This window comes from Collinsella sp. LCP19S3_B6, assembly GCF_052121815.1.
Lineage (GTDB): Bacteria > Actinomycetota > Coriobacteriia > Coriobacteriales > Coriobacteriaceae > Collinsella.
Genome location: NZ_JBQKDN010000008.1, coordinates 1 through 91281 on the forward strand (window position 1 = coordinate 1; position 91281 = coordinate 91281).

At 59.1% G+C, this 91281-nt stretch carries 75 protein-coding genes, 1 tRNA gene, 1 rRNA gene, 1 other RNA gene and 2 pseudogenes; 52 read left to right on the forward strand and 28 right to left on the reverse strand.

The features are described from left to right. Positions 1-91: ribosomal RNA gene (rrf, locus tag ACTQWD_RS04185) — 5S ribosomal RNA — on the forward strand; the annotation flags it as partial. Between the two features lie 112 nt (positions 92-203). Here the strand turns inward: rrf and ACTQWD_RS04190 are convergent. After that, a complete protein-coding gene (locus tag ACTQWD_RS04190; RefSeq protein ID WP_441041359.1) occupies positions 204-674 on the reverse strand; it encodes a hypothetical protein in 471 nt (156 codons plus the stop codon). 274 nt (positions 675-948) lie between these two features. Here ACTQWD_RS04190 and ACTQWD_RS04195 point away from each other — a divergent pair, with 274 nt between their 5' ends. Continuing rightward, positions 949-1380, forward strand: coding sequence for an Hsp20 family protein (locus ACTQWD_RS04195; protein ID WP_427728790.1), 432 nt, complete (start codon positions 949-951; stop codon positions 1378-1380). 102 nt (positions 1381-1482) lie between these two features. Here the strand turns inward: ACTQWD_RS04195 and ACTQWD_RS04200 are convergent, their stop codons facing one another. After that, positions 1483-2292 carry an MBL fold metallo-hydrolase gene (locus ACTQWD_RS04200; RefSeq protein WP_441559336.1) on the reverse strand — a complete coding sequence of 270 codons (810 nt, stop codon included), beginning with the start codon at positions 2290-2292 and terminating at the stop codon, positions 1483-1485. A 48-nt stretch (positions 2293-2340) separates the two neighbouring features. Here ACTQWD_RS04200 and tilS point away from each other — a divergent pair, with 48 nt between their 5' ends. The 5 genes from tilS to ACTQWD_RS04225 all read left to right on the forward strand — a co-directional run bounded on the left by tilS (position 2341) and on the right by ACTQWD_RS04225 (position 9076). Next, entirely contained in the window at positions 2341-3879 is a 1539-nt protein-coding gene (gene tilS / locus ACTQWD_RS04205) for a tRNA lysidine(34) synthetase TilS (RefSeq protein ID WP_441559337.1), read from the forward strand. 148 nt (positions 3880-4027) lie between these two features. Further along, positions 4028-4576 carry a hypoxanthine phosphoribosyltransferase gene (hpt, locus tag ACTQWD_RS04210; protein WP_154517754.1) on the forward strand — a complete coding sequence of 183 codons (549 nt, stop codon included), beginning with the start codon at positions 4028-4030 and terminating at the stop codon, positions 4574-4576. Position 4577: 1 nt separating this feature from the next. Next, positions 4578-6725: an ATP-dependent zinc metalloprotease FtsH gene (gene ftsH, locus ACTQWD_RS04215; protein WP_441554986.1), complete on the forward strand. Its 2148-nt coding sequence runs from the start codon at positions 4578-4580 to the stop codon at positions 6723-6725. A gap of 179 nt (positions 6726-6904) precedes the next feature. Beyond that, positions 6905-8089, forward strand: coding sequence for a pyridoxal phosphate-dependent aminotransferase (locus tag ACTQWD_RS04220; protein WP_441559338.1), 1185 nt, complete (start codon positions 6905-6907; stop codon positions 8087-8089). A gap of 165 nt (positions 8090-8254) precedes the next feature. After that, positions 8255-9076, forward strand: a complete 822-nt coding sequence (locus ACTQWD_RS04225) for a phosphatase (RefSeq protein WP_427719756.1) — start codon at positions 8255-8257, stop codon at positions 9074-9076. 63 nt (positions 9077-9139) lie between these two features. Here ACTQWD_RS04225 and rlmD read toward each other — a convergent pair whose 3' ends face one another. Continuing rightward, positions 9140-10588, reverse strand: a complete 1449-nt coding sequence (gene rlmD, locus ACTQWD_RS04230) for a 23S rRNA (uracil(1939)-C(5))-methyltransferase RlmD (RefSeq protein WP_441559339.1) — start codon at positions 10586-10588, stop codon at positions 9140-9142. Positions 10589-10925: 337 nt separating this feature from the next. Between rlmD and ACTQWD_RS04235 the strand changes: the two genes are divergently transcribed. The 4 genes from ACTQWD_RS04235 to ACTQWD_RS04250 all read left to right on the forward strand — a co-directional run bounded on the left by ACTQWD_RS04235 (position 10926) and on the right by ACTQWD_RS04250 (position 15615). Then, on the forward strand, positions 10926-11786 hold the full coding sequence (locus tag ACTQWD_RS04235) for a transporter substrate-binding domain-containing protein (protein ID WP_441559340.1): 861 nt from the start codon (positions 10926-10928) through the stop codon (positions 11784-11786). Beyond that, positions 11786-12439 carry an amino acid ABC transporter permease gene (locus tag ACTQWD_RS04240; protein ID WP_441559341.1) on the forward strand — a complete coding sequence of 218 codons (654 nt, stop codon included), beginning with the start codon at positions 11786-11788 and terminating at the stop codon, positions 12437-12439. The genes ACTQWD_RS04235 and ACTQWD_RS04240 overlap by 1 nt, the downstream gene beginning before the upstream one ends. A 38-nt stretch (positions 12440-12477) precedes the next feature. Beyond that, positions 12478-13242, forward strand: coding sequence for an amino acid ABC transporter ATP-binding protein (locus ACTQWD_RS04245; protein WP_427719752.1), 765 nt, complete (start codon positions 12478-12480; stop codon positions 13240-13242). A gap of 297 nt (positions 13243-13539) precedes the next feature. After that, positions 13540-15615, forward strand: coding sequence for an elongation factor G (locus ACTQWD_RS04250; protein ID WP_441559342.1), 2076 nt, complete (start codon positions 13540-13542; stop codon positions 15613-15615). Between the two features lie 114 nt (positions 15616-15729). On the opposite strand, the gene ACTQWD_RS04255 is transcribed toward ACTQWD_RS04250, so the two are convergent. After that, the gene (locus ACTQWD_RS04255; protein WP_441559343.1) at positions 15730-16713 is read right to left on the reverse strand and encodes a DNA/RNA non-specific endonuclease; all 984 of its coding nucleotides are present in this window, start codon (positions 16711-16713) and stop codon (positions 15730-15732) included. 413 nt (positions 16714-17126) lie between these two features. On the opposite strand from ACTQWD_RS04255, the gene ACTQWD_RS04260 reads away from it, so the two are divergent. The 13 genes and pseudogenes from ACTQWD_RS04260 (at position 17127) to ACTQWD_RS04320 (ending at position 27407) form a co-directional block, all read left to right on the forward strand. Further along, entirely contained in the window at positions 17127-17978 is an 852-nt protein-coding gene (locus tag ACTQWD_RS04260; RefSeq protein WP_118094350.1) for a class II fructose-bisphosphate aldolase, read from the forward strand. A 15-nt stretch (positions 17979-17993) separates the two neighbouring features. After that, complete coding sequence (locus ACTQWD_RS04265; protein ID WP_441554994.1) at positions 17994-18443, forward strand: PTS sugar transporter subunit IIA; 450 nt, start codon at positions 17994-17996, stop codon at positions 18441-18443. Between the two features lie 89 nt (positions 18444-18532). After that, complete coding sequence (locus tag ACTQWD_RS04270) at positions 18533-18832, forward strand: PTS sugar transporter subunit IIB (protein WP_117734930.1); 300 nt, start codon at positions 18533-18535, stop codon at positions 18830-18832. A 55-nt stretch (positions 18833-18887) separates the two neighbouring features. Further along, positions 18888-20195 (forward strand): PTS ascorbate transporter subunit IIC, encoded by a 1308-nt coding sequence (locus ACTQWD_RS04275; protein WP_441554995.1) that lies wholly within the window; start codon positions 18888-18890, stop codon positions 20193-20195. A 116-nt stretch (positions 20196-20311) separates the two neighbouring features. Then, positions 20312-20704, forward strand: coding sequence for a hypothetical protein (locus ACTQWD_RS04280; protein ID WP_441554996.1), 393 nt, complete (start codon positions 20312-20314; stop codon positions 20702-20704). Positions 20705-20730: 26 nt separating this feature from the next. Next, entirely contained in the window at positions 20731-22035 is a 1305-nt protein-coding gene (deoC, locus tag ACTQWD_RS04285; RefSeq protein WP_441559344.1) for a deoxyribose-phosphate aldolase, read from the forward strand. 191 nt (positions 22036-22226) lie between these two features. Beyond that, the gene (locus tag ACTQWD_RS04290) at positions 22227-22967 is read left to right on the forward strand and encodes a GntR family transcriptional regulator (RefSeq protein ID WP_441559345.1); all 741 of its coding nucleotides are present in this window, start codon (positions 22227-22229) and stop codon (positions 22965-22967) included. 92 nt (positions 22968-23059) lie between these two features. Continuing rightward, positions 23060-23764, forward strand: a complete 705-nt coding sequence (locus tag ACTQWD_RS04295) for a transaldolase (RefSeq protein WP_441554999.1) — start codon at positions 23060-23062, stop codon at positions 23762-23764. A 334-nt stretch (positions 23765-24098) separates the two neighbouring features. Then, positions 24099-24215: pseudogene (locus ACTQWD_RS04300) on the forward strand (fructose-6-phosphate aldolase); the annotation flags it as partial. Between the two features lie 64 nt (positions 24216-24279). Continuing rightward, positions 24280-25110, forward strand: a complete 831-nt coding sequence (locus ACTQWD_RS04305; protein ID WP_441559346.1) for a transketolase — start codon at positions 24280-24282, stop codon at positions 25108-25110. After that, positions 25110-26048 carry a transketolase family protein gene (locus ACTQWD_RS04310; RefSeq protein ID WP_441559347.1) on the forward strand — a complete coding sequence of 313 codons (939 nt, stop codon included), beginning with the start codon at positions 25110-25112 and terminating at the stop codon, positions 26046-26048. The genes ACTQWD_RS04305 and ACTQWD_RS04310 overlap by 1 nt, the downstream gene beginning before the upstream one ends. A gap of 32 nt (positions 26049-26080) precedes the next feature. Beyond that, positions 26081-26512 (forward strand): annotated as a pseudogene (locus ACTQWD_RS04315) (PTS sugar transporter subunit IIA); the annotation flags it as partial. Positions 26513-26756: 244 nt separating this feature from the next. Continuing rightward, entirely contained in the window at positions 26757-27407 is a 651-nt protein-coding gene (locus tag ACTQWD_RS04320) for an HAD family hydrolase (protein ID WP_441559348.1), read from the forward strand. Here the strand turns inward: ACTQWD_RS04320 and ACTQWD_RS04325 are convergent. Continuing rightward, positions 27404-27604 (reverse strand): hypothetical protein, encoded by a 201-nt coding sequence (locus ACTQWD_RS04325; protein ID WP_441559349.1) that lies wholly within the window; start codon positions 27602-27604, stop codon positions 27404-27406. The genes ACTQWD_RS04320 and ACTQWD_RS04325 overlap by 4 nt on opposite strands. Positions 27605-27699: 95 nt before the next feature. Further along, entirely contained in the window at positions 27700-28578 is an 879-nt protein-coding gene (locus tag ACTQWD_RS04330) for a hypothetical protein (RefSeq protein WP_441559350.1), read from the reverse strand. A gap of 167 nt (positions 28579-28745) precedes the next feature. On the opposite strand from ACTQWD_RS04330, the gene ACTQWD_RS04335 reads away from it, so the two are divergent. Continuing rightward, positions 28746-29396, forward strand: a complete 651-nt coding sequence (locus ACTQWD_RS04335; RefSeq protein ID WP_441559351.1) for an HAD family hydrolase — start codon at positions 28746-28748, stop codon at positions 29394-29396. 113 nt (positions 29397-29509) lie between these two features. Here ACTQWD_RS04335 and ACTQWD_RS04340 read toward each other — a convergent pair whose 3' ends face one another. Beyond that, positions 29510-30622, reverse strand: a complete 1113-nt coding sequence (locus tag ACTQWD_RS04340; protein ID WP_441559352.1) for a LacI family DNA-binding transcriptional regulator — start codon at positions 30620-30622, stop codon at positions 29510-29512. A gap of 329 nt (positions 30623-30951) precedes the next feature. Here ACTQWD_RS04340 and glmS point away from each other — a divergent pair, with 329 nt between their 5' ends. Beyond that, positions 30952-32799: a glutamine--fructose-6-phosphate transaminase (isomerizing) gene (gene glmS, locus ACTQWD_RS04345; RefSeq protein WP_441555002.1), complete on the forward strand. Its 1848-nt coding sequence runs from the start codon at positions 30952-30954 to the stop codon at positions 32797-32799. Positions 32800-32911: 112 nt separating this feature from the next. On the opposite strand, the gene ACTQWD_RS04350 is transcribed toward glmS, so the two are convergent. Continuing rightward, complete coding sequence (locus tag ACTQWD_RS04350; RefSeq protein WP_441559353.1) at positions 32912-33613, reverse strand: GntR family transcriptional regulator; 702 nt, start codon at positions 33611-33613, stop codon at positions 32912-32914. 193 nt (positions 33614-33806) lie between these two features. Between ACTQWD_RS04350 and ACTQWD_RS04355 the strand changes: the two genes are divergently transcribed. The 3 genes from ACTQWD_RS04355 (at position 33807) to ACTQWD_RS04365 (ending at position 36984) form a co-directional block, all read left to right on the forward strand. After that, the gene (locus ACTQWD_RS04355; RefSeq protein ID WP_441559354.1) at positions 33807-34841 is read left to right on the forward strand and encodes a YeiH family protein; all 1035 of its coding nucleotides are present in this window, start codon (positions 33807-33809) and stop codon (positions 34839-34841) included. Between the two features lie 266 nt (positions 34842-35107). Continuing rightward, on the forward strand, positions 35108-36325 hold the full coding sequence (locus ACTQWD_RS04360; RefSeq protein ID WP_441559355.1) for a helix-turn-helix domain-containing protein: 1218 nt from the start codon (positions 35108-35110) through the stop codon (positions 36323-36325). A gap of 83 nt (positions 36326-36408) precedes the next feature. Continuing rightward, the gene (locus ACTQWD_RS04365) at positions 36409-36984 is read left to right on the forward strand and encodes a hypothetical protein (RefSeq protein ID WP_441559356.1); all 576 of its coding nucleotides are present in this window, start codon (positions 36409-36411) and stop codon (positions 36982-36984) included. A 239-nt stretch (positions 36985-37223) separates the two neighbouring features. On the opposite strand, the gene ACTQWD_RS04370 is transcribed toward ACTQWD_RS04365, so the two are convergent. After that, positions 37224-37745 (reverse strand): nitroreductase family protein, encoded by a 522-nt coding sequence (locus ACTQWD_RS04370; RefSeq protein WP_441559357.1) that lies wholly within the window; start codon positions 37743-37745, stop codon positions 37224-37226. Between the two features lie 291 nt (positions 37746-38036). On the opposite strand from ACTQWD_RS04370, the gene ACTQWD_RS04375 reads away from it, so the two are divergent. The 4 genes from ACTQWD_RS04375 to ACTQWD_RS04390 all read left to right on the forward strand — a co-directional run bounded on the left by ACTQWD_RS04375 (position 38037) and on the right by ACTQWD_RS04390 (position 42738). Further along, positions 38037-38327: a CDP-alcohol phosphatidyltransferase gene (locus tag ACTQWD_RS04375; RefSeq protein ID WP_441555005.1), complete on the forward strand. Its 291-nt coding sequence runs from the start codon at positions 38037-38039 to the stop codon at positions 38325-38327. Between the two features lie 181 nt (positions 38328-38508). Next, positions 38509-38997, forward strand: coding sequence for a MarR family winged helix-turn-helix transcriptional regulator (locus ACTQWD_RS04380; RefSeq protein ID WP_441054518.1), 489 nt, complete (start codon positions 38509-38511; stop codon positions 38995-38997). Further along, complete coding sequence (locus ACTQWD_RS04385; RefSeq protein ID WP_441559371.1) at positions 38997-40721, forward strand: ABC transporter ATP-binding protein; 1725 nt, start codon at positions 38997-38999, stop codon at positions 40719-40721. The genes ACTQWD_RS04380 and ACTQWD_RS04385 overlap by 1 nt, the downstream gene beginning before the upstream one ends. A 1-nt stretch (position 40722) precedes the next feature. Beyond that, on the forward strand, positions 40723-42738 hold the full coding sequence (locus tag ACTQWD_RS04390) for an ABC transporter ATP-binding protein (RefSeq protein WP_441555007.1): 2016 nt from the start codon (positions 40723-40725) through the stop codon (positions 42736-42738). A 108-nt stretch (positions 42739-42846) separates the two neighbouring features. Here ACTQWD_RS04390 and cysE read toward each other — a convergent pair whose 3' ends face one another. Next, the gene (cysE, locus tag ACTQWD_RS04395) at positions 42847-43551 is read right to left on the reverse strand and encodes a serine O-acetyltransferase (RefSeq protein WP_441559358.1); all 705 of its coding nucleotides are present in this window, start codon (positions 43549-43551) and stop codon (positions 42847-42849) included. A gap of 223 nt (positions 43552-43774) precedes the next feature. On the opposite strand from cysE, the gene ACTQWD_RS04400 reads away from it, so the two are divergent. Next, positions 43775-44413, forward strand: a complete 639-nt coding sequence (locus tag ACTQWD_RS04400; protein WP_441559359.1) for a VTT domain-containing protein — start codon at positions 43775-43777, stop codon at positions 44411-44413. Positions 44414-44712: 299 nt separating this feature from the next. Next, entirely contained in the window at positions 44713-45765 is a 1053-nt protein-coding gene (locus tag ACTQWD_RS04405; protein WP_154517834.1) for a branched-chain amino acid aminotransferase, read from the forward strand. A 549-nt stretch (positions 45766-46314) separates the two neighbouring features. Here the strand turns inward: ACTQWD_RS04405 and ACTQWD_RS04410 are convergent. Further along, positions 46315-46866 (reverse strand): LemA family protein, encoded by a 552-nt coding sequence (locus tag ACTQWD_RS04410; protein ID WP_427719860.1) that lies wholly within the window; start codon positions 46864-46866, stop codon positions 46315-46317. A gap of 211 nt (positions 46867-47077) precedes the next feature. On the opposite strand from ACTQWD_RS04410, the gene ACTQWD_RS04415 reads away from it, so the two are divergent. Beyond that, positions 47078-47662 (forward strand): TetR/AcrR family transcriptional regulator, encoded by a 585-nt coding sequence (locus tag ACTQWD_RS04415; RefSeq protein WP_427727644.1) that lies wholly within the window; start codon positions 47078-47080, stop codon positions 47660-47662. 2 nt (positions 47663-47664) lie between these two features. On the opposite strand, the gene ACTQWD_RS04420 is transcribed toward ACTQWD_RS04415, so the two are convergent. Further along, positions 47665-47754, reverse strand: a tRNA-Ser gene (locus ACTQWD_RS04420). A gap of 51 nt (positions 47755-47805) precedes the next feature. Here ACTQWD_RS04420 and tadA point away from each other — a divergent pair. The 6 genes from tadA to bilS all read left to right on the forward strand — a co-directional run bounded on the left by tadA (position 47806) and on the right by bilS (position 56680). Further along, positions 47806-49587, forward strand: a complete 1782-nt coding sequence (gene tadA, locus ACTQWD_RS04425) for a tRNA adenosine(34) deaminase TadA (RefSeq protein WP_441559360.1) — start codon at positions 47806-47808, stop codon at positions 49585-49587. Positions 49588-49838: 251 nt separating this feature from the next. Beyond that, positions 49839-51470 carry a vWA domain-containing protein gene (locus ACTQWD_RS04430; RefSeq protein ID WP_441559361.1) on the forward strand — a complete coding sequence of 544 codons (1632 nt, stop codon included), beginning with the start codon at positions 49839-49841 and terminating at the stop codon, positions 51468-51470. Positions 51471-51676: 206 nt separating this feature from the next. Beyond that, an RNA gene (gene ffs, locus ACTQWD_RS04435) (signal recognition particle sRNA small type) lies at positions 51677-51772 on the forward strand. A gap of 501 nt (positions 51773-52273) precedes the next feature. After that, positions 52274-54157, forward strand: coding sequence for an ABC transporter ATP-binding protein (locus ACTQWD_RS04440; protein ID WP_441559362.1), 1884 nt, complete (start codon positions 52274-52276; stop codon positions 54155-54157). Then, positions 54158-56017, forward strand: coding sequence for an ABC transporter ATP-binding protein (locus tag ACTQWD_RS04445; RefSeq protein WP_441540796.1), 1860 nt, complete (start codon positions 54158-54160; stop codon positions 56015-56017). It abuts the gene before it with no gap. Positions 56018-56128: 111 nt separating this feature from the next. Then, positions 56129-56680 carry a flavodoxin family protein BilS gene (gene bilS / locus ACTQWD_RS04450; protein WP_441540797.1) on the forward strand — a complete coding sequence of 184 codons (552 nt, stop codon included), beginning with the start codon at positions 56129-56131 and terminating at the stop codon, positions 56678-56680. A 679-nt stretch (positions 56681-57359) separates the two neighbouring features. On the opposite strand, the gene ACTQWD_RS04455 is transcribed toward bilS, so the two are convergent. Next, positions 57360-59660 (reverse strand): LTA synthase family protein, encoded by a 2301-nt coding sequence (locus tag ACTQWD_RS04455; RefSeq protein ID WP_441559363.1) that lies wholly within the window; start codon positions 59658-59660, stop codon positions 57360-57362. A 213-nt stretch (positions 59661-59873) separates the two neighbouring features. Between ACTQWD_RS04455 and ACTQWD_RS04460 the strand changes: the two genes are divergently transcribed. From ACTQWD_RS04460 to ACTQWD_RS04475, 4 genes are all read left to right on the forward strand, one after another. Continuing rightward, complete coding sequence (locus tag ACTQWD_RS04460) at positions 59874-60743, forward strand: nitroreductase family protein (RefSeq protein ID WP_154517858.1); 870 nt, start codon at positions 59874-59876, stop codon at positions 60741-60743. A gap of 158 nt (positions 60744-60901) precedes the next feature. Next, a complete protein-coding gene (locus ACTQWD_RS04465; RefSeq protein WP_441540800.1) occupies positions 60902-62929 on the forward strand; it encodes a KUP/HAK/KT family potassium transporter in 2028 nt (675 codons plus the stop codon). A gap of 188 nt (positions 62930-63117) precedes the next feature. Beyond that, positions 63118-64743, forward strand: a complete 1626-nt coding sequence (locus ACTQWD_RS04470) for a sensor histidine kinase (RefSeq protein WP_441540820.1) — start codon at positions 63118-63120, stop codon at positions 64741-64743. Positions 64744-64747: 4 nt separating this feature from the next. Further along, positions 64748-65461 (forward strand): response regulator, encoded by a 714-nt coding sequence (locus ACTQWD_RS04475; RefSeq protein WP_370450656.1) that lies wholly within the window; start codon positions 64748-64750, stop codon positions 65459-65461. Between the two features lie 95 nt (positions 65462-65556). Here ACTQWD_RS04475 and rlmKL read toward each other — a convergent pair whose 3' ends face one another. Continuing rightward, on the reverse strand, positions 65557-68124 hold the full coding sequence (gene rlmKL, locus ACTQWD_RS04480; RefSeq protein ID WP_441559364.1) for a bifunctional 23S rRNA (guanine(2069)-N(7))-methyltransferase RlmK/23S rRNA (guanine(2445)-N(2))-methyltransferase RlmL: 2568 nt from the start codon (positions 68122-68124) through the stop codon (positions 65557-65559). A gap of 75 nt (positions 68125-68199) precedes the next feature. Between rlmKL and ACTQWD_RS04485 the strand changes: the two genes are divergently transcribed. Both ACTQWD_RS04485 and ACTQWD_RS04490 read left to right on the forward strand, forming a co-directional pair. Next, on the forward strand, positions 68200-69027 hold the full coding sequence (locus ACTQWD_RS04485; RefSeq protein WP_441559365.1) for an HAD-IIB family hydrolase: 828 nt from the start codon (positions 68200-68202) through the stop codon (positions 69025-69027). Between the two features lie 193 nt (positions 69028-69220). Beyond that, positions 69221-69925: a transaldolase gene (locus tag ACTQWD_RS04490; protein WP_441559366.1), complete on the forward strand. Its 705-nt coding sequence runs from the start codon at positions 69221-69223 to the stop codon at positions 69923-69925. A gap of 224 nt (positions 69926-70149) precedes the next feature. Here ACTQWD_RS04490 and ACTQWD_RS04495 read toward each other — a convergent pair whose 3' ends face one another. From ACTQWD_RS04495 to ACTQWD_RS04510, 4 genes are all read right to left on the reverse strand, one after another. Next, on the reverse strand, positions 70150-72297 hold the full coding sequence (locus tag ACTQWD_RS04495; protein WP_441559367.1) for a Tex family protein: 2148 nt from the start codon (positions 72295-72297) through the stop codon (positions 70150-70152). Positions 72298-72641: 344 nt separating this feature from the next. After that, entirely contained in the window at positions 72642-74561 is a 1920-nt protein-coding gene (locus ACTQWD_RS04500) for an ABC transporter ATP-binding protein (RefSeq protein ID WP_441559368.1), read from the reverse strand. Then, a complete protein-coding gene (locus tag ACTQWD_RS04505) occupies positions 74554-76377 on the reverse strand; it encodes an ABC transporter ATP-binding protein (protein ID WP_441559369.1) in 1824 nt (607 codons plus the stop codon). The genes ACTQWD_RS04500 and ACTQWD_RS04505 overlap by 8 nt, the downstream gene beginning before the upstream one ends. Then, on the reverse strand, positions 76370-76876 hold the full coding sequence (locus tag ACTQWD_RS04510; protein ID WP_441017125.1) for a MarR family winged helix-turn-helix transcriptional regulator: 507 nt from the start codon (positions 76874-76876) through the stop codon (positions 76370-76372). The genes ACTQWD_RS04505 and ACTQWD_RS04510 overlap by 8 nt, the downstream gene beginning before the upstream one ends. Before the next feature lie 486 nt (positions 76877-77362). Here ACTQWD_RS04510 and ACTQWD_RS04515 point away from each other — a divergent pair, with 486 nt between their 5' ends. Next, positions 77363-78187, forward strand: a complete 825-nt coding sequence (locus ACTQWD_RS04515) for a PfkB family carbohydrate kinase (protein WP_441031977.1) — start codon at positions 77363-77365, stop codon at positions 78185-78187. Beyond that, positions 78180-78509 (forward strand): TIGR04076 family protein, encoded by a 330-nt coding sequence (locus tag ACTQWD_RS04520; protein WP_441017131.1) that lies wholly within the window; start codon positions 78180-78182, stop codon positions 78507-78509. Before ACTQWD_RS04515 ends, ACTQWD_RS04520 begins: the two co-directional genes overlap by 8 nt. Positions 78510-78679: 170 nt before the next feature. On the opposite strand, the gene ACTQWD_RS04525 is transcribed toward ACTQWD_RS04520, so the two are convergent. From ACTQWD_RS04525 to ACTQWD_RS04565, 9 genes are all read right to left on the reverse strand, one after another. Beyond that, positions 78680-79126, reverse strand: a complete 447-nt coding sequence (locus ACTQWD_RS04525) for a low molecular weight protein-tyrosine-phosphatase (RefSeq protein ID WP_117743459.1) — start codon at positions 79124-79126, stop codon at positions 78680-78682. Positions 79127-79287: 161 nt separating this feature from the next. Beyond that, the gene (locus ACTQWD_RS04530; protein ID WP_199407132.1) at positions 79288-80493 is read right to left on the reverse strand and encodes a site-specific integrase; all 1206 of its coding nucleotides are present in this window, start codon (positions 80491-80493) and stop codon (positions 79288-79290) included. Between the two features lie 72 nt (positions 80494-80565). Then, positions 80566-81171 carry a hypothetical protein gene (locus ACTQWD_RS04535; RefSeq protein ID WP_117734894.1) on the reverse strand — a complete coding sequence of 202 codons (606 nt, stop codon included), beginning with the start codon at positions 81169-81171 and terminating at the stop codon, positions 80566-80568. A 63-nt stretch (positions 81172-81234) separates the two neighbouring features. After that, positions 81235-81756 carry a Rep family protein gene (locus ACTQWD_RS04540; protein WP_117743461.1) on the reverse strand — a complete coding sequence of 174 codons (522 nt, stop codon included), beginning with the start codon at positions 81754-81756 and terminating at the stop codon, positions 81235-81237. A 169-nt stretch (positions 81757-81925) separates the two neighbouring features. Continuing rightward, a complete protein-coding gene (locus tag ACTQWD_RS04545; protein ID WP_441540807.1) occupies positions 81926-83317 on the reverse strand; it encodes a hypothetical protein in 1392 nt (463 codons plus the stop codon). Next, positions 83318-83533 (reverse strand): hypothetical protein, encoded by a 216-nt coding sequence (locus ACTQWD_RS04550; RefSeq protein ID WP_117743463.1) that lies wholly within the window; start codon positions 83531-83533, stop codon positions 83318-83320. Positions 83534-83687: 154 nt separating this feature from the next. Further along, entirely contained in the window at positions 83688-84011 is a 324-nt protein-coding gene (locus ACTQWD_RS04555) for a hypothetical protein (RefSeq protein WP_117734898.1), read from the reverse strand. Between the two features lie 361 nt (positions 84012-84372). Next, positions 84373-85911 (reverse strand): ATP-binding cassette domain-containing protein, encoded by a 1539-nt coding sequence (locus ACTQWD_RS04560; RefSeq protein WP_441016970.1) that lies wholly within the window; start codon positions 85909-85911, stop codon positions 84373-84375. A gap of 1192 nt (positions 85912-87103) precedes the next feature. Further along, entirely contained in the window at positions 87104-87853 is a 750-nt protein-coding gene (locus ACTQWD_RS04565; RefSeq protein ID WP_441559370.1) for a MurR/RpiR family transcriptional regulator, read from the reverse strand. A 298-nt stretch (positions 87854-88151) separates the two neighbouring features. On the opposite strand from ACTQWD_RS04565, the gene ACTQWD_RS04570 reads away from it, so the two are divergent. Together ACTQWD_RS04570 and ACTQWD_RS04575 are read left to right on the forward strand one after the other, a co-directional pair. Beyond that, positions 88152-89477 carry a 6-phospho-alpha-glucosidase gene (locus ACTQWD_RS04570; RefSeq protein WP_089573127.1) on the forward strand — a complete coding sequence of 442 codons (1326 nt, stop codon included), beginning with the start codon at positions 88152-88154 and terminating at the stop codon, positions 89475-89477. 82 nt (positions 89478-89559) lie between these two features. Next, positions 89560-91122, forward strand: a complete 1563-nt coding sequence (locus ACTQWD_RS04575) for a PTS transporter subunit EIIC (RefSeq protein WP_427719711.1) — start codon at positions 89560-89562, stop codon at positions 91120-91122. Between the two features lie 86 nt (positions 91123-91208). Here ACTQWD_RS04575 and ACTQWD_RS04580 read toward each other — a convergent pair. After that, a partial coding sequence (locus ACTQWD_RS04580) for an IS3 family transposase (protein ID WP_441038702.1) occupies positions 91209-91281 on the reverse strand: 73 nt, incomplete at its 5' end.

The following is a 91281-nucleotide window of genomic DNA, read 5'->3' on the forward strand; positions in this document are numbered from 1 at the left end:
CGCCCGGTCCCGTTCCGAACCCGGAAGCTAAGCCCCATCGCGCCGAGAGTACTGCGGGGCCAGCCCGTGGGAGGCCAGGGCGCCGCTGACCGGTGGACGGCACCGAGCCGTCATCGAGAATCGAGAAGGGGGAGGCCTCGCGGTCTCCCCCTTTTTCGTTTGGGCGTTGTAAACTTACAGCCCCTACGGCTTAATTGTCTTTTCTATTTGAAGAAAATAAAACGAATGACCAGCGCGATTGCCGCGATGGCAATGATCAAGAGCGCGATTTGGAGCCGGTGCTGTTTGCGTCGCCTGCTAGACGATATAAATATCGATTTTCCTTGCTTCGGCGTCTCTAAATAGCGGGCAGAATGCGTTAGGGTCTGCTTAGGGCGAGGCTCTCTTCGTTGTTGCTTGGCGGGTGTTCGGGCCTGCTCCTGGTTGTATGCGCTGTTTTTGGATAAGGGGGCATCTTTGAGATACGCCGATTCGCTCGGTGCGACGCCCATGTGTTTGCGACCTGATTGAGATTCTTCAAGGGTTTGATAACGATTGCGAGTTACATATTCAGGCTCTGTATCGTCAATAGGCTCTTGGGAAATATGGGGACGATGGTAGCGTATGGTCTGCGGATAGGTTGATTTATCGTTCTGCATCTGATCATACGAATTGTCGGAGGTTTGATCGTCCATGATGCCCTTAGGTTGTCATTAACATTGTGTATACGCTCATTGTAAGCCCCAGCTTTGTTTAGCTAGGGCACATTTGGTATTTAAGACACGGTTCAAAGAAGCTTGACCTCATTAAACCTTAGTCACATAGACTTAGATATGCTTATAGATAGAGACTTAAAAAACTTTATATCAAAATGTATATATAAGAAATGGATGGGCATATATTAAAGCGTCAAAAGAAGTCCCTGCCACCTAGAAGATGGCTCGGCAGTCCCTTAAAGGAGTGGTAGTCATGGCAAGCATGGTTCCTTATCGTTCGGTTTTTGGTGTTCGTCCCTCTGCTAGCTCGTTGTTCGATCTGTTTGATGATATGACCGATCTGGCAAACAACTCGATCGCCTCCAAGGCGTTTCCCGTTGATGTTGAGGACAAGGGCGACGGTTACGAGGTCAAGGCTTATTTGACCGGCGTCGCGAAGGACGACATCGACGTTGAGCTCAATGAGGGTCGTCTTTCCATTAGCGTGAATGTTGAGGAGAGCGAAGAGAACAAGGACAAGAACTACCTGCAGAAGGAGTTTTGCTCTTACAGCGCGACGCGCGGTGTGTACCTGAAGGATGCTTCGAGCGAGGGACTTTCTGCAAAGTATGCTGACGGCATCCTTACCGTTACGGTTCCTAAGATTGTCGAGAAGAAGAACGTTACGAAGATTTTCATCGACTAACGTTATCGGCTATTAACATCGGTGCCTGAGTTAAGGGGGGCTGGGAAGCGATTCCCGGCCCCCTTTTCTATTTGAGACAGCCTACTGAATATTTGAGACGGCCTACTGAATGGTCATGGGCCGATATTGCCCGGCGGGACGTATTGTGAGTTTATGTGGCCCCTCAACGCGGGTGGCGGTGCTACCAAGCTCGTTGTCGAGTGTTGCCCCAAGTGAGCTTGCGTAGCTTTTGACGGTAAGGCTTGGGCGATTGTTGTCTTGGCTAATGTGCATCGCGATAAGCTGCTCGGTGCGATCGGTTACCAGCGCGCGTGCGGCATCGGCGGCCTGATCGTTGGAGAGATGCCCTTTTGCAGACAGGATGCGTTCCTGAAGAAAGCGAGGATAGTCTCCTTGACGCAGCATGGCTACATCGTGGTTGCTTTCGAGCGCGAGAATGCGACAGTCCCTGAGCGTATCGATAGCATGCTTCGACAACTCGCCGGTGTCGGTGGCAAAGCCAACCGAATCACCCTGGGTATCAAAACGGTAGCCGACAGGATTGACGACGTCGTGCGATGTCGAATACGTTTGAATGTGGACCCCGGCAATAGAGAGGGCGTCACCTGGGTCGAATTCCTCAACAGACAGATGTGCAAGGCTTTCCTTTGATGCGAGCGTGCCCCTGCTGGAAAAGACCGGTCCGTTCCAATGTTTGCACCACACCTCAAGCCCCTTAATGTGGTCGCTGTGCTCATGGGTGACAACAAGGGCGGACACGTCGTCTGCCGAAAGGCCGAGCTCAGCCATGCGTTTGAGCGTTTCGCGGCGGGACAGTCCGTCATCGACCATAATGAGCCCCTGCGGGCCCTCGATGAGTGCGCAGTTGCCTTTAGAGCCGCTGCCGAGGATATGAAGGTGCAGGCGAGACATAAGATTCCAAAGGATACAATGAGTGCTGACGAATAGAGGAGGAAGCGAATGCCAACGGTATCACAGCATTACGGACACCATGCCGTACCCGGGGCAGTCGATGAGACCCGGACGAGGCAGCAGGCTGCTCCTGTGGTGCTCATGGTATCAGGCGGTGCGGACTCGACGGCACTGCTTCTTATGGCGTGCACATCAAAGCTGGATATCCAAGATGGACGCGGCGTTGCCCCCATTGCTCGCGAGCGCCTACATGTGCTTCATGTAAACCATCACCTGCGAGGCAAGGCGTCCGACGGCGACGAGGCCTTTGTGCGCGAGCTCTGCGCACAATATGGCTTGCCGCTGTGCGTGGAGCACGCCTATTTTGATGGGGAGTCGGGCAATATCGAGGCGGCTGCGCGCGAGGTGCGTTATGCCGCGGCGCGAAGGTATGTTCGCGAGCTTTGTGCCAAGATGGGGGCGCCGAGAACGGCGGCGCGCATCTGTACTGCCCATACCTCTTCAGACCGCGCGGAAACATTTTTGATGAACGCCATTAAGGGGTCGGGACCTGCTGGGCTCTCGAGCATTCCCCGCCGAAGGAATATTGTGGTACGCCCCTTGCTCGACCTAACTCATGGCGAGCTTGTGGGCTATCTGCAGGTGCATGGTCAGCCGTGGCGCGAGGACGAGACCAACGAAGATATCTCGTATCTGCGAAACTACGTTCGCCACCGGGTAATGCCAGTGCTGGCGCAGCGTAATGCGAGCGTGTGCAAGACGATTGGTGCCGCCTGTGAGATCTTGGGTGATGAGGATGCGTTTCTATCCCAGTTGTCGGCACAGGCGTTTCGAAGCTGCCTGCGCAAAGAGGCAGCGGGCGCGCTGGTGCTCGATGCCAGACGCCTTGCTGCGGCCGAGGTGGTAATCGCGCGGCGCATCGTGCGACTGGCGATTAAACGCATCGATCCGGACGCTCGCCCAGAGATGCGCCATGTGGAGCGAGTCCTCTCCTGTGTTGCCGAGGGTGCGGGTTCGGTTACGCTTCCGGCGGGGATTGACGCACGTGTTGAGTTTGGCATGCTGGCGTTTAAGGCGCCGGCGGCTCGTGAGGGCTTGGTTGCGGACTGGATTACCATACCCGGCCGTATGTCGTTGGGCGGGGGACGTATGCTGGTCACAGAAGCGATAGCCGTTGAGCCGGGATGCGATATCGTGCGCCGCGCCCGTGAGTTTGCGGCTGCTGGGGAAGTGGCAGCTTTGGTGGACGCGGCTGCCCTGGGTTTTGCCAACAGCGATAGCGAGCGGATCTTGGCGGGCACGCGCGGCGAGGTTCCTGCCGAGGGGCGATTGGCGCGCCTGTGGGTGGACGGTCCCGCACCGGGAGACGTGATGTGCCCGTTAGGCATGAGTGGCCGAAGCAAGAAGGTATCCGACTTGTTGTGCGAGGCTCGTATTCCCGTTTCCGAGCGCACCGGCGTGCCCATGGTAAGGACGGCACCGGGGGGTGTCGTGGTGTGGGTCGCCGGAGTTCGCGCGGACGAACGCTTTAAGTGCACGGCGGCGACGCGTGTGGCCTATCTGCTTCGCGTGGTTGACGCGGATTAGCCCCTCGCACCAGTTTTTCTGTGCGGCGTTGACGGTATTCCCGCGCTGATGGTGCACGGGCTGGAAAATATACCCCGTGCGCTGCTAGAATGTGTAGTTCGCGTCCATACGGCGGTGTGTGGGCGATTAAGCACAAGAAAGGGTTGTCATGGCTTCTCAACATCCGGATATCGAGAAGGTTCTGTTTACGCAGGAGGATATCGACGGTATCGTCTCTCGCCTGGGCGAGGAGATTACGCGCGACTACGCGGGTAAGGATCTGGTGCTGATTGCGGTCTTGCGCGGCGCTGTGGTCTTTATGGGCGACCTGATGCGCAAGATCGAGCTGCCGACCAATATCGATTTCATGGCCGTTTCGAGCTATGGCGACGGTGTGAAGTCCTCGGGCATCGTGCGTATCATTAAAGACCTTGATATCGATATCCGCGGTCGTGACGTGCTGATCGTTGAAGACATTCTGGACTCGGGCCTGACGCTCAAGTATCTGATGAAGAACCTTGAGAGCCGCAAGCCCGCTTCTCTGGAGGTCGCCGCCTTCCTGTGGAAGGACGTTGAGGACCGCATCTCGGCCATTACACCCAAGTATGTTGGAACCCATTGCCCCGATGCCTTTGTGGTGGGCTACGGCCTCGACTATGCCGAGCGCTATCGTAACCTTCCGTATCTGGGCATTTTGAAACCGGAGGTTTATTCGTAAGATGCCCGACGACCGTAACGACTACAATTCCCAGACACCCCGGGACCCTAAGATTCCGGGGATGCCCGGAGGCAAGAAACCCACACGTACGGGCTGGCTGTATTTTCTTTTGGCTTGCGCACTTCTGGGCTACGCCTTCTTTAATATGGGCTCCGGCTTTGCCAGCTCCAGCAATACCGTTAAGCTCGCGACGAGCGAGATGGTGAGCGCCATCAAGCAGGATCGCGTCGAAGATCTGACCTATACGGTTCAGGACGGAAGCGTGACGGGTCATTACTGGAAGGCGAAAAAGGACAAGGGCGACACGAGTGAGCTCAAGAGCTTTTCCTCGACCTATGTCGGCTCCGATTCGCTTGCCGAGCTCATGGCGGAGCATCCCGACACTAAGTACATCGTCAACACCAACGACCCCGATTTTTGGGGCGACTTGGCGATGAGCGTACTGCCGACGATTGCCCTGATCGCCATCATGTTCTACTTTATGCGCCAGATGATGGGCGCCAATAATAGGAACATGCAGTTTGGCAAGACCAACGCCAAGACCAACGAGGCTACGCGTCCCAAGGTCAAGTTCGAAGACGTTGCCGGCGTGGACGAGGCTGTTGAGGAGCTCGAAGAGATTCGCGATTTCTTGAGCGATCCGGACCGTTATCGCAAGCTGGGTGCCAAGATCCCGCGCGGCGTTTTGCTGGTGGGCCCTCCGGGTACCGGTAAGACGCTACTGGCCAAGGCCGTTGCCGGAGAGGCCGGTGTCCCGTTCTTTAGCATCTCGGGCTCTGACTTTGTCGAGATGTTCGTGGGCGTCGGCGCCAGCCGCGTGCGCGACCTCTTTAAGGAGGCCAAGTCTCAGGCTCCGTCGATCATCTTCATTGACGAGATCGATGCCGTGGGACGTCAGCGCGGAGCCGGTCTGGGCGGCGGTCACGACGAGCGCGAGCAGACGCTCAACCAGCTGCTGGTCGAAATGGACGGTTTTGAGGAAAGCGAATCGGTCATCCTGATCGCCGCGACCAACCGCCCCGATATTCTGGATCCGGCATTGCTGCGCCCCGGTCGTTTTGACCGCCAGGTTACGGTCGACCGCCCGGATGTGAAGGGGCGCGAGCAGATCTTGCGCGTGCATGCCGAGAACAAGCCAATGGATGAGGACGTTAAGTTTGAGAAGCTCGCCCAGATGACCGTTGGCTTTACCGGTGCCGATCTGGCAAACCTGCTCAACGAGTCCGCGCTGCTTGCCGCTCGCCGTCATCGCTCCGTGATCTCGATGGACGAGGTCGAAGAATCGATGGAGCGCGTGATTGCAGGACCGCAGCGCAAGGGGCGCGTGATGACCGAAGCCGAGCGCACCACGATTGCCTACCACGAGAGCGGTCATGCTCTGGTGGGTCATATCCTGGAGCACTCCGATCCGGTTCACAAGATTTCGATTGTCAGCCGCGGTCAGGCTCTGGGCTATACGCTGCAGCTTCCGCAGGAGGATCACTTCCTCAAGACCAAGAACGAGATGCTCGACGAGCTTGCCGTGTTCTTGGGCGGTCGCGTTGCCGAGGAGCTCATGTGCGATGACATTACATCGGGCGCGAGCAACGATCTGGAGCGCGCGACCAAGATGGCGCGCGAGATGGTTACGCGTTTGGGCATGAGCGAGGAGCTGGGCACGCAAGTGTTTGGCGAGGCGCAGCATCAGGTGTTCCTTGGTCGCGATTATGCCGATCACCAGGATTACTCCGAGGAGACGGCGCGCCGCATCGATATCGAGGTTCAGCGCATCATGCGTGAGGCCCATCGCCGTGCTGTTGAGATTTTGGATGCCCGTCGCGATCAGCTCGATCTGATGGCGAAGGTGCTGCTTGAGCGCGAGACCGTCGAAGGCGACGCCGTGAACGCCCTACTCGACAACGACTGGGATGCCTACCTTGAGCGCGAGGGCGACATTCTGGCAGCCAAGGAGGAGCGCAACGCCAAGGCGGGCGGCGTGCCGACCAAAAAGCGCGCGCCTCGTATGAGCGAGGAGGAGCTGGCAGCTGATGCCGCAGCTTTTGCGCAGGCGGCCATGCAGGAAGATGCCGAAGTCGCATCCGATAGCGCTGACGATGTCGAGGCTGCTGACACAAAAAAGGCCGATGGCGACACCGAGGCCGACGAGTAGTCTTTGTCGCGAGAGCCTCCGCGGGGAAACCTGCGGAGGCTTTTTCTTTTGAGCGATATGTTGATTGGGGACAGACTTAAATGGGCGTTTTTACGCATTTAAGTCTGCCCCCAATTAACATTGCTGCGGTACTTTGCTTGACTAAAGCGTACAATACCGCCTATGCGAAAGGGGAACAGATGATCAACGAAACCATGTTTGCTCGCGGCGCGGAAAGCTCTATCATCCGCGAGATCTTTAGCTATGGACTTGAACGCAAGGCACAGATCGGTGCGGAGAACGTATTCGATTTTTCGCTGGGCAACCCGAGTGTTCCGGCGCCCGCTGCCGTGGCGGAGTCCATCAAAAAGGCCTTGGAGCTGCCGAGCGACCAACTGCACGGATACACGCCCGCACCAGGCCTGCCGCAATGTCGTGTCGCTGTGGCCGAGTCGCTCAACCGTCGTTTTGGCACGAGCTATGAGGGTAAAGATGTCTTTATGACCGTGGGTGCGGCGGCTTCGCTCACCTGCACGCTCAACGCTGTTACCAATCCCGGTGACGAGGTCATTGTTATCGCCCCGTACTTTCCGGAGTATCGCGTGTGGATTGAGAAGGCCGGCTGTACGTGTGTCGAGGCACCCGCCGATGAAGACACGTTCCAGCTGAGTGTGGGCAACGTGCTCAAGGCGATTACTGATAAGACGGCGGCCGTCATTATCGACTCGCCCAACAACCCGACCGGTGCCGTATATACGCGCGACACGCTGACGCGACTGGCCAATGTTCTGCGCGAGGTCAATGCCAAGCGTGATCCCGAGAATCCGATTATGATCATCTCGGATGAGCCGTACCGCGAGATTGTGTACGGTGCCGAGGTGCCCTGGGTACCCTCAATCTACGATAACACCGTCGTGTGCTATTCGTATTCCAAGTCGCTGTCGCTGCCGGGTGAGCGTGTGGGTTGGATCTTGGTTCCCAACACCAATCCTCAGGCTGCTCGCCTTATGCCGGCCGTCGCCGGTGCCGCCCGTACACTGGGTTTTGTGTGCGCACCGGCGCTCTTCCAGCGCGTGGTTATCGACTGCATCGATGAGCCGAGTGATGTCGAAGCCTATGCTCGCAACCGAACGGCGCTCACCGACGCATTGGCGGAGTACGGCTACACCTACGTTGAGCCGGACGGCGCTTTCTATCTGTGGGTGAAGGCGCTCGAGCCCGACGCAAACGCTTTTTGCGAGCGTGCAAAGAAGTACGAGTTGCTCGCGGTGCCTTCGGATAGCTTTGGCATGCCGGGTTGGTTCCGCTTGGGTTATTGCGTGAGTTACGAAACGATTATCAATTCGCTACCCGCTTGGAAACAGCTGGCGGACGAGTATTGTTAAAAGCAGAGCGCTCTGCCTACAATGTTTTACGTGAAACGGGGTTTGGTGTTAAACCGGACCCCGTTGTCATGGACGTTGTGTCTTTGGGATGGAGCGGTTTTACGACTATCGAAGGCTATGCGTACAATGAATATACGCGACGGCCATACCGGATAAGGAGACCTGATGCCCTACCTGCTTTCCTGTGACATTCATACCCATACGATGTTCTCTGCGCATGCATATTCGACCATTGAGGAGAATGTGTACTGGGCGGCAGAGCGTGGCCTGCAGGTGCTTGGATCTGCCGACCATCTGAGCTCTATGGTTACGGCTTGTCCCAATGACCTGCGCAGTTACCAGTTCTTTATCAACCAGGATATATGGCCGCGCATTTGGAGCGGCGTGTTGGTGCTGCGTGGCGCCGAGGCCGATATCGTTTCGCTGGACGGAAGCCTGTTTGGCGAGGACACTCCTGTCACGCTCGATATTGCCGGCGATTCGTACAGCCGTCAGCATTCGCTGTTCGATCGGGTTACGCGTAATTTGGATTATTTGGTTGCAAGCGTGCATAATCCGCAGCTCGCTGAAGGCGCGACGCTGGCCCAGACGACCGAGATGTATATCAATGCTCTGGAGCACCCCAAGGTGTTTATGCTGGGGCATACGGGTCGATCGGGCGTGCCGTTCGATATCGACGAGGTGTTGCTTGCTGCTAAGGCTAAGCACAAGATCATCGAGATCAACAATCACAGTCTTGAGCATGGCGCGGATGCCGAGCATTGGGACGTGTGCCGCAAGATTGCCGAGCGGTGCGCCGAGCTGGGCGTGGGGATTGGCGTCTCGACCGATGCGCACATTGGTATGGCAATTGGTAAGCTCGATCAAGCGCGCAAGATGCTCGACGAGATTCACTTTCCGCTGGATTTGATCGTGACGCGCGATCGCGAGACGCTACTGCGCGAGATGGCGGCAGCCGGCGTGTGTGACCTGCGCAAGAGGATGTAGCGGAGTTCATAAACCAAGTAAGGGGGCGGCCCAGACGGGTCGCCCCCTTCTTGTGCCGGTGGATTAGCGGCGCTCGAGGACCGCTACAGTTTCGGTGTGGTCGGTATGGGGGAACATGTCGACGGGCGTGATCTTGAGCAGGCGATAGCCACCGTCGAGGAGCTGGTGCAGGTCACGCTCTTGGGTCACGGGATTGCAGCTGATATAGGTGATGCGGCGAGGTCTAAGCGCGCAGGCGGCTTCGAGGAACTCGGGGGTAGAGCCGGCACGCGGCGGATCGATGGAAAGGACGTCGATGCGCTCGTTGTTGTCGGCGGCATCTAGGATGTAGTCGGTGGCATCGTCGGCCATAAACCAGGCGCTGCGGGTAAGACCGTTGAGCTCGGCGTTGCGGCGTGCGTCGGCAATGCCCGCCGGGTTGCGCTCTACGCCAAGTAACATGATGCCGATGCCCTTGTTCTGAGCTTCTTTAGCTGCGCAAAGACCGATGGTGCCGCTGCCGCAGTAGGCATCCATGAGAACATCGCCCTGGTGCAGATCCATACCGTCGATAGCGAGCTGGTAGAGCAGCTCGGTCTGCTGCGGGTTGGTCTGGTAGAACGCGGTGGGGGAGATATCAAACTCGCAGCCGAGTAGCTGGTCGCGCATGCATTCAGCGCCATACACGATGTGGGTTTCCTCACCCAGGATGGCGTTGCCAGGGCGTCCGTTGATGTTTTGGGCGACGGTGACGATACGCGGATCGAGTGCGGCGATGGCCTCAAAGAATTCCTGCGCATGCGGCAGGTCGCGCTGGGCGGTAACGAGGGTGATCATGATCTGGTCGGTGCGCCAGCCGCAGCGAACGACGGCATAGCGAAGCAGGCCCAGATGCTTGTCCTCGTTAAAGGCGGGAATGTGCAGGCGCTCGGCCTCACGCGCAATGCCGTTAAGAATCTGACGGGCTCCCGGTGCCTCGACGGGGCATTCGGGAACAGCGACGATTCTGTGCGTGCCGCGCTCAAAAAAGCCGCAGCGGACAGCGCTCCCTTTGCCGGGGGCAAAGGGAGTGGCGGCCTTATGGCGAAAACCACGCGGCGCAGGATATTTGCCCGGGTCGCCCAGAGTAACGTCCATACCGCGAATGGGATCGACGGTTATGCCCTCACGCTCGCAAAGAGCAGCAAAAAGTTCATCCATAGCAGCCTGCTTGGTCGCCAGCTGCTTCTTATAAGGCCTGTTGAGCGCCGTGCATCCACCGCAAGCTTTCATGATGGAACAGGGCGACTTGGGATCAACGGCCTTATGAGCGGACCGGGACGACTCATTATGCGAGCGCTTGGAATGAGCTTGAGGCGCCTTATCCTCGCCCCGACGAAAGTTGGGGCGCTTGGCCTTAGCCTTGCCTTTGGCTGGCCTGCCCTTCGCATCCTGAGATGACTTGGATTTCTTGGAAGATTTTTTCTCCTCCGACCCCTCAGCCGCCTCGATCAAAGCACGACGAGCCTTACGCTCCGCACGAGATTCTGCCATCAATAACTCCACTAATTCATGAATTAAAGCTGCGAGTATTGTACCGTGCCAAGCTAGCAGACGATATGCAAGCGGTTTAATCGTGTCAGTGATAAGCCCAACGACGGTTGCCCGCCGCGTGAGGGGTGTGGGGGTTAAGTTTATCGCGAGTTCCGCACGAACAGGAGGCCACTTAATGTGGCCTCCGTCGTGAGCAGGACTGTAGAGCAGGAAACTTAACCCCACACCCCTCACGCGGCGGGCAAACTCGCCTTGTGCTCTATCACGCTAAAGTGTATGATTCTGAACGTTACATGACTCACTTTACTTAGCTAAAGTGCCATCAAGGGGGAATACCATGAATACCGATATGTCTCGTCGTCAGTTTGTTGGTCTAGCCGGCTCGCTCGCCACGGTGCTTGGCCTTGGTCTTGTCGGCTGCGGCGGTGGTGCCGACAAGGGTTCCACTGCCGGCTCTGCCGCGGCAAAGGACGCCAAGGGCGTTGTGGAGTCTAAGAAGCTCGTGGTGGGCTTTGACAAGTCCTATCCTCCGTATGGCTTTGTGGGCGACGATGGCGAGTACACCGGCTTTGATCTCGATTTGGCCAAGGCAGTTGCCGATAAGCAGGGCTGGGAGGTCAAGTACGAGGCCATCGACTGGGACGCCAAGGATACGCTGCTCAACTCGGGCGCCATCAATTGCATCTGGAACGGCTTTACCATGGAGGGCCGCGAGGACGACTACACGTTCTCCGAGCCGTACATGCTCAACGAGCAGGTGCTGGTGGTCAAGAAGGATGCGGGCATCAAGAGTTGGGACGACCTTGCCGGCAAGACCGTGATTACCCAGACCGATTCTGCCGCACAGGATGTGCTAGAGGGTGACCAGAAGGATCTGGCGGCGACGTTTGCCACGCTCGATACCATCGGCGAGTACAACACGGCTTTTATGCAGCTCGAGAGCGGCGCGGTCGATGCGGTGGCTTGCGACCTTTCGATCGCCCAGTATCAGCTTGCCGCCAAGCCCGATGCCTATACGCAACTTGACAAGCCGCTGTCCAGCGAGCACTACGCCGTTGGCTTTAAGAAGGGTGATACCAAGTCGGCCGACGCCGTGACCGAGTCGCTCAAGGCGCTCTATGAGGACGGTACAGTCAAGGTCCTGTGCGACAAGTACGCGAGCTATGGTCTGTCCTTCGATAACTGGGTGCTCAAGTAATGTCTATCCAAGTCATGATGCAGATGCTTGGCCAGGGTTTCTTGGTCAGTTTGCAGTTGCTTGTGCTCACGCTGTTGGGCTCGATTCCCTTGGGAATTCCCGTGGCGTTCATGCGCATGAGCAAAATCGCGCCGCTGCGCTGGATTGCGCGCATCTACATTTCGGTCATGCGCGGTACGCCGCTCATGCTGCAGATGTTTGCCATCTACTTTGCTCCGTATTACGTCTTTGGTATTTCGCTCACGCCCGATTCCAAGTGGACAGCGTGCGTCGTGGCATTCATCATCAACTATGCCGGCTACTTTGCCGAGATCTATCGCTCGGGTCTGCAGTCTATCCCGCGTGGTCAATATGAGGCCGCCGAGGTGCTGGGTTACTCACGCCTGCAGACGTTTTTGTACATTGTGATGCCGCAGGTCGCCAAGCGCATTTTGCCGGCGATGGGCAACGAAATCATCACGCTGGTCAAGGACACGTCGCTGGCGTTTGCCATCGGCGTGGGGGAGATGTTCTCGACGGCCAAGGCACTGGTTGCCTCGCAAGTGAGCATGGTGCCGTTTGCGATTGCGGCACTGATCTACTGGGTCTTTAACTTTGTGGTCGAGATGCTGCTGGGCGCCGCCGAAAAGCGACTTGACTACTACCACGACTAGCCTGTTCCGTCGTGCTTTTCAAACACATGGAGGTTCCCGTGTCCGGAACGGTAATGAATATAACGAGCGCGCGCAAGGCGTTTGGTGGCAATGAGGTGCTCAAGGATATCTCGCTCGAGGTAAAGCGCGGCGAGGTCGTGGCGATTATCGGACCTTCGGGCGGCGGTAAGTCAACGCTGTTGCGCTGCGCAACGCTGCTCGAGACGCTTGACGGCGGCTCGCTTTCGTTTGGTGATCTAGCCGTTGCGACGGATGCGGGATCGGGCACGGTGTATGCGAAAGGCGATGTGCCCAAGCAGGCGCGCTCGCGCTTTGGCCTGGTGTTTCAGAACTACAATTTGTTCCCGCACTATACCGTGATGAAAAACATTACCGACGCTCCGATCCGCGTGCTCAAGCGCCCGCGCGAGCAGGTCGAAGCACGTGCGCGTGAGTTGATCGCGCAGATGGGGCTTACGGGAAACGAGAACAAGGTGCCATGTGAGCTTTCGGGCGGTCAGCAGCAACGTGTGAGTATTGCGCGCGCCTTGGCGCTCGATCCAGAGATCTTGTTCTTCGATGAGCCGACCTCGGCGCTCGATCCCGAGCTAACGGCCGAGGTGCTGCGCGTCATTAAAGACCTTGCCGCGCAGAATATGACGATGGTGATCGTGACCCATGCGATGCAGTTTGCGCGCGATGTTGCCGATCGCGTGGTCTTTATGGACGGCGGTCGCATTGTCGAGGAGGGTCCTGCCGAGCAGGTTATCGGCCATCCGCGCGAACGGCGCACACGCGAGTTCCTGAGCCGTATCGAGGGATAGGCTCAAGTAGACATTGAGGCGAAACCGCTGCAGGTCTTATGGCCTGCGGCGGTTTTAATTTGCGCCGATGGGGCTTAATAACCGCCTCATGCGTTTGCCCCCTCCTCTCGCCGCCCGTATTCATACGTGCGCCGAAAGGTGTGCATGGACAGTCGCCCACGAGGGTAGGGTGGTGGCATAGGACATTTGGAGGGTGAGCCGGATCGGCTGCCGACCATGCTGCTCCCGGGACGGCATCGACCGCGAACTCTCCCCGTTGGCGTCGCGCATTGCGCGCGGCCCTGCAAGGAGGTCATCATGGGTGCTCCCAAGACCGGTAACGTAAGGAACGTGGTGCTCGTAGGCCAAGGTGGGGTGGGCAAGACTTCACTCGCCGAGGCCATGCTCCACCTTTCCGGCAAGACCGCCCGCCTGGGCGGCCACGACGGCACCAAGCCCACGCTCGACTATGACCCCGAAGAGGTCAAGCGTGCGTTTTCCATTTCGACGACCATTGCGCCGATCGACTGGAAGGGTGCGCGCATCAATGTGCTCGATGCCCCGTGCTACCCCGATTTTATCGGCGACGCCTTTGCCGCGATGAGCGTCTGCGAGACGGCTCTGTTTGTGGTCGACGCCGAGGCCGGCCCGCAGCCTACGACGGTTAAGCTCTGGTATGCCGCCGAGGACCTGCGTCTGGCGCGTGCGGTGTTCGTAAACCGCCTGTCGCGCTCCGAGGCCAGCTTTGCGACCACGATGGACCTGCTGCAGGAGCGCTTTGGCACGCGCCTGGGCGCCGTGACCCTTCCCTGGGGCGAGGGCGAGGACTTTGACGGTATCATCGACCTGGTGCGCATGAAGGCGCGCCATTGCAACGGCGCCGAAGCCGTTGAGTCGGAGATTCCCGAGGAGTATCGTGCCCAGGCCGAGGAGGCCCATGACCATCTGTGCGAGCTGGTGTCCGAGGCTGACGACGAACTGATGATGAAGTACTTGGAAGGCGAGGAGACGCTGACGCAGGAGGAGCTTGAAGGCCTGCTGTCGAAGGCGATCGCCGAGCGCATCTTTGTGCCGGTCTTTGCGGGCGATTGCATTAAGGAGCAGGGCGTCAACTCGCTGATGGACGACATCGCCACGTACTTCCCGGCGCCGACCGACTATGGTGAAATGCCGCTCATCGACGGTGATTCGCTCAAGATCTCGAGCGACGATGACCGCCCGGTGGCGTTTGTGTTTAAGACCCTGGCCGATCCTCAGCAGGGTCGCATCAGCTTCATCAAGGTGCTGACGGGCACGCTTGAGCCGGGCCTTGAGCTGATCAACGCGCGCACCCGCAAGAGCGATCGTCTGGCTCACCTGTATGTGATGTGCGGTCGCGACACGACCGAGGTCGGTCACGCCTATGCCGGCGATATCATCGTGGCGCCCAAGCTGGCGGCCGAGACGGGCGATACGCTCTCGATTACTGGCAAGGTCGAGGCTGCGGCGTTTAAGTTCCCCAACTCGCAGTACCGCATCGCCATCGAGGCCGAGAATCGCGGCGACGAAGAGAAGCTCTACACGTTTATCGAGAAGGCATGCAAGGCCGATCCGACCATGAGCATCGACCGCGACGAGGAGACCGGCCAGACCATCATTTCGGCGGTGGGCGAGGCGCAGGTTTCGGTCCTGCTCAATCGTCTTGAGGACCGTACCAAGGTCGCGGCCAAGAGCGTGCCGATTCGCATCCCGTATCGCGAGACCATTCGCCGCACGGCAACTGCCCAGGGCCGCCACAAGAAGCAGACCGGCGGCGCCGGCCAGTATGGTGACTGCTGGCTGCGCGTAGAGCCGCTCATTGGGCCCGACGGTACGAGCGACGGCTATGAGTTTGTGGACGAGGTCGTAGGCGGCCGCATTCCGCGCTCGCTCATTCCCGCCGTGGACAAGGGCGTTCAGGAGACCATGAAGGACGGCATCATTGCCGGCTACCCGCTTACGGGCATTCGCGTGGCTGTGTACGACGGCTCGTATCACAGCGTCGACTCCAACGAGATGGCGTTCCGCGCGGCGGCTCGCATCGGCCTGCGCAAGGCATGCGCCGACGCCGACCCGGTGGTGCTGGAGCCCATCGAGGAAATCACGGTGACTATTCCCGAGAGCTACGCCGGCGCCGTGATGGGCGACATCTCAGCCTCGCGCGGTCGCGTGACGGGTATGGAGACCGATGAGCGCGGAGACACCGTGGTCATCGCTCAGGCGCCTCTCGCCGAGCTGACGGATTACTCGACGCGTCTGCGCTCCATCACGCGCGGCACGGGCGACTTTACCATGAAGCCTGCGGGCTATGAGCAGGTGCCTTATGACGTTCAGGCCAAGCTGGTCGAGCGCTATGAGGAGGGCCGTGCCAAGTAGCGTTGGGCGTTGCCTGTAACATACATGCCGATGCAAGGGCCGCTCTGGGCAATCCAGGGCGGCCCTTTTTGATCCCTGGTGGGGTTGCAAACCGGTTCTTGTCGTGGCTCGGGGCTAGTCTCCCGAGGCCTGGTTGCGGCCGGTAGCGTAGTCGATCTGCACATGCGGCTGCAGGTTGTAGCAGTACACGTGGAAGCACAGGGTCTTGCCGTGGTCCTCGACCGATTGCGCCTCAAGACGCACGCCACGGCAGACGAGTTCCTCTTCGTTGTACATAGGCGTGACACGGTAAAGCACATGGTTGCCTGTCTCGCGGATGTAGCCGAGAATCTGCTCCTCAAATGGCAGCATGCCCGTTTCGTTGAGATAACGCGTGCCGGTGAGGAGATTCTTGCGGTTGGCGTTTTCGCCGCAGAGCGACCAGGCGATGAGGTGACAGCGATTGTAGAGGCTCTGGCCCGGAATAAAGTCGTAGCGCTGCTGGCGCCATCCGGCGGGATGGATACGCGAGATATCGCCGCGCTCGCCTTGACCGAGCGATTCGGGGCCCACGCAAGCGAGCGCTTTGCGGGTGCGGCCCAGACTGTCGAGCTTGGAGAACTTCTTAAAGCAGCCCTCTTCGGCGGCGCGCTCGTATTCATCGAGCGTGAATGATGGTGTGCCCAACGGGTGCGTGCTGTCGGCTCGCAGGGCAACATAGGGGTTGCCCGCGTAGTCAGGAATGCTGCTGAGGTATACGCCGCGGGCGCGGTCGAGATTGGGGTTTTCGACCTCGTCGATGGGGGTGGCGGCGCTGTCCGCGGAAGCGTCATCACCGGTGTCGGGTGCGGCGGAATGTGGCTTGTCGCCAGAGTTCGGGCTGTTTTGGGAGTCTGTGGAGTTTGCCGTTCCCGATTCGAGTCGGGCAACCAGGTCTGCCTCGTCGTCGGTGCGGCTGGGACTCTCGTCTTGCTTCTCGGCCAGAGCCGCCGCCTGTTCATCACTTTGCGGCGAGAGCAGTCTGGGCGCCCCGTCGAGCGATCCCGTAAACAGCGCAAACCCCAGCACCACAGCGGTGCCGATAGAAAGTGCTTGCTTGTAGGCGGACTTGCGCGACATGGTGACTCCTGGACGGACGGTTGGGAGTCTACCAGTCTAGCAGGAGCCGCCGAGGGCCGTTCTATCGAACAAATACTTAAGATTTAGGACAAACGCTACGGATTCATTTGCCTCATATTTGACGTATGGCTAGATCGAGGTAGAACCGAGCCAGTTGAGTTTGCATTCCGTTTTGGTTGAGAGCGGCTGGCAGCCAAGGGCATCCGCATGGGTTGCGGTGCCTTTTTTAGCGGGTAAACGGTCGAAAAATTCAGGTGAACGGTCAATGCGAGGCATATCAAACGAAATATCATTCGGACAACCGAATATACGGACGTTTATGATAATCTAATTGTCGTTCAAGAACGGCGGCCGGTACCCCCTGTGCGGTCGCCACTTGATACATCCAGTGGAGACAACAGGAGGCAAACACTATGTACGTAACCCTGCGCGAAGTCCTGGCAGAGGCCAACCAGCTCAACATGGCCGTCGGTGCTTTTAACACCCATAACCTCGAGATGTGCCCGTCGATTATCCGCGTCGCGGCTCGCCTGCACACCCCCGTGATCATCCAGACCTCCGAGGGCACCGCCAGCTATGTCGGTCACCGCAACCTGGTTGCTGTGTGCAAGTCCATGGCCGAGGAGTATGGCGTGAACGTCGTTCTTCACCTCGACCACGCCAAGAACTTCGACGAGATCCGCAAGGCTCTCGAGGCCGGCTATAGCTCGGTAATGTTTGACGGCTCCGCGCTTCCCTTCAAGGAGAACATCCTTGGTACCAAACGCATCGTCGAGATGGCTCAGGCCCACGGCGCTTCTGTCGAGGCCGAGCTCGGCACCGTTGGCGGTACCGAGGACGGCGTCGCCGTTGCCGATGCCGATGTGCGCTACACCGATCCCGAGCAGGCTGTCGAGTTCATCGAGAAGACCGGCATCGACGCCCTTGCCGTCGCTATCGGTACCAACCATGGCCAGTACAAGTCCAAGACCAACATCTCCTTCGATCAGCTCGAGAAGATCCGTGATGCCGTGAACGGCTTCCCCCTGGTCATCCATGGCGGTACCGGTGTTAAGGACGAGGATGTCCGTCACGTCATCGACCTGGGTATCCGCAAGTTCAATGTTGGCACCGATTTGCTCGTCAACTGGAACAAGACCTCCAAGCAGTGCTATGACGAGCTCAAGGAGAACGCCTCCAACCGCAACATGGTTATGCCTGCTCAGAAGGCCGTCGAAGAGGTTGTCGAGCACCGCATCAGCCTGTTCAAGAATATCGTCGCTTAGGGGCGAGGCGCACCGATGCAGATTACGGAGATGCTCAAGCGCGAAAACGTTCGCCTTGTCGATTCTGTCGATTCCTGGCAGGACGCGATCAAGCTTGCAATCGCCCCGCTCAACGAGGGCGGCTACGTCGAGGATCGCTATGCGGATGAGATCATCCGCGCTACCAACGAGATGGGTCCCTACTACGTGCTCACCGAAGACGTCGCGCTGATTCACGGCCGTCCCGAGGACGGCTGCATTAAAGGTCAGCTTGCCGTGACGGTCCTGAAGAAGCCCGTTAGGTTCTCGGAAGACAGCTTCGATGTTCGTCTTTTGGTCGCGCTTGCGGCAGAGGATTCCAATTCACATATTGAGGCTATGCAGGTACTTGCTGGCATCTTTATGGATGAGGACAAGATTGCGCAGATCGTCGCTTCTGATGATGCCGACGAGATTTATCAGGCATTTACGGGTGCGGCGGCGTAAAACAGCGTCGCTTGGTGCGGGCGAGTCTATGTATTCGCCCGCATCTAACCCGAGGCGGGGCGCGTGCCCCAAAAGGAAAGGAAATGAACATGGTCAAGATTTTGTGCTGCTGCGGCAATGGTCTTGGAAGCAGCTTTGCCTGCCAGATGGCTATTGAGCAGGTTATGAAGAAGCTCGGGGTCCAGTGCAAGATGGACCACGACAGCGTTTCCAGCGCTGCGGGTGCCTCCAAGGGCTTTGACATGATTGTCGCTGCCGAGAACTTCAAGACGCAGATTGAGAGCTACAACACCGGTCTTCCCTGCGTGTTCCTTAAGCGTCTTGTCGATAAGAAGGAAATCGAGGAGAAATTGACTCCGGTGCTCAAGGAGATGGGCGTCCTAGAGTAAGAGTCTTTTCGCCTAGATTGATAGAAATGTACATGAGAAAAAAGGGGTGTACAACATGGCTGTTCTTGAGTTTATTATCAATAACATCCTGACGCAGGCCGCCGTTGTTATCGGCCTCGTCGCCTGCCTGGGCCTTGTGCTTCAGAAGAAGCCGGTCAACGACGTGCTGCTCGGCACGTTTAAGACGATGCTCGGCTTCCTTGTTCTGGCTGCCGGCTCGAGCGTCATGCAGGGCTCTCTTGCCTACTTTGGCGATATGTTCAACTCCGCCTTCGGCTTCAACGGCATGACCGCCGTCGTCGCTTCCATCGAGGGCATCAACGGTCAGGCAATGACCGACCTCGGCCTTGGTTCCGAGATCGCCATCTGCCTCGCTGGCATCTTCGTGGTGAACATCATTCTCGCTCGTTTCACCAAGTTTAAGTATGTGTTCCTGACTGGCCAGGCCCTTCTGTGGGAGTCCACGCTCTGCGTCGTGTTCGCCTTCTTCTGCGGTCTTCGCGGTGTCCCCCTGATCGTCGTCAGCTCTATCGTCGGTGGCGCCTTCGCTACCCTCATGCCTGCCTTCGCTCAGCCCGTTGTCCGCAAGATTACCGAGTCCGATGACATCGCCCTGGGTCACTTCTGCACCTTTGGCTATATGTTCACCGCCCTTATCGCAAGCATCACCAAGAAGCTCGCTGGCGGCAAGGAGTCCAAGTCCACCGAGGACCTCGAGATTCCGCAGTCCCTGTCCTTCCTCCAGGATACCTACGCTGCTGTCGGCCTGGTCATGATCATTTTCTACCTGGTCGTCGCTGCTTTCGCTGGTCCTGCTGCCGCTGCTGACTACTGCGGCGCCACCAACTTCATGGTCTACGCTTTCCTCCAGGCCATGCAGTTCGTCGTTGGTCTGTACGTCCTGCTCGCCGGCGTCCGCCTGCTGCTCGCCGAGCTCGTCCCCGCCTTCCAGGGCATCTCGATGAAGCTCGTCCCCGATGCGCGCCCCGCTCTGGACTGCCCTGTCCTGTTCACCTATGCCCCTAACGCCGTTATCTTCGGCTTTGTGTTCACCACGCTTGGCTCGCTGATCGGCATGGCTATCACCGGCTTCATGGGCACCCTCGTCATCCCTGGCGTTATGTCCAACTTCTTCGCTGGCGGCACTGCTGGTATCTTCGGTAACGCCATCGACGGTCGTCGCGGCGCCATCATCGGCTGCATCTTCCACGGCATCTTCATCATGATCCTGCCTGCGCTCCTGTCCCCGATGCTCGCTCAGATTGGCTTCGTGAACATGACCTGCACCGACGTCGACACCGTCGTCACCGGCTTCTTCTTCATGGCCATCAAGTCCATCCTCAGCGTCTTTGGTATCGCATAAGGATTCTTGTAGCGCCTGACGAAGGTCTAAGTCTTTCTTTAAGGGGGTTGTTCCTGTGCCTGGTCCCCGGCAGGGGAACAACCCCCTTCATTTATTACTGCTAGTGGAGGTTTCCAATGGGTTTGTTTGGATTTGGCAAGAAAAAGGGGAAGGTGGCCTCCGCTGCAGCCGAGACCGCACCCGTTCTCGATCGAGATGCCGTTCTCGACGCCGTTAAGGCAAAGCGTTCCGAGCTCGAGGGCAAGGAGGGCGTCGCTGCCGCAAACGTTCTAAACGAAATTGGCAAGCTTTATGCCGATGCCAACATGGTCGACGAGGCCGTTGAGGCATACGAGCAAAGCCTGGAAGTCAATCGCACGATGGGTAAAGCGTCTGCGGCACTGGTCAAGCTGTACAACAAGAAGCGTGCGGCTGCCGCCGAAGCGAAAGACGATGAGGCTATCAAGTATTACATGGACAAGGTTACCGAGATGCTTGCCATCTCCAAAGACCAGCTTCGTGGCAAATAATCGGGTAGTAAGAAGGGTTTCCTAGCATGGAAAAGACGCTGATTTTGCTTGCCGGACCTCCGGCTACGGGAAAAACCGATTTGGCAGATCGCATCAAGGCTCGCCATACATCCGAGAACTTTTTGAGTGTCTCGCTTGATGACGTTAAGGAAGAGTATTGGGATACGTACGGCTTTAACAATGCCGAGGAAAAGGCACAGGTTGATGCGAACGCTCTTCAGGAGTGGTTCCGTCGCCTCGATGCTGCCATGGCGGATGGGCCGCAGATTATGTGCGATTATCCGTTCTCTGCTAAGCAGCACGACAGGCTCGCCGAGCTGGCCGACAAGCACGGCTACCGTGTGCTCACGATTCGTCTTGTCGCCGATCCCGTTATGATCAGCAAGCGCTACCGTGCTCGCGATCTTAAGCCGACGCGTCATCTTGCGCACATTGTGACGCATTATCACAAGGGCGATGTGCTCGAGGATCGTAGCAAGGGCGATGACCTGGTCGATTTGGATACCCTTGTCGACCGAATCAAAAAACGCGGCTATGATACGTTTGAGCTAGGTCATACCATTGAGCTTGACGTGACCAATGTCGATACCGTTGACTATCCGGGCTTTTTGGCCAAGGTCGATGAGTATCTGGACGATCCTTCGTCGGTTGCCGCCATTGCCGCCAAGGCGGGGGCGGAGCTTACCGATGAGGACCTCTGCTCGCGCATCGACTATACATTGCTTAAGCCGACGGCGACTTGGGATCAGATTGATGCCATTTGTGCCGAGGCAATCGAGTACGGTTGTGCCAGCGCATGCATCCCGCCTTCGTATATCGCCCGTGCCCACAAGGCTTATCCCGATCTTGCGCTTACCACGGTCATCGCTTTCCCGCTTGGCTATATGACGAGCGCTGCGAAAGCCGCCGAAGCGGCCGATGCCTACGCCAACGGTGCCTCCGAAATCGATATGGTGATCGATCAGGGCATGGTCAAGGCTCGCGATTACCAGGCAATCGAGGACGATATTCGAGCCGTGCGCGAGGCCGTGCCCAATGCGACGCTCAAGGTCATTGTCGAAACGTGCTATCTGGCGCAGGAAACCAAAAAGCCAATCTGTCATGCCGTCGAGGCTGCCGGTGCAGACTTTATTAAGACGTCTACGGGCTTTGGTACGGCTGGTGCCCAGGTCGAGGATGTCTATCTGTTTGCTCAAGAGTTGGGCGGCCGTGTAAAGGTTAAGGCATCGGGCGGCGTACGCACGAAAGAAGATCTTGCGCTTATGTCGGGCGCTGGTGCCGATCGTATCGGCGCGAGTGCCAGCCCGCGCAAGCTTTTCGGCGCGCTCTAGAGGCAGCTTGGGGCATTCTTTGCATAAGGAATGCCCCAAGCTAGCGGTGAGTTGGTGAAGTATACTCGGCTGGAATGAAATATGCTCAGGCAGGGTTATCGATGTGTGTCTTTTGATATTTTGCAGTTAACATTTATTAAAAGACAGCACCTGATGTCAAGGATTTAGAGAACTGTTCCAGATAGGGTGGGATGATGACCGAAACGTCTGAGCTCGATTTTAGCGGTAAGGAACAGCTGTACTATCAGCTGTACGATATCTTGTTCCAGGGAATTACGAGCGGCGCCTACAAGATTGGCGACTATATTCCCTCCGAAAGCGATCTTATGAAGCGCTATGACGTTTCGCGTGCAACGGCGCGCAAGGCGATGGAGCTGCTTTCTAATAATGGCTTGATTGAGAAGAAGCGTGGCCGCGGATCCGAGGTTATTGCCAACGTGCCACTTAGCTCGCCTAAGCGTGTCTCGAGCTATATCAAGAAGAATGTGGACGAGTTTGCAGTGCCGCAAAAACGCTTGATTGAGTCTGGCGTTGTAACCATGCCTCAGCACGTTGCCCACGAGCTGGGCTTGGCTGAGGGCGCAAAGGCCTTCTGCCTTCGCCGTGTGCGCGTGTCGGGCGATCGTCCGTTCTATCTGGAGACGATTTATTACGAAGACGGCTATGTCCCGCATATTGCGGAGCGCGACTTTTCCAAGGAATCGCTTCGCGCTTATCTCAATAACTCGTGCGATATTCGCTGGAGCCGTGCGAGCCAAAAGATTGGAGCTTGCGTTGCTACCGACGAGCAGGCCGAGCTATTGGGCATCAGCGTTGGTGCTCCGCTGCTCAACATTACGAGGGTTTCTCATGACCAGCAGAATGTGCCCCGTGAGTATGTGGAGTCGTTCTACCGCGCCGACCTCTACCGCCTCGAGATCGAACTCGATTAAGGGGCTCTCCGTTCCACTCTGATGCGGCGGCGCTTTTGACAAACAATTCAGTCCGTACATTTCTATATCATCATGTATGTAAGGAGTACATTATGGCAATCAAGGTATTTGCCGACGGTGCCAATCTCGAGGGCATGCTCGACATGGCCGAGAACGGTAACGTTCAGGGCTTTACGACTAACCCATCGCTTATGAAGGCGGGCGGCGTGACCGATTATCGCGAGTTCGCCAAGACCGTGCTCGAGCACATCACCGATGTCTCGGTTTCGTTTGAGGTCTTTGCGGACGATGAGGCGGGCATGGAGGCCGAGGCTCGCGAGATTGCGACTTGGGCTGACAATGTGTATGTCAAGATTCCCGCACTCAATACCAAGGGTGAGTCGACCGCGGCGCTCGTTAAACGTCTTTCCGCTGACGGCATCAAGGTAAACGTTACGACGATCTTTACTCCCGAGCAGGTCGATGAGTTTGTGGACGCTGTCTCTGCTGAGACGCCGTCTATCATCTCTATCTTCGCCGGCCGTATTGCCGATACCGGCGTTGATCCGCTGCCGTTGATGGCTGAGTCTGTCAAAAAGGCCGCGGCAAAGCCGCTGTGTGAGGTGCTGTGGGCGTCTACCCGTGAGCTGCTGAATATCTATCAGGCCGAGTCCGTGGGGTGCCAGATCATTACCGTCCCCAACGGCATCCTGGCCAAGCGCAAGAACGTCGGTAAGGACCTCATGGAGTATTCGCTCGACACCGTTAAGGGTTTCGCGCGTGATATCGAAACGCTTGGATTCCACATCCTGCCGTAACCGGACAAGCCGAGTCGTTTATATCGGCTGATGGCAGAAGGAGTAAGGGTCGTCGTTGCCTGTACGGCGGCGACTCGTAATGCCCCAAGTTGGCAAAGGCTCCTGGCTTTTGTTGACTTGGGACTTTTGTGTTTTAGGGTGAAATTTCCGTCTGGCACGCCATCTTAAAATGCAGATTGCAGACGGTGCCGTCTGTACCGTGGATATCGCCCACATGTATATGGCTCAGAAGGCGATTCAAAATGAATGCACCGCCTGTGGCATTGAGCACAAGGCTGAGGCCCAGGGTGGTCTGGGCATCGAGAAGGAGCTGACGCGGGAAGACGTTGACTCCGCCGACATCGCGACCGTGCCTATGGCCGCGCTCAAGAAGTGGCCGCACCACACGCTGGCCGATCAAGGTCTCGCCTCCTTCGAGGCTGACTGGGAAAAGGTCGTCGCGCGGGCTTAAACGAGTGAATTGCCCCGGCATTGCATCATCCAGTGCCGGGGTTGTTCTCAAGAGAGGAATTCGTATGACCAACCAGGAACTGGCGAAGGTCGCCAATGAGGTCAGGAAGGGTGTCGTGACTGCGGTTCACGCCGCCAAGTCGGGGCATCCGGGCGGATCGCTTGGCGCCGCCGACATTATGACCTACCTCTACTTTGAGGAAATGGATGTCGACCCGGCGAATCCGAGCCGCGCTGAGCGCGATCGCTTTGTGCTCTCCAAGGGACATTGCGCTCCGGCACTCTACGCCGTGCTCGCCGAACGCGGGTTCTTTCCTAAGGAGGAGCTCGAGACGCTCCGTCATATCCGCAGCCGCCTGCAGGGCCATCCCAATATGAATGACACGCCGGGCGTCGACATGTCTACCGGCTCGCTCGGTCAGGGTATCTCCGCCGCGGTCGGAATGGCGCTCGCCGCAAAGCACTGGGGTGACAGCTACCGCGTCTACACGCTGTTGGGCGACGGCGAGTGCGAGGAGGGCCAGGTGTGGGAGGCGGCCATGTTCGCCGGCAACCACGACCTGGATAACCTCGTCGCTATCGTCGATCACAATGGCCTGCAAATTGACGGCAGTATCGACGAAGTTAACTCGGCTATGCCGCTTGCCGACAAGTTCCGCGCCTTTAAGTGGCATGTGATTGAGCTCGCCGACGGCAACGACATGGCGCAGATTGCCGCGGCCTTTGCCGAGGCTCGCAAAGTGAGTGCCTCGCCTGTGGCCATTATCGCCGAGACGGTGAAGGGCAAGGGCGTTTCCTTTATGGAAAACCAGGTGGGCTGGCACGGCAAGGCCCCCAACGATGAACAGTTTGAGCAGGCCATGGCCGAGCTCGCAGCAGCAGGGGAGGAGCTCTAATGGCAGACGTCAAGAAAGTCGCCACGCGCGTTAGCTATGGCGAGGCACTTGTCGAGCTGGGCAATGAGCACGATGACTTTGTGGTTCTCGATGCCGACCTGGCCGCCGCCACGCAGACCGGTAAGTTTAAGGCTGCGCACCCTGAGCGCTTCTACGACGCCGGCATTGCCGAGAGCAACTTGATGGGGCTTGCCGCCGGCATTGCAACCACGGGCCACGTCGCCTTTGCAAGCACCTTTGCCATGTTCGCCGCCGGCCGCGCGTACGAGCAAGTGCGTAATTCCATCGGCTATCCGCACCTCAACGTCAAAATCGGCGCCACGCACGCGGGCATCTCGGTCGGTGAAGACGGCGCCACGCATCAGTGCTGCGAGGACATCGCGCTCATGCGCACGATTCCGGGTATGACGGTGATCGTTCCCGCCGATGACATCGAGGCTCGCGCTTGCGTACGCGCCGCCTATGGGTTTGAGGGGCCGGTCTACATGCGTTTCGGCCGTCTGGCAACACCGGTCATCAACGACCGCGAGGACTATGAGTTCAAGATTGGCCGCGGCGTGGTCGTGCGCGAGGGGTCCGATGTGACTATCGTCGCATGCGGTCTCATGGTCGCCGAGGCGCTTGAGGCTGCCGAGGCGCTCGCTGCCGATGGCATCGATGCCGAGGTCATCAACATGCACACGATCAAGCCACTTGATGAGCGCCTGGTGGTTGCCAGCGCCAAGAAGACCGGTCGCGTGGTCACCGCTGAGGAACATTCGATTATCGGTGGTCTTGGCGAGGCCGTGGCTTCGGTGCTCGCGGAGCAGCATCCGGTGCCGATGCGACGCGTCGGCGTGCGTGATGTGTACGGCGAGTCCGGCCCTGCGGTCGATTTGCTGCACAAGTACGGTTTAGACGCCGACGGTATCGAAGCTGCAGTCAGGTCTGTGTTGTAAGGAAGACTTCCACGGGATTAGTATCTGCCAACCAAGTGACGATCGGGTATACCGTCGCCTCTTGCGAGGACGCCCTGCATTATTTGTCCGAGCAGGCCATCGAGCTCGGTTTTGCCGATGACGCATCTGCCGTAGAGGCTGCCTTTATTGCTCGCGAGAACGAGGCCGAGACCGGCCTTGTCGCCGGTTTTGCCGTTCCGCATGCCAAAAGCGACGCGATCCACACGCCGGGCGTTGCCGTGCTTAAATTGGCCGAGCCCGTTGGATGGCCGAGCTTCGATGGGGTGCCCGTCGATGTTGCGCTCGCGCTGTACGTGCCCGCCGGCGAGGCTGGAACCACGCACCTGCGTCTGCTCTCCAAGGCTGCCGTGATGCTGATGGACGCCGGCTTCCGTGACAAGGTGCGCGCGAGCAGCGATCCCGTTGAGATTGCGGAGCTCATCAATAGCGGACTCGAAGACTAGAACGGTCATCCCGTTCAATCAATCGATCCTTCTCCAAGGAAAAGGGCCGCGACGCCATAGAGGTGTCGCGGCCCTGTTTGCGTTTCCCCAGATAAAACCTGCCAAAATAAACCTGTCCCTTTTGGGCAGGCTGCGTCATAAAGCTTCTGTCTATGTAACAAAAGTACAATATGATATATACGTTATATACAAGCTTGTAACGTGCAGCAGATTTGCGGTAACGCAAGCCGATGAAGGGGTCGATATGATCAAGGCTGTTATTTTTGACATGGATGGAACGCTGATTGATACCGAGCGTTTGGACATGAGGGCATGGAAGGTGGGCGCGGCCGAGCTGGGGATCGCGATTGATGATGCGTTAATCCATCAGTTTATCGGCCGTTCGAATGCCGATGTTAAGGACATCCTTGAGGCGCATTACGGCAAGGGCGAAACCGCCGACGCGATTTTTGCCCGCAACATTGAGCTACACAGCGAGATGGCCAAGACCGACCTGGAGCTTAAGGCCGGCGCCGCCGAGCGCCTCGACGAGCTGCTGGCTGCGGGCTATCACGTGGGCCTTGCGACGTCGTCACGCCGCGTCGCGGCCGAGCGCAATCTTAAGACGGTCGGCCTCTTTGACAAGTTTGAGACGGTGACCTGCGGCGAGGACGTCCTGCACGGCAAGCCCGACCCCGAGATCTACCTGCTTGCCTGCGAGCGCGCGGGCTTTGCCCCCGAGGAATGCGCTGTGGTCGAGGATTCGCGCAACGGCTGCGTCTCGGGTATTACGGCCGGCTGCCATGTCTTTGCCGTCCCCGACATCGTGCCGCTGCCGCAGGACGTGGTGGATGGCTGCGAGGCCGTGCTCAATACGTTGTTCGACCTGACGGCGGCGGTCAAGGCCGTGCGCTAAAGGTATGTGCCGAGATCGATGACGGTGGCTTCGGAGTGGCCGCTTGCCTGGGTGCTGGCGCGCTCGGCGATCTGGGCGCCGATGCCGTGGCCGTCGGCTACGGCATTCCGCTCTCCGGCGTCAATGATCTCAATTTTGATATCGGGATACAGGGCGAGGGCCTTGTGGATGCCAAGTATGCGCAGGGCGAGCTGCATGAATGCCGCCCTGTCCGCAACGGTGATTTGGCGTGGCACTCTTCGCGTTTCCCCAGATAAAACCTGCCAAAATAAACCTGTCCCTTTTTGGTAGGTTACTGGTTCATGTTGCCGTGGATGTAGGGGGTGACTTCGGGGGAGATGTGGGCGCAGCCCAGCTCGCGCAGCGCGGACTCGATGGCGGCGGGCAGCGGGGTCTTGCCCTCGGCATTGACGGTAGCACCGCCGAGAGCGGCAATCTTGGCGACATCTGCGTGAGCGGCTTCGATACGCATGCGGCCGCCGACCAAGCGCGCGCGTACCTGCGCCAGACCAAGATCGTGCAGGTAGTCCTCGCAGGCGCGGATTAAATCGACCTTCTCATGCGTAAGCTCCTCGCCTGTGGGGACGCGCGTGGCAAGACAGGCTCCCGCCGGCAGGTTCCAAACGGGATAGCCCCATGCGCGCAACAGCTCGCGCTCTTCGTCCTTGGTAAAGCCGACCTCCATAAGAGGGGAGCTTACGCCGAGCTCTTTGGCAGCGCGCATGCCGGGACGGTAGTCACCGCGATCGCTTGCATTGCTGCCATCGATGACGATGGGAAAGCCGAGCGACTTAGCGTGGTTGACGATGGCGGTAAAGCCGGCGTGCTTGCAGTGGTAGCAACGGTTGGCGTCGTTGCAGGCTACTTGGGGGAGCTGCAGCTGATCGACCGAAAGATTGAGCACGGGGAGCTTAAAATGCGGTCCCTCATTGGTTTGCCTGTCAACGGATCGCTCAAACGAGGTCTGTTCGGGCGTGCCGATGAGCGGCGTGGTGAGGTGAACGAGAAGCGTGCTGGCAGGTATGATGCGGGCGCAGACCGCGGCCAAAAAGCTGCTGTCGACGCCACCGGAAAAGCCGATGGCGACGCGTCCGTATGCCAAAAGCAGCTGTTCGAGCGCCGCGAGTTTGTCCTGAAGCTCCTTTGCAGGTGCGGTAGTGTCTGAAAGCATAAAACAATCCTTACCATTGAGTACTCGGTCGAAAACTATAATCCTATCGGACTGCTCGTCATATGACTTCTGCCTATGTAACGATAGTGCAATATGCTATATACGTTATATACAAGTTTGTAAAGTGCGCTAGAGTGGCCGTAATGCAATCCGGTGAGGGGACCGATATGATCAAGACTGTAATTTTTGACATGGACGGAACGCTGGTCGATACCGAGCGTTTGGGCATCAAGGCATGGAAGGCGGGCGCTGCCGAGCTGGGGGTCGCGATTGATGATGCGCTGATCCATCAGTTTATCGGCCGCACGCTGCCCGATGTCATGGACATCCTTGATAAGCATTACGGCAGCCATGAAACCACCGAGGCGATCTATGTTCGCCACAAGGAGATTCGCGACGAGATGGTCAAGACCGATTTGGAGCTTAAGGCCGGTGCCGCCGAGTGCATAGGCGAGCTGCTGGCTGCGGGCTATCACGTGGGTCTAGCGACGTCGTCGCGCCTCGTTACGGCCGAGCGCAACCTTAAGATGGTCGGCCTTTTTGACAAGTTTGAGACGGTGACCTGCGGCGAGGACGTCGTGCACGGCAAGCCTGACCCCGAGATGTATCTGCTTGCCTGCGAGCGCGCGGGCTTTGCTCCCGAGGAATGCGCTGTGGTCGAGGATTCACGCAACGGCTGCGTCTCGGGTATTACGGCCGGCTGCCATGTCTTTGCCGTCCCCGACATTGTGCCGCTGCCGCAGAATGTGGTGGACGGCTGCGAGGCCGTGCTCGATACGCTGTTCGACCTTACGGCGGCGGTCAAGGCCGTGCGCTAGACAGCTGCGGCGTTGAAACGGGCAATTGCCCACATTTACGCTTAAGCATAAGGGGTCCGGCAATGGCCGGGCCTCTTTTGCTTAAGCTGCGTTTTGGCATACTGGTCGACGTGCTATAGATACGCGCCCAGGTTGATGGCGGTGGCTTCGGCTTGGCTGCTTGCCTGGGTACTGGCGCGCTCTAAGAGGAACGGCCGCACGAGTTCCTGACGGTTGATGTCCTCGGCGGCTGTGACCTCGGTGACGGTGCGTGCGGAGGAGCCGATACGGACGCGTTTGGTTTTTGTCGGCGCCTTGTTCTCGATCTGTTCCATGAGCAGCTGGACACCCTTGCGGCCAATCTCGTAGCCCGGGGGTGCTACGGTGGTGAGCGGTACTGCGCCGCTCCATGCAAGCGGGTTACCGTCGCAGCCGGCCACGCGAACTTGCTTGGGGACGGAGATGCCTTTGTCGATCAACGCCGAGATAACACCCGAGGCCAATACGTCGGTTAGGCCGATGACAAAATCCGGACGCTCGTCAGCAGAGCGCTCGGCAATCTGGGCGCCGATGCCGTAACCGTCGGCAGCGGTATTCCATTCTCCGGCGTCAATGACCTCAATTTTGATGTCGGGATGAAGGGCGAGGGCCTTGTGAATGCCAAGCACGCGCAGGGTGAGCTGCATAAATGCCGCTCTGCCCACAACGGTGATATGGCGTGCGCCGCGGGCAATGGCGAGCTCGGCGATAATGCGCCCCTGTGCCTCGTTATCGGCGGCCACGTAGTAACCGGGCTCGGAACAGTGGATGTCCAGATGGACAATCGGCACGGGCATCTTGGTCATGGCGGGGTGCCAATCGGGGGATGCCATGGGCTGAACCATGACGCCGGACATCTGCGTGCCCATAAAATAGCGCAGGTAGTGGTCTTCGAGGATGTCGTCGTTATCGGCGTTGGCGATAAGCAGGTCGTAACCGTGCTTGCGGGCCTCGTTATGGGCACCGCTGGCAATTTGGAGCGAGAAGCCGTGGTCGAGACGGGGGAGGACCAGGCCAAAGGACTTGGTGGTGCCTCCTGCGAGCTGGCGGGCGCTTTGGTTGGGCAGGTAGCCAAGGCGATTGATGGTCTCGTTGATGAGTTTGAGGGTCTCGGGGCGCAGCTTTTCGGGATGGTTGAGCGCGTTGGATACCGTGCCCAGCGAGACCCCTGCCTCGCGCGCGACGTCGCTGATTTTTACCTTTGCCATAGCGGCCCCTTTGATGCGTTTCAAGTACAAGCCAGATTGTAGCATCGCCCGTCCCTAGGGTGTCAAAACCTGCCAATTAGGGACAGGTTTATTTTGGCAGGTTTTATCTGGGGAAACGCTATTGCCAACGAGACCACCACGAAGGGGACAGGCACCTTTGTGGTGGTTTGGACCGGCTGAACGTGTGTGCATCGGGTGGTATCTAAGTTGAGATACCACTTCTGGTATATCAGCTTGCGCTCGCGTGAGTACAATACTCGAACGTTATACGTCTCAGCGCCCCTTGTGCGTGGACGTTTTGCAGTCACGCGAGCGAAGGGATTTATCCTATGTGCGGAATTGTCGGCTACACCGGCTCTGATATCGCAAAGAACATCCTTGTCACGGGCCTTAAGCGCATGGAATATCGCGGCTATGACTCCTCGGGCGTCGCGCTCGAGGTGGGCGAGGGCACGGTGGCTCACCTCGACGTCATTCGCCGCGTGGGCAAGGTCGCGGGCCTGGAGAGCGAACTTACCAATGTCGACAGCGACGCCACCTGCGGCATCGGCCACACCCGCTGGGCTACCCACGGCAAGCCCTCCGTTGTCAACGCCCATCCCCACACCAGCTGCGACGGTCGCATCGCCATCGTCCACAACGGCATCATCGAGAACTTCGCCGAGTTGCGTGAGGAGCTGGAGGGCCGCGGCCATCACTTTAAGAGCGATACCGATACCGAGGTCTTTGCGCACTTGATCGAAGAAGCCTATGCCGAGACACACGACCTGATGGCTTCTGTGCGCGAGGCTTGCACCCACGTGGTGGGCGCCTATGGTTTGGCCGCCGTTTCTGTCGATGAGCCTGGCGTGATCGCCGTGGCCCGCAAGGACTCCCCGATTGTGGTCGGCGTCGGCGAAACCGGCTCCTACGTTGCCTCCGACGTGATCGCGCTTATCGATGCCACCCGCGATGTCGTGGTGCTCGAAGACGGTCAGTTTGCCAAGCTTACGCCCGCAGGCGTCGAGTATACCGACGAGGCTGGCAACGTGATTGAGCCCAAGCTTACCCATATCGACTGGGACCTGGATATGGCCGAAAAGGGCGGTTATCCCGACTTTATGCTCAAGGAGATCCATGAGCAGCCCCGCGTCGTGCGTGATACCCTGGTGGGCCGCATGACCCCCGCCGGTGAGCTCGATATCGACGAGCTGGGCCTTTCGCTCGAGGAGCTCAACGATATCGACCGCGTGTATGTGATTGCCTGCGGCACCAGCTACCATGCCGGACTTATCGCCAAGAACCTTATTGAGGGTTGGGCTCGTATTCCTACCGAGGTCGAGGCGGCAAGCGAGTTCCGCTATCGCAACCCCATCATCACGCCGACGACGCTTGTCGTGGCCGTGTCCCAGTCGGGCGAGACGGCCGACACCCTTGCCGCCATTCGCGATGCACGCATCAAGGGCGCCAAGGTCTTTGGCATCACCAACGTGCTGGGCAGCCCGGTGGCGCGCGAGAGCGACGGCGTTATCTACACCAAGGCTAACAAGGAGATTGCAGTTGCCTCGACCAAGAGCTTCATCGGTCAGGTCGTGAGCCTTACGCTTTTGGCCCTGCTGCTGGCGCAGGTTAAGTACCGTCTGACCACCAAGCAGGCGCGCATGCTGTTCCGCGAGCTTTCCGATACGGCCGAGCAGATCCAGTGGATTCTGGATACGCAGACCGAGGCCGTGCACGAGGCCGCGCTTGTCTGCAAGGACGCGCAGTCTGCATTGTTCGTGGGTCGCGGCATGGGCGCCGCCATTTCCTACGAGGGCGCGCTCAAGCTTAAGGAGGTCAGCTACCTGCATGCCGAGGCATATGCTGCCGGCGAGATGAAGCACGGCCCTATCGCGCTGATCGACCCGGGTTTCCCCGTTATCGCGGTTGCAACCAAGAGCGCAACATACGACAAGACGGTGTCGAACCTCATGGAGTGCAAGGCGCGCGGCGCCAAGGTCATCGTCGTTGCTACCGAGGGCGACGAGGAAATCAACAAGATCGCCGACTGCGTCATTCGCGTGCCGGCCGTCCGCGACGTATTCAGCCCCATCACGGCGAGCGTTCCGCTGCAGTTGCTCGCCCGCGAGGTTGCCATCCTGCGCGGTTGCGACGTTGACCAGCCCCGCAACCTGGCCAAGAGTGTCACAGTAGAGTAATCGAGTTCCGTCATCCTAACAACTAAGGCCCGGCTCCGTTGCGGCGGAGCCGGGCCTTGTTGCATTTGCCATGGTAAAACCTGCCAAAATAAACCTGTCCCTTTTTGGCAGGTTAGCGGAGCTTGCTGGTCTCGAAGTACTCGGGATATTGGTCCAGGACCTCGGTCTGGTTGCGGAACATCATATGCAGGTGCTTGCTGACCAAAAAGCTTGCCTCGATAGGATCGCGACCGGCGATGGCGCGGCGGATTTGCTTGTGCTCGTTAACAATCTCCTGATTGTCGAGCGCCTGCGTAGCGGCGCGCAGCCAGCGGAAGCGCTCCAGGTCGGCATTGGTCGCCTCGAGCCACGACCACACGGTGCTGCGGCACGCAATGCTAAAGATCATGCGGTGCATGAGGTTGTCGCTTAAAAAGAAGCCGATGCGGTCCTCTTCGGCCATGGCTTTTTCCTGCAGCGCGATGGCTCGGTCGAGCTGCTCGATGCCTACCGAGGTGACACGGGCGCAGCACTCCACAATCACCTGCTTTTCCAGGTGTTCGCGAATGTAGCAGGCACTCTCGGCAAGGGTGAGGTTGATGGGCGAGACATAGGTGCCGCTTTGGGGCACGGTGCGCACTAGGCCCTCTTGCGCCAGACGCACCAGTGCCTCGCGCACAGGGGTGCGCCCCATATCTAGGTCGTCACAAAGCTGCTTGACGCCCAACTTTTCGCCCGGCTTGTAGTCCAGGTAGACGATTTTGCGTCGAATGGTGTGGTAGGACTGGTCCTGTAGGCTCGTTTCCTGCTCGCCGACGTGCATCGATTCTTCCATAGCGCCTCGCAACTGTTCTATCACACTCATATGTCAGTTGTTAATTATGCCGCGAATCAGCTCTCCGCGCTGGGTAATTCGGTTGTTGCCCGAGAACTTTTGCGACATCTTAGTCTGTTTTTGCGCATGGCTGTGCTCAATGTTGCCGTATCATAAGCCGTCGCAAATGTGAAATAGAAAGAAGGAATCCCATATGCAACTGGTAAATATCGTACGCGAGCGCTGGAAGGGTGTCTTGTTCTGCCTGATCATCGCCATCCCTGCGTCGTTGCTCGGCAAACAGATTGAGGTGGTCGGTGGGCCGGTATTTGCCATCCTCTTTGGCATGGTTCTGGCGCTTGTCTTTCCCAAGAATCGTCGCGAACAGCTCGCCGCCGGCGTCACCTATACGTCTAAAAAAGTCTTGCAGTACGCGGTTATCCTGCTTGGCTTTGGCATGAACCTCTCGCAGATTCTGTCCAAAGGCGCCCAGTCGTTGCCGATTATCGTGGCTACTATCTTGACCTCGCTCATCATCGCCTTTGTGCTCTGCCGCGTTATGAACGTGCCGGGCAAGATCGCGACGCTTGTGGGTGTGGGTTCGTCGATTTGCGGCGGTTCCGCCATCGCCGCGACCGCGCCCGTCATCGATGCCGACGATCGCGAGATTGCCCAGGCTATTTCGGTCATCTTCCTGTTTAACGTTATCGCGGCGCTCGTGTTTCCAACGCTTGGAGGCATGCTTGGGCTGACCAACGAGGGCTTTGGCCTGTTTGCCGGTACCGCTATCAACGACACCTCGTCTGTAACGGCTGCGGCGAGCGCCTGGGACAGTATGCATCCCGGCGCCAATGTGCTCGAGAGCGCTACGGTAGTCAAGCTCACCAGGACGCTGGCTATTATTCCCATCACGTTGGTCCTCGCATGCTGGCAGATGCATCTGGCGCGCAAGGCCGGCGGCGACGCCAAAAGCACGTTCTCCCTTAAGCGCGCGTTTCCCATGTTTGTGCTGTTCTTTGTGCTGGCGAGTGTGGTCACCACAGTGTTTCAGCTTCCCGCGTCCGTTACGGCGCCCATCAAGGAGCTGTCGAAGTTCTTTATCGTGATGGCCATGGCGGCTATTGGCTTTAATACCGATATCGTCGAGCTGGCCAAAAAAGGCGGCAAGCCCATCGCATTGGGCTTTTGCTGCTGGATTGGCATTGCGTGCATGGGTTTGGGAATGCAGCACGTGCTGGGAATCTGGTAGAGAAGTAGCCCATTTACGTGCTGGTTGCTGGTGGCAGCATCCTCGCGGTGGAGCGATAGGAGCTCTTGCGGGTATGGCTTGTCCGCAGGTTAATAGATCCCGAAGAGCTCTTATCGCCCCGCCAGGATGGCGATGCGGGGCAACACCTATACTCGCAGGACGGCGCTTTCTGCCCTATAGTGTTTGGTGAGCAATATCGTTCAATTTTGAAACACTCGGTCGTGCGACCGTCGGCGGTTGCACGTCGCCGCGGACAGGGGCAAATCATGGATAGCGATGCCAAGCTGAACATCTTGACCGATGCCCTAGCTGCTGCCGGGGCCTCGGCATTGGCAATCGATGCGCGTGGGGACGTCGCGATCTCGACCATGAATGACGCGGCGCTTGAGCGGGATGTGGCGGCTTTTGTCGCTGAGCGCCTCGATCGCATAGGAGACGGCGCGCGTCTGGTTATGGGGCGTGCGGGTACGCGCCTGAGCCTGACCGTTCGCCCCACCGACAAAGAGGGCGGGGGCCTTTGGGTCATCGTGGTCCGCGAGGTGCGCGCCGCTGCGGCGCATGCGGGCATCGAGTGGCTCAACGCCGACGAAGTTGAGGCCCGCTACGAATCGAGCGCGTACGGCATCGTCGAAGACGCGGCAGCGGTCGCTGCCCCCGTACGGGAGAGCTATGCGCGCGGAGTGCCCCTTATGCTCGAGGGCGAGCTGGGCGCGGGACAGGATCAGATTGCAAAACGCCTGTACCTGGATGGACCCTATGCCGACCAGCCCTTTGTGTCCGTTGCGCTCGATGAGCTTACGGATCGCGGTTGGCGCCATCTGCTCAAAAGTTCTGAATCGCCGCTATTCCAAACGGGGCTGACACTTTGCATGGGCGGCTGGCATGCTGTTGGCCCCCAACGCCTGCGCGAGCTCGTGTCCGCAATGATCGACACGGCGCTCGCAACTCGTTGCCATGTGGTGTTGACGGCAAACGACATGCCAGGAGGCGGCGAAAGCGATCAGGCTGCTTTTGTAACCGAGCGTCTGGCCTGTGCAGTGAGTGTGGCGCCGGCGATTGCCGAGCAGGGCGGCGCGTCGGAAAAGGTTGCGCGTTATCTGGAGTATCTGGCAGATATGTTTGAGACGGCAACACCCGCCTTGTCGTCCGCGTCGGCAAAGACACTCGATGCCTATCGATGGCCCCGTAACTATCTACAGCTTCGTGAGGTTTCGGAACGACTTTATATATTAGTGAGGACGGGTACAGCCGAGCGTGCCGTGGCGGAGGAGGTGCTCGCCCAGGAGGACGTTATCAAGACCGCGACCTTTGGTGCCCCAACGCTCGAAAGCGATTTGTATATCCTACGCCCTCTGGCCGATACCGAGTGCGATATCGCTCGGTTGGTCCTGCAGCACCTTCACGGCAACCGGACGCGTGCGGCAGAGGTACTCGGTATAAGTCGCACGACCTTATGGCGTCTGCTGAAGGACAACGACCACTGAGCAAGGTGCCGTGACCGCGCACGGCGCGTGTGATACAGTCCAAAGCAGTATTGTTTCGACTGTGTTACGGCGTGCGGGGGAGTATGGCGGAGACTTCAAAAACGAACCAAGCGAAACGAACTGCGGCGCCGGTCAACCGACGTACGACTTCGCGGACGTGGGGCAAAAGCGCCTCGGGGTTTGATGGCTCGTTCAAGCGCACTAAATATGGCTATCCTTCGGCAAGCGCCCGCTTGGCCATGCAGGCCGAGTCCTCGTTGTGGGGACGAAGGCGCGTGGTGGGCTCAAAGCTCAGGCACGATGGCACACTTGGCTACATTAGCCGCGGGGCGGCTCGCCGCAGCGGGCTCAATCCGGCTGGTTGGCATCGTTATGTTCCGATTGCGGTCGTCGTTGCAGTGATTGTCATCGCACTCGCTGCGCTTGGCTACGCCGGCGGCGGTGCGAGCCTGGACGTGATGTTCAAATCGCCCGAACTTGCACATGTTGGCACGGAGCTTGTTGAGGGTGCACAAGACCAGACGGGCGTCGCGCCCCAGCGCGGTATCGTTGCGGCGGCCTCCACCATCGCCGATGCGCAAAAGGACGAGGGCGAACAAGGCGATGGCGCCAAAGCGACTCGAACGAATGAAACGACGACAAATCCATCGGCAAGATAAGTTGCGAGTGGGGTAGCAAATTTGGGACGGGGCCTTTTAGCTGCCCAAGTGTCGAATGCCATCAGCAGCTCATTCGATGTCAGTCGCCAACAGCGAGCGGGCCGCATTTGCGCCAAGGTGACGTGAAATGAGAGGGCGTTGACCTTCTGGTCGCGCCCTCGAAATTGAACGTCAAATTGGCGTGAATGCGGCTCGCGCAGCGTCAGCAGGTCCGCCGTTCGGTAGAACGGCAGAACAAATTACCTAACGTACACCACGTTGTCGCGGCGCGGCTTTGCCTCGGGTAGCGTGTCATCGGCATAGCCCAGAATGCAGTTACCGACACCGCGCAGGCTGCCGTCGGCGGGCAGGCCCCAGCTGGCCAGCAGCTCCAGGCCCTCGGGCGAGTCAAAGACCTCATGCGCGCGGTGAATCCAGCACGAATCGACACCCAGTGCATAGGCGGCGTTGAGCAAGTTGCCCATGGCGAGTGAGCCGTCTTCCAGATGTGTGGGCACGCTGCGGTCAACCAGCACCACCACAACGGTCTTGGCGCCATAGAAGGGATCGCTGTTGCTGCCCATGACCTGGGCGTTGAGCTGTGAGAGACGCTCGACGGTCGCGGGGTCGGTGACGGCGACAAACGTCACCGGCTGGCGGCCCATGCCGCTCGGTGCATATTGGCCGGCTTCGATAATACGTGCAAGCTTTTTGGCCTCGACGGGACGATCGCTGTATTTGCGGCAGCTGCGGCGGTGAATGAGCGCTTCGATAGTCTCCATGGTGTCTCCTTGCGGTGGCGTTGCAGATGCCCCGTTCATACCCGTCGGGCTCAACGATAGACGGTCAATTGCCCGGCAAAAGGATAGATTCCAATTGGGAAAGTGGGTTTGCATAAAAGTACCTTCAAAATGTGACAAACCAATGGGATGGTTAAACGTTTTATCCCGTCTGCCCTGCGGTTTTTACCACTTGCCTAAATGACGAACGCATAACCTCTGATAAAGGTTTTACTAAAGGAGTACCAACGTTTATCAACGCGCCGTGGTGCGCTGGGCCAGGAGGTAACTATCATGTTCCAGGCTGGAGATGTCGTCGAGACCGATTTCGAAGGATTTCTGAAGCTGCTGCGTTCCAAGACGCGCGCTTTTGTGACGATTGACGATCACGAGTACTACATCACGCACACCGATGGCTATTGGCGTGTTCAGGATTGCGAGGCCCTCAACGACAAGGGCCACTTTACTGACTGCTCCGAGCTGGTCAACACGGTCTGCGAGGTCGTCGAGCTGCCTTGGATCTGCGGCAAAAGCCTGCACGATAGCTTCTCGGGCGCTACGGTCTACGAGGCTGTCACCGCTTAACAGGCAATAAAACCCGATTTTCACGTGACCGCTGGCGCCGCCCCCGCGCCGGCGGTCTTTTTCTGCCGATAGGCCATAAAAGTGCAAGCATTCGCGGAGAGCCTGTTGACGATAGTCAAAACTCGGACTAATCTAGAGACACGAAATTGGTCAAAAATCGGACAATCGAATGGTGGGATAGATGAATAGTGCGGTTACGCCGGTCGACTTCGACCGGTTGCTCAATGGACTCGACCATATCTATTCGGAGTTCTCGCGCGCCTGCGGCCTTTCGGACTGCGCTTACTGGATGCTTGTCGATACCAGCACGGCGGGCGGCAGTATTGCCGTAAGCCGTCTGACAAGCGAATGGTTCTACAGCAAGCAGACCATCAACTCGGCAATTAAAACCTTGACGGCGCGGGGCTTCGCAACGTTGGAGTTTGCCGAAGGCAGCCGTAAGAACAAGGTTGTGCGTTTGACCGAAGCGGGCATGCGGTTTGCCGAGCAATATGCGCTGCCGGCGCAAGAAGCCGAGCAACAGGCTTTCGAAGTGCTCGAGCCCTGGGAACAGCGCGAAATCATGCGCCTAATCGAAAAATTTTCCCATGCGCTCGGCGATGAGTGCGATGTCTTTAAGCAGCATATCGCTGCCGAGAATCAAGGTGAGGGTGAGTCGTGCGACTGTTAATGAGGTTTTTGAAGCCCTATCGAGGGCTTGTCGCAGTGACGCTGCTGACGCTGCTGGTGGATAACGTCGGTACGCTGTTGGTTCCCACGATGCTGGCGAACATGGTCAACACCGGTATTACCACGGGCGATGTCGACTACATCTTACGCAACGGCCTATACATGTTTATCGCGACGAGCATGGCTAGCGGCGGCACGGTGCTGGGCTGCTATCTTTCGGCGCGTCTGGCGGCTAACGTGGCCTGCGACATCCGCAATGCCGTCTACGACAAATCACTCGAGCTGTCTGCCAGCGATTTTGAGCGCTTTGGCACCGGATCGATGATCACGCGCTCACTCAACGACATCAACGTGATTCAACAGGCTGTCCTTCAGACGATTCAGCTGGTGCTGCCCGTGCCGTTCTTGGCTGTGGCGGGCATCATCTTCGCTTGGCTCATCGATCCGGCCATGGGCATGCTTCTGGGCGTCGTGGTTGCAATCGTGCTGGTTGCGGCGGTCTTTACGGTTGCCAATGCGGCGCCGATTTTTATGCGACTGCAGGGTTTTATCGACCGCATGAACGTGGTGCTGCGCGAGAACATCGTGGGCGTGCGCGTCATCCGTGCGTTTAACAAGGAGCGTCGTGAGGAACAGCGCCTGGACGAGGTGTTCAGCGATTACGCGACCAACGCCATCAAGGTCAACCACCTGTTTGTGGGCCTTGACAGCTCCACCTTCTTTTTGATCAACATCGCCGAGGTGGCGGTGCTGTGGGTGGGCGGTAACCGGGTGGGCGCCCATGCCATGCAGATTGCGAGTATCTCGGCGGTGCTTGAGTATGCAATTCTGATCCTGTTCTTTGTGATGATGGCCCAGATGGTGGTGCTGACGCTTCCGCGTGCTGCCGCGTGCCTGAACCGTGCGCAGCAGGTGTTGGAGATTGAGCCGAGCATCGTGGACGGCGAGCGTACACTGGGTGACGGGACGCCTGCCTCCGAGGACGATGCGGATGCTGTTGCCGTGTTCGACCACATGTCGTTTCGCTTTGACGATGCCGACAAGGACACCCTGTGCGACCTGAGCTTTGCCTGTCGTCGCGGTCAGACGACCGCGATTGTGGGCTCGACGGGCTCGGGCAAGTCGACGGTGGCAAAGCTTCTGCTGCGCTTCCACGATGCCACCAAGGGCGTCATTCGCCTGGACGGCGTCGATCTGCGCGAGCTTTCGCAAGGTGAGATTCGCGGGCGCATCGCCTATGTGCCGCAGAAGGCGTGGCTGTTCTCGGGCACCGTGGCAAGCAATCTGCGCTTTGGCAACGAGGACGCGACCGAGGCGGACATGCTTCATGCGCTGCAGGTTGCCCAGAGCACCTTTGTGCTCGATCAGCCGCAGGGGCTCGATACTCCGGTTGCCCAGGGCGGTACGAACTTTTCGGGCGGCCAGCGCCAGCGTCTGGCAATCGCCCGTGCGCTCATGAAGCATGCCGATCTGTATATCTTCGATGACAGTTTTTCGGCCCTGGACTTTAAGACCGATGCGGCCTTGCGCCATGCGCTGCAGGACGAGACGCGCGACGCCGCGGTGCTCATCATCGCGCAGCGCATCTCGACGATTTTGCATGCCGACCAGATTGTCGTGCTCAAGGATGGCGAGGTCGTGGGCCTGGGCGCGCACGAGGAACTTATGGAAACCTGCGAGGTGTACCGCGCCATCGCGGAATCGCAGATGAAGGGAGGTGAGTAGCATGACCGAGGAGCTCAAGAGGCGCAGCGACGCTATCGATGCCGTCGTTGTGGACGCGGCCGAGGAAGCGGTCGAGCAGTCTGCCGCGTCGACCGAGCTGGATGCCGCCGCCAGGGCCGCGGCCGAGCGCGAGGCTCGTCGCCAGGCGCTGTACGAGGAAAACGAGCGTGCCGAGGACGAGCGCGCCCGTGCCGAGGCAGAGCGTATGCGCGACGTGGACGACGAAGAAGAGGACGAGACGCCCCGGGATACCTGGGCGACGGTGCGCCGCTTGTGGAGCGAGGCCGCCGGCGACCATTGGCGCTTCTATATTGTATTCGCGAGCATTGTGTTCTACGTCATCTTTAACACCGCCGCGCCGGCATATAGCGCTCATGTTATCGACGAGCTGTGGGGCCATATACAGGTGGCGTTTGCCAGCGGAACGACCTTCAGCATCACCTGGGATCAGTGCGGTAAGACCATCTTTGTCTACTTTTTGATCTGGACAGCCGCCGGATCGTTCTATGCGCTGCAGAGTTTTTTGATGTCGAGCGTCGCCGAGCGACTCAACCTGCGTCTGCGCAACCGCATCGCGCAGAAGCTCAGTCGCCTGCCGCTCGCCTACTTTGACGCGCATCGCCCCGGCGAAGTGGTCAGCCGTGCGACCAATGACTTGGACAAGATGTCCGAGAGTATGCAGCGCGGATTGCTGCAGCTGCTGGTATCGATCGGTACCGTGACGGGTGCCATCATCATGATGTTCGTCTATAGCGTCAAGCTCACGTTGGTCTTTTTGGGCTTTACGGCGGTATCGCTGCTGGTGACCAAGGTGGTTTCGCGCCGAACGCATGATGTGACGGGCGAGCGTCAGGAGTGGGTGTCCAAAATCACGAGCGCGGTCGAGGAAGGCTATTCGGGCCGTTTGGTGATTCGCGCATTCAACCGCGAGCATCAGAGCTCTGCCGAGGTGCACGAGGCCTCGAGGGAGCTAGCGCGCGTGAGTACCAAGGCCGACTTTATGATCAATGCCGTCGGCCCTGCGGTTCGCTTTATCGGCCGTTTGGCGCAGATCGTGATCGCGCTGGTGGGCTGCAGCATGCTGGTCGCCGGCCACATGACCGTCGGCGTGTTCCAGGCGTTCTTCCAGTTTATCTACGGGGCGTCCGAACCCATGACGCAGCTGTCGTTCACTTTCAACTCGCTGCAGAGCGCGCTGGCGAGTGCGGAGCGCGTGTTCGACCTGCTCGATGAGCCCGAGATGGAAGCCGATCCGCTGCCGGGTGAGGCTGCCAGGCTGCCGGGTCGCATTGAGGGCCGCGTCTCCTTTGAGCACGTGCGTTTTGGTTATTCGCCCGACAAGCCGCTTATGCGTGACGTGTCGTTTACCGCCGAGCCGGGCCAGAAGATCGCCGTGGTGGGAACCACGGGCGCAGGCAAGACCACGCTCATCAACCTGCTCATGCGTTTTTACGAGATCGATGGCGGCCGCATTACGCTCGACGGCGTGGACACGAGCTGTATGGACCGCGGCGAGCTGCGCCAGCAGTTTGGCATGGTGCTGCAGGACGCCTGGCTATTCGATGGCACGATTGCCGAAAACATCGCCTACGGCTGTCCCGAGGCGACGCGCGACGAGATCGTGGCGGCTGCGCGCGCCGCGCAGGTCGACTTCTTTGTGCGCACCATGCCGCAGGGTTATGACACGCGGGTGGCCAACGATGCCGAGAGCATTAGCCAAGGGCAGCGTCAACTGCTGACCATCGCACGCGTGCTGCTCAACAACCCGGCGATTCTCATCCTGGACGAGGCGACGTCGAGCGTGGACACGCGTACCGAGCTCGCCATCGGCCGTGCTATGGATGCGCTTATGCGCGGGCGCACCAGCTTTGTGATCGCGCATCGCCTGTCGACGATCGTGGATGCCGACCTGATCTTGGTCATGGATCACGGCAACATTATCGAGCAGGGCACGCATAAGGAGTTGCTGGCTGCCGAGGGCGCCTACGCCGACCTCTATCTGAGCCAGTTCGCATAATGCGACATGGGGACGGCCCCCTTGTCGCATCGGAAATAAGGCGCGCCGGGGATAGATTCCCTGGCGCGCCTTTGCGTTGGCGTGAATGTTGTCATTGGCCGTCCGCGTCTAGCGTTCGTCCACAAGTTTGGCAACGAGGGCTTTGAGCTCGGCCACCTCTTGCTCGAGCTCTTTAACGCGGCGGGCGTTCTCGGTGATGCCCTGGCGGTTGAGGGCGGACTGCTCGGCCGCGTCGTCGGGCATGTATTCACGGTGCTGCTTGGCGTCAAACGTCTCCTCAAACACGCGGCAGCCGTTGCGCTTGATGATGCGTCCCGGCACGCCCACGACGGTGCAGTTGTCGGGTACGTCCTTGACTACCACGGAGTTGCCGCCGATTTTGACGTTGTTGCCGATGCGGATGTTGCCGAGCACCTTGGCGCCCGTGCCCACGGTGACGTTGTCGCCCAGGGTGGGGTGGCGCTTGCCGGTCTCGTTGCCGGTACCGCCGAGCGTGACGCCCTGGTAGAGCACGCAGTTGTCGCCCACGATGGTGGTTTCGCCGATGACGACGCCCATGGCGTGGTCGATAAAGAAATGCTTGCCGATCTGTGCAGCGGGGTGAATCTCGACCCCGGTGATGTGGCGGGTGATTTGCGAGAGCACACGGGCGAGCGAGCGATGACCGTGCTCCCACAGCCAGTGCTCGGGCACGTGGTTCCACTTGGCGTGCAGGCCAGGATAGGAAAGGAAGATGACCAGACCGTTTTGCGCGGCGGGGTCCTGCGCCTGGACGGTCTTGATGTCCTCGCGAATGGTATTGATAAAGCTCACCGGCCGCCCTCCCTTAGCGCCATGGCAATGCGATTCAATAAAGTATAGCGATTCGCTAGGGATTAGGAAGAATAATCTTGGCGGCTTTGCATGACAGGTGTCAGTTATGCAAACTTGCTGGTAATGGAGTCATGCTTTTGTGGGGTTGCGCACGAGGGGGCACCGCAACCGTATACTGGTCAACTTGGACGTATCCGCGCCCACAACTGAGAGGTTTTACTTCATGGGTTTCATCAATTTTATCGCCGAGCTACTCAAAGACCCGCGCACCGCGATTGCCAGCTGGATCGCCGCCGGCCCGCTTATGGCCTACGGCTGCGTGTTCCTCATTATCTTCATTGAGACAGGCGTGGTGTTCTTCCCGTTCCTTCCCGGCGATTCACTGCTGTTTGCTTCGGGCTTCTTTGCCCATAACGGTGGCTTTAACATCGTGGCCCTGCTGGCCGTAGCATGGGCTGCTGCCATCCTGGGCGACCAGTGCAACTTTATGATCGGTCACTTCTTTGGCAAAAAGATCATCGCTTCGGGCAAGGTCAAGGCCATGACGCCCGAGCGTATCAAAAAGTCCGAGGACTTCTTGGACAAGTGGGGTCACCTGGCCATCTTCCTCGGCCGCTTCTTCCCGTTTATCCGCACCTTTGTGCCCTTCATTGCCGGCATGGGCGGTATGCACTGGCGCAACTTTGTCATCTACAACGTGCTGGGCGGCATTACCTGGTCGACAGTCTTTACACTGCTGGGCTACTTCTTTGGCGGCATCCCCTTTGTGCAGGAGCACTTTGAGTTGCTGATCATTGGCATCGTAGCCGTGTCGATCATCCCGACTGTAGTCGGCCTGGTTAAGGCTAAGCTGGGCAAATAGAACGCCTAACTCGAGCCGGCGCGAATAATAGTGTCAAAGAGGCCCGTCACCGCTTACGGTGGCGGGCCTCTTTTGCTTCGGTCAAATGAAAATACTTTACTTAGTTAAAGAAAAGCGTTTTATCCGACGCGCGCGGGGAGTACAATCTCGTCCATGCGAATCGACGTGCCATCGGCTTCGATGTTGCCCGCGTGTCCCGTCCGGCTCTACGCTCCGGGCGTGCGACGTTGCGACACGGTCGGCCTCGGTCCTTGCGTGCGGGTTCGCGAGTATGCAACTGTGTATGTAAGGAGCGACATATGACTGTCGAGAAGAAGGATATCGATTGGGGTAGCCTCGGCTTTGGCTACATGAAGACCGATTACAGCTACGAGGCTCATTGGAAGGATGGCGAGTGGGACGAGGGCGGCCTGACCACCGATCACACCATGCATGTCTCCGAGTGCGGCGGCATCTTCCATTACTGCCAGGAGGTCTTTGAGGGCCTGAAGGCCTACACCGCCGCGGATGGCAGCATCGTCTGCTTCCGTCCCGACATGAACGCTGAGCGCATGTATAACTCTGCCCAGCGCCTCGAGATGCCGCCGTTCCCCAAGGACAAGTTCGTTGAGGCCGTCAAGCAGGTCGTTTCTGCCAATGCTGCCTGGGTTCCGCCTTTCGGCTCCGGTGCGACCCTGTACGTGCGTCCGTTTATGATTGGCTCTGGTGACGTGATTGGCGTGGCTCCTGCTCCTGAGTACACGTTCCGCATTCTCGTGACTCCGGTCGGTCCGTACTTTAAGGGCGGCCTTAAGCCCGTTAAGCTGCGCGTTTCCGAGTATGACCGTGCAGCCCCGCATGGCACCGGCAACATCAAGGCCGGCCTGAACTACGCCATGTCTCTCAAGCCCACGATGGAGGCCCATCGCGAGGGCTATGCCGAGAACCTGTATCTTGACTCCGAGTCTCGCACCTATGTCGAGGAGACCGGTGGCGCCAACGTCCTGTTCGTGAAAGAGGACGGCACCCTCGTCGTTCCGCAGTCGCACACCGACTCGATCCTGCCCTCCATCACCCGTCGCTCGCTCGTTCAGGTCGCTCAGGACCTGGGCATGACCGTTGATCAGCGTCCCGTCGAGTGGGCCGAGGTCAAGGCCGGCACCTTTGTCGAGTGCGGTCTGTGCGGCACCGCTGCTGTTATCTCCCCGGTCGGCGAGATTGACAACAAGGTTTATGGTGCCGACGAGACCGTGACCTTCCCGGCTGGCTGCACCGAGATCGGCCCTGTTATGAAGAAACTTCGCGAGACCCTGACTGGTATTCAGTCTGGTGCTGTCGAGGATAAGCACAACTGGGTTTACACCGTCGCGTAAGCTGTCTTAGCTGTCCGGCCCGAGGGCGACCTTCCTTTCCGGCGCGTCCTCGGGCATGAAAGAACCTCCGCTGCGCACTTCGTGCGGCGGAGGTTCTTTCGTCCTGCGGAGTGCGCCTGGGTGTGGGCTCCATAAGGAGCTTGGCCCTAGTGACCCCGCGCAGTTCTGTAGGAAAACCGCGCACCAGGAAGAGGTGCGTGCGCGGTTTTCCGGTTGCCGCTCGCCTGGGGTGGGACGGGGCGTACATTTTTGGGAGTTTTCAGCAGCCGGGTGCGCATGCATACGGGATTTTGGGCGAAAGTCAGGCGCCGTGAGCCGCATCCTGTAGAAAATGAGTGCTCCCTGAGGTGCTGAGGGCTCAGAATCAGGGTTTTCAACGCGGTTTTGTGGGCCCACTCCTGTTCCTTTGGGCTCCAGGATGCTGAAAACTCCAAAATTTGCACGCCGCCCTCTGGGGTACCTGTGGGCAAAAAGCAACCGTCCCGCCGAAGTATGCATTCGACGGGACGGTTTATGCATATACCCGATTAAGGATACGCTGCGGATCTGTTAGAACTTGACGGTCGGTGCCTGGCGGGCAGCTTCGGCGGCCTCGAAGCCCTGGCGCTCCTTAAACTGGAAGATGCCGGCAAAGATAACAGCCGGGAACGTCTGGATGGCGTTGTTGTAGCTGAGCACGCAGTCGTTGTAGCTCTGGCGCGCGTAGCTCACCTTGTTCTCGGTGTCCTCGAGCGTAGCCTGGAGCTGCATAAAGTTGGTGTTCGCCTTAAGGTCGGGGTAGGCCTCGGCCACGGCAAAGAGCTGGCGCAGTGCACCGGTCAGCACGTTGTCGGCTTCCATTTTGGCCTCGGGGGTGGTGGCGCTTACGGCGGTGTTGCGCGCGTTGATCACGGCGGCGAGCGTGTCCTGCTCGTGCTTGGCGTAGCCCTTGACGGTCTCGACCAGGTTGGGGATCAGGTCGTTGCGGCGCTGCAACTGCGTGTCGATGTTCTGCCAGGCGTTATCGATACGATTGCGCTTGGTAACCATGTTGTTGTAGATGCCAGCGATGGCGCAGACGATCACAACGACAACAACGATACCGATGATGACGGGAAGCATGATGTCTCCGTTTCGAATGGCAGCGGCGTTTTGCGCCGGCCGTTGTTGGTATAACGTATCTAGTATACCCGCAACCTTTGGCGGTGCCGAACTTTCCGGTAAGCGTTTTGTTTCAACCAGGGAGGGGGCGCCAATATCGAACGGGTGGTACAGGTGTAAGATATGCGACAAATTACGGAATGCTGTCTACGCCTTGAGGATGGTGATACGGATGGACCTTCGCATCAAGAAAACCTATCGTGCCCTGTTCGACGCCTTTACCGAGCTTTTGGAAGAGCATCGGTTTGAGGATTTGACGGTTGCCATGCTTTGCGACCGGGCCCTGATTCGCCGCACGACGTTCTATAAGCATTTTCGCGATAAAAACGATTATTTTGCCTTCTATATCGATGAGCTTATGACGGGCTTGCCCCAAAACCAGACCGACGCAGCGGACGCGGAGCCGCTTGTGGATGTACGGGCGCTTCGCCATGAGGTCTTTGACGATGCCATGAATATGGTACTGGCGCATGAGCAGCTCATGGATAACCTTTTGGCGAGCAGCATGTCGGGCATGCTGACCGGCATGATTTGCGACCGCATCGCGCATTCCATCCGTGAGCGCGTGATGAGCTCGCTTGCCGAAGACGCCCTGGCGCCCGTTTCGCTCGAGACGACATCGGAATTTATCGCCGGTGGCATTATTCGAGTGTTCACAAATTGGTGGGAATCGGGCCACGATCTTGAGCGTCGACCCGAGATGGCCGACGTGGTCGATGCGCTGTTTGAGCGCACCATGACGCCGGTGAATCACTAAGGTGGCGGAGAGAGGGGGATTCGAACCCCCGGAACGCTCTCGCGCTCAACGGTTTTCAAGACCGCCGCATTCAACCGCTCTGCCATCTCTCCGTGAGTCGTAATGATAGCATCGTTTTGAATTTGCAACAGGGAAGGCGAACGATGACGATCACCGAAATCGACGAGAAGTTCATGCGCGAGGCGCTGGCGGAGGCGCGCGCCGCTGCGACAGTGGGCGAGGTGCCGATTGGTGCTGTGGTGGTGCGTGCGGGCGAGATTGTCGCGAGGGCGCATAATCGCCGTGAGCTCGACCAGGACCCTTCGGCACATGCCGAGTTTTTGGCCCTGTGCGCCGCCGCTCAGACGCTTGGGCGTTGGCGCCTTTCCGATTGTACAGTCTACGTGACGCTCGAACCCTGCTGCATGTGTGCGGGGCTTATGGTTAACGCGCGCGTGGGGCGTTGCGTGTATGGCGCGGCCGATGCCAAAGCGGGCGCGGTGGGCTCGCTGTATGACCTCAATGCCGATTCGCGCCTGAACCATCGGTTTAATGTGACCGCCGGCGTGCTGGCAGACGAGTGTCGTGAGGTGTTGAGCGGCTATTTTGCCGGTTTGCGCGGTGTGGATGGCGCCGCGTGCGGCTGCGGTCTAAGCCTTGATGCGCATGCCGTCCATGCCGAGGCACTTGCGGGTGTTGGGAATCTCGCCGACGAGACGCTCAACTTTGGTCCTGTGCAGCGCCGGCCCCGCCGTGTGCTGTTGGCGATCGATTCCTTTAAGGGAAGCGTTTCGAGCGCGCAGGCGGAGGCGGCCGTTGCCGAAGGCGTGTGCCAGGTGTGGCCCGATGCCGAGCTGAGCGCTTTGCCGCTGGCAGATGGTGGCGAGGGAACGCTCGACGCCGTTGCCGCCTGCGGTGGCGAGCTTGTGACCTGCGAGGTTGCAGCCCCCTTGGACGACCGCGTGTCTGCCCGGATGCTGGTAGACGGCGAGCACGAGTCGGCTGTAATTGAGATGGCTGAGGCGGCGGGCATTGGGTATTCGCCTTGCACGGAGTCGGCGGCGTTGGCGGCCACAGCCTATGGTGTGGGTGAGCTCATGCTTCGCGCGGTTCGTGCGGGTGCAAAGACGATCTATATTGGCTTGGGCGGCAGCGCCACCAACGACGGTGGTGCCGGCATGCTGCAGGCGTTGGGCGCGCGTGTGGTCGATGATCAGGGCTGCAATATCGCCCCCGGTCTTGCGGGCCTTGAACACGTGGCGAGTATCGATTTGGCGCCAGCGCTTCGGGCGCTGAACGGCGCTCGTATCGTGGTGCTTTCCGATGTCGAGAACCCGCTCGTGGGACGCCGGGGCGCCCTGGCGGTGTTTGGCGGGCAGAAGGGCCTGCCGACGGATGACGCCGAGGCGCTCTACGAGTACGACAGTTGGATGGTCGGCTATGGTCGCCTGCTCGATGCGGCGATTGTCGAGGCGCGTGAGCAGGGGCTATTGCGTGTGCCCGAGGGTGCACGGACATTTGGCTCGGTGCTCGGCGTGCCCGGCGCTGGTGCCGCCGGCGGTCTGGGTGCCGCACTGTTGGCGCTCGGCGCCGAGTTGCGCTCGGGTGTGGAAACCGTGCTCGACCTCGTGGGGTTTGACGAGCGCGTGCGCGATGTCGACCTGGTCATTACAGGCGAGGGCAACATGGATGAGCAGTCTGCCGCCGGTAAGGCGCCGGTGGGTGTGGCCCGTCGTGCGAAGCGATATGGCAAGCCGGTGGTCGCCGTCGTGGGCGGTCGTGCCGACAACCTGGATGCGGTGTATGGGCAGGGTGTCGATCTGGTTCTGCCGGTCTGCCGCAAGCCCATGAGCCTTGAGGAAGCGCTTAGCATGCAGGAGGCTGTAGCCAATTTGGCGTGCGCAGGCGAGGGGGCTGTCCGAGCATACGATCTTGGTCGCATATAGATATAAATATCCAATCTGATTTGCCTGTCCAGCTCGTTATTTGTAAATATATGTTAATTACGTTGGCATTTTACGGTCTATACTATTGCTGTATCACTGGTGTCGTATGCACCTGTCTGCAAACGGAAATTATATGAAAGGGGCTAGGATGCACAGATTGGGAAATACGCTTAAGCGCGCGGTTACGGTTGGCGCGGTGTTGGCGCTGACGTTAGGCATGGCCACTCCGGCGACTATGTCATTCGCAGACGATGCCGTGGGGGGGGGGCTCCGGGCAATCGTCCACGTTAGAGCAGAATCAGAAGACGGCGACCGAGCTTGACGAGAACCTGGAGACCAAGGTCACCCTCTCGTTCCCGGGCAAGCGCGAGGCCGAGCCGTCCGACGTTGTGTTTGTGCTCGACAAGTCCGGCGCCTCAGCGCAGATGGACATCTACAACCAGGCGAAGGACTTCCTGGGCCAGATCAGCCAGAAGGCCAAGGCAGACGGCCTGGATATCAAGGTCGGCGTAGTCCTCTTCAACAAGGTCGGTAACATCCAGCAGCCGCTGACGGACGTCGTCACGGGGTATGATGACATCCTGGACGCAATGAACTCGAGCCTGCATTCGGGCACCAACATGCACGCCGGCCTTCTTGCCGCAAAGAGCATCCTCGACGCGGATACCGCCGTTAAGGCCGAGAACAAGCACGTGATCCTTATTAGTGACGGTGCAACCTACCTTTACTGCAAGAACGGCGATTACACCAAACCGTATACGAGGTCGTTTGGCGATCCAACCAAGCAGACGAATCCAGAGACCCACGCTGCATACCCCTATGGATCGAACAAAATGGGCGGTATCTGGGAGTGGCAGTCTCGCGAGTACAATCTCAAGAACGACTGGAAGAAGTTCTCCGACGGCTCTAACTTCATTTTCTCGCAGGCCATGAAGAGCCCCGAGAAGCTCGGCGAGTATCTTAAGTACTATCGCGACCAGTATGAGAACTCTGACAAGAACTGGGCCCAGTACGACTACGAGTACACCGACGCCGCCGCCAATAACGGCACCACGAACCCCATCCCCGTCGACGTGAACGCGCCGTGCAACATCGACGTCGCGTTCTGGAGCACGGACGACACGTTCCAGTCGATGGCCAAGGCCGGCTACGACATGAACGTCTACTACAAGAACATCTCCGACTTTAAAGATGGCCAGGTATTCCTGCAGTACCTCACCAGGAATTCCAACAACGGCCAGCTCGACACCGACTTCAATAAGCTCAAGGCCAAGCTCGTGGACAAGATCGCTGCCGACTCGACTGTCGAGGACCTTATTGGCAACAACTTTGACTTTGTGAACGATGCCAGTAAGATCAGCCTGAATGTTGCGGGCGAGGACCTTGCGCCCGAGAAGATCGACGAGACCACCTATGGCTTTGGCAAGCGTGCGGACGGCACCTATCGCTTCACCCTCAAGTACACGGCAGGGGAGAACGAGAAGCTCGTCTTCACTCTCAACGAGGCCGCGGTGCCCGCTAAACCGGTTGTCCTTACGTACAGCGAGGTATTGGTGAATAAGCCCACCGAGGCCGGCACCCATACTCTTAAGGTCAACGAGAGCGCGACTCTGCATCCCGTTGACGGCAACGGCATGCCTGGCGATGCGTATGAGTTCCCGGTTCCGACGGTTACCTACACGGTTGCTGCTCCCGAGCCTAAGCCCGAGCCCGAGGTTAAACCCACGAAGCCGAGCGATAAGAAGCCCGTCAAGACGACGAAGGGCGAGAAGGGCGCTATGCCGATGACGGGTGATACCTTCTCAATTCTGCCCGTCATTGGGCTGGTCGTAGCCGGTGCAGCCGTTTGCGTTGCCGGCATTATCCTCAAGCGCCGTAATTAGTAACGGCGTTGACGTCGAACGACGTTTCGCTTCCCAGCGCTTACGCAACGCTTGAGTGCTCTCTGCGAAGCAACTGATGGGGCGCGGTCGCATACTTGCGACCGCGCCTTTTTGCCGCCGTGCACTCATGTGGTTTTCCCTTTAACCGCGGGGCATCTTGCTCTGCTAGACGGGAGCAGGTAATATATATCGAGCGCCTAGCGCGTTCGATGGGTTCGGATGACGATATGTTCCGAATCTGGTCAGGTCCGGAAGGAAGCAGCCATAAGGAGCCTCTGTCGGGCATCCGAATCCATCGAGCGCACGGGCTTTCTTTTTGCGCGGCTTTACCAAACCGCGCAATGCTCGACGCTGCGCGTCACCCAGAGCGACAATTTGTCATTCAAAAGGCAAGGCATGACCAGAAGGTCTATGCCTTGCCTTTTTCATGCCAACTTGTTCGCTCTGGGTGACGCTCGCTGGCTTTGGCAAAACATCGATGGTAACGCGGTCCAAGAGGTGATGGGGTATTTGGTGTCTCGCTGGTCCTCGGCTTTGCCTGCGGGATCGCTCGACTACCAAACAGCCCGCCGGCACCGGGACCACTTCGTCCAAAAATCACCCGTAGAGGGCGCATTTATCTGAACAACTCAATCCCGTGTCTTGCGGCGCTCGCTGGCGTTGCCAAAACATCGGCTGCTACATGCCTTGGGCGCTAGTGACCGTCGCCCTTACATCTGTAACGAGTTGCTTACGCATCTCCAGGGCTCGCCGTACTATCATGAATCAGATTGAAGAGAGATGATGATGGGGAGCGCCTTTTTATGATTGAGCTGCTCAGGCGTTTTGGTGGTAAGTTTCGCCGGTATATGGTGATTGGCCCTGCGTGTAAGTTGATCGAAGTGATTTTTGACCTACTTACGCCGCTCGTGATTGCCCAGATGATCGATAAGGGTATTGGCGCACGCGATGTCAACGCCGTCGTCCACTACGGTATGGTGCTCGCCGCCATGGCTGTGATCGGCATCTCGTTTACGCTCGTCTGCCAAAAGATGGCGGCGCTCACCTCGCAGGGCATGGGCACCGACATTCGCGGCGCACTCTACCAGCACATCAATAAGCTGAGCTATGCCGAGCTCGACCGCTTTGGCACGCCGTCGCTCATCACGCGCATCACCAACGACGTCAACCAGGTGCAGCTTGCCGTGGCGCTGGGCGTGCGCATGCTCATCCGCTGGCCCTTTTTGGCGGTGGGCTCCATGTGCGCGGCCCTTGCCATCGACCTTAAGCTCGGTGTGATTTTCTTGATCTGCACGCCTGCCATCGGCTTGGTGTTTTGGTTTGTCATGGCGCGCTGCATTCCGTACTACAAGCAGCTGCAGGCAAAGCTCGACCGCATCGCGCTTGTCTGCCGCGAGGGGCTTTCGGGTGCCCGCGTGGTCCGCGCGTTTGTGCGCGAAGACCACGAGCGCGAGCGTTTTGCCCTAGCCGCCGATGAGCAGGCGCATGTTGCCATCGCGGTGGGCAAGCTCTCATCAATCCTTAACCCCGTCACGTTTTTGATGATGAACCTGGGCGTGTGCGCCATCCTGTGGGTGGGCGGCATCCAGGTCAACGTGGGTGAGCTTACGCAGGGCCAGGTCATGGCGTTCGTCAACTACATGACGCAGACGCTCACCTCCATCGTGTACGTCGCCAACCTGGTCGTGGTCTTTACCAAGGCGAGCGCCAGCGCGTCGCGCATCAACGAGGTGCTCAATTGTGAGCCGAGCATCACCGACGAGGGCAATCAGCCGGTCGCGCTGCCCAAGCCGAGCGAACTGGCGGGTGGCGCTGTTCCGGTTCCCGCACTGAGCTTTGACCATGCGAGCTTTTCGTTTGGCGCCGGCGCTGCCAACGCCGTCAACGATGTGACCCTGGAACTGCCGCTGGGCAAAACGCTCGGCATTATCGGTGGCACGGGTAGCGGAAAGTCCACACTCGTCTCGCTTATCCCACGCCTGTACGATGCGAGCACCGGCAGCGTGAGCGTGATGGGCGCCGACGTGCGCACCTGGCCGCTCGACCAGCTGCGCCGTGTGGTTGCGACCGTTCCGCAACGTGCATCGCTGGTGAGCGGCACTATCCGCAGCAACTTGACCTGGCGCGACGAGGCGGCAACCGACGAGGAGCTTTGGGCGGCGCTCGATATGGCGCAGGCCAGCGAGTTTGTGCGCAACAAGCCGCAGGGGCTCGACGCCCCGGTCGAGGCGGGCGGCAAGAACTTTAGCGGTGGCCAGCGCCAGCGCCTGACCATCGCACGTGCCCTGGTGGGCTCTCCGCAGATCCTGATCATGGATGACTCCGCCTCGGCGCTCGACTTTAAGACCGATGCGACGCTTCGCCACGCCATCCGCGAGCGCAGCATGCGCGGTGCCGCCGAGGGCGGGCTGCCGCTGACGACCATCATCGTGAGCCAGCGCGTCTCGACCGTGCGCGACGTCGACGTGATTTGCGTACTCGACCACGGCTCGGTCGCGGGCCTGGGCACGCACGATGAGCTGTATGCAAGCTGCCAGCTCTACCGAGAGATTTGCCAGTCGCAGCTTCGCCGCGAGGAGCTCGAGGGTCAGCAGAGGAGTACGGCGCCCACGCCCGCTCCAAGCCCCGCGCCCGTCCCAGGCGCCCCGACCGCCCCCGCATCCGTCTGCGCAAAGGAGGGCTGCTAAATGAATCCCTACACATCCTCCGGTTCGGTCGCCACGATGACGGCCAACGTGTCCGGCAACGATAACCTCAACGACCTGGGCGACGGTCCGCGCCAGCCCGGCGATCCCGAGCGCTATCCCGTGGGCGCGGTAACTCGCCGCCTGCTGGGCTATGTTCGTCCGCACCGCATTTCGTTTGTAGCGTCGTTTGTGAGTGCCGCCGCTTCGGTGATCTTGCAGCTCTACACGCCCATCCTCGTCGGCGAGGGCATCGACCTGATTGTCGCCGCCGGGCAGGTGGACTTCGATGCGCTGCTGCCGCTCGTTACCAGACTCGCGCTCGTCGTGGTGGGGGCCGCGGCCTTTCAGTGGCTGCAGGGCTACTGCGTAAACCGCCTGTCCTACGAGACGGTGCGCGACATGCGCGTGGAGGCGAGCGACAAGCTCAGCCGCATGCCGCTCAGCTTTATCGACAGCCACGCCCACGGCGACCTCATGAGCCGCGTGGTTAACGATGTCGATCAGGTGGGCGATGGCCTGCTGCAGGGCTTTACCCAGCTTTTCACCGGCGTTATCACCATCGTGGGCACGCTCGCGTTTATGCTTTCCATCAACCTGACCATGACGCTCGTGGTGGTGCTCGTCACGCCGCTTTCCATTTTTGCAGCCGGCGCCATCGCCAGGCTTTCCAACAAGAGCTTTACGGCACAGCAGCGCATTCAAGGGCAGCTCGGTGGTCATATCGAGGAGTATGTGGGCGAGCAAAAGCTGGTTGATGCGTTTGCCTACGGCCCGAACGCCCAAGCGCGCTTTGACGCGCTCAACGCCGAGCTCTATACGGCAGGTGAGCGTGCACAGTTTATGGGTTCGCTCTCCAACCCCGGCACGCGCTTTATCAATAACATCATCTATGCCGTGGTCGCTGTGATCGGCTGCGTGGGCGTGATCACGGGCGTGCCGGCGGCGCTTACGGTGGGCGGCGTGCAGATTTTCCTGTCCTATGCTAACCAGTACACCAAGCCGTTCAACGAGGTCACCAACGTTATTACGCAGATCCAGGCGGCGTATGCCTCGGCGCGCCGCATGTTTGCGCTGCTCGATGCGCGCGAGCAGGAGCCCGACGCGTCGGACGCTGTAGAGCTTGCCGCACCGCAGGGCGAGGTCGCCTTTGAGCATGTGGACTTTAGCTACGTGTCCGACCGCAAGCTGCTGCAGGATATCTGCATCGAGGCCAAGCCCGGCATGCGCTTTGCCCTGGTCGGCCCTACGGGCTGTGGCAAGACAACGCTCATCAATTTGCTGCTGCGTTTTTATGATATCGATGCCGGCCGCATTGCGGTCGATGGCCGTTCCTCGCGTGAATACACGCGCGCAAGCTTGCGCCGTGCCTTTGGCATGGTGTTGCAGGATACGTGGCTGTTCGAGGGCACGGTGGCAGATAACATCGCCTACGGCTGTCCCGATGCCACGCGCGAGCAGGTTATCGAAGCTGCCAAGCGCGCGCATGCGCACAAGTTTATCGTGCAGCTGCCGCAGGGCTACGACACGGTGATTGGCGAGGACGGCGGCACGTTTAGCCAGGGTCAAAAACAGCTGCTGTGCATCGCGCGCGTCATGCTCACCGACCCGGCGATCTTGCTGCTGGACGAGGCGACCTCGAGCATCGATACCCGCACCGAGCTGCAGGTGCAGGCGGCATTCGACGAGCTCATGGCCGGTCGCACAAGCTTTGTGGTGGCGCACCGCCTGAGCACCATTCGCAACGCCGACTGCATTCTGGTGATGCGCGACGGCGAGATTATCGAGCGCGGCACACACGACGAGCTGCTGGCGGCAGACGGCTTCTATGCCGATCTTTACCGCAGCCAGTTTGCCCAGTAGGGGCCACCGATTAGCGGCAGGTGGTTTACATCTGTCACGTTGGTATTAAGATATTCATCTAATAAATTGCATTAGTGGCTTTAGTTTTGGGGGAAACGAGGCAGCGTGACTATGACGTGCTCTTTGGTGGTTAACAGCAAGAGCGGCAATACCAGGATGGTTTCGGGTGCGATCAAGCGCGCTCTGCAGGCTGCGGGTGTTGAGTTTGTCCATGCCGCGGCGTTGAGCGACGATGCGGATGCAGATCAGGTTGCGCTCGAGGCGCAGGGCGCCTGCGCGGCCGACACGGTGCTCGTCGGTTTTTGGTGTGACAAGGGCGCGTGCACGCCTTCGGTCGCGGCGTTGCTCTCCACCTTGCACGGCAAGCGCGTCTTCCTGTTTGGCACCTGCGGTTTTGGCGCCGACCAGAGCTATTATCAGCAGATTATCGATCGCGTGACCTCCAATTTGGCCAATGATGCCGAGCTTGTAGGCTGGGCGATGTGCCAGGGCAAGATGGGCCCTGCGGTCAAGCAGCGCTACGAGGCCATGCTCGAGCAAGATCCCGACAACGCCCGCGCTAAGATGCTACTCGACAACTGGGTTGCCGCGAAGGACCATCCGACCAAGGAAGATCTGGACAACATAGCGGCAGCCGCCAAGAAGGCCGTGCTGGGCGAGTAGGTCTATCGCCGTCGTGCGTGCGAAATAATACAGAAGCGTAAGCCTCGAAATTCTCGAGGCTTTTTTCTTGACACTCGCGGACGCAACCGTGGCAAGCGTTTGGGATGACATTTTCCATCACCCCGATGACGAGCCCGTCCTGGACGACACGCTCGCATGCGTTCGCTGGATGTATTGAGCGTGGGACGGGCTTTCCAGATGGGCGGGGTTTCGGAAAGTGCGTCCCGGAATCGGCGCGCAGACTGGGATACACTTTCCGCTTTACGCCCTGTCCGGAAACTGTGTCCCGGAATTAAGGCTTGGAACGGGATGTACTTTCCGGTTGAGAGCCTTAGCGGAAAGTGCGACCCGGAATTTACTCTTGAAGTGGGATGCGCTTTCCCAACAGGCCCTCAAGCGGAAACTGCGTCCCATTCCGAAGGCAGATTCCGGGATACGCTTTCCGGATACAAAGAAGGCCACGTAACGTGGCCTTCATCTTATATATGTTGCAGATGCCCCCATGACAAGCCGCGCTTCAACACCGAGGCGTCTGCCCGGCGACGCGGAATGTAAGGTTCATCGCGGGTTCCGCACGAGCCGGAGAGCACTTAATGTGCTCTCCGTGCGAGCAGGACTGTCCGAGCAGGGAACCTTACGTTCCGCGCCGCCGGGCAGACGAACCAGGTAAGATGCGCCGCTACTTGATCTTGGTCGTACCCGGTGCCAGATTGGGGTCGGTCTCGTTGGCCTCGGTCTGGAGGTGCTCGGTGTACACGTTCTTGCCGTCGCGGAACATCTCGTAGTACTGCATCTTGGCGTAATCCTCGCGCGCCTTGGTGGCCGCTGCGGCGACGGCGTCGTCGCCGGTGACGTTGGAGGAGAGCGCCCAGCGCAGGCTAGCGTCCTCGTAGCCCACCGAGTTGATGGCGGGCAGCGACTTGCGCAGCGTCATGTGCGCTTTCTGGTAGTCGGTCAGTGGTGCGCCGATCAGCTGCATCAGCTGGGTGGACAGGTAGTTGGTGGACAGGTCGTCGACCTCGCTCGTCTGGTCGCAGCCGGCAACGTCGTAGTTTGCCCAGATGATGTAGTCGGTCTGCCAAAGGCGCTCCTGATGCGTAGCGTCGTCCTCGCCGGTAAACCACTTATCGTTGAACTTGGACGGGAAGAACGGCTGATGGTCGCCCCAGAACACCACGACCACCTTGCGGTCGAGATTGCGCAGGGCATTGAGGAAGTAGCGCAGCGCCTGGTCGGACTGCTCGATGCACGAGACGTACTCGTCGACATCGGAGAGTGTGCCGTCCTCGATGGTCTTGGCGTCCAGATCGGTCGTGTCGATGTTCAGGTGCATCTGCTTATCTGCCGGCAGCAGGCCCGTATCGTAGCCCGAGTGGTTCTGCATGGTCACGTCAAAGATGAACTGCGGGTCGGCGTTCTGGTTGAGCAGCTCAAGGATTTTGTCGTAGGTTGCCTGGTCGGTCACCATGCCGCGCAAGGTGTCGGCTCCCTGGAAGTCGTTGATAGACAGGAACTGGTCAAAGCCAAAGTCCTTGTAGACGTTCTCGCGGTTCCAGTTGGTTGCGTGGTTGGGGTGCATGGCCGTTGTGGAATATCCGAGCGACTTGAACTGCTCTGCCAGGTTCCCGGTCGTTTCCATGTTGTAGATGGTGTAGGGGTACACGCCCGAGCCCAGGTTGGCCATGGAGCTGCCGGTCAGAAACTCAAACTCGGTATTGGCGGTGCCGCCGCCGTAGGCGCTCACGTAGAGCTTGCCGCGGCTGAGGCAGTCGGACAGGTTCTTAAAGTACTGTGGGCCCTCGTAGCCGGCGTGCATCTCCTGATAGATCGAAAGATCCGAGAAGGTCTCGTTCATAATGGCGATGACCGTGGGCTTCTCGCTATCGAACTGCTCTTGGGCGGCGGTACGGGCGTCGCTTGTGGCGGCATCGGACTTGTCATAGGCCTTGGCATACTTTTTGAGCGTTGCCTTGGCGTCGTCGGCGGAGTAGTTGGCGGGTTTGGGCGGCTTGATGGACTGTGCCGCACTAATAAAGGCAGGCAGATAACCCTCGCGCCAGTAGCTCTCGAGCGGGCGCCAGGTGTAGACGGTGATGCCGAGGGTGTTGTAGTAGTCGATAAGCGTGACATGCGCGGTCACCCCGCCCAGGCACAGCACCGCCACGAGCAGGTTGGTGAGCAGCATGCGCTTGGCGTTGACGGCACCCTTCTGACGGTGCGGTGCTACCAGGCCGGCGTACTCGCATAGCAGCATGGCGATGGCGGTAAAGCCCATGGACAGCACGCAGAACAGCGAGATCGAGTAGGTGTAGCCGTTGCCGGCGACCGCGGCGGCGGTGGAGATGGCCGAAAGGTCGCCCGGCTGGATGGGCATGGATTTAAACGTGATGACGAAGAACTCGGCAATGCCCAGGATAAAGAGGGCGAAGGCCAGGACGGCGGGAGCTGCGCCGCGGCGCTGGAACAGGAAGAACAGGCCGACCATGAGCGTGGTGATGATGGCCCACTCGAGCAGTATGCATAGGGGGTAGACCCAGGTAAAGTCGTGGTTGGACGAGACCTCCATGCCCAGCAGCGCAAAGACGCCGGCGAGCAGCAGGCACAGCACGGCGGCGACGAGCGGTTTGCCCACAAAGGCGCCGCGCAGACGGGCGAGCTTGCCGGTGGGGGCGGGGGCGTCGGGCGCGGCGAACGCAAAGACGCGCGGGGCGATGCGGTCGCGTGCGATGCTGGCCCAGGCGCAGCCGGTGAGGATGGCGTTGGTCAGGATGAGCATCACAAAGGCGAGCGGCTCGTTTTGGGCGACGAGGCCCATGGCGCCCCAAATGGTCAAAAAGAGCTGGAACAGGCCGAAGGCGACGCTCCAGGCAAGAGCGCCCTTGGCAACGGTGCCCGACTGCGCGCGAATGGCCTTGGCCTCGCGCAAGACAAGGAAGACGGTCGCCGCAAGACCGACGAGCGAGATGGCGGCTGCGAACATGCTGAGACTCCTCACAAACTTAAAACTACGAAAGCGGGGGTTTACCCGATTGTTACCAAGATATGCGCTGCGATTGGTGGCTGCGCACAACAACCAGCCATATTAGCGCGCATGTGTGGCGGTGTGGCGCAATGTAGTGGCGACCTGCGCGATAATGGACGGGAATTACACGGAAACGTAAAGGCTTCTTAAAGAAATGGCGAGGTTAAGGCGATGAACGAGCAGGTTTGTATGACGAGTGCGGGCGACGTGGGCGCTGGCATGGGCGCGGGCGGCTATCCGGTCGAGACCACGGGCAACGCGGTGCTGGACATTTTGGAGCACCGTTCGTCCACACGCGCTTTTGCGCGCGATGACAACGACCGTCCCGTAGCGGTGACCGACGAGCAGCGGGCGGCGATTCTGCATGCGGCGAGCCGCGCGCCGTCGGCAGGCGCCATGATGATGTATTCCATCGTGAGTATCCGCGAGCAGACAACGCTCGATCGCCTGGCCGACCTGTGCGACCACCAGCCCATGATTGCCAAGGCGCCCTGGGCACTTATATTTGTGGTCGACTATGCCAAGTGGATCGATCTGTTTGAGCACGTGGGTTGCTTTGAGCCCGAGTTTGTCGAGCGCACGGGCAAGGCGCCCCGCCGCGCGCCGGGTTTAGGCGACTTTGCCATCGCGGCGCAGGATGCCGTGATCGCTGCCCAAAACGCCGTGGTCGCCGCCGAGGCCCTGGGGCTGGGGAGCTGCTATATCGGCGATGTCGTCGAGAACGCCGAGGAAGTTGCTGCGCTGCTGGACTTGCCGCCCTATACCATGCCGCTGTCGATGCTCATCATCGGCACGCCCCGCAAGGAGCGCCCGGCGATTGCGCATCCCGTGGTGAACCTGGTGCACGAGGAGCGCTATCGCCGCGCCGATGCCGCGACCATGGATGCGCAGGTGGCCGAGATGGACGCGATGTTCCGTCCGCATGCCCGCGAGGTGGGGGAGCGCGTCGTGGATATCTACACCCGCAAGCACACGAGCCCCTTTATGGCCGAGATGAGCCGATCCATGGAGTGGTGGTTCAAAAACTGGCTCGGAAAATGACGAATGTGACAAAGGGACAGTCCCTTTGTCACATTCCATATCGCCGCGGTGGCCTAAAGGCCGTATAAATGTTTATCTAGCTGGGAAAACAGTGCATTAAAACATGGGACGATTATCTATAATCCCCTCGAACGTTAAAGTTGGGAGGAAACCGGCTTATGGAACAAAAGGCCAAGGAGGCAGCCTCGCACGCTGCGATTCCTGTGAGCATCTCGGCGATGCTCGTCACGCTGGGCGTGGTGTATGGCGATATCGGCACCAGCCCCATGTATGTAACCAAGGCGCTCGTTGCCGGCAACGGCGGCATCGGAAGCGTCACGGAGGAGTTCGTGCTCGGCGCGCTCTCCCTTGTCGTGTGGACGGTCACGCTGCTGACGACCGTCAAGTACGTGCTCATCTCGCTGCGCGCCGACAACCATGGCGAGGGTGGCATCTTTGCTCTGTACAGCTTGGTTAAGCGCTGCGGCAAATGGCTCATCATCCCCGCCATGCTGGGCGGCGCGGCACTGCTCGCCGATGGCATCCTTACGCCTGCCGTTACCGTGACTACGGCTATCGAAGGCCTGCGCACCATTCCGGCAGTCCATGCCGTGCTGGGCGACGATCAGGCCCGCGTCGTGGCCATCACGCTTGCCATCATCATTGCGCTCTTCTTGGTGCAGCGCATCGGCACGGCCAAGATCGGCCACGCCTTTGGCCCCATCATGACGCTGTGGTTCCTGTTCCTGGGCGGCACGGGTCTGTTCTTTGTCTTCCAGCACCCCGCCGTGCTGCTGTGCCTCAACCCGGTGCGCGGCATCGCCTTTTTGTTGAGCCCCAACAACCATGCGGGCATCATGATTCTGGGCAGCTGCTTCCTCGCCACCACCGGCGCCGAGGCGCTTTATTCCGACATGGGCCACGTGGGCCGCGGCAACATCTACGCAACCTGGCCGTTCGTTAAGTGCTGCTTGCTGCTGTCCTACATGGGCCAGGGCGCGTGGCTTATCAACAACGCCGGCAACCCGGAGCTCATGGGTATCGCCGACCTCAACCCCTTCTACCAGATGCTCACCCCGGGCCTGCGTCCCTTTGCCGTCGGCCTTTCCACCGTCGCGGCCATCATTGCCTCGCAGGCGCTCATCACCGGCGCTTTCTCGTTGGTGTCCGAGGCCAGCCGCCTGGACCTCATGCCGCACATGCAGGTCTTCTATCCTGCCGAGACCAAGGGCCAGCTCTATATTCCCATGGTCAACAACGTCATGCTTGTGGGCTGCGTCATCGTGGTGCTGCTGTTCCAGAGCTCGGCGCACATGGAGGCCGCCTACGGCTTGGCGATCACCCTGACCATGATGTGCACGACGCTGCTGCTCTTCTTCTACCTGCATGTTGATCGCGGCCTTAAGGTCGTCCCGTATATCTTCGTTGCGTTCTTCCTTTTGCTCGAGGGCTTCTTCTTTGTGAGTTCGCTCACCAAATTTTTCCACGGTGGCTATTTCACTATTCTTATGGCCATGCTCATCATGGGCGTTATGCTGTGCTGGTACAACGGCACGGCGGTCGAGCGGCGTCAGTTTACGCTGCTGCCGCTGCGCAGCTATCTGCCGCAGCTCAAGCGCCTGCGCGACGACGATCGCTATGAGCTTATGAGCGACAACATCGTGTACCTGACCAAGGACACCAATACCGACTACATCGACCGCGATATCGTCTACTCGATTCTGGACAAGCATCCCAAGCGCGCCCGCGCCTGGTGGTTCGTGAACGTCGAGACCATGGACGAACCGCATACCTTTGCCTATTCGGTCGAGACGTTTGGCACCGACTATGTTTTCCGCGTGCATCTGTACCTGGGCTACAAGGTTAACCAGCGCGTGAACGCCTACCTGCGCCAGGTTGTTCAGGATCTGGCCGCCACTGGCGAGCTGCCGCCGCAGATGCATGACTACTCGGTCTACAAGGATCCGGGCAACATCGGTACGTTTAAGTTCGTCATGATCCGCAAGCTCCTGGCGCCCGAGAGTGACGTGGAGCCGAGCGAGCGCACGGCCATCACGCTCAAGTACATCATCCGCCGCTTTGCCGGTACGCCGGCGCGCTGGTATGGCCTGGAGAACTCCAACGTGAGCTTTGAGTATGTGCCGCTGTTCACCAAGTTCAAGGCTGTGAACAAGATGCAGCGCCTGGCCCCCAACGAGCGCCCGTAGTCGCCGACAAGTTGCATGGAGTTGGCCTTCGATGGACAGGAGTGTGCGCCCTGCTCGCGCACGTGCTGTTTGTCTAACGACCGCAGACTGCAAAGGCTATACACTTGGAACCACCACAAGGGAAACCACCACAAAGGTGCTGTCCCCTCTGTGGTGGTTTTTGTTTTTAAGAGAGGGGCGGGGTGCCGATGGATGTCCGTGCGGACGGCGATATTGCCGATAACTTTTGGTGGCGGCGCACAACGCTGACACGTCGCAGCCCTCTGTATGACGCCTGCGTATCGGCGGGGCTGCTGGTCGCGGCGACGATTGTGGGTGCGCTTCTCGACCATCCTGGTCTCGCGCCGAGCATCATGATCGTCTATGTGTTCGCCGTGCAGCTGTGCGCATTCTTTACCTGGAGCCGTCTGTATTGCTTGCTGAGCTCGGCTGCCGCCGTAGCGCTCTACAACTTCTTGTTTGTCGACCCGCGCTGCTCGCTATCGTTTATCGACCGCGTCTATCCCGGCATGTTCTTCATCATGTTTGTGGTCTCGCTTGTGTCGAGCTCGATTGCGTTGGCCCTGCGCCGCGCCTTGGCACAGGCTGCCGCCAGCGACCGTCGCACGCATATGGTGCTCGAGACCAACCGCATGCTGCAGCGGTGTTCCGATCAGCAGCAGATTGTGCATGCCATGGCAACGCAGCTGGCGCGTCTTTCGGGCTGTCCGGTCGTGTGGTACAGCGCCGACGCCGACGATGATGACTTGCTGCCGCGTGCGACGTACACGGCCGTGGGTGACGCCTCGCCGGTGCACCAGCTGACGCCCCAGATGCCGCCGCGGCTCTCGGCGTCCGCCTATGTGGGAACGCCGCTCGATGCCACCTATGGCGGCTCGGCGTTTTATGGCGTCTACCTGACGGTTTGCGCAGGCGACAGCTTCGTGCGCTCGGGCGACCCCGCCTCGGTGGTGGGCGTGCTGGCTATCGTTGCCGAGCCCGACGTGCTGACGCACGAGGAACGGACACTTGCCGACGCCATCGTGAGCGAAGGCGAGCTGGCACTCGATCGCGCCCGCGCCATGGAGGCCCGCGAGGAGGCGGCGGTGCTCGCCAAAAACGAACAGCTGCGCGCCAATCTGCTGCGCTCTATCTCGCACGATCTGCGCACACCGCTTACCAGCATTTCGGGCAATGCCGACGTGCTACTCGACCAGGGTTCGACCGGCACGGCCGTGCTCGATAGCCAGACGCGCCGCGGCATGCTCCTTTCCATTCGTTCGGATGCGCAATGGCTCAACGCCACCGTCGAGAATTTGCTCGCCATCACAAAGCTCGAGGGCGGCGGCATGCATCTGTCGACCACGCTCGAGCTCATGGACGATATCGTCGAGGAGGCGCTGCGCCACGTGAATCCGGCTGTACGCGAGCACGATCTTAAGGTGGTGCCGTGCGACGAGCCGGCGCTCGTCAACGTCGATGCGCGCCTGATGGTGCAGCTGGTGGTGAACCTGGTGAACAACGCTATTGCCTATACGCCGTCGGGCTCGCATATCGTGATCTCGATTATGGCGAACGATGGACAGGTGGCATGTTCCGTCGCCGATGACGGTCCCGGTATTGCGCCCGAGGAGCAGGGCCGGATCTTTGAATCGTTCTACACTGTCAACCATGGCTTGGCTGATAGCCATCGCAGCGTGGGCTTGGGACTTTCGCTCTGTCGATCCATTATGTTGGCGCATGGCGGTAGCATAGAGGTTGCCGCGGCGGACCCGCACGGCTCGGTCTTTACGATTGGGCTTCCCGCCGCCGACGTTTCGTTTGATAAGGAGTAACGCTGTGTCGAACTCTGCCATGAAACCGCTCATCTTGGTCGTTGAGGACGACCCCGCCGTCCGCAACCTTATCGTTGCCGCGCTCGAGGCGCACGGCTTGCGCCATATGGCCGTGGAGACCGCCCATGCCGCCATCGCCGCCGCCTCATCGCAGGCACCGAGTATTGTGCTGCTCGATCTGGGCCTGCCCGATATGGACGGCGTCAAGGTGGTGGAGTCGGTGCGCGCATGGTCGGGCATGCCGATCATTGTGGTCTCGGCGCGCAGCGAGGATGCGGACAAGATTCGCGCACTCGATGCCGGTGCCGACGACTACCTGACCAAGCCGTTTTCGGTCGAGGAGCTGCTCGCGCGCATTCGCACGACGCTCAGGCGCCTTTCGTATGCGCAAACGGGCGGCGTTGCCTCCGAGGGCTCGTTCGATACCGGTGAGCTGCATATCGATTTTGATGCCGGCATCGCCACGATGGATGGCGAGGAGCTGCATCTGACGCCGATCGAGTACAAGCTCTTGTGCCTGCTGGCGCACAACGCCGACAAGGTGCTGACGCACCAGTTTATCCTGCACGAGATTTGGGGCACGGCAACTAAGAGCGACCTGGCGAGCCTTCGTGTCTTTATGGGCACGTTGCGTAAGAAGATCGAGTCCGATCCGGCGCATCCGCGCTATATCCAGACGCACGTGGGTATCGGCTATCGCCTGGTCACCCAAGGCTAGATCGCCAACCACCATCCCAATATGAGTTGCGGTGAAATACGGTCTAAATTTGCCTAATTCCAGGCAAAACAGTCCGTATTCCACCGCAACTTGGTTTATCTGCCCTTGGGCTTGCTGGCGTAGAACTTCTTCTTTTTGGGCTTGCCGGCGCAGGCAGGCTTGCCGTCGCCGCGCGACCCTCGATCTCCGGCCTGCGCTTGCGCGGGCGTCGTTGCGCGGGGCTTGCGGGCCTCGGGGTTGCGCAGCTCTTCGGTTCGCTCTGCAATCTCCTCGGCGCTAAAGCCGACTTCGGCCATGGCGTCCTCGATGGGCAGGCGGCGCACGATATAGCAATGGTGCACCTTCTGGTTGCGCGCAAAGTCCTCCGGGATGGTCTGCGCCGTAATGTCCTCTAGCACGACGCCCGCGCGCGCGAGCTTGCGCGTCTCGGGGCGGAAGCCGCGCAGGTTGCAGCTAAAGATGGCGTGGCCGCCCTGTGCGAGCAGGCGCGATACGCCGGCCAAAAGCTCAACATGGTCGCGCTGGACGTCCCAGGTGCGGCGGCCCATCTTTGAGGAGTTCGAAAACGTGGGCGGATCGACAAAAATCAGGTCCCAGCGGTTGCGCGTCTGGCGTTGGTCGCGAATCCAGGCAAGCACGTCGTCGCGCACAAAATGATGCTGCGGACCAACAAAGCCGTTCTGGCGCATATTGCGCTCGGCCCAGTCCAGGTAGGTGTTGGAGAGGTCGACCGTCACAGTTTCCTCGACGCCGCCGTCTGCCGCATAGCAGGTAGCGGTGCCGGTATAGGCGAACAGGTTGAGAAAGCGCCGCGCCTGCTTGGCGTGCTCGCGCACCAGGTTGCGGGTGACGCGGTGATCCAAGAAGATGCCGACGTCCAGGTAGTCGTCAAAGTTGACGGCAAAGGTAAGGCCGCCCTCCTCGATGAGCGGCAGACGACGGCGTGCGATATTGGCGCGCTCGCCCGAGCCGCCCTTGCCGGCGCCCTGCTTGCCGTACTGCGAGCCGCCGCGCGAACGCATGCGGGCCTTGGCGTGCACGTGCTCGGCGGGAACATCTAGGATGCGCGGCGCGATGGCCAGAATGTCGAGCATGCGGGCCTGGGCAAGCGCGGGATCGATGGTCTTGGGCGCGGCGTATTCGGCGATGACGAGCCAGCGGCCCGGCGTCTGCGGGCAGCCCTCGTATAGATCGATGGCGGCGGAGTAATCGGGTAGGTCGGCATCGTAGACGCGGTAGCAGCTCACGCCCTCGCGCTTTGCCCACTTGCGGCGCAGACGGGCGTTCTTGCGCAAGCGGTTGGCGAACTGCTCGGACTCGGGGATGAGCACGGGCAGCGGCTTGCCGTCGCCCAGGTCGAGTGTGGCGGCAGGTTCGGGCATGGGGGTGCTGGCGGCTTTGTCGTTGACTTCGTTGGTATCCGCAACCTCGGCCTCGGCATCTGCGCTGGTCGCAGCCTCAAACGCTGCGGCGGCGTGGTCGAGCGACGGCCAGACTTCGACGGTCGCCTCCTCGTTGTTGGGCATGACGGCGATCGAGCGCTCGGGCTCGGCGTGGAGCGAGCGGGCCAGCAATCCATCGCGGGTGAGCGCGGCGACCGGCGCCGCGGCAAGCTCGGGCGCGCGGCGCAGCTCGCCGACCAGCGTCATGGCGTCGTGCATGAGCGAAAGCGGGGTCTCGGTGGTGTCTGCGACCACGGCGGCACCGGCAACAGCGCCTGCATGGTCCAGCACGGTGGCTGGCTTGGCAGCGCAAAAGTCGACAAAACGCTTGTAGCCGGCGCACTTGACCATGCGCTCGGCAGTCTTGCGGGCAGCGGGGTCAATGTCCACGGCGACAATGCGCACCTGGCGCTCGCGCGCCGCCGCCTCGCGTTCGCGTGCCTCGGCAAGCAGCTGCTCCCACAGGGCGGCGTCGTGCGGCTGCCAGCCTTCAAAGCCCCAGCGCTCGCGTGCAGCGCCCGGGGCGCGGTCGGTCAGAATGTTCACGGCTTCCAGCAGCAGACCGCCGCCGGCGCACGAGGCGTCGATCAGCGTGGGCAGGGCTTCGTTCTCGTAATCGTCGGCCGTCAACTCGCGCTCGCATAGTGCGGTCCAGCCGACCTGCGCCAGCAGCAGGGCGGCGTAGTCGGGGCGCAGCACGTGCGCGCCCTCGCCGGCGCGGGTCGCTGCGGGCGGCAGGCGTTTGAACAGCGGGTCGCCCGAAAGGTCCAGGCTTATGCTCGCACGGCGCTGGCGCAGCGAAAGCAGTAGGTGAACATCGGGGTCGGCGGCATCGACATCGGCACGACGGCCCGTGGTCTCGGCCAGACGGTCGCACAGCGCGTCCTTGGCGCGCAGGGCCGAGAAGCGCGTGTTGCGCAGCTGCTCGGTCACGCCGCGGGCGGTGATGGCGATGGTGGCGCCGGGGCGGATGATGTTCTCCCAGGCGATGTCGTAAACGCTATCGTACAGTTCGTCGGCATCCTGCGCCTCAAAGCGCCCAAGAACCACGAACACGCGGCTCGCCAGGCGCGACCACAGACAGGCGCGGTAGCCTTCTTCGAGCTCGCCCTCAAACGTAGCGCGGCCCTTCAGCCGGCGGACATGCGAAAGCCCGAGGCGTTTAAGCTCATCGGCGAGTGCGGACTCAAAGCCCTCGGGGCAGCTTGCGTAAAATTCCATGGGTGACCTCTCTGGTTGCGTCGCTCCATTATATGATGGATGCTTCGTTTGCCCTTATCCTCGAAAGGAACCCATATGATTGATGCGTGCCCCGATTCCGCCGTGCTCTTTTTTGACGTGGACGGCACGCTGACGTCGTTCGATCCCGACGATATGACCGATAAGGACTTTTCGGCGGTTCGCCCCTCGCAGACGGTGGTTGAGGCGTTCCGTGCACTGCGCGATGCAGGGCACAAGGCATTTATCTGCACGGGTCGCCCCCTGTGGCTTATCGCCGATAGCCTGCGTGCGCTCGACCCCGCGGGCGTCGTGGCCATGGCAGGCGCCACGCTCGAAGTCGAGGGACGCGTGGTACACGAGGACTGCTTTGACGAGGACGTTATCGAGGAGCTTGCGCGCCGTATGGCCGCGGCAGGGATTGAGGCCTTTTTCGAGACCAACGTGGCTACTTTTGCCCTGGAGCCTGTGGGCGTTGAGCAGTCGTCTCTGATCGGCACTTCTGTGGTGCACAGCACCGAGGAAATGCGCGTCGACGGCAGTCTGCGCGTGGGCAAGGTATGCCTCAGTGTGCCCAGTTTGGCTCGCGTAGCCAATGATGACGGCTTTATCGATTGCGAGTTTGAGCTGTGCAACACCGGTGGCCAGAATCGCGAGCTGAGCCCCAAGGGTATTGACAAGGGCGTGGGCGTGGCGCGAGCGCTGGCGTATCTGGGCCGCGAAGGAAATGCGCGCACCTTTGGCTTCGGCGATTCGGGCAACGACCTGGGCATGCTCGCTTCGGTCGAGACGGCTGTCGCCATGGGCAACGCCATGCCCGAGGTCAAGGCGGTCGCCGACTACGTGACCGACGATGTCGCACACGACGGCACCGTCACAGCGATGCGGCATTTCGGCCTTATCTAATGAATCCCGCGTTCTGACGTTTGCTCAAACTGCGACTCTTTGCTTTTGCATGCTCAATCGATTTATCAATCCAAACACTGAGGTGTTTATACCGTTCGCCGAGAAGATAAAAAACCGCAGCTCACGCCTTGATAAACGTAGGTAAAGTGTTTAGCAGTTCAATGCCCGTATGCAAACGAAAGGAATCAGGCAGATGGCAATCAAGGTGTTCGCTGACGGTGCAAACCTCGAGGGCATGCTCGACATGTACGAGAACGGCAACGTTCAGGGTTTCACGACCAACCCGTCCCTTATGAAGAAGGGTGGCGTGACGGATTACCGCGCGTTTGCCAAGGAGGTTCTGGCCCACATCACCGATGTGTCCGTCTCGTTTGAGGTCTTTGCCGACGACGTCGAGACCATGGAGGTCGAGGCCCGCGAGATTGCTACCTGGGCAGATAACGTCTACGTCAAGATTCCATGCGTGACCACCAAGGGCGAGTCCACCTCCGAGCTGGTCCGCAAGCTTTCGGCCGATGGCATCAAGGTCAACGTCACCACTATCTTTACGCCTACGCAGGTTGACGAGATGATCGATGCCGTTGACGCCGAAACGCCGTCCATCATCTCGCTTTTTGCCGGCCGTATTGCCGATACCGGCGTCGATCCCATTCCGTTTATGACGGAGTCAGTCAAGAAGGCCGCTGCCAAGCCCAACTGTGAGGTCCTGTGGGCGTCCACGCGCGAGCTTATCAACATTTACCAGGCCGAGGCCTGCGGTTGCCAGATCATCACGGTGCCAAATAGCATCCTGGCCAAGCGCAAGAACATCGGCCGTGACCCGTACGAGGTCTCGCTTGATACCGTGCGCGGTTTTGCCAAGGATATCGCCGCTTTGGGTTTCCATATTCTGCCCTAAGCAAGGGTACCCCCTGCGGCGACGTGCAAAATCGCGAGTTTTCAGCATGGTAAAGACTTTTACCAGCTGGTTGAAGCGCGGAACGGCCCCCGTTTTGGCCCTAAAACGCCAAAACGGGGGCCGTTTTTGCTTTTATGGCCCTCTGAAGCGCCGCGGGGCTATCGGGAGATGCTGAATACTCGCAATTTTGCACGCCGCGAAGAGGGGGACGTCCGCTTTGGCGGCTATTTGCCCTGCACCATGGTGAGGGAGATTTTCTTGCGGTCGCGATCGACCTTTTCGACCCACACCTTGACCGTGTCGCCGACGCGCACCACGTCGCTGGGGTGCTTGACAAAGCGGTTGGCCAGCTTGGAGATATGCACGAGGCCGTCCTGGTGCACACCCACGTCGACGAAGGCGCCAAAGTCCACAACGTTGCGCACCGTGCCCTTGAGTTCCATGCCGGGTTCCAAGTCGTCGATGGAAAGTGCTGAGCGGCTAAAGACCACCTCGGGCGCGTCGTCGCGCGGGTCCCGGCCAGGCTTCTTGAGCTCGTTGACGATGTCGATGAGCGTGAGGATGCCGCAGTCCAGGTCGCTTGCCAGCGCCGAGATGCTGCCGATGCGTCGCTCGATGTCGGGCACGCCGCCGCGGCTGAGCTCGCTTGCCGCCACACCCGCACGCTCCAGGACGGCCGTGGCCACCTCGTAGCTTTCGGGGTGGACGCTCGTCGCATCGAGTGGGTTCTTACCGCCGCTGATGCGCAGGAAGCCCGCGGCGTTGAGATATGCCTTGGGCCCCAGCTTGGGGACCTTCTTAAGCTGCCGGCGATCGGTAAAGGCGCCGTTCTCCTCGCGGTAGGCCACGATGTTTTTGGCTACGCTCGGCGTGATGCCCGATACGTATCCCAGCAGGCTCGCACTTGCGGTGTTTACGTCGACGCCCACGCGGTTGACGACGTCCTCCACCACATGTCCCAGGGTGCGCGAAAGCTCGGCCTGGTCAAGGTCGTGCTGGTACTGGCCAACGCCGATGGACTGAGGCGGAATCTTGACGAGCTCTGCCAACGGGTCTTGCAGGCGACGGCCCAGGCTCATGGCGCCGCGCACGGTGACGTCCAGATCGGGATATTCCTGACTGGCGAGCTCGGAGGCGGAGTACACCGATGCGCCGGCCTCGTTGACGATGGTGTATCGCAGTCCAGGCGCCTGTTCGGCGATGAACTCCGAGACGACTTCCTCGGTCTCGCGGCTGGCGGTGCCGTTGCCGATGACGATGGTGTTGACGCCGTCCTTCTTGACGAGGCGGGCGAGCTCACGCTTGGTGCCGGCGACGTCGTGGCGCGGCTTGGTGGGGTAGACCACGCCGTGGTCGAGTAGCTTGCCGGTCTCGTCCATGACGGCGACCTTGCAGCCGGTACGGTAGCCCGGATCGAGTGCGAGCACACGGGCGCCGCGCACGGGGCGTGCCGAGAGCAAGCCCTCGAGATTCTTGGCAAAGACGTTGATGGCCTCGGTCTGCGCACGGGCGGTGAGCTTGGCGCGGGCCTCGCGCTCCAACGTGGGGGCCATGAGGCGCTTGTAACCGTCGGCGATGGCGGCGTCAAAGACGGGCGCAAATACGCCCTGGCGTCGGGGCCAACGGCTGCCGAGGCGTGCCGTGGCGGCAGTGCCGTCGACGTTCACGCGCACGCGGAGTTTGCCCTCGCGCTCGCCGCGGTCGATAGCCAGCACGCGGTGGTTGGGTATACGGCGTAGCGGCTCGTCATAGCTGTAGTACGGCTCGTAGGGAGTCTTCTCGGTGGGGTCGGTGGCCTCGACGACGATGTCGGCGGTGTTCTGCGTAAAGGCGCGCAGGTCGGCGACGTTCTCGGGGTCCTCGGCCACCGTCTCGGCCACGATGTCCGCCGCGCCGGCAAGCGCCTTTTCGGGCGTGTCGAAGCCGGCCTCCTCGTTGACGTATGCCGCGGCGGCGTCGAGTGCGCTGCCCTTGGCCGAGGCCTGCATGATGATCATGTTGGCGAGCGGCTCAAGGCCTGCCTCGCGGGCCTTCTGCGCGCGAGTCATGCGCTTTTTGCGGTAGGGCTTGTAGAGGTCCTCGACACGCTGGAGCTGCGTGGCCTCGCGAATCTGCTGCTCGAGTTTGGGCGTGAGTTTGCCCTGGGCGTCGATGAGCAGGATGACGTCCTCTTTGCGCTGCTCAAGATTGCGCAGGTAGGACAGGCGCTCGTCGAGTGCGCGCAGGGCGACGTCGTCCATGCCGCCCGTGGCTTCCTTGCGGTAGCGCGAAATAAAGGGGATGGTGTTGCCCTCGTCGATGAGCTTGACGGCTGACTCGATGTTGGCGGCCTTAAAGTTGAGCTCGCGGGCGAGCTGGGCGATAAGATCCATGGGACTCCTTGCGTTTAAGGTGCGTTTGCAGCACAGGGCTACCAAGGATACCACCCGACGTTCTGCCAAAGCAGTCTTTTTGGGACGGGGCTTTTTTAGCTACGGGACTGCAGACGGGAGACGGTGGAGTCCCTCCTTACAAAACGAGGCCCTGGCCAAACGGCCAGGGCCTCACCACTTCTTTTCAGGCTGCGAGAAAAGACCGTGTGCGCAGGCGCTCCCCGAGGGAGACGGGGGTGTTTGCTCCGCGCGCAGTTTCGCAGCGAAGCGAGAATGTTTGAGCACGGAGTAAACACCCCGTCTCCCTCGGGGAGCTCCGTTGGGAGCGTAGGGGATGTTTTGAGCTACTCCAGCTCAAACGCCCCGGTATAGAGCTGGTAGTAATATCCGCGCTTGGCGATCAGCTCGTCGTGGTTGCCACGCTCGATGATGCGGCCGTGATCCAGGCAGATGATTGCGTCGGCGTTGCGCACGGTGGACAGGCGGTGCGCGATGACAAACGTCGTGCGGCCCTCCATGAGCTTATCCATGCCTGCTTGCACGATGGCCTCGGTGCGGGTGTCGATGCTCGACGTGGCCTCGTCCAGAATCATTGCCGGCGGATCGGCGACGGCGGCGCGTGCGATCGAAATCAGCTGGCGCTGGCCCTGCGACAGCTGGGCGCCGTTGCCGGTGAGCATGGTGTCGTAGCCGTCGGGCAGGCGGGTGATAAAGTCGTCGGCACCCGCGAGCTTGGCCGCCGCGATGCACTCCTCGTCGGTGGCGTCCAGGTTGCCGTAGCGTATGTTGTCCATCACGGTGCCGGTGAACAGGTTTACGTCCTGCAGTACGACGCCTAGCGAGCGGCGCAGATCGGCCTTGCGGATCTTGTTGACGTTGATGCCGTCGTAGCGGATCTTGCCGTCGGCGATGTCATAGAAGCGGTTGATGAGGTTGGTGATGGTCGTCTTGCCGGCACCGGTGGCGCCGACAAATGCGACCTTCTGGCCCGGCTTGGCAAACACGGACACGCCGTGCAGCACCTCGTGGTCGGGCGTGTAGCCAAAGTCGACGTTGTCCATGACCAGGTCGCCGCGCAGCGGCACGTACTCGATCTCGCCGGTTGCACGGTGCGGGTGTTTCCATGCCCACATGCCGGTGTGGTGGTCGGCCTCCTCGAGCTGCCAGGTCTCGGGGTTCACCTGCGCGTTGACGAGCGTCACGTAGCCTTCGTCGGTCTCGGGCTTCTCGTCGATGAGCTCAAAGATGCGGTCGGCGCCGGCGAGACCCATGACCACGGCGTTGATCTGCTGCGAGATCTGACCGATCTGTCCGCAGAACTGCTTGGTCATGTTGAGGAACGGCACTACGACGGCGATGGAGAGCGCCATGCCCGAGAGGCTCAGGTTGGGCACGCCCAGCTCCAGGAAGATGCCGCCGGTCAGCGCGACCAGCACGTAGAGCAAGTCGCCCAGGTTCCCGAGGATCGGCATGAGGATGTTGGCGTACATGTTGGCCTTCTGCGAGACCTCGAAGAGCTTCTCGTTGCGCTCGTCAAAATCGGCCTCGGCAGCGGACTCGTGACAGAACGCCTTGACGACTTTCTGGCCGTTCATGACTTCCTCGATATGGCCCTCGACCACGCCGAGCTCGGTCTGCTGCGCGATAAAGAAGCGCGCGGAGTTGGAGCCGAGCAGCTTGGTCATAAAGGTCATAAAGGCGACGCCGGCAATGATGACCAGGCACATCCACACGCTGTAATACAGCATGATGAAGAACACGGTGACGATGACGATGATCGTCATGAGCAGGTTGGGCAGCGATTGGCTGATCATCTGACGCAGCGTGTCGATGTCGTTGGTGTAGTGGCTCATGATGTCGCCGCGCTGGTGCGTGTCGAAGTAGCGAATCGGCAGGTCCTGCATGCGGTTGAACATCTTTTCGCGCAGCTTCTCGAGCGAGCCCTGCGTGATGACGGCCATGGCGCGGTTCCAGAAGAGCGAGGAGGCGACGCCCACGGCGTAGATGCAGCCGAGGGTGGTCACGAGCTTCAGAATCTTGGGCTGCGCGGCCGTCCAGTCGCCCGACTGCCACGATTCGCTAATGACCTGCAGCGCGCTCTGGAGAAACGTCGCGCCGATGGAGTTGATGATGGCGCAGAGCACAACGCCGGCGACGACGAGGGGCAAAAGCACCGGGTAGAAGCCAAAGAGCATCTTGATCAGGCGCGTCATGGTGCCGCCCTTGCGGTTGCGCGCGCGCTCGGCGGTAGCGGCCTTACTCATGTGCCTCGCCTCCTTCCTGAGTCTGAGCTTGCGGTGCGGATGCCTCGGTGTCGGCTGCGGCGGTCTCGCCCGCGTCCTCGCCTTCGGCACTCATCTTATTTTGCGAGGTAAAGGTCTCGCGGTAGATCTCGCTCGTCTTGAGCAGCTCATCGTGGTTGCCGATGTCCTTGATGCGGCCGCCCTCCATGACGATGATGCGGTCGGCGTCCTGAACGGAGCTGATGCGCTGGGCGATGATGAGCTTGGTCGTGTTGGGCAGGTAGCTCGCCAGGCCCTCGCGGATCTTGGCGTCGGTCTTGGTGTCGACGGCGCTCGTGGAGTCGTCCAGGATCAAGATCTTGGGGCGACGCAGCAGGGCACGCGCGATGCACAGGCGCTGCTTCTGGCCGCCGGAAACGTTGGAGCCGCCCTGCTCGATCCAGGTGTCGTAGCCCTTGGGGAAGCCGTCGACAAACTCGTCGGCGCAGGCCAGATGTGCGGCCTCGCGGACTTCCTCGTCGGTGGCGTTCGGGTCGCCCCAGCGCAGGTTCTCGGCGATGGTGCCGCTAAACAGCACGTTTTTCTGCAGGACCATGGCTACCTGGTGGCGCAGCGCGTCCAGGTCGTAGTCGCGCACGTCCACGCCGCCGACGCGCACGGTGCCCTCCGTGACATCGTACAGACGGGCGATCAGGTTCACGAGCGTCGACTTGGCCGAGCCGGTGCCACCGATAATGCCGATGGTCTCGCCGCTCTTAATATGCAGGTCGATATCGTCGAGCGCCTGGCGGCGGGCATGCTCGGAATACTTAAAGCTCACGTGATCGAAGTCGATGGAGCCGTCGGCAACCTCGTGCACGGGCTCGGTCGGGTTAGCGATCGTGGGCTCGGCGGCCAGCACCTCGGTAATGCGGTGCGCCGACTCATCTGCCATGGTCACCATGACAAAGATCATCGACAGCTGCATTAGGCTCATCAGAATCTGGAAGCCGTAGGTAAAGATGGAGGAGAGCTGGCCCACATCGAACAGGGTGCCCTGGCTCGTGATGATGAGCTTGGAGCCCAGGTAGATGATGACGACGAACGCGCCGTTGACGTAGATGTTCATCATGGGGTTGTTGAAGGCGAGCAACTTCTCGGCGCGGGTGAAGTCCATCTGGACGTCGCGCGCGGCGGTGGCGAACTTCTCCTTCTCGTAGTCCTGACGCACGTAGCTCTTGACCACGCGCATGCCGGTGACGTTTTCCTCGACCGATTCGTTGAGCGCGTCGTACTTGCGGAACACGCGGGTAAAGATCGGGCGCACCTTATAGATGATAAAGAACAGGCCAAAGCCCAGCAGCGGAATGATGACCAGGTAGACCATGGCGACGCTGCCGCCCATGGCGTATGCCATGGTAAAGGCAAAGACCAGCACCAGCGGCGAGCGCACGGCGATGCGGATGAGCATCATAAAGGCCTGCTGCACGTTGTTGATGTCGGTGGTGAGGCGCGTGACGAGCGAGGAGGTCGAGAACTCGTCGATGTTGGCGAAGCTGAACGTCTGGATCTTGTAGAACAGGTCGCGACGCAGGTTCTTGGCAAAGCCGCAGCTGGCATGGCTGCAGGTGATGCCCGCGGCGGCGCCAAAGGCGAGTGACGTCAGCGCGATGAGTACGAGAAGGCCGGCGGTGGGCAGCATCTCGGTAACGGCGGTGCCGTCCTTGATGGCGTCGATCATGTCGGCGGTGATAAACGGGATCATCATCTGGCAGATTACCTCGCCAAGCACCAGCAGCGGCGTAGCGATCGTGACCTTCATGTAATCGCGGATGCTGCCCATAAGGGTTTTAATCATCCAGTTCCTCCCAGGTTACGCGGATTTTCTCGAGCATCTCGGCGAGCTGTTCACGCTCGTCGTGGGTGAGCGCGCTAAAGGCCTGTTCCCTAAAGCGGATGCGCGAGGCTTGGTCGATGCGGGCCTTCTCCCAGCCGATCTCGGTTAGGCGAATGGTGAGCTGCCGGCGATCTTTGGGGTTACGGCTGCGCTCAATGAGGCCGTTGAGCTCGAGCTTGGACAGGATCTCGGAAAGCGACCCCGGCTTGAGGCCGAAGTGCATGCCGAGTTCCTGCTGCGACATCTCGCCGCCGGGCTGCTTGGCCAGTAGGCAGATGATGGGCGCCTTGCCGGACACGCCTCCGCCATGAAAATGCATGTAATGGCCGCAAAAGCCCAGGTTATTGAGGATGCGCTTGGCAAGCTTGTCTTCCGAGCTAACCGCTTCGGATACATCCGCCGGCTGTGACGGGTCGCCGCCGGGCTCGTGCGAACAAAGGCTAAGAGGTTCATCGCACATGAATTAGTGCTGCTCCTTTCTTTAGTTAGGTAGTGGAATTGTTTTGTGCCTAACCAATTTAGGAGCGTGAGAAATCAAAGTCAAGGTACCAAACTAGTGGTTACGCGGTTTTACCAAACCGCGTAACGGCTCGACGCTGCGCGGGCCGCACCTGTACAATCTGACGTTCAACTTCAAGGGCGCGACCAAAAGGTCAGCGCCCTTTCGTTTCACGTCACCTTGTCTCAAATGCGGCCCGCTCGCTGTCGTTGCCAAAACATCGACGTTGCCCTTTTTGGCACTTGGGACGTTCTTCTTGTGCCGGCAGCTGGGGACACTCCTTGTCAAGGGATTGGTACAAAGGGGGACAGGCTGCCCTCTCATTTCCGAAACCTTTCCGCAACAATGTGGCCTCCACGGCGCCGGCGCCCGCCTGCCGTGCTCCCTGCGCTACACTTAGTCGCACTGTGGCGCCGTTGCGCCGCGCCCGACCCAAGGGGGACACTCATGAAGAACACTCAGCTGTTGCTGATCAACGATATGTGCGGCTACGGCAAGGTCGCGCTTTCCGCCATGCTGCCGGTGCTGTCGCACATGGGTTACCGTATCCACAATCTGCCGACGGCACTTGTGTCCGATACGCTCAACTATCCCAAGTTCTACATCCACGACACCACGGAGTACGTGCGTCAGAGTCTTGCCATCTGGGAAGAACTCGGCTTTGAGTTCGACGCCATCTCGACCGGCTTTATCGTGACCGAAGAAGAGACGCGCATCATCTCAGACTTTTGCCACCGCCGCGCGCAAAAGGGCACCAAGGTATTCGTCGACCCCATCATGGGCGACAACGGCAAGCTCTATGCGGGCGTGCCCGAGTCCACGATTGGCCTTATGCGGCACCTGCTGGAGTGCGCAGACTACGCGGTGCCCAACTATACCGAGGCGTGCCTGCTTGCCGATAGGCCTATTGCCGAGCAAATTACGCCCGAAGAGGCCCACGCCCTTGTGGACGCCATGCGCGCGCTGGGCGCCAAGTCGGTGGTCATTACGAGCGCTGTGGTCGACGGCACGAACGCCGTCATCGGTTACGACCACGTGGCGGGGGAGTACTTCACGATTCCCTTCGACCTGATCCCGGTCTATTTCCCGGGCACCGGTGACACGTTCTCGGCGGTGCTCGTCGGTCGCGTTATGGCTGGCTGGAGCCTGCAGCACGCAACGGCCGATGCCATGCGTGTGGTGGCCGAGCTTATCGAGCGCAACGCTGACCAGGAGGACAAGTCTGCCGGCCTGCCCATCGAGGCCTGCCTGGATGTGATCGACCATGAGTAGCGCCAGCGAAAGCGGCCCCGAGCCCGCGAGCGAGGGCAAGTTGCTCGGCGCGCCACGCGGCAAGCGCCCACGTATCCGCATTAGCTGCGTGGACCAGCTGGGCACGTGCCGCTGCCACCATGGCCACACGCCCGGCGACGTCTTCGACTTCGACCGCGATCGCGGCAAGATGTGCTCCATGGCCTGCCATGTGGGCTTTCCCTATATCGACATCCTGCGCTACGGCGGAACCGTGCCCGGCAACGAGCCCGGTACGGCAAAGTTCTGCTGCCCCGAGGTCGATACGTTGAACGTCTGGCTCGCCGAGATCGTCGACGAGTAATCGAGCGTGGATTTTCTCCCACCAAGATAATGAGCGTGGATAATCTCCCGTTTAGAGCGCCGTTTTGCGTTCAAAGTGGGAGATTATCCACGCTCAATTTGTATGCGGGAGATTATCCACGCTCATTTTATGCCGATGGCGTGGCTCACGCATCCGCGCCGCCCGGGCGCCTACAGTTGCTCGAGCATGGCCGTGCAGCCGGCGAGCACATCGCGGTAGGTGGCATCGAAGTTGCCGGTGTACCAGGGATCGGCGACGTCGCCGGGGCGATCGGTCCAATCCAGCAGCCGCGAAATCTTGCCGTCGGCATCGTCGCCGAAGATGCGACGCAGGCCGCGCGCGTTCTCGGCATCCATATAGACGATGTGGTCCCAGTCACCATACTCCGCGCGACGAACCTGGCGCGCGCGGTGCGCAACGACGGGAATCCCGACCTCGCGCAGCTTGGCGACGGTGCCATGATGCGGAGGGTTGCCAATCTCCTCGGTCGAGGTCGCGGCAGAATCAATGACGAACTCCGCCTCGCGCCCAGCACGGCGCACCAGCTCGGCAAACACCGACTCAGCCATCGTCGAGCGACAGATGTTCCCATGACAGACAAATAGGATTTTGCGCATTGGCTAAAACCTCTCGAATATCAGAGTTTTCGCAGATAATCGCACTGCTTTTTGATCCCTCGTCAAGGACAGAATATCAAATTGATTCATAAATGAGCGGATTATTCTTCTTTCCAGCGTCGTAAGAATTGTCGTAAAGAACGAGGGTTTACGACTTGTTGTCACAATGTTGACCGTCCTTTGCATCCAATTTTCAGCATATCCTCTCTGACGTCGTCGAAATCAAGATGGGTGTATGTGTTAAAAGTCACGTTGATGTCGGAGTGGCCCATGATGCATTTTAGCTTCGCAGGGTTCATTCCCCTGCGTGCCATCTTCGAGCAGAAGGTATGTCGGCAGACATGTGGTGTGATTTTGGGAAGCTCATCCTTGTAGATGCGATTATGTTTCTCTATCGCGTGGTGGAAGTACTTCTCCCAGTGCAGGGCAACACGCGGCATCTCGTTTTTATCAAGAAACAGAAAACCGCTAACACCGTCAACGACCGGCTCACTCGAAGGCTTTAGACGTTGCGCAAGGATACTCCTGAAACACTCTGTCACGGCTTGAGTCATGGGAACATAGCGGATCCCGCTCTCCGTCTTGGGACGTTCGATGTAGTATCGCATGTTGCTGGTCCGCTGAAGTTGCTTGTTTACCCGAATGCTTCCGTTTTTGAAATCAAGGTCTTCGACGGTAAGACCGCAGAATTCAGAAATGCGCAGGCCCGTATTTAGAAGGATGTAGATGGCGTCACGATAGCGGTGAAAGTGTTCATCGCCCTCCACGAAAGCAAGAAATCTGCGTTCTTGGTTAGTGGCCAAGGCCTTGCGTGTAACCATGTCGTTTGTCAGTATCGTTGCGAGCTCGAAATAGAAGGGATTTCGGCGAATCAGGCTGTTCTCCTCTGCCAGTTGAAACGCCGGTCTCAGAACACCACGGATGCTATGGATTGTGCTATAGCGCTTGCCGTGGATTTTTTGCAGGTTGATGAGCCATTCCTTGGCATCAAGGGAGGTGACACCGCATATTCGTCGCGAGCCGAATTCATCTGTAGCAAGAAAATTGAGGATTGTCTTGTAGGCGGCTCGAGTGGATTGTTTCACGGCAGTCTTTGTTTCAGTGTAACGAGATGCGAGTTCGTAGACTGTCATATTGTTCGGCGCGACCTTATCAAGCAGATCGCGCTGGATCTCATGCTCCAACGCGCGCAAGCACGGACTGGCTTTCTTCCCCTTCGGAGTTAGATCATGAGTTGTCAAGGTCCACGAGTAGACGCTCCGCGTTTTACCTCTTGCATCCACATACTTGAAGCAGTAACGGCCGTTTTTTCTCTGGCTTTCCCCGCGTCTGAGGATTCGCCCTTTGCTGTCTTTTCTCACAGTCACTAGCAGGCTCCTTCCTGTTCAGAAAAGAGCCCCGATGCGATATTTCAAGATTATCGCACGGGGCCCGATTGGTTAAGCTGTCAAGTGCGAAACGGTGTCGAGAAGCTCTTTATAAAGAGCGTTGGCGCAGGACGAGGGGGCGAGTCCTCGCGCATAACTCGAATATGGGTTTGTACGAGAGGAACCTTCGACCGGCCAGTATCCGTCGAGATCGTGCCTAAACTCAGAGAGACAGATCTCCCTCGTCTGCATCTCCGCAACGACGGAGAGGCGCCTCTCAAGTTGACCAAATCCGTCGACATCGTTTTGCGGACGATAAGTCGCGGATCGGCGCATCTGTTCTCCATAGAATTCCAAGGGGCTGTAGGGCGTCGTGACGATTACGAGATCGGCGGCTATCGCTTTGTCGGAATATCGGGACGGTGCCATCACCTCATGCTCCATCGCATAGGGATCCGTGATGCGAAGCAGGTCGGCGTAGGGGATGGATGAGGGACGAAGTTCGTCAAGAATCACCGTGTGCTTGCCCTCATACCCCTGAAAGATGTCTCTCGTAGATCCAGAGACGAAGAACGGTTCGCCCTTCCGCTTCGCATAGAGCTTTGCGAGGGTGGACTTCCCCGTTCCAGCAGGCCCGAAGATCCAAACTGATTCCACCCTTCTTTCGCCCTTGAGCATCAACCCCCGCCATTCCCGGGCCTGAACCTGAAGGCGGCGTGCATAAACGTCTTCGATCTGACGCTATGTCCGGGCATATTCGGATCCGGAGAGCTGAGAGATCAAGGACTCCTTGTCGATACGACCTTCGAGAAGGTCATCGAGAAGGACTTTGATGCTGCTATGGGACCTCGTTCGAGCAACGCGCGACTCAATAGAAGCAAGTAGCGCTGGGTAATCGAAATTGGAGCGCACGATTTTGGGGTCGTACTGATGCTTGGATCGTGCGCCATCCGTTCTGTGGCACAGGTAGGAAAAACCGTTTTCCACACCTGCCTTCCAAGCCTCGATGCGCTCAGGTTTATCTCCAAGGAGCTTCGCGATGCTATTGAGCGAGCGCGGATTCTGGAACTCCATCATCACGTGAAGATGCGCGGCTGCCGGACGTCCCGCGTCCGTCGTGTCGCTGTCGTGCACGATGCCCGCATAGCGCTTCGGGGCGAGTGTTTCGATTCTTCGGTACATTTCGTCCACAAGACGGGGCAGGTGATCGAGCTGCTGCTCGTACATCATCGCGCGGGTCTTCATGGGCAGAGAATTGGTCATGGTTCCGAGTCCTTTCTCGTAAATGAGCTATTTCGGGACGATTTTGGAACGCGCCCGAGGGTGCGCCTTGGGATAACAAGCTCCCCAAGGCGCATAAATGAGCAGAATTTCAAGTAATGGAACAATCGACGGGGTCCGCTTTTGCTGCGCGAAGCGGACCCCGCGGTGGTTATTCTCTGAAGTACAGGTCAAGGAGCCGCCCAAGCTCGCGGTACACGGGGAAGTCCATGATCGGAAAATGCACAAAGCCGATGCGGTCGTGCGCCCCGTCCGTACTGCTGAACCAAGCGTCGCCCGGGGAGAAGGTGCGAGGTGCACCGAGGTCGAGCAGGCGTTCCGCGCCCCATATGAGCCGCGCCTCGGGAAGCGTCGGCTTGAAGAGGACGCGGGTGCTGCACGCCGAGCGCAGCATCGACGGCAAGCCCCCCTCCTCAACAGACGCCTCGGCGATCGAGATGATGGCGTAGCAGCCCGCGCTCGCCCCCATCGTTACGATGCGCTTCACCAGCCCATCAAACGTCGCGAGGCAGTAATCGGGGTCCTCCTTGCTCGCGCGCTTGGGAAACAGCGTGCGGAGTGCCACGTACTCATCCATGAAGAGAAGCGAAACGTGAAGCCTCGCATCCCACCAGTGCACGGCGTCTCCCGTCTCTGTCGACCTGTCGTTGAGGAAGCTCTGTCGCTCTTTGATGCTGTCGGCGAACCGTGATAACGCAGACAGGATTGCGCGAGCGTCCCTGTCAGCATTCAGTGAAACCACGCGAGGAAGTCGGGAGGGCTCGGCCTGCTTGGGGTCTATGATGAGGACTTGCGATCCGTGTCCGTCAGGACCAGCCAACAGGGCTTGGAGCAAGAGGGCGATCACGCCCGTGGTCTTTCCAGCGATGAGCATGGAACCGGAGGTGCGGAGGTCGATGCTCGTGCCGTTTTGAACGCGGAATTCGTAGGCGTTCGCCGGGCACAAATCCTCGACACGCGATGCCTTGATCTCTCGATGCAACGTCACATCTTCAAGGAAGAAGGTCACTTGATTGCATGCGACGTCTGCTTCGGCAAGTACGACGGCGTAGCGGGAGAACCTTCCGCGAAGTCGGGAGCTAATGCTAGGTCCCATCTTCGATATTTCTTCTGCCGTTGAGGATGAGGTTGAGATGGCGAGCTCGAACTGTCCAGGAGCCGTCTCTTTGCAAGAGATGTCGGGAAGAAGCTCGCCTTCTCGCAGGTGTAGAGGATTCCCGTAGCGTGGATCAAAGAGCCCCTTCCTAATGCGTGCATGCAACCGTGTTGATTCAGATAGCATGACGTAATGTGTGATCCCTCCCGCAAACAACATGGTCCCAGCGAGGCTAAGAGTGGCCGCTGCGGAGGTAAGGTTGCCGCCAAACGCCATCACCGTACTGGGCTCTATGGCGATGGGCGCAAGAATGGTGTTCACGAATAGCCCGATGCAATAAACGCACGCGGCGACCGCAAATAAAGCGACCCCCAGCACACAAAGCTTTGCGCTGGGGGTCGAATACACGATCGCCGGTGCGCCACTGGAGTAACGCACCACAATCACCTAGCCCTTCGCGGGGATGACGGTAATGCCGTCCGCCGTGATGGACAACTGGTTGCGATAATCACCGTAAACCTTTGCGACCACGCCGGTGGGAATGACGTGCTGATTGACGGGAATCTCGATATCGTTCGAAACCTTGATGGAAAGCTTCTCGAAACGATTGCTGACCACCTCGCCTTCGTTTTGGTGATACTGCGTGTTATCGGTTGTGATCACCACGTCGATCTTGGTGCCGCGATGCTCTTTGGTGTTTTAATCAACCCATTTACCACCTCCGACACAAAGGAAACGCTTGCCTTTCGCAAAAGCTTCCCAATCGAACTTCATAAACTGATTCAATTTCCTCATACTCGAACTCCTCTCAATCCAATTATTTGCTGACTCCGCGTTGCGGCTCGCCGTGGACATCGAGATAGAGGCGCAGGACGTTGCGCAAGATCTCCTCGACATTTCTTGTTGCGGCATGAAGATCATCGTCCCCAAACATTGCCCCATGGAGCTTCGTGTGGGCACAAAGAATCTGGCGATACATGACGCGAGAGAACATCTCTTCGGCCTTCAGGGCATGTCGAACAGCTCGTTCAGAACAAGTCGGCATGCTCGCCGAAGACTCCTTTATAGACGACATTGCCGTACTGGTTGTTGAGATGGAGCCGCATTCAAACGGTCCGCGCATGATCTTCGGTCGGGTCATACACACCTCTTTCCTAAAATTGGATATTACCGACGATTCGTCAACCGTCATCGAGCACTCGGTGAGCACATCATGCCATAAGCTTCTGAGCTGGGATTATTTCGCAAGGACCTGTCGTTCTCGACGTCCTCTGATGAGAAGAAGTGGGGCGTAATGATGACAAAGTATTCAATCACGGAACAAACACAATTTAATAATCACCCAGATGGGGCAAATATGGACATCCAGATATTGAATCGTCGGTATCGTTGGTGTCGCTGAGCCTTCAGGCTGAGGGGGATGGGCCATTTGCGCTGAGTTGCTTGCAAAACGGGGGAGGGGATATCAGAAGAAGGCGGCTTGCAGAAGACATGCCTGAGCGCTAGAGGAGGGGCTGACCAATAGTGTGCTCCTCTTCTGGGGCCAAATCCAAGCGGAGGGGGCATGAGGCCGAGAGGAACTGCTCGTCATGGCTCACCAAAACAAGCGCGCCGGGAAAGGCGGAAAGCGCTCGCTCGAGTGCCTCCACCGAGTGCAGGTCCAGGTGATTCGTGGGTTCGTCCATGACGATGATTTCGGGGGCATCTAGTATACCGCGGGCGAGCATGAGCTTCCGCAGCTCCCCCGGGCTGATGTTCTCGCCGGACAATATTCGTTCGGGATCCGAATTGAGTTGCGCAACGATCGAAAGCAGGGCTCCACGTTCGGCTTGGGGCAGGTCCTTGATTTCCGAGAGGAATTCAATTGAGGATGAATCGTCGACTTCCTGAGGGATATACAGCGTGCGAATGTCCAATCCCGTGGCCTTGCGGCCTTCCAATATCTCCAGGATATGCTTGACCAGTGTTGTTTTCCCCGCTCCGTTGGGGCCGCTTATGCCCAGATGATCGGTATTTCCCAGATAAATCTCGGGAACCCGCAAAGATTGCCTCGGGCCGCACGGTATGCGATCTGAGCTGACGTGAATCAGTGTTTTGCGCGGGCTGGGTTGCGCTTCCATCCACAAGGTGCTTTCGTAGCGCTTTTCGACATGGTGGGCGTCGACGGCGGCTTGCGCGCGCTGGATTCGGGAGTCCATGCGCGAAGCGAGCTTGCCCGCAACGCCGTCTCTGCCAGTGAGAATGGCGAGTTTGATTCGTGCTTTCGCGTCGTGATCCTTCGGATCGACATGACGGGCGCTTCTCTTGGATGCGGACCGTGAGGCGTTTTCAACGCGCCTGATATACTCAGCCTTCATGCGCTTTTCTTCGGATCGCGCAATCGATTTGGCCCGCGCCGCGCTTTCGCGCTCCAGATTCGCCTGCGAGCGAGCTTGGGAGTAGTTGCCGGGGCGCATGGTGACGTGCCCCGACTCAAAGCACAGGCAGTCATTTGCCAAGGAGTCGAGCAACGCACGGTCGTGCGAGACGAGGAGGCCAATACCCTTGTACTCGGCGAGTGCTTTGCAAATCTGCCTTCTGCATTCTGCGTCCACATGGTTAGTCGGTTCATCCATTGCCAGAAGATCGGGATTCTGCCAAAGCGCGACGGCTATTTGAATTTTCTTCTGCTCGCCACCGGAGAGCTCGGAAAAACGCCAGAGCATATCATCGGTGATGCGGAGCATCCTTCTGAGGTGCGTGGTCGCCGGGGCGAAGTCGCACGCAAAATCGAAGAGCATGGGCGGTTCGACTCCGGCTTCTTGCGCGCAATATGCGGAGACGAGACGCGGTGAAACGACGCCGCGATCTGGAATCAGAAGTCCGCACGCAATGCGGACGAAAGTTGATTTCCCGCACCCGTTGTCTCCGACGATGCCGTGCCAGCCGGGGGCAAATGTCGCCGACACGTTGTCGAGTGCGGGCATTGCGCTGCCAGGATATGCATAAGTAATATGGGAAAGAACGAGGGTGGTGGAGCTGTTCAAATTGGTTCTTGACATTGTGCCTCCTCGGCATGGGAGGCCGCGTTTTGCCGCATATGCTCTGATTGGCTCGTTCCGACCAACGTGAACGCCCGTCGACTCGAGTCAAGCTGAAAGAAAATGAGTCGACGGCAATGCTCGCAAAGGTAGTGTTTAGGATATACGAGGATCAGTGAAAAGACGATACGACAAATGTGCAGCCAGATTTATTCTTGGATAGATGGCAATTTGCAAATTGGCGTCGATATGTATCGTCTACAGCTTCACGAATCCTTTTCCTTTCCGGGGCGCTGGCTTGGCATATGGGCCTGCGCTGAATTCTTCCGTAGAGTCTAACAAAGCAATAATGCGGACGCAAGGAGGCGTTGCGTCTGAAAGCACGCCATTGCGTTGGACGCTTGAAGGGGTTTGCAAGTCGATTGAAAGAATACTAGTGCATCCGCTTCTTGTAACTAGCATGCGATGGTGGGCGTCGTTGTTAGCGCCGGGCGATTTTAGCCGCTAATAGTCAACCGATTTTGACCAATCCCGGTCACCGAATAATGGCCACCGTGCCTCCCCGCCGCCACTACGCTGGTGGCGCCAACACGCCGCCCTCGACAGGCTGCTCGACAAGGCGTCGGTGTTCGTGATGCGGGGCCCGAGCTACCGCGGCAGGGGGCTCGACACGTACTCGGTGGAGGCCGTCCCCCAGGCGGTGAAGGTGAGGGGGATCCAGCCCGAGGGGATGTAGGAATGCGATAGGAAAGTCATAGATGCGGGCGTGTTGGCCAAAATGGGTCGGCCGGGATTGGTCAATCTCGGCCGACTATATTTGGCTAAATTTTTCCGACACTAACATCGTGAATGTTGAGCGAGGTCATCGACTTGATTTTTCTGGTGTTTGAGATATTAGCTTTCGCGATTTACCCTCCAAATTGCAGAGGTTTGAGACGACCGGAAAGGAATGCTTATGCTCGATTCTCCGTTCTTCAGCTACTGGGGAAAGGCGAAAGGAGTTGCTTTTCTCCATCACGGCAATATCGCATCGGGGCTCAAAGTCGTAAAAACGTCGTAAGGTACGCGATATGGTTCGCCGGGATCCTAACTAGCTAGGCATTTTTCTGAATCTGCAGATGTTCCCATGACAGATAAACAGTACGCGTTGCATAGGGCTATACCTTTCATATAGAAGGCTGCTAAAGAGTCGAAGCAGGGCGCATACCAAGTTTTATTTCTTGGCCAGTTTGAAGTAGCGCTCAAATATCAATTCGAAAACGTAATAGAACATCAATCGACTGTCGAGGTCCATGCTGCCCAAGCGGATTTCTTTTTGCACGGTGTAGATAGGGTAGTCGGCTAGTTTCGAGAGGGAATTTCGAGAAAAGCCGGTGAGCGTGACGACCTTGCATCCGCGCGTTTTGGCTATCGATGTGGCGTCAATAGACACCTGCGTCTCGCCGCTTACGGAAACGCTGAAGACCAGGTCGTTTTTGCCGAGGAGTTCTGCGTAATGCCTCATGACGTGGCGTTCACTGAGCGTGTCGGTATTCTTGCCCATAATTTTGAGCTTTTCAGCCATCTCAAGGCACGGGTATTTCGAAAAGCCCGAGCAGAAGAACACGATATGCGAGGCGTCCTGGATAAGACTCACAACCGAATCGATGACCCGGTCGTTAAGCAGATCTTTGGTCTGTACGAGCTGGGTATCAAGAGGAAGTGCCTCGATAGTGAATCGATTGCGATCGAGCGAGGCGGAATACGATTGTTTGAGCTCCGTAAACCCCGAGAAGCCAAGCTTGTGGGCAAGCCTGACGATTGTATTGGGAGCGACGAAGAACCGTTCGGCAACGCTCTTAAGCGTGGCATCGTCAATATCATCACGCAGCTCGATGATGTAGCGCATGATCTCGCTTTCGAGATCGTTGAGCTTGCTCTCGCCAGCTCGCACATGATCATAAAAGGATTCTTGATCTTTCATAAGATGTTTCAGCCCCTCGCACCTCGCCGTACATATGGTACCGCTTTGTGTAGCCAGGTGAGAAATCGGTAATCGGTCAAGATTGCCTATTGCCCATGAACTGGGCAAACGCTCGTGTCTGCCTACACATATCTGTGTCGTGAGCGAAATCATGTGTCCCCGTTTCGCATTGGCCCACACGGGGACTTGCAAATGACCTTATGTCGCAAAATACCAATCGAAACGAAGCAAGCCGAGGACAGCCGCGGAGCCCAAGGTCTTCGAGAACACCGATCAGCCAACCCTGGAGGGACGGAACATGAAGGATAAGCTCAATATTGTGATCGTTGGCGGCGGCTCCACGTGGTGCCCTGGCATTCTTAAAGCCCTGACCAAGCACATGGACATTCTGCCGCTGAACCGCGTGATGCTCTATGACATCGATGCCGAGCGCCAGCGTCCGATCGGCGAGTTTGGCAAGATCCTCTTCGCCGAGGAGGAGCCCGGTGTGGAGTTTGGTTACACCACCGATAAGGACGAGGCTTACACCGACGTCGACTTTGTGCTCTGCCAGATTCGTACCGGCGGCTACGAGATGCGTAGCAAGGACGAGAAGATTCCGCTGCATATGGGAATCATCGGTCAGGAAACGGTGGGCCCTGGCGGCATGGCTTACGGTATGCGCTCCATGCATGACATGGTTGAGATCGTCAACGACGTTCGCGCCCATAGCCCGGAGGCGTGGATTATCAATTACACCAATCCGGCTGCTATTGTGGCATATGGTCTCGAGCGCGTCCTGCCCGATGAGCATCGCGTTCTCAACATCTGTGACCAGCCTGTCAACCTCATGCGCTCTTACGGTCGCCTGCTCGGTCGCGATATGAGCAAGACGGAGCCCGTGTACTTTGGCCTCAATCACTTCGGTTGGTTCAAGCACATCTACGATGAAGAGGGCCATGACCTCGTCCCGCAGATTAAGGAGTACACGGAGAAGAACGGCTTCCTTCCTGCCGATGCCGAGCAGCGTGACCAGTCCTGGCTTGATACCTACGCCATGGTCAAGGACATGCTCGAGGACTTCCCCGACTATCTGCCCAACACTTATCTGCAGTACTATCTGTATCCCGAGTACAAGGTCGCTCACCTCGACCCCGACTACACTCGCTCCGACGAGGTTATCAACGGTCGTGAGAAGCGCGTGTTCGCCGAGTGCGAGCGTGTTGCCAAAGTCGGCACCGCAAAGAACTCCTCGGTTGTGCAGAACGATGCCCATGGCGATATGATCGTGGAAATCACCTCGGCCATTTATCGCAACACCAATAAGACCTTCATTGTCATCGTGCCCAACAACGGCATTATCGAGGGTATGCCCGATGACGCCATGGTCGAGGTCGCGGCAAGCGTGGGCGCCAATGGCCCGCAGCCCTATGCTGTTGGCAAGATTGGCACCTTCTATCGCGGTCTTATGGAGAACCAGTACGCCTATGAGCGCCTGACTGTTGAGGCTTGGATGGAGGGTTCCTACGAGAAGGCCCTGCAGGCACTCACGCTTAATCGTCTGGTCGGTGACGCAAAGAAGGCGCGTAAGGTGCTCGATAAGCTCATCGAGGCCAATAAGGATTACTGGCCGGAGCTTAAGTAGCTAGTTCCATAGCGTTTGATAACTGTTATGGGGCGTGTGGGTTGTAGAACTGCACGCCCCGTTTCTTTAAGAGGGGTATCCCATGAACAAAGATGAGCTGCTGGCAAAGTTCCAGCGCCTGGGCAAAGTCCTCATGACGCCTGTCCTAATCCTGCCAATCGCCGGCATCCTTCAGGGCTTTGGCAATGCCTTTACCAGCCCCACCCTTACGGCAGCTGTTCCCTGGCTTGCTGCTCCGGGCTTTGCGATTTTCTTTTCGATTCTTAAGGCCGCAGCCGGCATCGTTATGAGCAACATCCCGGTTATCTTCTCGATTTGTCTCGCCTATGGCTTCGCCAAGTCCGAGAAGGCTACCGCGGCGCTTTGTGGCTTTTTGGGCTACATGTGCATGAACTCCGTGATGGGCACGTTCCTCACGGCGACTGGCGTTATCGATCCCGCCAATCTTACGACGGGTCAGAGCACGATCCTCGGTATCACCACGCTCGACACGGGCGTTATCGGCGGTCTTCTGGTGGGTGCAATCGTCGCATACCTGCATAACCGTTACTACAAGATTGAGCTGCCTGCCGTGTTCTCCATCTTCAACGGCACGCGCTTTATTCCGGCGGTAACGCTGCTCTCATGCAGTGTCCTCGCATTGGTCATGTCCTTTGTTTTCCCGTTTATCCAGAACGCTCTCGGTGCGCTGTCCGAGTTCATCAAGACTACGGGTGCCTTTGGTGCATTTGTCTACGGCGCTGGCGAGCGCATGCTCCTGCCTTTTGGTCTGCATCACTTTGTCTATTTACCGTTCTTCTTCACGTCGCTCGGTGGCGTCGAGACCATCGACGGCCAGACCGTTCAGGGCGCTATCAATATCTACAACGCGATCCTGGGCTCTCCTAGCACGCCGTTTAACATCGAGGTCAGCCGTTTTGTCATGAACGGTAAGGTTATCTTCGCCATGTTCGGCCTGCCCGGTGCTGCACTCGCCTTCTACAAGACGGCGCTTCCCAAGAACAAGAAGAAGACCGCAGCGCTCATGATTGCCATCGTGGTGCCTTGCATCCTCTCCGGCATTACCGAGCCGCTCGAGTACTCCTTCCTGTTTATCGCGCCCATCCTCTACGTGTTCCACGCTCTCATGGCTGGTCTTGCCTATGCGCTGACCTATATCCTGCAGTTCAACGTGGCCGGCTCCGCATCCTTTGGCGGCCCGCTCTTGTCGTTGATCTTTAACGGCATTATGGGTGCAGCCAAGGGCTCCAACTGGCAGGTTATCCTGTTCCTCGGCCCCATCTACTTCGTGGTGTACTACTTCGTCTTCAAGTTCATCATTCTTAAGAAGGATCTAAAGACCCCTGGCCGTGAGGAAGAGTCTGGCGATGAGGCCGAAAAGGCTCCCAAGACCGTGATCAGCGACCTCATTCCCGCCATCGTTGAGGCAGTGGGCGGCGACAACAACATTAAGTCTGTCGAGGCCTGCTTCACCCGTCTGCGCATCCAGCTCAATGACTGTGACAAGGTGGTTGATGACGCCGAGTTTACCGAAAAGCTCGAAGCGCGTGGCATCGTGCATGTTAACGGCGGCGTGCAGATTGTCTACGGCAACATGGCATCTAACTACGCAACCCAGATGCGCGAGCTGCTGGGTATGGAGTAAACGCCCCACATATCTATAAAATCCAGGATAAAAGGCGGCGGCAGACAATGAACTGCACCCCAAAACTTGGACGGCTTAAATAAGAACTACGCCGCAAGGGGCTGGTTCCGGAACTCCTCCGGGGTCAGCCCCTTCAGTTTAACCTGCCTTCGCCTCGTG

What these genes read in the sequence shown, in the direction of transcription:
- ACTQWD_RS04190 (WP_441041359.1), bottom strand. Translation starts at nt 674, where the DNA reads ATGGACGATCAAACCTCCGACAATTCGTATGATCAGATGCAGAACGAT.
- ACTQWD_RS04195 (WP_427728790.1), top strand. Translation starts at nt 949, where the DNA reads ATGGCAAGCATGGTTCCTTATCGTTCGGTTTTTGGTGTTCGTCCCTCT.
- ACTQWD_RS04200 (WP_441559336.1), bottom strand. Translation starts at nt 2,292, where the DNA reads ATGTCTCGCCTGCACCTTCATATCCTCGGCAGCGGCTCTAAAGGCAAC.
- tilS (WP_441559337.1), top strand. Translation starts at nt 2,341, where the DNA reads ATGCCAACGGTATCACAGCATTACGGACACCATGCCGTACCCGGGGCA.
- hpt (WP_154517754.1), top strand. Translation starts at nt 4,028, where the DNA reads ATGGCTTCTCAACATCCGGATATCGAGAAGGTTCTGTTTACGCAGGAG.
- ftsH (WP_441554986.1), top strand. Translation starts at nt 4,578, where the DNA reads ATGCCCGACGACCGTAACGACTACAATTCCCAGACACCCCGGGACCCT.
- ACTQWD_RS04220 (WP_441559338.1), top strand. Translation starts at nt 6,905, where the DNA reads ATGATCAACGAAACCATGTTTGCTCGCGGCGCGGAAAGCTCTATCATC.
- ACTQWD_RS04225 (WP_427719756.1), top strand. Translation starts at nt 8,255, where the DNA reads ATGCCCTACCTGCTTTCCTGTGACATTCATACCCATACGATGTTCTCT.
- rlmD (WP_441559339.1), bottom strand. Translation starts at nt 10,588, where the DNA reads ATGGCAGAATCTCGTGCGGAGCGTAAGGCTCGTCGTGCTTTGATCGAG.
- ACTQWD_RS04235 (WP_441559340.1), top strand. Translation starts at nt 10,926, where the DNA reads ATGAATACCGATATGTCTCGTCGTCAGTTTGTTGGTCTAGCCGGCTCG.
- ACTQWD_RS04240 (WP_441559341.1), top strand. Translation starts at nt 11,786, where the DNA reads ATGTCTATCCAAGTCATGATGCAGATGCTTGGCCAGGGTTTCTTGGTC.
- ACTQWD_RS04250 (WP_441559342.1), top strand. Translation starts at nt 13,540, where the DNA reads ATGGGTGCTCCCAAGACCGGTAACGTAAGGAACGTGGTGCTCGTAGGC.
- ACTQWD_RS04255 (WP_441559343.1), bottom strand. Translation starts at nt 16,713, where the DNA reads ATGTCGCGCAAGTCCGCCTACAAGCAAGCACTTTCTATCGGCACCGCT.
- ACTQWD_RS04260 (WP_118094350.1), top strand. Translation starts at nt 17,127, where the DNA reads ATGTACGTAACCCTGCGCGAAGTCCTGGCAGAGGCCAACCAGCTCAAC.
- ACTQWD_RS04265 (WP_441554994.1), top strand. Translation starts at nt 17,994, where the DNA reads ATGCAGATTACGGAGATGCTCAAGCGCGAAAACGTTCGCCTTGTCGAT.
- ACTQWD_RS04270 (WP_117734930.1), top strand. Translation starts at nt 18,533, where the DNA reads ATGGTCAAGATTTTGTGCTGCTGCGGCAATGGTCTTGGAAGCAGCTTT.
- ACTQWD_RS04275 (WP_441554995.1), top strand. Translation starts at nt 18,888, where the DNA reads ATGGCTGTTCTTGAGTTTATTATCAATAACATCCTGACGCAGGCCGCC.
- ACTQWD_RS04280 (WP_441554996.1), top strand. Translation starts at nt 20,312, where the DNA reads ATGGGTTTGTTTGGATTTGGCAAGAAAAAGGGGAAGGTGGCCTCCGCT.
- deoC (WP_441559344.1), top strand. Translation starts at nt 20,731, where the DNA reads ATGGAAAAGACGCTGATTTTGCTTGCCGGACCTCCGGCTACGGGAAAA.
- ACTQWD_RS04290 (WP_441559345.1), top strand. Translation starts at nt 22,227, where the DNA reads ATGATGACCGAAACGTCTGAGCTCGATTTTAGCGGTAAGGAACAGCTG.
- ACTQWD_RS04295 (WP_441554999.1), top strand. Translation starts at nt 23,060, where the DNA reads ATGGCAATCAAGGTATTTGCCGACGGTGCCAATCTCGAGGGCATGCTC.
- ACTQWD_RS04305 (WP_441559346.1), top strand. Translation starts at nt 24,280, where the DNA reads ATGACCAACCAGGAACTGGCGAAGGTCGCCAATGAGGTCAGGAAGGGT.
- ACTQWD_RS04310 (WP_441559347.1), top strand. Translation starts at nt 25,110, where the DNA reads ATGGCAGACGTCAAGAAAGTCGCCACGCGCGTTAGCTATGGCGAGGCA.
- ACTQWD_RS04320 (WP_441559348.1), top strand. Translation starts at nt 26,757, where the DNA reads ATGATCAAGGCTGTTATTTTTGACATGGATGGAACGCTGATTGATACC.
- ACTQWD_RS04325 (WP_441559349.1), bottom strand. Translation starts at nt 27,604, where the DNA reads ATGCAGCTCGCCCTGCGCATACTTGGCATCCACAAGGCCCTCGCCCTG.
- ACTQWD_RS04330 (WP_441559350.1), bottom strand. Translation starts at nt 28,578, where the DNA reads ATGCTTTCAGACACTACCGCACCTGCAAAGGAGCTTCAGGACAAACTC.
- ACTQWD_RS04335 (WP_441559351.1), top strand. Translation starts at nt 28,746, where the DNA reads ATGATCAAGACTGTAATTTTTGACATGGACGGAACGCTGGTCGATACC.
- ACTQWD_RS04340 (WP_441559352.1), bottom strand. Translation starts at nt 30,622, where the DNA reads ATGGCAAAGGTAAAAATCAGCGACGTCGCGCGCGAGGCAGGGGTCTCG.
- glmS (WP_441555002.1), top strand. Translation starts at nt 30,952, where the DNA reads ATGTGCGGAATTGTCGGCTACACCGGCTCTGATATCGCAAAGAACATC.
- ACTQWD_RS04350 (WP_441559353.1), bottom strand. Translation starts at nt 33,613, where the DNA reads ATGGAAGAATCGATGCACGTCGGCGAGCAGGAAACGAGCCTACAGGAC.
- ACTQWD_RS04355 (WP_441559354.1), top strand. Translation starts at nt 33,807, where the DNA reads ATGCAACTGGTAAATATCGTACGCGAGCGCTGGAAGGGTGTCTTGTTC.
- ACTQWD_RS04360 (WP_441559355.1), top strand. Translation starts at nt 35,108, where the DNA reads ATGGATAGCGATGCCAAGCTGAACATCTTGACCGATGCCCTAGCTGCT.
- ACTQWD_RS04365 (WP_441559356.1), top strand. Translation starts at nt 36,409, where the DNA reads ATGGCGGAGACTTCAAAAACGAACCAAGCGAAACGAACTGCGGCGCCG.
- ACTQWD_RS04370 (WP_441559357.1), bottom strand. Translation starts at nt 37,745, where the DNA reads ATGGAGACTATCGAAGCGCTCATTCACCGCCGCAGCTGCCGCAAATAC.
- ACTQWD_RS04375 (WP_441555005.1), top strand. Translation starts at nt 38,037, where the DNA reads ATGTTCCAGGCTGGAGATGTCGTCGAGACCGATTTCGAAGGATTTCTG.
- ACTQWD_RS04380 (WP_441054518.1), top strand. Translation starts at nt 38,509, where the DNA reads ATGAATAGTGCGGTTACGCCGGTCGACTTCGACCGGTTGCTCAATGGA.
- ACTQWD_RS04385 (WP_441559371.1), top strand. Translation starts at nt 38,997, where the DNA reads ATGAGGTTTTTGAAGCCCTATCGAGGGCTTGTCGCAGTGACGCTGCTG.
- ACTQWD_RS04390 (WP_441555007.1), top strand. Translation starts at nt 40,723, where the DNA reads ATGACCGAGGAGCTCAAGAGGCGCAGCGACGCTATCGATGCCGTCGTT.
- ACTQWD_RS04400 (WP_441559359.1), top strand. Translation starts at nt 43,775, where the DNA reads ATGGGTTTCATCAATTTTATCGCCGAGCTACTCAAAGACCCGCGCACC.
- ACTQWD_RS04405 (WP_154517834.1), top strand. Translation starts at nt 44,713, where the DNA reads ATGACTGTCGAGAAGAAGGATATCGATTGGGGTAGCCTCGGCTTTGGC.
- ACTQWD_RS04410 (WP_427719860.1), bottom strand. Translation starts at nt 46,866, where the DNA reads ATGCTTCCCGTCATCATCGGTATCGTTGTTGTCGTTGTGATCGTCTGC.
- ACTQWD_RS04415 (WP_427727644.1), top strand. Translation starts at nt 47,078, where the DNA reads ATGGACCTTCGCATCAAGAAAACCTATCGTGCCCTGTTCGACGCCTTT.
- tadA (WP_441559360.1), top strand. Translation starts at nt 47,806, where the DNA reads ATGACGATCACCGAAATCGACGAGAAGTTCATGCGCGAGGCGCTGGCG.
- ACTQWD_RS04430 (WP_441559361.1), top strand. Translation starts at nt 49,839, where the DNA reads ATGCCGTGGGGGGGGGGCTCCGGGCAATCGTCCACGTTAGAGCAGAAT.
- ACTQWD_RS04440 (WP_441559362.1), top strand. Translation starts at nt 52,274, where the DNA reads ATGATTGAGCTGCTCAGGCGTTTTGGTGGTAAGTTTCGCCGGTATATG.
- ACTQWD_RS04445 (WP_441540796.1), top strand. Translation starts at nt 54,158, where the DNA reads ATGAATCCCTACACATCCTCCGGTTCGGTCGCCACGATGACGGCCAAC.
- bilS (WP_441540797.1), top strand. Translation starts at nt 56,129, where the DNA reads ATGACGTGCTCTTTGGTGGTTAACAGCAAGAGCGGCAATACCAGGATG.
- ACTQWD_RS04455 (WP_441559363.1), bottom strand. Translation starts at nt 59,660, where the DNA reads ATGTTCGCAGCCGCCATCTCGCTCGTCGGTCTTGCGGCGACCGTCTTC.
- ACTQWD_RS04460 (WP_154517858.1), top strand. Translation starts at nt 59,874, where the DNA reads ATGAACGAGCAGGTTTGTATGACGAGTGCGGGCGACGTGGGCGCTGGC.
- ACTQWD_RS04465 (WP_441540800.1), top strand. Translation starts at nt 60,902, where the DNA reads ATGGAACAAAAGGCCAAGGAGGCAGCCTCGCACGCTGCGATTCCTGTG.
- ACTQWD_RS04470 (WP_441540820.1), top strand. Translation starts at nt 63,118, where the DNA reads ATGGATGTCCGTGCGGACGGCGATATTGCCGATAACTTTTGGTGGCGG.
- rlmKL (WP_441559364.1), bottom strand. Translation starts at nt 68,124, where the DNA reads ATGGAATTTTACGCAAGCTGCCCCGAGGGCTTTGAGTCCGCACTCGCC.
- ACTQWD_RS04485 (WP_441559365.1), top strand. Translation starts at nt 68,200, where the DNA reads ATGATTGATGCGTGCCCCGATTCCGCCGTGCTCTTTTTTGACGTGGAC.
- ACTQWD_RS04490 (WP_441559366.1), top strand. Translation starts at nt 69,221, where the DNA reads ATGGCAATCAAGGTGTTCGCTGACGGTGCAAACCTCGAGGGCATGCTC.
- ACTQWD_RS04495 (WP_441559367.1), bottom strand. Translation starts at nt 72,297, where the DNA reads ATGGATCTTATCGCCCAGCTCGCCCGCGAGCTCAACTTTAAGGCCGCC.
- ACTQWD_RS04500 (WP_441559368.1), bottom strand. Translation starts at nt 74,561, where the DNA reads ATGAGTAAGGCCGCTACCGCCGAGCGCGCGCGCAACCGCAAGGGCGGC.
- ACTQWD_RS04505 (WP_441559369.1), bottom strand. Translation starts at nt 76,377, where the DNA reads ATGATTAAAACCCTTATGGGCAGCATCCGCGATTACATGAAGGTCACG.
- ACTQWD_RS04510 (WP_441017125.1), bottom strand. Translation starts at nt 76,876, where the DNA reads ATGTGCGATGAACCTCTTAGCCTTTGTTCGCACGAGCCCGGCGGCGAC.
- ACTQWD_RS04515 (WP_441031977.1), top strand. Translation starts at nt 77,363, where the DNA reads ATGAAGAACACTCAGCTGTTGCTGATCAACGATATGTGCGGCTACGGC.
- ACTQWD_RS04520 (WP_441017131.1), top strand. Translation starts at nt 78,180, where the DNA reads ATGAGTAGCGCCAGCGAAAGCGGCCCCGAGCCCGCGAGCGAGGGCAAG.
- ACTQWD_RS04525 (WP_117743459.1), bottom strand. Translation starts at nt 79,126, where the DNA reads ATGCGCAAAATCCTATTTGTCTGTCATGGGAACATCTGTCGCTCGACG.
- ACTQWD_RS04535 (WP_117734894.1), bottom strand. Translation starts at nt 81,171, where the DNA reads ATGCTCAAGGGCGAAAGAAGGGTGGAATCAGTTTGGATCTTCGGGCCT.
- ACTQWD_RS04540 (WP_117743461.1), bottom strand. Translation starts at nt 81,756, where the DNA reads ATGACCAATTCTCTGCCCATGAAGACCCGCGCGATGATGTACGAGCAG.
- ACTQWD_RS04555 (WP_117734898.1), bottom strand. Translation starts at nt 84,011, where the DNA reads ATGACCCGACCGAAGATCATGCGCGGACCGTTTGAATGCGGCTCCATC.
- ACTQWD_RS04560 (WP_441016970.1), bottom strand. Translation starts at nt 85,911, where the DNA reads ATGTCAAGAACCAATTTGAACAGCTCCACCACCCTCGTTCTTTCCCAT.
- ACTQWD_RS04565 (WP_441559370.1), bottom strand. Translation starts at nt 87,853, where the DNA reads ATGAAAGATCAAGAATCCTTTTATGATCATGTGCGAGCTGGCGAGAGC.
- ACTQWD_RS04570 (WP_089573127.1), top strand. Translation starts at nt 88,152, where the DNA reads ATGAAGGATAAGCTCAATATTGTGATCGTTGGCGGCGGCTCCACGTGG.
- ACTQWD_RS04575 (WP_427719711.1), top strand. Translation starts at nt 89,560, where the DNA reads ATGAACAAAGATGAGCTGCTGGCAAAGTTCCAGCGCCTGGGCAAAGTC.